Here is a 115,343-nt window from a genome sequence, read left to right on the forward strand (position 1 = left end):
AATGACCGGTGCGAACGACGAATTCACCTTGGCGGCTGCGGTACAGAATCTAAGACGACTGGCGAAACTGACCTCTCAAGGGCCACCGACTACGGGATAGGTGCGCCCGGAATCAGCAAAAACCCTCAAATTAACCTATTAACCAAGCTGCAACGGTCAACGCAGAACTGGAAAGCCACGCAACGTGGTGACCAGGTTCTAAAACGAGGGCCAACGTCGCCTTCTTCCAGCCTGAAATTCCGACTTTTTCAACAGAATCGGCCGATTTCTGCCTGTCGCGAAAGACAGAACAACTCAAGCGGACTCTCGTGTGCGGCAGAGAGTGTCTACAAGCTAAGTTAGCGATGGTGACTGCCGATCCGCAGCCAAGGTTCATACGGATTGATGATTTTGGGAAATTGCATACTCAATTGATCTGCGTTCTATCACGCAACATCCGCTTCAGCCAACGACAAAAATGACGTGCCGAGTCGACATGTTGGCTGTGCGTATTCACGTAGGCCAGATAGGTGGCTCCGGACGCAACCGGCTCGTTGACCGCGAGAGTTAGTGTGCCGTTGCGCAGTTGATCCTGGATCACCACGCGAGGTACGACGAGCAGCCCAGCGCCGCCGATTGCCGCCGCCACCGCTAGAAAGAGATGGTCGTAGACGGCGCCTACGTGCAGCCGATCTACCGGAATATCCATGGCCACCGCCCAGATTGGTATGGCGTCGGGCCTGGATTTTGCTGCGATCAGTGGCCAGTTGTAGAGCGCTTGGGCTCGATGGGCTGCGACCAACGCTGGTGCACCCACGCAGACCAGGTCTTCCTTTATCAGCTCCCAGCTTTCCGTGCCATGGATAATCAAGTCGCGGGTGATCAACACGTCGAATTCATCCTGTGGCAACGGTGCTGACAGTGAAGTGATGAGGTCAACCTGGACGTGATGGCTGTCCATGAAGGCGCCAAGCGTCGGGACCACGACCGTCATCGCGAAGCTGGGCATAGACGTTCGTACAATCAGTCGATCATGGCTTTTCTGGCCCTGAATCATCTGCTGGGTAGCCAATTCGATGGTCGAAACCGCGTCTCTCACCGCTTCATAGAACTGAGAACCGGCAGGCGTCAAGGCGATGCTTGGGCCTCGGCGCTCAAACAGCTTCAATGCTGCCAGGGACTCCAGTCCGGCAATCTGCCGACTGACGGCGCTCTGCGTTACACCCAGAACCTCTCCCGCGCGGGTGAAATTGCCGAACCTTGCGACTGTCGTGAATACCCGAATCGCGCCCATGGGAATCACCGCTTTTTCAATCATGACTAAACCTCATCGTTGGTCTGCGCGAATATGGTGGTACGGGACTGCTGACATTTTACTTTAACAAAGCAGTATCTATCATCGACTCCCTGCCGCCCATCAGCCCAGAGTCGAAAATCATGCTTAAAACGAAATTCATATCATGCGCTTTAATCATTATCGGACTTCAGAGCAGCGCAGCATTCGCCTCGGATGTCATTCTCTATTCATCCAACGATGTCCAGACCGTCAGCACCCTGGTAGACCAATTCGAAAAACAGAATCCCGAGATCAACGTGTCGGTCGTTCGCGCCGGGACCGGCGCACTGATGCAAAGAATCAAAGCAGAGAACGCCAATCCGCTGGGTGACATTTTCTGGTCAGGAGGACTGTCGACGATAGGAGCATTTCAAGACCAGCTCGAACCATACAAATCGCCCGAGGCGAGCGCTGTGCCCTCGCAGTACCGCGCACCTAGTGATCAATGGCTGGGCACTAACACACATGTGACCGTGCTGATGGTCAACACCCGCCAGGCACCGGACGGGAAATTGCCAGCAGGCTGGGCCGATCTGGCCGATGCAAAATGGAAAGGCCGGATAGTGATTGCTGATCCGCTGTTCAGCAGCGCGTCCTACGTGGCGCTCTACGGTTTGAGAAAGACCTTGGGCGACGCTGTCTATTCGCAGATTGTGCGTAACGCCGTCATCGTTGGCACCACATCAGCGGCCTATCAGGGTGTCGCCAATGGTGAATTCGCCGTAGCGGTCACCATGGAATACGCCGCTTACCAGTATGTTGCCGGCGGGATGAAGGACATCAAACTGGTCTATCCAGCAGAAGGCACGTTCCTGTCTCCTGAAGGTATGGCGCTGATAAAAGGGGGGAAGCACCCTGCCGAGGCTCGCAAGCTTTATGACTTCTTGGCATCTCAGGCAGTGCAGATCGAGATTTTCAAATCAGCGTATCGCCGTCCCCTGCGCACGGACATCGATGTCACCAAACTGTCCGAGCTGCCTGCCTTGCGGAGCATCAAGGTTATCCCGCTGGACGATCACCAGATGGAAGAAGACCGCGCTGCGTTTCTCGCGCAATGGCGCCAGCTTGTTTCATCCAACTGATCATCTGACTCAAGGTTTAACCCATGCAAGTTTCATTCGAAAAAATTGAACAGAGTTACGGTGCGCATACGCTATTCAAGCAATTGGATCTGGTCATTCCGAGCGGTCAGTTTTTCACTCTTCTAGGGCCTTCAGGGTGTGGCAAGACCACATTGCTGCGCATGCTGGCGGGCTTTGTCCATCCTGATTCCGGATGCATTCGATTTGGCACTGAAGATGTCACCGGAATCCCTGTCCACCGCCGAGGCGTCGGTATTGTGTTCCAAGATTACGCCTTGTTTCCTGACCGCTCCGTACTCGCCAACGTCGCTTATGGCCTGCTGGCGCGTAACGTAACTAAGGCTCAGGCCGCTGACCGGGCGAATGCGATGCTCAAGCGGGTCGGCCTGGAAGCGTTCAAGGATCGCGCCCCCGCTGCGCTGTCCGGGGGGCAGCGCCAGCGGGTGGCAATGGCACGGGCATTGGTCATTGAGCCCAAACTGCTGTTGCTCGACGAGCCGCTCTCGGCGCTGGACGTAAAGCTGCGTGTCGAACTGCGCGCGATGATACGCGAGCTTCAGCAGGAGGCCGGCATCACCACCGTTTTCGTGACGCATGATCAAGAAGAAGCACTGGCAATGTCTGACCAGATCGCGGTCATGGATCGCGGCCAGGTGGTGCAAATCGGCACACCGCAGCAGATCTACGCCAAGCCTCGTACGGCGTTCGCTGCGGATTTCGTTGGCAACGCGAATCTCATTCCTATCCTCGAAGAGTTGCCTGCCGCCCCCTGTGGAGCCAGGAGATTGAAAACACCGGTGGGCACATTGTTCACCAACAGCGACGCCCCCTGGAAGCCTGGGTCTCTGTTGGCAGTGCGTGGTGCGGAGATCCGCCTCCAGGCGGCTGGCTCGGACCAGAGCGAAGATGTGCGCGGTGTCATCGAGCACGTTGAATATCGCGGTAGTACGGTGGGGTACACGGTACGAACCGCTGCCGGCGCACTTCAGGTCGACGCCTGGGCTTCGCCTCGCATTCCTTTGCATGTGCGCGGCGACGCTGTTGCACTGGACATTCCGCGCACTGCGCACATTGTCGAGGGTCGGCCATGCTAGGCACTCTAAGACGCGATCCGGTATGGCTGGCATTGGCGGTGCTGGCAATTGCCGTGCTCGGCATTTTTCTGATCTGGCCACTTGGAACCATGCTGAGCAAGTCGCTAATCGGCCCTGATGGGTCAGTTAATCTAGACGGTTACGTGCGGTTTTTCTCGGATCGCGCCTATCGTGAGGCATTCACGAACACGCTGATACTCGGGGTCGCGGTGACTGTCAGTTCCATGCTGGTTGGGGGCAGTCTGGCTATCATCGTGGCTCGCTGCAAGTTTCCGCTGGTGGGCCTGGTCAGCGCTCTACCCCTTGTCACGCTTGTCATTCCAGATGTCGTGGTGGCAGCTGCATGGGTGCTGGTGCTGGGCAAGCAGGGCATCGTCAACACGCTTATTGCGCCACTTGGCGTGACACTGCCTTCCATTTATTCCTGGTGGGGTCTGATCTTTGTTATGACGCTCAACAATTACGTCTACGCCTTCGTGGCGGTGTACGTAGGGCTTAAATCCATGGATCGCAACCTGGAAGAAGCGGCGCAGAGTCTTGGGCGACCCATGAGTCGAGTGATCTGCGGAGTGACGATGCCGATGCTAATGCCCTCGATCTTTGCCGGCGCGATGATTGTGTTTACTCACGTGATTGGCAGCTTCGGCGTGCCGGCGATCCTTGGCGCTCGCACGCCTGTCTTGGCGGTCAAGGCTTACCAGGAGTTCGTCAGTGAAATGGGCGGTAACGCACAGATGCAGACGACCATGGCCTCACTGCTGGTCGTTCTCGGCGCTGTTGTCTTACTGGTGCAGAAGTTTGTCGTTGAGCGTCGGCAATTCCAGATGGAGTCTGGACGCAGCCCGGATGCATCGTCGATTACCGGCTGGCGTGCAGTGGTTGCGGCCTTAAGCGTCATCCTGGTGGTCGCGCTCTCGATGCTACCCGCTGCGGTCGTGAGCGTCACCGCCTTTACCCCGACCTCCGGCCCCGTGCTCCGTTACGGTAGCTTCACGCTGGACAACATCGCCCATGTCTTGATTCGTGCGCCCCAAGCGCTCTACCACTCGCTGATTCTCGCTACAGTCGCGACGATAGCAGGGACCTTGTTCGCCATCATTGCTGCCTACCTCATAGTCAAACGACGCGCAGCGCTGACTCACACGCTTGACGTTCTGGTCACCCTACCACTGACCATCGCGGGTACGGTGTTAGGTATTGCGCTCATCAACAACTTCGGTAGCGGTTGGCTGGTGCTTACAGGGAGCTGGGTGATCATGGCGCTCGCCTATTTCCTGCGACGAGTGCCCACCAGCGTTCGCGCTGCAATTGGCCCATTACATAACCTCAAGGATTCGATCGAAGAAGCATCGATGAGTCTGGGCGTGAACCCGATCCGAAGTTTCTTCAAGGTGGTTCTACCCGTCATCGGTCCTTCAGTAGCGGCGGCGGCTGTCTTGATGTGGGTGACTACGCTGTCCGAGCTGTCCGCCACGATCGTCCTGTATTTCGGCGGTATGAGCACAGTGCCCATCGAAATATTCCAGCAGGTCGACAGTGATCGCCTCGCCCTCGCTTGCGCCTACAGCCTCGTCTTGCTCCTGACAATCTTCATTCCGCTGGCCATCGCCCGATGGATCTTTCGCCTGAAAATAGGAACTGTCGAATGACAACTACTGCCGCCATTGATACCGAACACTTCATCGCGCAACGTGTGTTGGGTGCTAAGCCCTCCGCCACCAAGGAAATGACCAGGCTTGCCAATCAGCTCAAACGTGAGGGCCGCGATGTCATTACCCTCAGCCAGGGTGAACCTGACTTTCCGACGCCTGAACATATCCGTGACGCCGCGAAGGCCGCGATCGACCGCAATGAATCAAGGTACACCGACGTGGCCGGTACGCTCGCCTTGCGGGAAGCCGTGGTCCGGAAGTTCAAGCGTGACAATGAACTCGACTTCACCCCTGAGCAAATCCAGATAGGGTGCGGAGCCAAGCAGGTTCTATACAACGCCTTGCAGGCAACGCTCAATCCTGGCGATGAAGTCATCGTGCCGACACCTGCGTGGGTGTCGTACCCCGAAATGGTGCTCCTGGCTGGCGGCCAGCCAGTGATCGTGAGGTGTGGCGCCGCCAAGGGGTTCAAGATCACCCCGACGCAACTGGAGCAGGCCATCACGCCGCGTACGAAGTGGCTGATGCTCAACTCGCCTTCCAACCCCAGCGGAGCGGTGTACAGCCATGCTGAGCTGGCTGCCCTCGGCGAAGTATTGCTACGCCATCCTCATGTGTGGCTGATGGCTGATGATATCTACGAAAAGATTCGCTACGACGATACGCCGTTCGCAACGCCTGCTGCGGTGACCCCCCAACTGGCCGCCCGTACGCTGACCATTAATGGGGTGTCGAAGTCTTACGCCATGACCGGGTGGCGAGTGGGTTTCGGCGCTGGCCCTCTTGCGCTGATCAAGGCCATGAACTTGATTCAGTCGCAGTCGACGTCGCATACCAGTTCAATAAGCCAGGCCGCCGCTGTTGCCGCATTGGACGGGGCGATGGATTTCCTGCCCCGGTTCATCGACTCGTTTCGCCAGCGTCGCGACCGCGTGGTCGCCGCACTTCAAGCCATCGAAGGGCTCACCTGCGACGTGCCACAGGGTGCGTTCTATGCCTTTCCAGGATGCATGGGGCTTTTGGGCAGCCGTGATCCGCAGGGAAACCTGATCGAGACGGACGCCGATCTGGCCATGTACATCTTGCGCAGTGTGGGTGTCGCTGTAGTGCCAGGCAGTGCATTTGAGCTGCCGGGTCACTTCCGGGTCTCTTACGCGGCCTCCGATGACGAATTGGCTGAAGCCATGATCCGGATCGCCCAGGCATGTTCGCAGCTTCGCTGACAGGCATGTCCACTCCCGCAACCCATTAGCTCAACGAGATCTGACTATGACCAAAAACCAAACCCTTCGCAGCGCGCTGGCCAGCGGCAAGCTTTTCACGGCGATGGCTGCCCACAACCCACTGGCTGCAAAGCTTGCGCAGGAAGCCGGCTTTTCAGGAATCTGGGGCAGTGGCTTCGAGCTGTCTGCGAGTTACGCCGTTCCCGATGCCAACATCCTGTCGGCAGGCACGCATCTGGAAATGATGAGAGCGATTGCATCTGTGATTTCGATCCCGTTGATCGCCGATATCGATACCGGATTTGGCAACGCCATCAACGTGAGCTATGTCGTGCCGCAGTACGAAGCGGCGGGGGCATCGGCAATCGTCATGGAAGACAAGACGTTTCCCAAGGATACGAGTCTGCGCGCCGAGGGCCGTCAGGAGCTTGTCCGGATAGAGGAGTTTCAGGGCAAAGTGGCTGCGGCGACAAACGCGCGTCGTGATCCGGACTTCGTGGTGATCGCCCGCACCGAGGCACTGATCGCAGGTCATGGACAAGCAGAGGCTATCCAGCGAGCCGAAGCTTATGCAGAGGCTGGAGCTGATGCCATTCTCATTCACTCGAAACAGAAAACCCCCGATGAGGTACTCGCGTTTATCGATGCATGGAAGGGCACAGTACCGTTGGTGCTGGTACCAACGGCGTACCCTCAACTGACCGAGGCGGATATAGCTGCGCTGGGCAAGGTCGGTATCGTCATTTACGGGAACCATGCAATCAGGGCCGCAGTAGGGGCGATGCGCAAGGTATTCGCAGCGATCAGAGCCGAAGGAGGCATCAGGGAAGTTGACAGGTCTTTGCCTTCGGTGAAAGAAATCATTGCTTTGCAAGGAGATATACAGATGCGCGAGCTGGAAGCGAAATACCTGAAATAAAAACCATGCTGGGCCAGTGTTCAAGTCGTTACGTATTGGGTGCGAAGGATACGCGCCCCTACCGCTTACCTCTAATGTGCTTGATCGGACAGCCGGAGGTGTAAGCGGATCGCGAAAACGTTTAATCGCCGATTCGACTGACTGTTAAAGTTGGACACCAGTGTCCGCATCCGGAGTCAACTGGTCCCGTGCGAAGACGTCGGGCAAAAGCTGTTTGACTTATTCCGTTTCCACTTCCCTGAAGACGTCGACAACGGCGCATTCGTAGGCGTGTTGGTAATGCGGTTGAAGCAGCTTTTTGGAACGGGCATCTTCGTCACCTGCGGCCAAAACCGGGATGAGGGTGGAATCTTTGACTGTTGAGGTGTCCCGGCCAGTCTGGCTTCGGACGTCTTCGCAGATATCCAGGCGTTGATTGATAGGAGAGCTTGGCGGAAAGCTAGGACGAAAGCTTGGACGACTAATAAGGATGTAGTCGCGCTGGTCAGATGTCTGCTTCTGGCCGATTCTGTTGAAAAATTCGGAATTTCAGGCTGTAAGAAGGCGACGTTGGCCCTCGTTTCAGAACCTGGTCACCACGTTGCGTGGCTTTCCGGTTCTGCGTTGATGGTTGCAGCTTGGTTAGTAGGTTGATTTGAAGGTTTTTGCTGATCCCAGGCGCACCTATCCCGTAGTCGGTGGCCCTTGATAGGTCAGTTTCGCCAGTCGTCTTAGATTCTGTACCGCAGCCGCCAAGGTGAGTTCGTCGTTCGCACCGGTCATTCCTCGTAGTCGCAACCGATCCAGTTTCAGGATTCGCTTGAGATGAGCGAACAACATTTCGACCTTCTTGCGCTCATTGCGAGAGCACTGGTATTAAGGTGTCTTGGCGATGCGCAGCGCAACTTCGCGCGCGCTCTCATGGATGCTACGGGCGATTTTTCGGAACGAGGTGTTGGGCAGCATTGCTCTTTCATTGAGCAAGTAGCGCAGTCGGGATCGGGAGATGATGGTGTCGGCTTTCGTGATATGTGAGCGTTGGTTCTTGAAGGCCCGCCATTCGCTACGCAGATGCGGTTCCATAAGCGGTATCGCCGATGAGCCGATCCGGCTTGATGTCGAACTGTTCTTCGACCCGCTCGATCATGGTCTTGGTGCTCGCGACCTCGGCGGTTCGATGCGCTGGGGTCGGCTCCACATCCATGATCACACCATGTTCGACATCAATCAGGTAGTTCGTCGAGTAAGCGGAAAACGCCGGGCCTCCTGGTGCTGCTGTCCAACGAGAAAGTGGATCAGTTAATGACAGGCGCTTAGGCAGTGCTTCGCGTAACGCTTCTTCATCCAGCGCTTCAAGGTACTCACGCACGGCGCGAGTACTGAGCGACGGATCGCTCCAGTTGACCTCTTCGTTGCCGGGCCTGATTTTGCCGCAGGCCAGGTAGGAGATCTACTTTTTCAACAGAATCGGCCAAGAGCAGACATTCGTGATGTCCGCTTGGATTTTGAATTCTTCGGGGTAACGCGGGCTGCTCATGGCAACCCCTAATTGGCCTCAGTTAAGGCAAAGAGGTGTCCACGAAACCCGGGGAGATTCAGCGCGTCCAACTAGCTGCTTTCAAAAGTACTTGAGAGACTTGTTCCACGGAGTAAGGCTTATGCAATAGCTCAAACCCGTAAGTGCCGTTTTGGGCTAGCACATGGCTGTAGCCCGAAGTCAGTACTACAGGAAGATCTGGATACAGGCTGCGTATTCTTTGTCCTAACTCTATGCCGCTCATGCCCGGCATCACAACATCCGTAAACACAACGTCGAAGTGATCGGTATTGTCAGCTAGACGATTGAGCGCGACCTCTGCGTCAGAGGCCAACACCGGTTGGTAACCGAGATCTGTCAGCATCTCAATCGCGAACAAGCCTAAACTGGTATTGTCTTCTACGACCAACACGCGCAAACCCAAGGCATCGAACGGCCCCAAGGAATTTTCAGCTCGTACAGAGCTTTCGATAGCCTCCACTTGTGGCAGATATAGCGTAAATGTGGTGCCTTTCCCCAGAGTACTTTCAACAGCGATTTCGCCCCCTGACTGCTTGGCGAATCCGAATACCTGCGACAAGCCTAAGCCGGTGCCCTTGCCTGTCTCTTTTGTGGTGAAGAAAGGCTCGAAGATGAGTTCCTGTTTGTCGGGCGCAATACCACAACCCGTGTCGACAAACTCAACTGCTACGTAGGAGCCAGGTATAGCTGGGTGATTACGGATGGCAGGTAGGAGCTCAACCGTCTGCACGGAAACGGTCAGTTGACCACTGTGCCCCATCGCGTCGCGGGCGTTAACCGCGATATTCACGATGGCGGTATCGAACTGGATCGGATCAGCCTTCACAAAGCAGGGCGTTTCCGGGAGGACAAATTTAAGGGAAATATGGGAGCCGGCGAGAGTATTCATCATGTCAGAGATCGAGCGGACCGCATCGCAAGCGGCGAAAACCTCCGGCTTGAGAGCTTGCCTGCGAGCAAAGGCAAGAAGTTGCCCGGTCAGCTTGGTGGCTCGGTCAACGGTATCAGAAATGGCATCGACATATCGACGGCGTCGCTCATCGGACAAGTTGGGTCGCTTGAGAAAGTCCGTCGATGAACGAATGACTGTCAGCAAATTATTGAAGTCGTGCGCGACTCCTCCTGTGAGCTGGCCGATAGCTTCCAGCTTCTGTGACTGACGCAGTTGTTCTTCAAACTGCCCCCTTTCGGCTACGGCCTGAGCGACCCGCTCCTCTAGGTTTTCGTGAACCTCGCGCAGTGCTTCCTCTGCGTTTTTACGTTCAGTAATGTCGGAAGCGGCACCAAACCATTCCTTGATTTCACCCGTCTCATCGAGCATGGGCACTGCTCGTGATAGGGCCCAGCCGATGGAGCCATCTACGCGGTTTACTCGGTGCTCTATTAGATAGGTCGATTTGGATCGCGTCGCGCGTGCTATCTCGGCGCGCACGGCATCACGGTCCTCTGGAGGTATGTATCGCTCAAGCCACTGGTGGTCGCTTCCCTGAGTATCGGGAATAAAATCACCTCCGTTAAGCTGATGCAATTCACTCCAGTTCGCGCTGATACGATAACGCACCTCGGTAGACGAGCGGATCAGAGCATCAAGTGCGCGTTCATTAAGGGTTAGATCATCGTCAAAAAACCGCAACCGGTCATGCTCGGAGGTAATAGCCGAAAGCGAAGCGACGAAATAGAGCAGAGTCCCGCCTTTGTCGAATACCGGTTGCACGCGCAAATGATTCCAGAAAGATTTTCCGTCTTTTCGGTAGTTCTGCAGCTTGATCTCGATAGGTTCGTGTCGACTGAGAGCCTGACGAACCATGGCTACCTGGTCCCGCTCCGTGGCAGGGCCTTGGAGAAAACGGCAGTTACGGCCAACGGTTTCTTCGACACCGTAGCCGGTTAAGCCGTAAAAAGCGGCATTTGCGAACACGATGGGGTTATCGTTCAGACGTGGGTTGGTGATCACTATCGGCGTACGCATAGCACATACGGCAGCTACAAAAGGGTCACCTGTATGGCTGCCTAAATCGGTGCCAATACGCGCTTGCCCATCATGCTCGCCATCCGATAGAACTGTGGTATCTGTACCTATGATCATGCCTATTCATGCCGATTACGATCGGTGACCTGTCGTGAGTATACGATTTATTAAAGCGTTGTCACCGTGCCAACGTGGTAATTCGACACCGCCGACTGGCTGGATATTCCCATGAAAATGGACTTACGCTTGCACAATGATGTGGATCGCCGGCCTTACCGCTTTGGACTCTGACAATCGTCCGTATATGGACTCCTCCTCGTTGCAAGCCTCTTTGCTTTGGCGCCCGTGCCGACTGCACACGTATATTCGGCCTCTTACTGCGGCATCGTTTTGATGCAGGGCCATGAGGGGCTATTCGCGCGTCGGCTCCCAATTGCTTTTACGTGCTTTACGCACCTGGACGTTAAAGGGTTTTGCCGACGCCGGTTCGACCGGTTTGCCATTGCTCGGGTTGCTTCGCAATGGTGGTGTGTGGGGCTTCTCTCGGGATGAATGGGTCAGGCCGCTGCCCGATCCGGTTGGTAATCAGTGCCGTTGCGCAGCATCGCCCAAGCCATGCGTGCAGTTTTGTTGGCCAGTGCGATGGCGGCCACTTTGGGATGTGAGCGTTCGGCTAAACGGACAACCCACTGGCTGAGTCGATCGTCTTTAGACTTGGCCGTGCGCAGTGCCGACCGCGCACCGTGGATCATCAGCGTTCGCAGATAAGCATCGCCACGCTTACTGATGCCAAGAGCTGTGTTGCTTTCGCGTCAGCCCTAGCGAGGCGGCCAGTTGTCGGCCGTTAGCAAACTGACTGGCATCACCGCTGGCAGCAACTAGCGCAGTGGCAATCATCGGGCCGACGCCACGCAGCTGTTGCAAACGGACGGCCGATGGCTCACTCGCCGCGATCGCTGATATCTCGCCATCGAGTTCGCTCACGCGCTCATCAAGTGCGCGCAGGTCATCCCACAAGCCATTCAGCAGACGACGAAAACGCGCCGTCAAACCGTTATCGGCATCTTCTAGCCAGTACGGCATTGCGCGACGCAGCATCAGTAATTCCTTCGGCGCAACGAGGCGGTACTCGGCGATCAGCCCACGAATCTGATTGGCTTTGGCCGTCCGCTGTTCGATTAAGCTGGCCCGGATGCGATGCGTCGCCTGGATACACTGTTGTTCGATGGTCTTGACGTACGGTTTGACGAACTGCGGCGCGATCAGCCTCACCCGAAATCCGCGTGCTTGTAGTCGCCACGCCCAATGGTGCGCACCACGGCAACTTTCCATGCCGATCTCACAGCCGGGTTCGATCTTCTCCAGCACCGGTTGCAGCCAGCGATCGCGAGGCAGACGCTGCCGCCAGACCGGCTGCTCATGACGATCCACGCCGTGGATCTGAAACACGTTCTTGGCCAAGTCGACCCCAATGCGCATAAGCTTCATGTGTGGACTCCTTCTCACGGTTGACTGCGGTTCGTACCTTCAGTCTGGGACTCAAGATGCCGAGTTGAGGAGGAGTCCATCCCATTGCTTTCGGCCATTCCTGTTGCAAAAGTCGGTTTTTTCAGAACACCCTGAGATCGGGCGGTGAAAGCGCCTCTCCAGCACGTTTCTACGTTAAATCTCAGCCTGAACGGCGCTGCGGACATTCAAGCTTTCAATCTCCGACGCTTACTTTGATGCCTCAAAAACTACCGCCGACTTTTTCTACAGAATCGGCCGTATGCAGTCATTCGAATATCTGTCATCCATCTGGCGAGGCATCCAGCATAGATGCAAGGCCAGTGGCTGGAATAGACCCTCGCATAGTAGCTTTGTGCTGCTAGAGACCCGAAGGGGTGAAAGTGCAATGGCCAAACATATGCATCACGAATAGCCCAGCTCCGGCGTTCATATAGTGAGATACCTGTAGGGGCTCACAGTGGCACGGTACATCACTGGGTATCCAAAACTGGACAAAGTATGCAGCGCGCTGCGAATGCGTCAAAACCACGATTTCGTCCAAAGATAGCGAAAGGCTTGAGAGCGACTGCGGTAGTTTGCGCTAAGCGACATGAATGGTCATAATTGCGTCGTAAGATCGAAAAGTTATAAACATATTCGAATAATTATAAAAACACCGTGAGAGCCCTTATGTCCAACGACAATTCTCGCCGCCGTTTTCTTCAAGGTGGTCTGGCATTAATCCCCCTCGTAACACTGGCGAGCCAAGGTTTACCGGTATTGGCAGCAGAGCCACGGACAACCGCTAATCCTTCCGCATCCGGTAGCAAACCCTATTCACCGCGGTACTTCACCGCTGCAGAATGGGCCTTCGTGAACGCTGCTACCGAACAGATTATTCCAACCGATGACTTGGGCCCAGGCGCCGTTACTTGCGGTATCCCCGAATTCATCGACCGCCAGATGGACACGCCCTACGGGCACGGAGGCCTCTGGTACATGCAAGGCCCTTTCATCACTGACCAGCCCCCGGAAATGGGTTATCAGCAACGCCTCACACCTCGCGATATCTACCGATTCGGGATCGTTGCGTGTGACAAATGGTGCCAGCAAAACAAAGGCAAACCATTTGCCCAACTCGATGAACAGGCGCAAATCGAGGTGCTCCAAGCGCTGGAAAAAAATGCGGTGCCTATGGATGAGATGAAGAGTTCGCTGCTGTTTACCTATCTGGTCAACAACAGCAAGGAGGGCTACTTCGCCGACCCGATCTATGGCGGCAACCGAAACATGGCCGGCTGGAAAATGATTGGTTTCCCCGGCGCGCGCGCCGACTTCATGGACTGGATCGACCATCCCAACGAGAAGTATCCGTTAGGTCCGGTATCCATCAGCGGCGAGAGGGGTTAAGCATGGCGATCAAGAATCCACCAGCAGATGTCGTGATAGTGGGGTTCGGCTGGGCCGGAGCCATCATGGCCAAGGAACTGGCCGATGCCGGACTTGACGTTGTGGCGCTGGAGCGTGGAGAAATGCAGGACACGCCCACCACCGCCAACTATCCAAACGTAATTGATGAACTGTCTCACTCTGTACGCGGAAAACTCTTTCAAGACTTGTCCAAGGAGACCGTCACGTTTCGACACGGCCTTAACGATGTCGCCGTGCCCTATCGTCAGCACGGGGTCATCCTGTTGGGTACTGGCGTTGGCGGTTCCGGATTCCATTGGAACGGCCTGAGTTGGCGAGCACAGGAATCTGACCTGCGTCTGCGTAGCCACTATGAAGAACGTTACGGTAAGAAGTTCATTCCAGAAACCATGACCATCCAGGATTACGGTGTGAGCTATGCCGAACTGGAACCTTATTTCACTCGCTGGGAAGATGTCGCCGCGGTTTCCGGGACGGCGGGCAACATCAACGGCGTGCTGATGGAAGGCGGTAACCAGCTTGAAGCGCCGCGCAGCAAGGCGTACCCGGTGCCTGCGCTGAAGAGCATTTATGGCGGGCAAATCTTTGCAAAGGCCGCGCTGGAAGTGGGTTTGAAGCCCTTTCCGATTCCTGCGGCTAATGCTTCGGCGCCCCATACCAATCCTTATGGCGTACGATTGGGCCCGTGCAACTTTTGCGGGTTCTGTGAAAACTACGGCTGCTACATGTATTCCAAAGCATCACCGCAGGTTTCAATCATGCCAGCGCTAATGCCCATGAAGAACTTTCAACTGCGCACCCGCGCGCAAGTTATCAAGGTGAACACCGATGCCTCTGGCAAGGTTGCCACCGGCGTTAGTTATATCGATGCGCAGGGACAAGAAGTCGAGCAACCGGCCAAGATAGTCATTCTGAGCGCGTTCCAGTTGCACAACGTGCGCCTTCTGTTGCTTTCGGGAATAGGCCAACCGTATGACCCGATAAACAATACAGGGGTCGTGGGCAAGAACTACGCCTACCATTTCAGCGGTGGCGTCAGCATCACACTGCCCAAAGGCACACAGCTCAATCCGTTCATAGGCGCAGGGGCCGCAGGCTCTGCCATCGACGAATATAACGGTGACCATTTCGACCACGGCCCACTCGGCTTTGTCGGCGGAGCGAGCATTCGTCACGGGCGCACCGGTGGACGGCCTATTGGCCAGAGCAGCCCCGGCAAGTCAGGCCCTAAATGGGGTAAAGGCTGGAAAGCTGCGATTCAGGATAATTACCAGCGGACCATGGGCATTGGCACGCAAGGCTCGGTAGCGGCGTATCGCGACGCCTATCTGAGCCTGGATCCGACCTACAACGATGCCTTCGGCAAGCCGCTGTTGCGGATAACTTTCGACTGGCATCCCAATGAATATGAGATGAGTAAGTTCGTGGTATCCCAGGCCGAGCGTATTGGCAATGCGACCGGCGGCAAGGTAGAAGTGAACCTGCGCAAGCCTGGCACGCATTTTGACACGCGTCCTTACCAGAGCACCCACACCACTGGCGGCGCGATCATGGGTGAGAACCCCAAGACGAGCGTAGTGAATCGCTACCTGCAGTCATGGGATGTGCCCAACCTGTTCGTGGTTGGCGCCAGCGCGTTTCCTCAAAACCTTGGCTATAACCCGACCGGCCTGGTAGCTGCTCTGACCTTTTGGTCGGCCAAGCACATCCGCGATGTTTATATGAAAAATCCTGGCCCTATGGTGCAAGCATGAAGAGCGCATCAGTGAGCAATATGGTATTTGCAGCGTTGGGCCTGAGCCTTAGCGTCCACGCAGCAGCAGCAGCAGCCGAAGTCGACCCCGCGTTGCTGGCTAAGGGAGCCTACCTGGCGCGCGCCGGCGACTGCGTAGCTTGCCATACCAGCAAGGATGGGAAGGAGTTCGCCGGTGGGCTGCCAATGGAAACACCCATCGGGATGATCTATTCGAGCAATATCACCCCGGACATGGACACCGGCATCGGTCACTACAGCTTCGAAGACTTCGATAAAGCAGTCCGCCAAGGAGTTGCCAAAGAGGGCTACACGTTGTATCCCGCGATGCCGTATCCGTCTTACGCGCGCATCCAGGAACAGGACATGCGGGCGTTGTATGCGTATTTCATGCATGACGTTCCAGCGGTCAAACAGCAAAGCCGCGCCGTAGACATCCCCTGGCCTTTGTCGATGCGCTGGCCCTTGAGCGTGTGGCGCAAAATGTTTGCCCCGGATCCAGTCGCGTTCACACCCCTTGCCGGCCAAGACAAGTCGCTCGCGCGGGGTGCGTATCTCGTGGAAGGGCTGGGACACTGTGGCAGTTGCCATACGCCACGCGCTTTCAGCCTGCAGGAAAAGGCACTCAGCGAAGTTGACGGCAAGCAGTTTCTTGCTGGTGGAGCGCCGCTTGAAGGTTGGAACGCCAAGAGCCTGCGTGGTGACCACCGCGACGGGCTTGGCAGTTGGAGCGAGGCCGAACTGGTGCAGTACTTCAAGACGGGTCGCACCGATCGCGCGGCTGCTTTCGGCAGCATGAGCGAGGTGATCGTGCAAAGCTTGCAGTACCTTTCAGACAGTGATCTGACCGCGATCGCGCACTACTTGAAAAGCCTGCCAGCAGTAGACCCTGCCGACAAGCCACTGCACGATGACGGCCGTACCGCTGCTGCGCTGCATGACCTGGAGGTCGACACCTTGGGAGCGAGGATATACGCCGACAGCTGCATGGCATGCCATCGCAGCGATGGCAAAGGCTATGCACAGACCTTCCCGGGACTGGCTAGCAACCCGGTGTTGAACGGCGAGGATCCATCTTCATTAATCCGCATAGTGCTGGGTGGTGCCACATTACCAGGGACGTTGACTGCGCCGACGGCTTACACCATGCCGGCGTTTGGCTGGCGGCTATCGGCAGAGGAAACTGCTGCAGTAGTGAGCTTCATTCGCGGCAGTTGGGGGAATGTGGGTGGTGCTGTCACCGCCGCGCAAGTGACCTCGGTGCGCGAAGAAATGCAGCCTTCCATGCTGTTGGTACCCGGCCTCAACGAGCATCCTGGAGCAATAAGGAAATACTGATCGGCTGAAAAATAGTAAAAGGCGGCTGTAGCCGCCTTTTACTATTTAAGGAGGCATTCCGTATCATGCGCATTGAACACCCGCTTAGAAAAGCGTTTTTTGAAAGCACAACATCCACTTTGAAGTTTTATAACTTTGCCAGAGCTTTATTGAATGCAACTACCAAAAGGCGCCTTTATATTAATTGCCAATAGCTTTATACGCGGACGCATTACTACAAATACTGACCTACACCTTAAATGTACGAGACATGTCCGGCTCAAAGTTCATCGCTATCTCTTCCCGCTGTCATTACAGGCAAGTCGGATTTGATGATAGGTGTCAATGTTTCAACTTCGGTCTTATTAAAGAGTAAGACATGGCGCCAGTGGCATAGATTGCTTCGGCTTTTTAGAGATGACTCCACGCTTTTAAGCATCGAACGTAACGCCACTACCTGAGCGCACTAGGCGCGCAGGTAGCTGAGGCCCAGCTACGGATGGGGCCGCACCCTGCAGTCAGTGCGCAGTGCGCAGTGTCGAATCAGGTATGCCGCCCCACCCAGGCACTCTATTAGAGTTTGAAACGGGCAAGCAGGCTGTCGAGCCTAACTGCCAGGTTTGAAAGCTCGTGGCTGGCAGTGCTTGTCTGCTTAGAGGCAGCAACTGCCTGGAAGGTGAGGTCTCGGATACTGACAAGGTTTCTGTCGACCTCTCTGGCAACTTGAGCCTGCTCCTCGGCTGCAGTTGCGATGACCATATTACGGTCATTGATGTTTGCGACGGACTTGTTGATCTGCCCCAGTGAATCACTCGCCTCGTTGGCGAGTTTAAGCGTAGACGAGGCCTGCGTGACGCTCGCGCGCAAGGCCACCACGGTATCGCTAGTTCCCTGTTGCACAGCGCTGATCGTGCCTTCGATTTCGCTCGTCGAGTCACTCGTGCGCTGCGCCAGTGCCCTGACCTCGTCTGCGACAACGGCAAATCCGCGCCCAGCATCACCAGCTCGAGCGGCCTCAATGGCGGCATTTAAAGCGAGTAGGTTAGTTTGCTCAGCGACTGCACGAATGACGTCCAACATCTTGTTGATGCTGCCGGTCTGTTCAGCCAATACTAACGCCTGATCAGAAGCAGTCTGAACGTTATTGGAGAGCGAACTCACGGAAGCTACGACCTGATCCAGTCGAGCTTGCCCTTCTCTGGCCATGTCTGCTGAATACCTGGATTGCTCCGACGTCGCGGCCGCATTTACTGCTACCTCATCGACGGCTGCGCTCATCTCGGTCACTGCAGTGACTGCCGAATCCACCTCCTGGTTCTGACGCTGCAGGCCACGGGCGCTTTCATCCATGACGGCGCTCATTTCCTCAGCCGCGGTGGCCAACTGAGTGGCCGAACTGCCAATCTCAGCCATAGCTTCGCGCAGGTTGCCTTGCATTTTCCCAAGGGCAGTCATCAGCTGGGTGGCTTCGTCATCGCCCGAGTTGAGGATAGGCTGGTTCAGTTCATTGCCGGCGATTCGCTCCGCTGTAGCAACTGCCTCACGCAGCGGCCGGATAATGCTGATGCTGAAACGCCAGGTCAGTATCAGGCCAAGCAATATCGCTATGCCAGTCAACAGTGTGGTCAACCACTTGGCGCGGGCGTAGGTTTGCTGAGCGATTTCCTTTTCTACCTCAGCATCAGCCTTGTCGATTTTGCCCAGGTTATTCACCGCCTGAATCATCGGAACTGAATAGACATTAATGTCGCGCAGTCGGTCCAGCGCCTCGACCATTTTTCCTTGCTTGACCAATCCAGGGAGCTCTTGTGCACCGCTTCGGTAGCTCGCATACGATGTCTGCAGTTCCTGCATCACGCGTTTGCTCTCCGGGCTTGTAATTAACTGCGAGTAGGCTTGCAGAGCCTTGTCAACGTTCGCACTAATCATTTCCCAGTTCTGGGCATACTTGGTGATTTCGTCCGGCGTGGTGAATACATAAAACTGATACACCGTGATGCGCAGGCGTGCCAGGTTCAGATTCAGATCGCCAGACACCGCCAGCCGCGTCATGAGCGTCGTCTCAATGCGCTCCAGGGAGCGGTAGATGCTCGCGCTCTGCCAGAGACTGACGCCGCCTAACACTACGAGCAAGACAATCATCAGCGAGAAGGCCAGCAATGTCCGAGCGGTAATTTTTATATTTCGCAGCATTTGCATAGCTCCACACGAGATGGATATGTACCATCAACGAATAACACTATCGGCATCAGTTGATAAAACTTTAACCGTCATTGGAGTAACGTATTGATGTGAGTTAGTGAATCAAAGTGAATTGCTGTTCAACTGATAGGCACGATCTAGGTAATATTGTGACCCTGAGAAAATAATTCGAGGTCAGTTTTATCGCTACTTGCATGTTACGCAAGAGGATCGCCTGCTTCGTTACGCTCAACCACGACCTATGGAGCCGTTTATGGGTTACCGGGAAAGTTTATGAGTACATTAGGCCGTTTACGGACGGAATCCCGAATCTCTCTGTCGGTATTGGCTTATGGTTCAATGAGGAAGTCCAGCAAGAGGCCCGTAGCTCCCTGTTAGCGTTGTGCGCAAAGCTCAACAGTCAGGAGAAAGGAGCGTGGGTATTGGACATCCACTCTCGCGATGGTAGGGGGCCGATTATCTTGCTGTCGACTCGTCGTTCCCTCATTGATTTGCATGTTCAAGCTGCCGACGGCGACCTAGACGATATCGCCAGTGAGTTCTTATCAACTCACAGCAATTCACTTCTAGTTGAGCTTTCAGCGCCACTCCTGAAAGCAGGAAAGAGCGCTGATCAGTTTCTGTTTGAAATGGTAACTGCTGAATGAATCGCCCTTGATTTTTAGACGCTAAATGACTGTTCCTGGCCAGTTCTGCCTGTCCTGACCGGCAGAAGTCGGCCAATACCTGCCAGTGAGACAGGTTTTTACCAGTAGTCTCATTAATTACGGTCCGGCGCTGTGGCCGCAGCGATAACTCCGTTCGCGCAGAGTACGAGATCTGCTGCTCGTTCGGCGATGACGACGCACGGCGCCATCGTATTGCCAATGGTAATTCGCGGCATGATCGAGGCATCCGCGATGCGCAGTTTATCGATCCCATACACCCGTAGTTGATGGTCGACCACCGACATTGCATCTCGCCCCATTTTTGCAGTGCAGGACTGGTGCCAGTAAGTCACAGCGGAGTTGCGAATGAACTGCTCCATAGCGCGATGTTCTTTAGGCCCGGGCACAACTTCACGTTTGACCAGCTTATTGAAGGCTTCGCTGTTACCGAGCGCCCTACACAGCTCGATCGACGCATACGCCGCTTTCATATCTTCGGGCGCACTCAGGGAGTTTGGCTCAATGATCGGGGCGTCCAGCGGCCCGGCACCCGACAGACGCAAGCGTCCTCGACTGGCAGGTCTGGCCAGCCCTGCAAACATAGTCCAGCCATGTTGTGGCGGCTCAATTGCAACCTCAGGCGGCGACGGTACCGCAAACGCTAGCTGACACTGCAACAGGTCCGGGACCTCCAGGCGACTGTCGCTTTTCCAGTACAAAGTGGTTTCGCACCCGCTGCTACCAACAGCCTGGGGTTGCAGATACTCCCACGTACAGCCAAAGGCCAGATGGTCTTGGAGATTCTCCCCCACGCCGGGGAGATTATTGATGGGTGCAATGCCGTGGTTTCGCAGTTCGTCTTCCGGGCCGATTCCCGATTGCATGAGCACTTTGGGTGTCTGCACCGCGCCCATGGACAGGATGACCTCGGCTGCAGCATAGAAGCACTGCCGCTTGCCTGCGATCACCACTTCGACACCGATAACCTGTGTACCGGTAAGCAGTACGCGGGTTACCAATGCCCCTGTCAGAACCGTCAAGTTCGGGTAGTGCAAGCGTGGCCGGATGTAGGAGTCGTAAACGGATTCGCGCTTGCCCCGGTTAATGCGCAGGTCGGTAATAGCGATCCCGCCCGGACCTTCCATCATCTCGCCATTGGGACTGTCGAATCGGGGTATACCCAGACGGCTGGCCGCCTCCAGCGTTGCCAACGCGAGGGGTTGAGGCGTGGCCGGCTGCTCGACATGTACCGGGCCACCCGAACCACGCCGAGTGGCATCAGGGCTGCCTTGCCAGTTCTCGATCCGGCGGTAGTAATTGAGGACCGAATCGTAGCCCCAGGCCGGATCGCCGGACTCGGCAGCGAAATGGTCCCAATCGGAGCGGTGGCCGCGCGACCAGACCATCACATTGATGCTGGAACCACCGCCAAGCCCCTTACCCATGCTCAGAGACTGTCGTCGACCATTGAGGTGTGGATTGGGTTGCCCCTCGAATGCCCAGTCGCGCTTTGAGCCGAGGTTCATCGGCCATAGCGCCGGTTCGGCGACCTCGGGGCCCGAGTAATCTTCACCAGCCTCAATCAGTAAGACGCGCGCACTTTTCTGATCGGCAAGACGGGCAGCAACCACGCAGCCCGCCGTACCTGCCCCACAGACGATGAAATCATAGTGTTGATCATGTAGATGTTCCATGCGCCCGCTCCGTCTCGATGCAGGAATCACTGCTCGCCAACGCTGTGCACTGCCTTGAGAATCACTGCGGCGACCTCAGCGGGCTTCGACTGCTGGGGAACGTGGCTGGTGTGGACCTCTGCAAGGGTGGCACCCATACGCTTGGCGGCAGAGCGCTGGACGTCGGGGTGGATCATCCGGTCTTCTGTGGCGAGCAGATACCAGGACGGTTTGGTCTTCCAGGACGACACGGTCGTTTTATCTTCGAAGGCAGATGCTTTGATGGGGCCTTGTGTGGCGGTCATGACGGCGGTCTGCGCTGTAGGGAGATCCTGGGCGAAGTCCTTGGCCATGCCTTCCGGCGTCAAGTAGAGGAAACCATTGCCGTCTGCCTTGATCTGGCTGATGCCAGGGGGCGTGGGCGCGCCTTTACCTTGTTCGCCGCTGGTTTGCCCGGCGTCTGGTGCGAAGGCAGCGACATACACCAGCGCGCTGACCTTCGGGTCGCTACCGGCCTCGGTAATCACGGTGCCGCCCCAAGAGTGCCCGACCAGAACCACCTTGCCCTGCTGGTTGTTCAACACGCGGCGCGTAGCGGCAACATCATCGGCAAGCGAGGTGAGCGGGTTTTGCACCACCGTAACGGCCACTCCTTGAGCCTGAAGCATTGGCACCACTTTGGCCCAGTCGGAGCCGTCGGCGAACGCGCCGTGTACGATCACCACAGAGGGCGTTGTATCCTGCGCGTGACTGGCGCTTGCGATGAAGGTACCGGCGATGGCGAAGGCAACTGTAGCGATGTTCGTTTTGAATGTTTTCATTGGATGAGCTCCTGTTCGGGAGTTCAAATTCTGCTGGCTGGCCTGCGTTGCGGGCATCGGTCAATTATCCGACCCCGGGACATTTTTCATGGATAGTGCGTTGCAACTGGACATCTCCCTAGGCGGGGCACTGGTGACGATCGCCCAGATCGGCGATCTCAGCATGGGGCAACCACTCGGTCATTCCAGGCGTGTTGCCGCACTGGCGCGGATGCTGGCGCAGGCCCGGCACGGTGACGGTGAGCATCTGAGGGTAGCGGAACAGGTTGCCTTGCTGCGCTGGTCCGGTTGCACCGCCAATGCCGAAGGCTTTGCGGAGCTGCTGGGTGATGACGTCGATGGCCGCCGCGCGATGCTCGATTTGACGCTGGGAAACGAGCAAATGAACGCGGTGCATCAGGCGACCCCGCTCGCCGTCGTGCACTGTGAGGTGTCTGGAGCAATCGCCAAAACCCTCCAGCTCGGTGCCGCCGTCGAGGCGGGCTTGTGCCGCGTGTTCGAAACCTACGACGGCACTGGCCGGCCACTGGGCCTGACCCATGAGCACATTCCGGAGGTCGCTTATCAGGTAGTACTTGCAGGCGATCTGGATATTCTCAGTCGCGCACACGGCCTGGACGCGGCGCTGCGCTGGATCAGAGAGCAGTCGGATCGGCGCTATCCCGCGTCGCTGGTATCGTTGCTTCTCGAGAACGCAAAGGACTGGCTGGCGAATCTGGAAACGCTTTCGAAAACGGTTGAACACGCGCCAGAGCAACGTCGCGTCTCACTGACGCTGGTGGGAGACATCATCGACTTGAAGCTCCCGTGGTTGGCAGGGCATTCGCGGCAGGTTGCGCATGTCGCCGTGGAAGCGGCCCGCCTGTGGGGGCTGCGGGAACCCGCTTTGACTGAAATTGGCAAGTCCGCGTTCATCTATGGTCTGGGCCGGGCAGCCGTTTCGAACCACCTTTGGAATACTGCAGGAACGCTGCCATACGGCGCTGCGGAGCGGGTACGACTTGTCCCTTACTGGACACAACAGGCGCTTAGACCTATCACTGAGCTGACCGTGTCCGCAGAGATTGCAGCCCATACCTATGAACGGCTCAACGGCAGTGGCTATTTTCGAGGGGTGGCGGGTGATGCGCTGTGTGCCGAGCATCGCCTGTTCGCCACATCGGTAGCCTGGGTCGCGCTAAGGGAAGCCAGGCCATGGCGATCGGCTCATGGCGAAGCGGATGCAGCCAGACTACTCAAACAGGATGCTGGCAGTGGCTTGTTCGACAACGATGTTTGCGAAGCAGTCATTGCCGCCGCAGGTGGTGAGCGTCGGATTCGTCAACCGAAGGCTTCGGTACTCACGACTCGCGAGTGTCGCATCCTGCTGGAGATCAGCCGTGGCGCCAGCAACAAGCAGGTCGCCCGGCTGCTGGACATTAGTCCGAGCACGGTTCGCACGCACATGGAAAGCATCTTTCGTAAACTGGAATGCTCGACCCGGGCAGCCGCTACCTTGAAGGGATTGACCCTGGGATTGATTGCCTGAATCAGGTCCGGTCAAGCCTGAATCAGGCGAGCCCGCCCAGACCGGCTTGACGGGCGCGCGCCAGATCGATGAATGCCCTGGCTGATGCAGAGGGGTTGCGCCGGTTCGGGTAGTACAGGCACAGCGTGTCCCGAGGTGGTGTCCAGTCTTCAAGAGTGCGCACGAACTGTCCGGCGCGGATTTCGTTATGAACGTCCTGTTCCATGAAAAAGCCGAGTCCCATGCCTTCCTGCACCGCCAGCTTGACCACGCTTGATTCATCCAGCGTAAGCGGCCCGCTCACATCGAGACGAGTCACTTCTGCGCCCCGCTCGAAATGCCACGGGAAAATCGCCCCATTGGGGAGACGAACGCGGATGCATTGATGCTGGAGCAGATCGGATGGCATTAGCGGTTTGCCGTGTTTTTCGAAGTACGCGGGCGAGCCGACCACCGCGTACCGTTGCGGCTGGCCGAGTGGGATCACAATCATGTCATTCGGAACGAGGCTTGCGGAGCGCACGCCGAAATCGAAGCCGTCAGCCACGATATCCACCAGTCGGCCCTCGGTCACCAGGTCGATATGGACTTTCGGATGCTGCTGCAGGAACTCCATCACCAATGGCAGGAGCGCCAATCGGACAGCGCTGGCGAAGGCATTGATACGCAGCGTGCCCGAGGGCCCGACGTTATGCGATCGTACGGCATCGAGTGCAGCTCGCAACTCCTGCAAGGCTGGCCCCACCTGCTCCAGAAATACCCTGCCCGCTTCGGTGATGGCCACGCTTCGGGTAGTGCGATTGAACAGTCGCGATTCGAGGCGGGCTTCCAGCTGGGCAATGGTGTTGCTCAACGCAGTGGCAGAGACGCCGAGATCGATAGCGGCCTGGCGAAACGAACCCCTGCGTGCCACCGCTATGACAGCGTCCAGCTCACCGAGGCCCAGACGATCTTGTGACATGGATTGTCCTGAATTTCGGGATTGGTCATAAATTTCGTCCCAGTTGAACAAACAATCCCCCAGGCAGCAAGATCGCTCGAGGAAATCCATCCGGGAGATCAGCAAATGAACCTTCAGCCTGTCAGCGTTATCGACCCTCACTTTGACATCGCCAGTGCACGCGATCTGGTCGCTGCCAAGTACTCGCCACCTCAAGCACGTCATGCATCACTGAGACTAACGATGCACGGCGAGCAGCAGATTCAGCGGCCTGGTGGGCTATTACTCACCGGGCGAGAGTGTCGCATCCTCCAGGAAATCAGCGTTGGCGCCAACAACAAGCAAGTGGCGAGGTTGCTGGAAATTAGTCCGAGCACCGTTCGCACGCATCTGGAAAGCATCTTCCGAAAGCTGGAGTGCTCGACCCGAGCAGCGGCCACCTTCAAGGCCGCGAAACTGGGCCTGATCTCCTGATGTCCGCCCCGGATGGATCCCTCATTGCATCAGCCTCGCTGACAAAGGCAGTGCCCTAGATCACTTTCTAACAACCAGATTCAGGAGAACGAAAACATGACCCTTCAACTACCCGACGTCGTGCAGACGTACTTTGCGGTCAGCAATGGTGGCGATACAGCACAACTTGCTGGCTGCTTCCACGCTGACGCCACGGTGTGCGACGAGCGAAAAACATACCAGGGAATCGCTGCTATCAAAGCCTGGCAACAGGATGCCCGCAAGGCCTTCATCTATCAGGTCCAACCACTCCAAGCCCTGCAAGACCAGAGCAGACTGACGGTCATTGCGAACCTTGTCGGGAATTTCCCCGGTGGCTCGGTTCAACTTAGTCATGCCTTCACGCTGACCGGCGGCCGAATCCGTTCCTTGGAGATCACGCCATGCTGAATCCAGGTTTGGCTGGCAAGCGGGTCCTGGTCACCGGTGGAACCAAAGGCATCGGCAAGGCTGTCGTCGAGTTGCTACTGGCCGAGGGGGCGAAGATCATTACTTCGGCCAGACAGGTGGACGTTGAAATGCCGGGCGTTATTCTGATCGCGGCTGATCTTTCGACCCGGGAAGGTTGTGACGTGCTGATCGCCGCGATCCACGAGCGGTTAGCCGGCGTGGACATCATGATCCACGTCCTCGGTGGTTCGTCGGCACCTGGCGGCGGTTTTGCCGCGCTGGACGAGGAGCACTGGCAACAAGAGCTCAGCCTGAACCTGTTGCCAGCGGTGCGCCTTGATCGCGCCCTGCTCCCGGGAATGCTGGAACGCAAGGAAGGGGTTGTCATCCACGTCACCTCCATCCAGAGTCGGCTGCCACTGCCGGAATCTACAACAGCTTACGCGGCGGCCAAAGCCGCGCTTTCGACGTACAGCAAAAGTTTATCGAAAGAGGTTTCGCCCAAAGGCATTCGCGTAGTTCGGGTGTCGCCGGGCTGGGTAGAAACCGAAGCGTCGGTCGCATTGGCCGAGCGACTCGCGCAGCAGGCAGGTACTGACTATGAGGGAGGTAAAGACATCATCATGAATGCACTTGGAGGTATCCCGCTCGGACGCCCATCAACGCCCTCCGAAGTTGCCGACCTGATCTGTTTCTTGGCTTCACCACGAGCGGCCTCTATCACGGGAAGTGAGTTCGTGATCGATGGCGGAACTGTGCCAACGGTTTAGCCGACTGGTCGAAGGGTTAGACGATCCTCCTGACTTTGGCATAGTCTGCACCGCAGGCAGACGGCTGTATAAGTGGCCCGAACCCTACCAGCGTGACAAATATATAAGGAGCGTTTCAGATGCTGCGAGTGGATTGGCTCGATAAACAAATGGACAAGTGCGGCGTTATGGCCGAATGGCTTTATCGGGAATTCAGTTATGAGTTTACGCAGCAATCTCTTTCGAGTTGGCAACAGGAGTTCTCTGATGGACAGCGTGATGGCAGTTGGAAGTGTCTGATCGCAACGGAACGAGACCAGTTGCTAGGTGGAGCTACGCTTGCCAATAACGACCTACCTGAACGGCCGGATCTAGGCCCGTGGCTTGCGTGTGTGTTCGTCACACCTGAAGCTCGAGGGCGAGGGCTCGCAGCGCAGCTAATCGAAGGTATCTGTGTCCATGCAAGAGACGCTGGGTTCACGACCTTGTATTTGCACACCCACAGCCAGAGCAACTACTACACCAAGCTTGGCTGGAAAGTGTTGGAGCGCTTTGAGGCTTGGGGGAAAGAGCAATACCTTATGTCCCGGAGTTTATAGTCAAAGCCGACTTGAAATTTCCGACGCTTTTCAATAAGCAGCAAAACTCTGATTTGACGTCTGCGTTTTCACACAGCCTGGGTCGATTCCAACCATTAAGCGTTTGATAGCCGGGACCGCTTGGGCGAATCGCCAGACCCCAAGTCTCGTCCTGGCAGCTGACCAAAACTTCGCGCGCAGCTCTTGCCACCCCAGTCGCACAACGTCCATCAACCACTAAACACAAACGCCCCCAACCTCCGCCTTTGGCCTGTAGCCGATCACAACGGAACCCTCGCCCGAGTTGTTGTCGAGGACGGGGGGAGCTTGGTGCCGGGCGTAGATCAGCTGGCGGTCATGGCAGCGCTTATGAAAGTACTCATTCGGCCGGAAGTCAGCAGATGTATGGGAATGAGCCAGCTATTTGCTCATATAAAGCGAAACTGCTGACATTTCGCAGGGTGCCGCCCGACATTTCTCACACCCATAATGGCCTTACAACAATAAAGGGGTTCACCCTGAGGCGTGTAAGCCATGTACAAAGACCATATTGTCAAAGCCCGTCTGACGGACAGCGCCGCATTCATGGGGACGGTCGCGGTGGTGATTTTTATCATCACGCTGGCCTGCGGCGTGGGTGAAGGCCGTCTTTCCAACCTGATGGGCCCCATTGTTCTCGACCTGCAAGCACCGTGGGCCCGTAACATTGCGGTCGGCGCTACCTTCACCATAACGGCCGTCCTGAACCTGTTCATCCTTGGCCGCTTTCCCTTGCGAGCGCAGATCATCACGGTCTGGTGCGAGTTGTTGGTGCTGTTTCTTTTATTCTTCGACACCTTCGATCTTTCCTACAGTTTCATCGCGACCAAAGTGGGCTTCATGATCACCCAAGGGGTGTTCACCACTGTCTATGTGTCGGCCATCTCCATTGCTATCGCGTTCGTTCTGGCGTTAATCGGCGCCACAGCCCGCTTATCGTCCAACGGTTTCGCCATTGCTATCGCCAGTTTCTACACCTCGTTCTTTCGCGGTGTGCCGTTGCTTATCCAGATCTACCTTATCTACCTGGGTATTCCGCAACTTGGCTACGTGGTCGGTGCCGTGCCCGCAGGGATTCTGGCGCTCTCGCTGTGCTACGGCGCTTATATGACCGAGATCTTCCGTGCGGGGATCAGCAGCATCTCGCGGGGCCAGTGGGAAGCTTCGCGAGCGATTGGCCTGACCCCATTTCAAACGATGACCCGAGTCATTCTTCCCCAGTCCATGCGCCTGATCATTCCGCCGACGGGTAATCAGTTCATCTCAATGCTCAAGGACAGCTCGCTGGTGTCCGTGATCGGTGTCTGGGAATTGATGTTCCTCGCGCGGACACAAGGACGAGCCGAGTTCCGCCATCTGGAAATGCTGATCACCGCCGCCGTGCTCTATTGGCTGCTGTCGATTGTCCTGGAGATGGTCCAGTCCCGGCTGGAAAAGCACTTCAATCGCGCCCACCGCTGAATCAGGAGCCTTACGATGAATGAGCCGTCAGTTTCAGCAGCCCCTGCTCCCTACCCCGCCATATCGATTAATGAGATGCACAAATGGTATGGGGACTTCCATGTGCTCAAAGGCATCGACCTGCACATTGCCAGCGGCGAAATCGTCGTCGTGTGCGGCCCTTCGGGTTCGGGCAAGTCCACGTTGATTCGCTGCCTGAACCTGCTGGAAGACTTTCAGAAGGGCAACGTGTTCATTGACGGCACCGAGTTGACCCGCGACGCCGCCTGCGTGGCCGGCATCCGGCGTCAGGTCGGTATGGTCTTCCAGCAGTTCAACCTGTTTCCGCACATGACCGTCCTGGACAACCTGATGCTGGGGCCGCGCCTGGTCAGCAAGCTCAGCGAGCCCCAGGCCCGTGAACTGGCGTACGAATACCTTGACCGCGTTCGGATTCGCGATCAGGCCGATAAATACCCGGGCCAGCTCTCGGGCGGCCAACAGCAGCGCGTTGCCATTGCCCGCGCCCTGTGCATGCGCCCGCGCATCATGTTGTTCGACGAACCCACTTCGGCGCTCGACCCAGAGATGGTCAAGGAAGTGCTGGATGTGATGGGCGAACTGGCCCATGACGGCATCACGATGTTGTGTGTCACCCACGAGATGGGGTTCGCCCGGCGGGTCGCCGATCGCATCATTTTCATGGACCAGGGTTGCATCGTCGAGCAAGCCAAACCCAAGGAGTTCTTTGATAACCCTCAGCACGAACGCGCCCGCGAATTCCTGTCGCAGATTCTCAGCCACTGAGCCGCATCGCCGCACCTTGCACAGTCATGTCAAACAACAACAAAAACCCGCACTCAAGCCACTTGGAGGCTTAACCATGATCTCACTCACCCGCTTCTTCGCAGCAGCCGCTGTCGCCACCGCCGTCACCATCGCCACGGGCAGCGCCTGGGCCGGATCGACCCTCGACCGCATCCATGAAAGCAAGGTGATGAAAGTGGCGACCTCGGCAAACTGGCCGCCGCAATCGTTCCTCGGCCCGGACAATAAGCTGCAAGGTTTCGACATCGATGTCGCCAGCGAAATCGGCCGACGCCTGGGCACCAAAGTCGAATTTGTGACGCCTGAGTACGGGATCATCACCGCCGGGCGCTGGTCGAGCCGCTGGGACGTGTCGGTTGGCTCGATGACGCCCACTACCGAACGTGGCCGGGTTCTGGATTTCCCGGCAATTTACTACTACACGCCCTATGTCTTCGCCGTGCACAAGGACGCCGCCGGGGCCAAGCCTGCGGATCTGAACGGTAAGGTGATCGGCGTCGAAGCCGGCACGACTTCAGAGGACTATATCAATCGCCGGCTCAAGATCGACGCCGCCGATGTGCCGCCTTTTACCTACGACGTCACCCCCGGGGAGATCAAGACCTACGGCGACAGCATGGGCCCGCTGGATGATCTGCGCATGGGTAACGGCGTGAGGCTGAACGCTACCCTATCGGCGCTTCCCACCATCGTCGCGGCCATTAAAAACGGCTATCCCATCGTGAGAGTGGAAGGCAAGCCTGCCTACTACGAACCTTTGGCCATCGCCGTGGATAAAGGCGATGAGGCATTCAATAGCGCCCTGAGCAAGATCATTGCCGAGATGAAAGCTGACGGCACGCTCAAGCAACTCTCGCAAAAATGGTACGCCACCGACCTCACCCAAGTGCAATAAACACAGCTGTTGCAGACGCCCCGCCGCAACGGGGCGTGCTGCCTGCCGGACCGCGAAAAGGACAACAGACGTCATGCACACCTATAACAACAATTACTACACGGCGACGATGCAGTACGCGCCGCAGCGCGCAGCACTTGCAGCTAATGTCCAGGCCGATGTATGCATTATCGGTGCAGGCCTGGCGGGGCTGAGCACTGCGTGGGAACTGCTGTCGCGAGGGCAGTCCGTGGTGCTCCTCGACGCGGGCCGTGTTGCCTGGGGCGCCTCTGGCCGCAACGGTGGTTTCGTCCTCCAGGGCTGGTCCGAAGGGTTGTCCGCCATCGAACGTCGCTGCGGTAAAGCGACAGCTGCGGCACTCTTCAAACTGTCCCTCGAAGGTGTTGATATTGTTCGCGACATGATCGCCTTTCATCAATTGCCAGGATGCGCGCCGACACCAGGAAAACTGAGCGTCGTGCGCTATGAGGATGGCGATAACCTCAGGCGCATGCGCGACAAGATGGCGACCGATTATGACTTCCACCTTGACTATCTGGACCGTCAGGCCGTGAGCGAAAAGCTCAAGACCGAGCGATATTTTCAAGGGCTTCGCGACACTCATGGTTTTCACTTCCATCCATTGAACTATTGCCTGGGCCTGGCCGGGCTCATCGAGCGCAGCGGCGGCAAAATCCATGAACAGTCGCCTATGATTCGAGTTGAGAGCGAGCACGGGCGGCACCGGGTGATCACCCCTCAGGGCACGGTTGATTGCGCAAATGTCGTGTACTGCTGCGGCGGCTATGGGGGCGCGGAGTTCGGCAAGTTACGCCGCGCCTTTCTGCCGATTGCGACCTACGCGGTGCTGACCGAGCCTTTGGGCGCCCGCTTGGCGGATGCCGTACGCACCACCGATGCCGTTGGCGACAACCGCCGGGCTTCGGATTATTACCGGGTCGTCGAGGGTGACCGCCTGCTTTGGGGTGGCCGTATCACCACCCGCAACCTGCAGGACGAAAAGCGTCTGGGGCAATTGCTGACCGCTGATATTCTCGACGTGTACCCGCAATTGCGCGGCATCAGGATCGACAAAGCCTGGTCCGGGCTGATGGGCTATGCAAGGCACAAAATGCCGCACATTGGGCCGCTGGCGCGCGGCTTATGGGCATGTACTTCGTTTGGCGGCCATGGTATGAACACCGCGCCTATTGGTGGCCGCGTCATCGCAGAAGCCATTTGCGGCGAAACGGATCGCTACCGTCTATTCGACGCCTACGGCCTGGAGTGGAACGGCGGCCCTCTCGGCCCCGCTGCCGCGCAAACGGTCTATGCCGGCCTGAAGATCATGGACATGTTTCAGGAAACGCGTTCGCAACGCAGGGCAACTCATCAGAACTGAACCCCAGTGAGGTCAAGGAAGTGTCCATGGATGCGCAAAATACCGGTCCATTGTTTAACCTGACGGATAAAGACAGGCAATTGCTTGCCCTCCTCCAGACCAACGCGCGCGAGCCCACGGCCTCACTGGCACGCAAACTCGGGGTCTCTCGCGCGTCGGTGCAAGAGCGTATTACACGCTTGGAAAACGCGGGCGTGATCACCGGCTATAGCGTGCGCATCGACCAGGATCGGCTCCAGCAAACCATCAGTTGTTTCACAATGACTTCCTGCACCAACAAGAGCTATACCGATGTGATGACGTCGTTGCGCAAGATGGAGGCGGTACAGGCCGTGTACGCCGTCTCGGGTGAGTCCGACTTCATCATCCATCTCGTCACCTCGACCTTGAGCGAACTAAACGCGGAGCTGACCCGGATCAATATGATCAAAGGGGTAGCGCACACCGCATCGCATATCGTCATGGAAACCAAATTCAGCCGGAAACTGAGGGTGTAAACGCTGTAGATGCGGTCAGCTATCGTTTCGGGACAAATGCTGACAATCACCTCTCAACTATGCATTCAAAGGCACCAAGGCGATTACTAAAGGTTACGAAATCGAAATGTCCGGCGAACTGGCACCGGGCTGGCAATTGCAGGCTGGCTACACACATAAGATCGTGCGGGACGATGACAATGTGAAGATTTCGACCTTCGAGCCTGAAGATCAAGTCACGCTGTACACCTCATACAAACTCAAGGGTGCCTTGGACAAGCTGACAATCGGCGGCGGCACTCGCTGGCAGGGCGTGGCCTGGCAGGACATCTACAACTCGCCGAAGGGGCGTTATGAGGAGTTCTCGCAGAAGGCTTACTGGCTGGTGGACGCCATGGCTCGTTACCAGTTCAGCGAACACCTTTCGGCGACGTTGAATGCCAACAATCTCTTCGACAAGTCCTATTACACCAACATCGGCTTCTACAATTCGGCGGCCTATGGCGAGCCGCGCAACTTCATGTTGACCACGCGCTACGACTTCTGACCGGACCAGGCAACCCATACAGCATCAGGAATGCTGTGTGGGCCAACCTTGAGCGCGCAATGTCGGGGCTACAATCCAAAGCGCTTACCGCCCAAACCAGATGACTACGCCTGCAGTCTTAGCGCGCTGATGATAAAGGCATGAAGGCTATTGACCGCTTTAGATCCGCGAGAGGCTCGGCTACGCAAAATCGAAACTTCCATAGGTTCAATATTACCTAAGCCGTGCTCGCCGCCTAAGACGTCAAGCGATGGCTGCACGCTGCAAAGAGTGATCGCGGCAATAGCGAGCCCTCCCTCGACTGCCGCCACTTGGCCCGCAAGGCTGGAACTGTTGTAGACCACCTTGAATTCGCGTCCCTGTTGGGTCAGTGAGTTCACTGCATAACGCCTGGCCAGGCTTTCACTCTCGTAGACTGCGATAGGCAGCGGATTTCGCCTCCACAGCTCAAACTGGGGTGAGCCAACCCAAACCATGGGTTCTTTGAAGAGAAATGTCCCGCTTTGAGGCGAGTCCCTGGACACTAGCGCTAGATCGAGATCGCCGCTTCGCACACGCGGGATAAGCGTGGTCGACTGCTCACAGGTCAGTTCTATTTCCACGCCTGCGTAGCGCGGCGAAAAGCGCTTCAGAACCGGCGTGAGATACTTTGCCGCGTAATCCTCCGCGACCCCAAGGCGAATTCGTCCGGTTAACTCTTCACCATGAAAAGCTGCTTGGGTCTCAGCGTGCAGCGCGACCATGCGACGGGCGTAACTCAGCAGTGTCTGACCGTCAGCGGTCAGTTGAAGGTGCCTCGGACCACGACTCAACAACTGCCGTCCAAGTGCGGCCTCCAGTTTCTTCATCTGCATGCTGACGGCGGATTGCGACCTGTTGACCTCGTGGGCTGCGCCAGATAGCGAACCTGCATCGACCACCGCCACGAAGCACTTGAGCCAATCGATCTGCAAATCACTGGCAGACATCACTGCTTCCTCTATTCGTTAATCGAATGGCTAAGAAGTAAATTATGCGCTTTTAATGATCCCTGCTCACCCGCAAGATGCTCGCCTGAATCAACACACACTGGATCTGGTCATGCCATTTGAGACCTGGGTGCTCTATCTGTTTACCTGCTGCGGCATAGCGGTTGTACCGGGGCCAAATGCGTTATTGGTGCTGACCCATGGAGCTATTCACGGAAGCCGGAAAACCCTGTTCACTATCACCGGTGGCGTGCTCGGCTTTGCGCTCGTGGTTTCTCTTTGCGCGTTGGGATTGGGTGCCCTGATCCAGGCCTCGGCAACCTGGTTCACAGCCTTGAAAGTTGTTGGGGGGCTCTATCTGATCTGGTTGGGCTACGGGCTGTGGCGGGCTGCACCTGTCAGCCTTGATACGACCGGGACTACAGTCATGCGACGTTGGTCACTGTTCCGCCAAGGGCTGGTGTCAGCCATTTCAAACCCCAAGGCACTGCTGCTATTCACGGCGTTTATCCCACCATTCCTGGATCCTCACAGAAGCATCATCGCGCAAACAGCCGCCATCGCGCTGACTTACGCCGTCGTGGAGTTCGTCGTTGAGTATCTAGTGGCCAGCGCTGCGCACCGGGTCAGGCCTTGGTTAGCTCGAACCGGGCGCCGATTCAATAAAGTCTGTGGTGGATTTTTCGTACTTTTCGGACTGGCGCTGCCCATCCATAACTGAAGGGACGGCTGCAGGGCGAGCATTACGCCGGCAGCAGCGGCAAGGACAAACAAAAACACAGGCATGCTATTTTCCTTGCAACTTGAAGAAGCCCACCAACAAATCGGCTATTCGATTTGCGGCCTCCTCTGGCAAATAGTGGCCGGCGTTAAGGACCACTTCACCCTGGACATTCGTTGCCAGTGCCTGCAATGCCTTGACCATATGATTGCCGACCCCTCGCTCTGCCCCCAGTACCAGCACCGGAATATCAAGGCGCTTCTCAGCGCGAAGTCTGTTTGCGGCAACCCCCTCGGCGGACAATGCTGACTGGTAGTACCCGGTCACGGCTCGCAATGCGCCAGGTGCGGCAAGCTGACGTGCATAAACGGCAATATCTTCTGCTGTAATAGTCCAGGGCTGCAGTGACTTGACCCTAAACAGCCAAGTGAGGAACACCTCTTCACGTCCGCTGATCAACAATTCAGGGAGGCCATCGAGTTGGTTAAATGCAAAGTGCCAGCTGCGGCGGTTAGCCTCGTCGACCGGTAGATCAGTACGTGGTGCTGAAACTCCCGGAATCAGAGCGTCAAGCAACGCGACACGCCGGATATCCGAGGGCCAGTCCGCAGCCCACGCATAAGCAATCCATGTACCCACGTCATGCCCCACCACATCAATTGGTCCCATCTCGAGCAACCCGATTGTTTCGGCGAAGTGGTGCAGCTCGGCGGCGACAGTGCCCAGACCATAATCACCGATGGGTGCATCACTTTCCCCCATGCCGCGAGGGTCGACTGCAATAACTCGATAACCTGCGTCCACAAGCTGAGGCATTACATAGCGCCATGCATACCAGCTCTGTGGCCATCCAGGTATGAGCAGGATTGGCGGGCCGTCACCGCCCTCGACATAGTGGATATTGACATCGCCAACTCGCGTACACGCATGACGAAATCGGTGCCAGAAATCTGTACGCGCCATGAAATCGGCACCAACGTACTCCGGTTGCTCTGATCGAACGCTCATGACTTCTCTTTCCTCAATAAAACAATGGAATTGATCGTTTCCTAATTGGCCAAAAATATTACTCAAGCAACTGCATCAACTCTGAAACCATTCCAAGCATCTGTTTGGAGTTTGCCCCGGTCTTGCCGACCACTCGCATACCCTGCTGAAGTGTCAGGAGCAGTTTTGCCAAATTGAGCGCATTGAGATCTTCGCGTATGGAGCCATCAAGCTGACCCTCTTTGATCAGACGACCGAGCTGGGCTTCTCGCCTGTTCTGCTGAGCAGTGATCAAGGTTGCAATCTCAGCATCGGCCAGCGAAAGCTCAACGGCGGTTTCGACTATCAGACACCCTGTCAGGCCTGACGCCTCGCAGCTAAGGCGTGCATAGTGAGTAAGTAGGGACTCGATTTTGTCACGCCCCGAACTTGCGCCCGCCAGGCAAGCAGCAATGGCTTCTGCACGGAGCGCCATATACCGATCAAGCGTTGCCAGGAACAGGCCACGCTTGTCGCCCCAAGCCTTGTAGATGCTGCCTGAGGTGAGCCCCAGGCAAGCATTCAAGTCCGAGATCGAGGTGCCGTGGAACCCATATTCACTGAAGCGCGTGATCGCCTTGTCCAGCACCGCTTGGGTATCGAACTCGCGTGGGCGACCTGGGCGTACGGAAATTTCAGATTTGGTAGTCATGGGGCGAGCATAGGAAATAATCATTTCCAAATAAAGAACCAGGAAGAAAACATTTTGAATTTCTTGATTCGATGACACGGGACGGGACCGCCACCCCGGCGAACAGCATAAGGCAGGAGAGCGATATCTCAATCGTCAGGGTAAGTGGCGTTTATCGCCTCTGCCGGACAGCCACCAGTGCTAATGTCACAACAAACTTGCTGCCCTTTCCATCACCTTCGCTACTGTGCCACTTCAATGGATAGCAAAACTGTATACCATATGCGCTCTATCCCTCTGAATGACCCAGTCACGTGGCCCAGACCAAACTCAACGCGCCTGACCTTGGCAACTCCCCCTCGACGTCGGAGATCATTACCCGGCATCTGCGTGATGCTATCGTCGCCGGGCATTTCGCCGAAGACGAACCAATCCGCCAGGACGATATTGCCCGCCAGTTCAATGTCAGCAAAATCCCTGTACGCGAAGCCCTCAAGCGCCTTGAAGCAGAAGGGCTGGTCATGTTTCAGCGCAATCGGGGAGCTATGGTCACGCGGTTGTCGGAATCAGAGCTGGCACAGATGTTCGAAGTACGCATGCTGTTGGAAGACAAAGTGCTGCGCCTGGCTATCCCGAACATGACCGAGGCGACCTTCGCCCGGGCCGAGAGCATCTGCCGGGAATTCATCGGGGAAAATGACGTAGGTCGCTGGGCCGAGTTGAACTGGGAACTGCACGCATGCCTGTACGAACCGGCGCAGCGGCCGTTCCTGGTGGGCATGATTCGCTCGGTCAACGACAAGCTGGAACGTTACCTGCGTATGCAGATGAGCCTTTCAGCGGGCAAGGATCGCGCCGATCACGAGCACCGGGAAATTCTCCAGGCCTGCCGCGAGCGCAATGTGGAGCTTGCGGTGCGTCTGCTGGACGAACACATCGCGGGTGTCTGCCAGACCCTCTTCGAACATCTGCCCAGCGCCCGCTGAAAATGTCCGCTGTGCCGAATTCGTCATCGTTCCCCACTAAATCCCTCAAGCCCTGCGGCACTGTCCGCGCCACTCTTGTGTTCACTTACCTGACCCAACGAGTGGCCTCCCATGAACCGCATCCGCGTTATCGACTCGCACACCGGTGGTGAACCTACGCGCCTGGTGATCGACGGTTTTCCTGATCTTGGCAACGGCAGCATGGCCGAGCGCAAACAGCTGCTCGCCAAGCAATACGATGCCTGGCGAGCCGCCTGCGTTCTGGAACCACGCGGCAGCGATGTCTTGGTCGGCGCCCTGCTCTGCCCGCCGGTTGATCCCAACGCCTGTACCGGGGTGATATTTTTCAACAACACCGGGTATCTGGGCATGTGCGGCCACGGCACCATCGGCCTGATTGCCTCACTCGCCCATCTGGGCAAAATCGGCCCGGGAATTCACGCCATCGAGACGCCGGTCGGCACCGTTCACGCCACCTTGCATGAAGATGGTTCCGTGAGTGTGCGCAACGTGCCAGCCTACCGTTATCGCAAGGCCGTCGGCCTGCAGGTGCCGGGGATCGGTCTGGTAGTGGGCGATATTGCCTGGGGCGGCAACTGGTTTTTTCTGGTGGCCGAACATGGGCTCGCGATCAGCGGCGACAACCTTGACGCGCTCACGGCGTATACCGTGGCCATCCAGAAAGCCTTGGAAGATCAGGGCATACGCGGTGAAGACGGCGGACTGATCGACCATATCGAGCTGTTCGCCGATGATGAAAAAACCGACAGCCGTAACTTTGTGCTCTGCCCCGGCAAAGCCTACGATCGTTCGCCCTGCGGCACCGGGACCAGTGCCAAGCTGGCGTGCCTGGCGGCTGACGGCAAACTCCAGCCCGGCCAGGTCTGGCGTCAGGCCAGCGTCATCGGCAGCGAGTTCGAGGGTTCCTACGAACGCCTTGATCAGGGCGCCGACCAAGGCGCTGAACAGCTCATCGTTCCGACCATTCGAGGCCGTGCCTACATCAGCGCTGAAGCAACCCTCATCCTGCAAAGCGATGATCCCTTCGCCTGGGGCATTCGCTTGTGAGGTGTACCGCTGTGGCTGACGCCATCGTGATTGGCGCGGGCATCATCGGCGCGGCGTGCGCTCAGGCGCTTGCCCGGCGAGGCCTGAGGGTACTGGTGCTGGACGCGGGCATGCCTGGCGCCACCGCAGCGGGCATGGGTCATTTACTGGTACTGGACGACAACGCGGCGGAACTGGCCCTGAGCCAATACTCCCTGAAACGCTGGCGGGAGATGGCCCGTGACTTGCCGGACGATTGCGCCTACCGCAGCAACGGCACACTCTGGCTGGCTGCTAACGCGGAAGAAATGGCCGTTGCCCAACACAAATTCAACACCCTGCGCGAACAGGGCGAAGACTGCGAAATCATCACCGCGAGGGCCCTGCGTGAACGGGAACCGCAGCTTCGCGAGGGCCTTGAAGGAGGCTTGTTGATCAAGGGTGACGGCATTCTCTATGCACCGGCAACCGCGCGCTGGATGCTCCACAACCCGCTGATTCGTCAGCAGCGAGCCACTGTTGCCGAGGTTGATGGCAACCGGTTGCGCCTTGCTGACGGCCAGTGGCTGAGCGCTGATCTGGTGGTGTTGGCCAATGGCATCCAGGCGACCGAACTGTGCCCCGAATTACCCATCGAACCCAAAAAAGGCCATCTGGCAATCACTGATCGCTACCCTGCGCAGATTACCCATACCCTGGTCGAACTCGGCTATGTCACCAGCGCACACAACGCCAGCGGCCCCTCAACGGCCTGCAACATCCAGCCACGGCCGACCGGTCAACTGTTCATCGGCGCCTCTCGGCAATTTGGCACCACCGACCCTGAGGTTGAAGGCTGGATGCTCTCAAAAATGCTCAAGCGCGCCGCAGAGTATGTGCCGGGGCTGAACAACCTCAACGTCATTCGGGCCTGGACAGGCTTCCGTGCCGCCAGCCCCGATGGCCTGCCATTGGTGGGCGAACACCCACAGCGCCCGGGCCTTTGGCTGGCGGTGGGTCACGAAGGGTTGGGGGTGACGACCGCCCCCGCCACTGCGGACTTGCTGGTGGCACAACTGTTCAATGAATCCCTGCCACTGGCGGCCCTTCCTTACCTACCGCAACGCTTTCTAGGAGAGTCCCGGCATGCCTGAATTGACAGTCAATGGTCGACCTTTGCGCGTCGCCGTGGGCACCAGTGTTGCGGCTGCGCTGGCATTGGGTGACGACGGCAGCAGTCGCACGTCAGTCAGCGGCCAGCGCCGCGCGCCATTGTGCGGCATGGGGATCTGCCAGGAGTGCCGAGTGACCGTCAACGGCCTGCGTCGCCTGGCGTGCCAGACCCTGTGCCGCGATGGCATGCAGGTGCAAAGTCAGTCATGAACGAGCACGCCGACATTCTCATCATCGGGGCAGGTCCTGCTGGCCTCAATGCAGCCCTGGCCGCCGCCCCCAGTGGCGCTCGGATTGTGCTGCTCGACGACAATCCGCTGCCAGGAGGGCAGATCTGGCGCGACGGTCCACAGGTCAAACTGCCGCCTCAGGCCCGACAGTTGCGCAATCAGCTACAAGCCTGTGCCAATGTGCAGCAACATTGCGCCACCCGGGTCATTGCCCGACCCGCAGCCAAGCAATTGCTGGTCGAGAATGACGAGCGCGGCTGGATCATCAGCTATGGAACACTCATCCTGTGTACCGGTGCGCGAGAACTTCTACTGCCCTTCCCCGGCTGGACGCTGCCGGGGGTCACTGGTGCGGGAGGGTTGCAGGCGCTGATCAAGGGCGGTCTGCCGGTCGCCCGTGAGCGAGTGGTAATCGCTGGCAGCGGCCCGTTATTGCTGGCCAGCGCTGATACCGCCAGGAAAAACAACGCGCGAGTGATACGGATCGCCGAGCAGGCCAGTGCCCGCGCGGTCGGCGCCTTCGCCGCGCAGTTGCCTCGCTGGCCACACAAGTTGGTGCAAGCCCTGCAACTCTTTAGCGCCTCCTACCGCACCGCCAGCCATGTACTGGCGGCGATTGGCACTGATAGGCTCGAAGGCGTTCGATTGATGCAACAGGGCAAAATCGTAGAGCTGGCCTGTGAGCGGCTGGCCTGTGGTTTTGGCTTGATCCCCAACACTCAGCTCGCCCAGGCGCTGGGCTGTACCTTACAAGGCCAGGGAATCCAGGTTGACGCCTGGCAAGCCACCACCCTGACAGAGCATTTTGCGGCGGGTGAATGCACCGGCTTCGGGGGCAGCGAATTGGCCTTGGTTGAGGGCAGGATTGCGGGGCTTGCCGCTGTGGGCGACCGCAAGGCAGCCGAACGGCTGTGGCCGCAGCGCGCTCACTGGCAAGGCTTTGCCACTGCACTCAACCGGGCGTTTGCGCTGGCGCCAGCGCTCAATACTTTGTCTGAGCCAGAAACCCTGGTGTGCCGGTGTGAAGACGTGCCCTTTGCAGCGCTTCACGAGCACCGCAGCTGGCGCGAAGCCAAACTTGCCACCCGCTGCGGCATGGGCGCCTGTCAGGGACGGATATGTGGTGCGGCAACCGCTCAATTGTTTGGCTGGCAGCCCTCGGCACCGCGACCTCCTTTCAGCCCGGCCCGTATCGAAACCCTGCTCTGCGTCGAAGACCGGCCGCCGACGTGAATGCGCATTCGGGCTTTGCGCTTCGGCGCCGGGGCTCTATGATCCGAGCCTCACCCCCAGACCTACAACCTCATGCTCGCCGCCCTTGTCACAGCCAGCCCATGCCAACTGCCGAGTCTGCTGGGTAGCCTGCAACCCTTGGCACCCCTGCTCGATGCGCTGGCCGATGTGGTGTTCTTCATCAAGGACGATGCAGCCCGCTATGCCTTCGTCAACAGCACCCTGGCAAGACGCTGTGGCTTCAAGGCCAGCCATGAGCTATTGGGGCTGACTGCCGAGCAGGTATTTCCGGCACGCTTCGGCACGCTGTATACCGAACAGGATCGCAAGGTCCTCAGCAGCGGCCGACAGCTGGCCGACCAGCTGGAGCTGCATCTTTATTACGGCAACCAGCCCGTCTGGTGCCTGACCCACAAGATTGCCCTGCAGGATGAGCAGGGTCGGATAGTCGGCCTGGCGGGCATATCCCGAGACTTGCAGTTACCCCAATCCAACCACCCGGCGTACCACAAAGTGGCGGCAGTGGATGCATACATCCGCGCTCATTTCGCTCGTCCCATCAGCCTTGCGGAGTTGACTGCGATTGCTGGTTTGTCGGTGGCGCAACTGGAACGTCACTGCAAGCGGATCTTCCAGCTCACTCCCCGCCAGCTCATCCACAAAGCCCGTCTTGAAGAAGCCTCGCGTCTGTTGCGCGATGAAGACTTGCCCATCACCGACATCGCCTTACGCTGCGGTTACACCGATCACAGCGCGTTCAGCCGCCAGTTTCGAGCTTTGACCCACCTCTCCCCCAGCCAATACCGCGATAGCCACCGCTGAATGTTCCTTAAATGGGCAGCCAGCCACGCAATGCTCCCTTATGTAACAACTTTGCTCCCCTAGTCCTGGGGGTCTAGCTAGCGAGCGACACAGCTCCTCGATTCAGGAAGGGCCTTGCACAAGGCTTTCAAACAATCCTTGGGGCCACAAGAGAATCAGGCACGCCCATTGCATTTCAAATATCGTATACGAAATCCTAATGATGTTTTCCAGCACCTACTCCCGACCACGAGGCTTCTATGAAAAATCCCGCTTTCGCCGTAGCCCTCAGCGCTGTGCTCAGTACCACCTTCATGGCTACCGCTCATGCCGACAAACTGGACGACATTATCGGCTCCGGCAAATTGCGCTGCGCAGTGACGCTGGACTTCCCTCCCATGGGTTTTCGTGACGGCGCCAACAAGCCTGCCGGTTTCGATGTCGACTACTGCAATGACCTGGCGAAAATCCTTGGCGTTGACGCAGAAGTCGTCGAGACCCCGTTCCCCGACCGTATCCCGGCACTGATCTCGGGCCGTGCCGATGTCATCGTGGCCTCCACTTCCGACACCCTGGAGCGCGCCAAGACCGTCGGCCTCAGCGTGCCTTACTTCGCGTTCCAGATGGTGGTGCTGACCCGCGATGACACCGGCATCAACAGCTTCAACGACCTCAAGGGCAAGGCACTCGGTAACACCAGCGGCACCTACGAGGCGATTGCCCTGGAGAAAGACGTGAAGAATTGGGGCAGTGGCAGCTTCCGCGCCTATCAGTCTCAGAACGACACGATCCTCGCCGTCGCTCAGGGCCATATCCAGGCCACCGTGGTGACCAATACCGTGGCCGCGGCGACCCTCAAATCCGGCAAATACAAAAACCTGAAAGTCGCGGGCAATGCGCCTTACGTGATCGATTACGTATCGCTGGGGGCCAAGCGTACCGAATATGGCCTGCTCAACTACTTGAACCTGTTCGTCAACCAGCAGGTGCGCAGTGGCCGCTATAACGAGTTGTTTGTGAAATGGGTTGGCACCGAGATCGCGCCTGCCAACCTGACTGTGCCTAACGTTTACTACTGAGGTGACCGCCATGCCCAGCACTGTCAGTGGCCGCAGCCTGATCGAAGGCAGCGCTCAGGGGGCGCTGTTGTTTGCCGACACCGGGCTGAGCTTCTGGGGCGGGGTCGATCCATACAGTGGCGAAGTCATTGACCGGCACCATCCCCTCAGCGGTCAGAACGTGTCAGGTCGGGTATTGGCGATCCCTAATGGACGCGGCTCCTGCACCGGCAGCAGCGTGATGATGGAACTGATCAGCAACGGCCACGCACCGGCAGCGTTGGTGCTGGCCGAAGCGGACGAGATTCTGACGCTGGGCGTGCTGGTGGCGCAGTACTTCTTTGCTCGTTCGCTGCCGGTGCTGTGCATCGGCAATGAGGCTTTCGCCAACCTGAGTGGTCAGGCCTGGGCGCGACTTGAAGGTGAGACATTGAGCCTCTATCCGCACTTGCCCGATGACGGCTGGCTGCCGACCGAAGCTCAATCCCGGCCCCAAGCCCGGCCCATCTCGAACGACGCAGAGATGGACCTCGACAGCCTCGACCAGGCGTTACTCGACGGTACCCATGGCAAAGCTGCACAGGTAGCAATGGAAATCGTGCTGCGCATGGCCCGGCTACAAGGTGCCCGGCAACTGGTCGACATCACGCAAGCGCATATCGACGGCTGCATCTATACCGGCCCCGCCAGCCTGCGTTTTGCTGAACAACTGGTGCAATGGGGCGCAAAGGTGCGCGTCCCCACGACCCTCAATTCCATCTCGGTAGACCAGCGTCGCTGGCGCGAATTGGGTATCGACCCGGCCCTCGGCGAACCGGCCAGCGCTTTGGGCGATGCATACATGGCCATGGGCGCACAACTGAGCTTCACCTGCGCGCCCTATTTGCTTGATAGCGCGCCAGGCCTTGGCGAACAAGTGGTCTGGGCGGAGTCCAACGCGGTGGTGTATGCCAACAGCCTGCTCGGCGCCCGCACCCTGAAATACCCTGATTATCTGGATATCTGCATCGCGCTGACCGGTCGTGCGCCGCTGATCGGTTGTCATCTGCAGGAACGCCGCAATGCGCAATTGCTGGTAGAAGTCCCGGCGTTGCAAGAACTTGATGACAGCGTCTACCCGCTGCTGGGCTACCACATCGGCGGGCTGTGCGGCTCTCGCATCCCGCTGATTACCGGCCTGCAACGCCATCAGCCAAGCCTGGACGACCTCAAGGCATTCGGCGCAGCCTTTGCCACCACCAGCGCGGCGGCGATGTTTCACATTGCCGGCGTGACCCCGGAAGCCATGACCCCGGCGCAGGTAATCGAGCAGACCGGCGATCTGGAGCCAGTACTAATCTCGCCAGAAGACCTGCTGAGCAGTTGGCAGGAATTGAACAGTGCCCGGGATCCGGAAGTGAGGATGATCTCCCTGGGCAATCCGCATTTCTCCCTGAGCGAATTCTCCCGCCTGGCTGATCTTTGCGTGGGCCGGGACAAACACCCGCAGGTCGTACTGGCCATCACCTGTGGCCGGGCGGTGCTGGAACAGGCCAGGGCCGCTGGCTATCTGGTGGTGATCCAGGCTTTTGGCGCGACGCTGATCACCGACACCTGCTGGTGCATGTTGGGTGAGCCGGTCATCCCGGTGGACGCTCGCAGCGTGATGACCAACTCGGGTAAATACGCCCATTACGCGCCCGGTCTGGTGGGGCGCAGTGTGCATTTCGCCAGCCTCGCCGAGTGTGTCGACAGCGCTTGCAGCGGCATCGCCAGCGGGCGATTCCCCGCCTGGTTATCCAGCGCTTGCTTCGCGGCGGGACTTTCGGAGGACAGCGCCCATGTTTGACTACACCTTCCAATGGCGTGCGGCGTTGCGCGCACTGCCGGACATGTTGCAAGGCGCGTGGGTGACGTTCGAAACCGCGGCCTTGTCGATGATCTTCGGGGTGTTGATCGCCCTTCTCCTGACGGTGATGCGCGCCGGCCCCAGCCCGGTGCTGCGCGGCATCGGCAACGGCTGGGTGTCCATTGCCCGCAACACACCATCGCTGTTCCAGATTTACATCCTGTACTTCGGCCTCGGTTCCCTGGGCCTGCACGTCAGTTCCTGGCTGGCACTGCTGGCCGGGATCACTTTCAACAACGCGGGCTATCTGGCGGAAAACTTTCGCGGCGGCCTCAAGGCCGTCCCTGATACGCAAATGCGCGCCGCGCGGTCACTGGGTATGAGTGCTTTCCAGACCTACCGCATGATCATCGTTCCGCAATTGTTGCGCGTGGTGTTCTACCCGCTTAGTAATCAGATGGTCTGGGCGGTGCTGATGACTTCTCTGGGCGTGGTGGTCGGGCTCAACAACGACCTCACCGGCGTCACCCAGGACTACAACGTCAAGACCTTCCGCACGTTCGAGTATTTCGCCATTGCTGCGGTGCTGTACTACCTGATCGCCAAGCTGATCGTCGGCCTCGCCCGGCTGTTGAGCTGGCGCCTGTTCCGCTACTGAGGAGCTGCGCATGTTTTCCACCAGCCTCACCTCGACAGACCTGCTGTTCATGCTCGACGGTGCCTGGGTGACCCTGCAACTGACGTTCTGGGCCATCCTGCTCGGCTCCTTCGTCGGCTTGCTCTGCGGTTTGCTGCGTGCGCTGGCGCCTCGGGCCAGCTTGCCGCTGGCCTGGGTGCTGGACGTATTCCGCAGCGTGCCGCTGTTGATCCAGTTCGTCCTGCTCAACTCGCTCAAAAGCATCGTCGGGCTGAACATCAGCGCCTTCAGCGTCGGCTGCATCGTGCTGGGGGTTTATGCCGCTGCGTACTTCACCGAAATCGTGCGCAGCGGCGTACTGGCCGTGTCGCTGTCAGTGCGCCGGGCCAGCCGCTCGCTGGGCCTGAGTTACTGGCAGGACCTGCGTTACATCGTCTTGCCGATGGCGACACGCGTGGCCTTCCCTGGCTGGTTGAACCTGGTATTGGGCGTCATGAAAGACACCGCGCTGGTGATGTGGATCGGGATCGTTGAACTGTTGCGTGCCTCGCAAACCATCGTCACGCGCATCCAGGAGCCGCTGCTGGTGCTATGCATCGCCGGACTTATCTACTACGTCATGAGCCTGGTGGTTGCTCGCCTGGGCGCTCGTCTGGAAAGAAGGTGGCAGGAAAATGATTGAGATCGACAACGTACACAAATCCTTCGGCGAGCTGGAGGTCATCAAGGGTGTCAGCCTGACGGTCAGCAAGGGCGAGGTGGTTTCGATCATCGGCGGCTCGGGCTCGGGCAAATCTACCTTACTGATGTGCATCAACGGCCTGGAACCGATTCAGAAAGGCAGCATCCGGGTGGATGGCGTCGAGGTCCACGACAGAAACACCAACCTCAACCAGCTGCGGCAAAAAATCGGCATCGTCTTCCAGCAGTGGAATGCCTTCCCCCACCTGACCGTGCTGGAGAACGTCATGCTGGCGCCGCGCAAAGTGCTGGGCAAGAGCAAGGAGCAGGCAGAAGCGCTGGCCATCCAGCAGTTGACCCACGTCGGCCTGAGCGACAAGTTCAATACCTTTCCCGGCAAGCTTTCCGGCGGCCAGCAACAACGCATGGCCATTGCCCGCGCCTTGGCCATGTCACCGGACTACATGCTGTTTGACGAGGCCACCTCGGCGCTCGACCCGCAGTTGGTCGGTGAAGTGCTCGACACCATGCGCATGCTTGCCGAGGACGGCATGACCATGGTGCTGGTCACCCACGAAATTCGCTTCGCCCGGGACGTATCGGATCGCGTGGCGTTCTTTCGCAATGGCCTGGTGCATGAAATCGGCACCCCGGATCAGGTCATCGGCAACCCGCTGCTGCCTGAAACGGCGGCCTTTCTCAAATCGGTCAAATAGGAAGCGGCAATGCGCTCATCAAAAGTGATTCACGTGGTCAGCTGCCATGCTGAAGGCGAAGTCGGCGACGTCATTGTCGGCGGCGTTGCACCGCCTCCCGGCGCGACGATCTGGGAACAGTCACGATGGATAGCTTCAGACGAAACCCTGCGTAACTTTGTCCTCAATGAGCCTCGCGGCGGTGTGTTCCGCCACGTCAACTTGCTGGTGCCCGCCAAAGATCCGCGTGCGCAAATGGGCTGGATCATCATGGAGCCAGCCGACACGCCGCCCATGTCAGGTTCCAACTCCCTGTGTGTGGCCACGGTATTGCTCGACAGCGGCATCCTGCCCATGACCGAGCCGGTGACCCGGTTGGTACTGGAAGCCCCCGGCGGTCTGATCGAAGCCGTGGCCGAATGCCGGGACGGCAAGGTGCAGCGGGTCGAAATCGCCAATGTGCCGTCATTCGCCGACCGGCTAGATGCGTGGATTGAGGTCGACGGGCTCGGCTCGATCAAGGTCGATACCGCCTACGGCGGCGACAGTTTTGTGATTGCCGACGCACACACCCTGGGCTTCGAAATTCGCGCCGACGAGGCCAGAGAGATGGTTGAAATAGGCCTGAAGATCACGCATGCCGCGAACGAGCAATTGGGATTCGTACACCCGTTGAATCCCGACTGGGCGCACATTTCCTTCTGTCAGATTGCCGCGCCCGTCGTCTATGAAAACGGGATTGCGACCGGCGCCAACGCGGTGGTCATCCGCCCCGGCAAGATCGACCGTTCGCCTTGCGGTACAGGGTGTTCGGCACGTATGGCGGTGTTGCACGCCAAAGGTCAACTGCAGGTTGGCGAACGGTTTATCGGGCGCTCGATCATTGGTTCCGAATTCCATTGCAGGATCGCCTCACTGACCGAGGTGGCCGGTCGTCCGGCGATCATGCCGTGCCTCTCGGGCCGCGCCTGGATCACCGGCACGCATCAGCATCTGCTTGATCCGGGCGACCCGTGGCCACAGGGCTATCGGCTGTCCGACACCTGGCCTGGCGCCTGAACGGTGACCCGTACGCCGTGCCGAAAAATAACTGATTAGCCTCGTCCCACTGCAAAAACCAGTTAGCCGTTTTTAAGCGTCAAAACAAACGTATACGAAATACCATCCACTAGCGGAGTAAACCTAATGAGCAAGCGCATCAACTGGAGTGGCGTGTTCCCGGCAGTGACCACTCAATTCAACGACGATTTTTCCATCAACTTTGAAAAGACCCATGAAGTCATTTCCAACGTGATTCGCGATGGCGTGTCAGGCCTGGTGGTCTGTGGCTCAGTGGGCGAAAACACGTCATTGACCGCCGAAGAGAAGATCGCGGTCACCGAGGTGGCAGTCGACGCCTCCCGTGGCCGGGTGCCGGTCATCTGCGGCGTCGCGGAGTTCACCAGCGTCGCTGCCGCCAAAACCGCCAACGCAGTGCGCAAGGCCGGCGTCGATGGCGTCATGTTGATGCCAGCGTTGGTCTACGGCTCGAAGCCTTTCGAGACCGCCGAGCATTTCCGTTACGTGGCAAAACATGCCGACGTCCCGTTGATGGTCTACAACAACCCACCGATCTACAAAAACGACGTCACGGCCGAGATCCTGATTTCCCTCGCCGACTGCGACAACGTCGTGTGTTTCAAGGACTCATCGGGTGACACCCGGCGCTTCATCGACGTTCGCAATGAAGTGGGTGAGCGCTTCGTATTGTTTGCCGGACTCGATGATGTTGTTCTGGAAAGCATCGCAGTGGGTGCCGAAGGCTGGGTATCGGGGATGTCCAACGTATTCCCGCAGGAAGGCGAAACCATCTTTCGTCTCGCCAAGGCCGGCCGCTTCGCCGAAGCCATGGAAATCTATCAGTGGCTGATGCCGATCCTGCACCTGGACGCACGCGCGGACTTGGTGCAGTGCATCAAGCTGTGCGAAGCCATCATGGGTCGCGGCAGCGCCCTGACCCGCCCACCACGCCTGGCCCTGCCGGAAGAAGATCGCCTGTTTGTCGAACGCATCATGGCCAAGGCTTTGGCCAACCGCCCCACCCTGCCAGACGTCGGTCTCTGAGTCACGACCGGGCCGCGCTGATTAGCCTGGCCCGGCTATCTGTCACTGTGTCCACCCAGGAAACGTCGTTATGTCTACTTCTTCCAACGCGACCACCCCTGCGGGACTCAAGCGCGTCGTGGCTGCTGCCATGGCCGGAACAGTCGCCGAATGGTATGAGTTTTTCCTTTATGGCACGGCCTCCGCGCTGGTCTTCGGTCAACTGTTCTTCCGCCAGACCGACAGCCCCATTGATGGCATCATCGCGGCCTTCGCCCTCTACGCCGTAGGCTTTCTGGCGCGACCGCTCGGAGGGCTGGTATTCGGTCACTACGGTGACAAATTCGGTCGTAAACGTCTGTTACAACTGAGCCTGGTGGTGGTCGGCATCACCACCTTCCTGATGGGCTGCCTGCCTGGCTTCGCGACCATTGGCTACGCTGCGCCAATGCTGCTGGTACTGCTGCGTCTGATCCAGGGTTTCGCGTTTGGCGGCGAATGGGGCGGTGCAATCCTGCTGGTGTCTGAACATTGCCCGGACAACCGACGCGGCTTCTGGGCCAGCTGGCCACAAGCGGGTGTGCCGGCGGGTAATCTGGTTGCGACCGTCGCGTTACTGGGGCTGTCCAGCGGGCTCTCCGAGGAGCAATTCCTGGCCTGGGGCTGGCGTGTTGCATTCTGGCTTTCGGCAGTCGTCGTCCTGATCGGCTACTGGATCCGCAGCAGCGTCGATGATGCCCCCATTTTCAAGGAGGCTCAGGCACGTCAGGCATTGATTCAGTCCGAACAGCCGGGTGTGGTTGAAGTCCTGCGTCACCACTGGCGATCCGTGCTGGTCGGGATCGGCGCGCGGTTTGCCGAAAACATCCTGTATTACACGGTGGTGACGTTTTCCATCACCTACCTCAAGCTGGTGGTGCACAAAGACACCTCGCAGATTCTGCTACTGATGTTCGGCGCGCACTTCCTGCACTTTTTCATGATCCCGTTGATGGGTTATCTGTCCGATCTTGTCGGCCGTAAACCGGTGTACCTGACCGGCGCGGTGCTTACGGCGTTCTGGGGCTTTGTCGGTTTCCCGATGATGGACACGGGCAATAACTGGCTGATCATGGCCGCCATCACCTTGGGCCTGGCAATCGAATCCATGACCTACGCGCCCTACTCGGCGCTGATGGCCGAGATGTTCCCGACTCATGTGCGCTACACCGCCCTATCGCTGTGCTATCAGGTAGCGCCGATCTTCGCTGGCTCGCTTGCGCCATTGATCGCGATCACCCTGCTGAACAAATACAACAGTTCTACACCGATTGCCTGGCACCTGGTCGGCGCAGCGTTAATCTCGATTGTTGCCGTTGGCCTGACCCGGGAAACGCGTGGCAAGTCACTGCATGCGGTTGACGCAGAGGCCGCCATCCGCGTGGCCGCCAGCGAGAATGCTGCTGTATCACGCAGCAAATTGGCCTGAACAAAAGCCTCTGACGACAACGGGCAGCGTCGCGACGCTGCCCGTTTAGCCTCGGAGTTTTCAAGCGCCCCCTTCCTGACGGGCTTTCACCCTCAATAAATACTTTTGCACCTTGCCGGTAGAGGTTTTGGGCAGAGGTCCGAATATCACGGTCCTGGGCACCTTGAAGCCAGCCAGACGCTCGCGACAGAAAGCCTGAATCTGCGCTTGCGAGACATCTTCATGGCCGGGTTTCAAGGTAATAAAAGCGCACGGTGTCTCTCCCCACTTCTCATCAGGCTTGGCGACCACGGCCGCTTCAAGCACTGCCGGATGACGATACAGAACACCTTCGACTTCGATGGTGGAAATGTTTTCACCCCCGGAGATGATGATGTCTTTGAGGCGGTCGCGTATTTCCAGATAACCATCGGCATGCCACACAGCGAGGTCGCCAGAGTGGAACCAGCCCCCGGCAAAGGCTTCTTCAGTTGCAGCGCTGTTGCCCAGATAGCCCTTCATCACGGTATTGCCGCGCAGGCAGATTTCGCCAATGGTCTGGCCGTCTTTAGGGACGGCAAGCCCGGTGATCTGGTCAGCAACCATGACCCCTTCCAGGGTCGGGTAACGCACACCCTGGCGGGCTTTCAAGTTGGCACGGTCATCCTCGGGTAACGCATCCCACTCGGTCTTCCAGGCACAAACGGTGACCGGCCCATAGGTTTCCGTGAGCCCATAGGCGTGCGTAACCTCAATGCCCATGGCCTGCACCGATGCGATAACCCGCGCCGGCGGCGCCGCACCGGCCGTCATGGCGCGCACCGGATGCTGGAACGGCACAACATCGGGCACATTCGCCAGGCCGTTGAGTACGATTGGCGCCCCGCACAAGTGGCTGACTTTATGCTCGTTGATCAGGCTGATGATTTTCTGCGGTTCGACCCGGCGCAGAAAGACATGGGTGCCGGCTTGCGCGGTGATGGTCCACGGGTAGCACCAGCCATTGCAGTGGAACATCGGCAATGTCCACAGGTAGACCGGATGCAGGCCCATGCCCCAGGCCATCTGGTTGCCGATTGCATTGAGAAATGCCCCGCGATGGTGGTAGACCACGCCCTTGGGGTCCCCGGTAGTGCCTGAGGTGTAATTGAGGGAAATCGCCGCCCACTCATCAATGGGCCATTGCCAGTCGAAAACGGGGTCGCCGCCCGCCAGTACGCGCTCGTAATCCAGATCGGAGAGCTTCGCGCCAGAGGCGTATTCAGGGTCATCGACATCAATCACCAGCAACGGCTGATCCAGCAACGCCAGCGTCTCGCGGATCACCCCATGAAACTCGCGGTCGGCAATCAGCACTTTGGCCTGACCGTGCTTGAGCATGTAAGCGAGGGCCGGCGCATCGAGCCGCACATTGAGGGTATTGAGCACCGCACCGAGCATCGGCACCGCAAAATGCACCTCCAGCATCGCTGGGGTATTGGGCAGCATGACCGCAACGGTATCACCCCGAGCTACCCCCAACTGGCTCAAGGCCGAGGCCAATTGACGGCACCGCTGGTAGGTCTGGGCCCAATTGCGCCGAATAGCGCCATGAATCACCGCAGGGTAATCCGGGTAGGTGCTTGCCGTGCGTTCGATGAAGCTCAGGGGAGTAAGCGCGATATGGTTGGCGGGCCCCTTGTCCAGGCCCTCAAGGAAAATCGACATGTCAGTACCTTCGGCTGATTGTTAGCTCTTTTGGTGGTGTTTTTGCTTGATACGAAGATAGCAGGTATGCGCGAGGGCGCTGTTGCAGCGCCCTCTCCCTTCTGTAACGGACTACACAGCCCGTTCAGCTTTGAAGACAGTCACTCGGCATACTTTCGCTGAGGTAATGACTGAGTAATCGTTGCGCTGGGTGTCGCTGGAGTCGTCGAACGCGTGGTCGACACGCTGCGCGCCTCGATCATCAAACTCGATCAAACTCGATCAAACTCGATCAACACTTTGCCCAGGTGCTGCGCGGCCGCGAAATAGGCAAAAGCCTCAGGTGCTTCATCGAATTTGAATGTCTTGGCGACAACGGTATCAATTCCATTCAATTCAATGGCACGAATGAGGTCGACAAACATTTTACGGTTGCCGTTGGCAATTCCCCGAATTGTCACGTTTTTAATGATCAGCGACACATAGTCTGGAATAGGAGAGGCCTGTCCTGGTGTTACGCCAATCACCGCGATACGCCCGTTGACGGCAGCAGCAGCAATGGACTGACCCAGAGTGTCCTGCCCTCCGGTTTCGATGATGATGTCGGCACCGGCGTTATCGCTCAGCGTCATCACCTGCTCAGCCCAATTCGGATGGTTGCGATAATTGACGGTGATGTCTGCTCCGAGCTGACGGGCAATTTCCAGTTTCGCGTCGCTTGATGACGTGATCGCCACTTTCGCGCCAAGAAGCTTGGCAAGCTTCAATGCGGCCAAGGCTACGCCGCCAGTGCCCAGGCACAGGACGAGTTCACCTGGTTTGACCTTGCACACCTCTACGAGAGCGTTCCAGGCAGTGAGGCCAGCAGAAGCGAGCGCGGCAACGTCCTTATCGGCAAGAGTTTGGGGTACACGAATCAGGGCAGCAGCAGGCAGCACAACTTTTTCGGCAAGCCAGCCATCATGCGTTATACCGATGTCATGAGCGAAAACACCGACGCGGAATTCACCTTCCAGCCAAGCCGGGAAATGACCACAAATGACTCGGTCCCCGACCTCAACTTCGCTAACGCCCTCGCCAACGGCGATGACCTCACCTACGCCTTCGGACATGGGTATACGTTCAGGGTCCTGTTTGGCGCCATAAACGCCCCGAAGGATCTGCACATCCCGACTTATGAGGCTGACCAGCCGAGGAGCAACGATTGCCTCGCCTCGTCCCGCAACTGGCTCGGGGCGCGTGGTTGCGGTCAGTGAACCCAAACCTTGCTGGATGCCGATCTGAAAAGCTTTCATCAATTTTTGATCCTTGTATCGTTAATGCAGAGGAAGATAAGTGTCGCCCCCCTAAAGAAACAACTTTGTGACCCGGCCGCATCTCGCCTGGGACGCAGTTATACAGCTGAATGAGACACAATGTGCCGGGGCTCCAACGATTTCAGGAGCAAAGCTGCGCTCAATCTGAGCGGCGATCTCAGGAGAAAGATCCTGTGAATCGGCCTGACCTGCGTCCGCTTTTTGCGGGACCGAAGCTGGAAGCCTTCCGGTTTAACAAAGTCAGAATGGCCTTGGCTATTGAGCGCCATCTCATTTGGCGGCATCTTGGGTCCCGTGGCTCTGATGTTCGGTTTAACGCAAACCTCCGGGGCGACGGCCTCCCTGATGCTCAACCTGGAGTCGGTGTTCACGGCTCTGATTGCCTGGATTGTATTCAGAGAGAACGCGGATCGACGAATCGTTATGGGCATGATCACCATTGTTCTGGGCGGCGTCGTATTGTCGTGGTCAGAATCCGGAACAACCCGACAAGATTGGCTGGGACCGGTCGCGGTTGGAATTGCCTGCCTGTGCTGGGGGATCGATAACAATTTGACCCGGAAGGTTTCGGCGTCTGACGCGCTCTTCATTGCTCACACCCACGTCCATACGCACCATCCAATCAAACACAGCCATCCGCACTATCCGGATATCCACCACAGGCACAAGCACTTCAAAATCTGATTGTTAAGCCTATTACTCTTCGGGTGTGCATCCTCTCTACCCCAAGCTTGGCGTGGGCGTTACCGGACTTGATAGTAGGAGGTAAACACGCTCGCATTCGCGCGGGTTTCCGGCAGCACGTAGACCACGCCGTTGGATTCCCTGAAAGCCGGGCTGACATAACTGCGGTAGAAGTCCGCCGGAATATTGATGCAGCCGTAAGAGATGCGTTTGTCCTGTAGACGGGACGACGTCAGACGCTCGGTGCGGTGCTCCTTCGGGTTGCTGGTCACCACCGGGTGCATCGCGATAGCGTTGTGATAATCCACCCAGAGAATTTCTTCACCCTTGAGGTTGGGCGCCAGTGACGCCACGAAACGCCCTGCCGGGGTGGTGCGTTCATGAGGGCGGATGCTGGATAATTTGCGCTGCCCGATGCCCGGCACAGAGTCATCGCCGACGGCCAGCCCCAACAGCGCCGAGGCCGTACCGCCCAACTGCCCGCGGGCATCGAACACAAGCACCCGGGCCTGCATTTTGTCGATGATGATGAACGGCATGCCTTGGTTGTCGCCCGAGTCCACGACCCAATTGGCGGTGTCGCGTGCCTGCGGTGACACCTCGGTGTTCCTGAAGTCCGCGCGCCGAGACGAAGTGCCCGACAGCCCTGCCGGTGCAGCAACGGTGTTCGCGGGCAGCCCTGCAGCCAGGGCCGGTAACTGGAAAACACCCGTAACGATCAAAAGCCCCAGGCAGGCGAGCTTCGAGGCCAACCGTGCTGTCTTCGGGTTACGGCCAGGCCTGGCTCTGGGCAAAAGATGCGAGGCAGTACTCCTCGCATGACTCATGACATGCCCGACACGCCGCAAACCAGCGTCTTGGCGCTGAACGTCGGTGGGGGCAACTGGATTCAATTCCGTTCCTGCTTGGGCAAGTAAATCGGTGCTTTGTAGGGGTAAGGTATTTGCTGGGCGTTGGCCTTGGCCGGATCGCCGAGCGAATCCTTGACCGGAATCGGCAGAATGGGCGTGACCCGCGCCAACTGGTTGCCAGGCACGTTGACCCCTCCCCCCACTACCGTGAGCGCGGCCAGGGACGGGATATACGGCACGGGGTCATTGGAGTGTCCATTGTGCGAGCCGTTGTCGTCGGACGGGTTGCCGGGCTCCGCTGGATTGCCCGGGCTGCCTGGATTATTCGGATTGCCTGAGTCGTTCGGATTGCCTGGATTATTCGGATTGCCTGGGTCGTTCGGATTGCCTGGATTGCCCGAATTGCCGATATCCGGCGTCTTGGCACCCAGGTATTGGTCCACCGGCACACCCGGTGGAGTGGCAGCCAGTGCCAGCCCCGGTATGGCGGTGCGTGGAACTCTCGAACTCGTGGCATTCGGATTAGTCGGCGTGGAGCCAAGCGGCGCGGAAACCGGGGGCGTCCCTTCAGTCCCTCCAGGCACAGTGCTCACCGGCGGCGTCGTGCCCGGTGTGGTGCCTGGCACAGTCGTGCCTGGCGTTGTACCCGGCGACGTCGGCTCGGGATCCGTTGTGACGGGCGGCGTGGTCACAGGTGGCGTTGCAATCGGTGGTGTGGTCACAGGCGGTGTCGTAACCGGTGGCGTCGTAACCGGTGGCGTCGTCACGGGGGGCGTTACCACAGGCGGTGCCGTGATCAACAAGCTGCCCGGCGCATAAGTGATGGTGTAGTTGGTCGGGTTGAACGTACCTGCGGTGGCATTGCTGGCGTTGATCAGATAAGGACTGCCGGTCGCGCTGGCACTCGCCACGGTGCCGAGGCTTGTCAGCGTGGCACCGCCAACGGTCTCGCCATTGACCAGGCCCGATGCGGTGAACGCCGAATTCGGGATCACCAGCGTAGTGCCTTCAGCCTTGGTGGCGTTGTTGGCAGTAATAGTCAATGGTGCGGGCGTGATATTTGCCAACGTATTGCCGGACCCTGGAATACCGGCAGCACCGTTCATATAGCTGAACGGCACAAACAAGGCATACAGCCCGCTGTCGGCCCCGCCCAGGGAATAGCTGTTGTAGGTCACTGTTTTACCGGTGCCCACGTCCGCCGTATCGAACGTGGCCGTGCCGCCCTGCGCCACGACGCCAGGCGGGTTTTTGCGCAACGACAATATCGCCGCGTTGTTTCCGTCATAGACCTTGTTGTCAGCTTGCAGGTAAGTCCACATGAACGGCGTCAGCGTCGCGCCACCCGTCAAGGTGAAATTGCCGGTGAAATCCGTCGGCGGTACGTAGCTGGTCGGCGCGTAATAAATCTTGACGGTGGACACCGTACCGGTCACCACCGCCTTGGCTTTGAATTTAACAGTGCCCTTGTCCAGGCCGTCATTGCCAGCCACCAGCAACGCATTGCCGTTGGTCACGGTGAGCACTTGATTGAGGTTGACATCGTTGCCAGCGACCATGCTGACATTGCCACCGATACCACCGTCCTGCGTGGCGGTGATCGTGGCATTCTGATTAACATCATTCAAAGCGAGCAGCTTCAGGTTGCCCCCGGTGGTGGTGATGGATTGTTTCACATCGATATCGTGTTCAGCCCTCAGGGTGAGCGTGGTCGCGGCCGTCCATGTCACCGGATCCTCGACCCGAATATCGCCGCTGCCTGCGGCTTTGCCAGAAGCACTGATAATTTCCACGTCAGTGGTTTTCAAGCTAGTCGACAGGGTGGTGCCGGTTATATCTCCCGTAATCGTGTTCGATATTACGTAGTCCTGGGGGTCTATCAGCCAGGTACCCGTCTTGCCAGCAGGCGCCAGGGTAGTCACTTTGCTGCCGGAAGCGACTTTGACGTGTGCCGCAGACGTCTCGACAAAACCTCCGGAGCCGCTATTGGGCGCACTGGCATCCAGGGTACCGGCCAGATTCACGGTGCCGTTCTGCATGTCGCCCATCAGCATGATGGTGCCGTTGTGATTCTCCAGGGTCTGGGCTCGAACCACGCCGGTGTTGTTGACGCTGGACGGCAGCAGGCTGTTCGCCGACTGAGCGGTCATCAGCACCCGGCCACCGTCGGCCTGAATCAGCCCGCCGTTCTGCACCAGGGCATCCACCGCGCCCTTGTTGACTGCCACATTGAGCAGCCCGTCACCCGCCACATCCAGGGTGAACGCGTCGCCGGCCGCCAGAGCGACAGTGCCCAGTTGCGCCTGAATCACGCCCTGGTTGCTGACATTGGCACCGAGCAGCGCCACAGATCCGCCGTTGGCGTTGATAGTGCCGTGGTTGACCACACTGCCGGCCCCGGTGCCGTCAAAATTGTACTGGCCCGCCATGAAATCGCTGTCGCTGATGTTGCGGGTGGAGCCCACCAGTCCGCCGACATTGACTGAGGCGCCAGGGCCGAAAACGATACCGTTGGGGTTGACCAGGAACACTTTGCCGTTGGCATTGAGGTTACCCAGAATGCTCGAAGGGTCCGCGCCCAGCACTCGATTGAGGGCCGTGGCGCTGCCGTTGGGCTGCACGAAATTGACCGACTCGCCGGTTCCGATATTGAAACTCTGCCAGTTGATCGCGGCATTCTGGCTGGTCTGGGTAATGGTGGTAGTGCCGCCCCCCGAACCAATGGTGGCGCTGCCCGCCGAAACAGCCCCGCCGACGGGAAGCGCATAGGCACCGCCTGCGCTGGCGAACAGGATGGCAGCCGCCAGCAGCTGCAGTGTGAAAGGCAACGGACCAACTGCGACAAAGGTGCCGACCTTGGCATGCCTGATTGAGGGGGAACGGGTATTCATGGTGTTTACCTACTTGATTCAGGCATGACTGAGGTGGGGTCCGCTGCGGTTACCGTGCCTGCGATCAAAAATACTTGACCATCTGGACCCAGAAACGGCCGCTCGAATCCGGGGCCGAGGTGGCCTTCTCCCCACCCAGCTTTTGCGCGTAGTAGGTCTTCACGGAGTAGTTATTGAAGTCGAACCAGTTAACGCCTACCCCCGCCCCGCTCAGGGTTCGAGTCCGGTCCGAGTTATCCCAGCGATTTTCATTGAGCGTGACTGTACCGGTATCGACGAAGCTGACCAGTTGCACTTGCCCCATCCGCGAAAACGGCGGCAGCAGGTACCGGGCTTCCACGGTCGCCAGGTAACCTTCGTCACCGAAGGCTTCGCCCTGGGGGTAGGCCCGCACGCCGTCGATACCGCCCAGATACATTTTTTCCGAAATATCCAGATTCTTTGACGCCACCTGGCCATTGACAGCGCCATACAGCGAGAACGCATCGGTGACGCGCTGCAAGCGCATGGCGCTGAAACCCAGCTTGTCGTAGTGCCCGTTACTGCGGGCGGTGAGCCCGTCTGCCGAGCGCGATTCGCGAGTTTCAATATCCAGGTTGCCGGTCGACCACGTCAGGGAGCCGGCCGTCAGCCCGCCGCCGCCAAAGTCATCGCGATGATCCCCACGCAGGGTGGTCATCAGCACAGCAACGTTGCGGTCGACATGGGACGACACCAGATCGATGCGGTCGTCGAACGTCTTGTAATCCACACCCATCTGCACATACAGGTTGGTGCGGCGTGAACGCAGTAGCGGGTAGCTGCCATAGACACTTGCAATGTCCGCCGTGCCGTTACCGTGCAGCTCGCTGAATTCCCGACCCAGCTTGTAATCCAGGCGGCTATAGGCAACGCCTGCGGTCGCCTGGCCAAACTGCATCTGGTAGGCCGCGCGGGCATAGTCCAGGCCGTCGAAACTGGAAAGCGCGCGCAGTGTGGCTACATCGCCCTGCCCGGCCAGATTGTTGATATTCAACGTCCCGCCCAGACGGTATTGGCCGGTGTAGCGATTACCGCCGTTATCGGCATCAATGCTGCCGGTCACCTGCTGTCCAGGCGTCACATCGACAATCAGGTCAGCCGCGCCCACCGATGCGCCGGGCACCAGGGTTGAGCGCACTTCCACACCGGGGGTGTCGGAGAGCAACAGCAAATCACGTTCCAGGGCACTGGAATGGATGGCATCGGCGCTGTGCAGATCGTCCAGCGCGCCATTCGCCAAGCGGTCGGAAAGCGTGCTCTGGTTGCGCATCGTTATGGCCCCGTACTGGCCTTCAATGATCGCGATGGTGACGGCACCGTTCTTGATTTCCTGGGCTGGCAAGTAGGCCTGGGCAACGAAATAGCCCTTCTGGTGATAGAAGTCGGCAATCTGTGCGGCCATGATCTGCAACTGACCCAGGCTCAGTTCCTGGCCCGGCACGAAGCCAGTCAGGCTCAGCAATTGAGCTTCAGGATAAAGCCGTTGCCCGGTCAGATGCAGCGCGCTGACCTTTAGCCGGGCGCTGACGGATGCGGGCAATGCAGGTGCCTGGGTTGGCTCTACAGGAATGCGCGGCGGCACTTTTTCCAGTGTCGGGGCATCGGGAATCTGTTGGATCTGGCTCCCTGCACTTGGCGGAAGCGAGGCCGCATACACGCCTTGGCTCAAGGTCAACACCACACACGCCACTAACTTCTTCTGCACAATAATCCTCTCGGCACTTCTACCCAATACAAGAGTTCTGTGATGCCACAGGCTCGGTGCTTTCTAAATAAACTTACGCAGAATCATCAATTAGCAGGGAACTTTTAAAGCACATCTAAAAGCGCACCATTAAAGGATTTTAATTTTCAGTTCGCCTGCAACCACACGAACTTTGGCCCGCAGCCGTAATGTTTGTCTGCGGCGAGTTCACCACACACAACTCCGGCTTCAGGACCGATCATTAAATTGGGAGCTTTACGAAATGCGCACGTTCGGCGGCCAGAAATAAGGATTCAAGCCAGGATCAGCGCCCTTCAGGGGGAATGCCGACTCAATCCGAATATTTACCTATTTGATACAGCACGTCATGCACGGCGCCGAGAAAACCAATTGCGTTGATCATCACAGTTTATGCTCACGCTATCTTTTAGCAAGCTTCAAAAGGCCACTGTAGGTACTCATACCTACTAAGAAAGGGGAAGACTATTTATGACGCTTATACGACGGACGTATGAAACAGCAGGGTCCAGTTCATGATTAGTTCGGTAATAGTGCTCGCGCCCATTTTCTGCATAACCCGGGTTCGATGAATATCCACAGTTTTCTTACTGTTACCCAACTGTGTGGCAATCTCTTGGCTGGTCATAGTAGCCAGCATCAGGTCCAGCACCTCGCGCTCCCGTGAAGTCAGGCTTTCCAGCCGTTGCCGATAATCGTCGACCAGGGCGCGACGCGCGAAAACCGTTTGCGCCTTGAGGGAAATCTTTTCCAACTTGGTCAGCAACTGATCACCGTCGAAAGGTTTCTGCAGAAAACCAATTGCCCCGGCGCGGGTTATGTGAATGGCGGACTCAATCGTCGCGTGCCCGGTCATGACAACGACGACCACGTTCAATTTGCGCAGCACGATCTCATCCAGCAACGCCTCGCCACGCATTCCAGGCATCGCCAGATCAAGCATCACGCAGCCGGCCAGGCCGTCATAAGCCTGTAGGAAGGCTGCGCCGCTATCATGGGATTGCACCGGATAGCCTTCCAGCATCAGCAATTGGCACAACACCTCGCGGGTGTGCAAGTCATCGTCGACAACATGGACGGTCACCGGAGCGCTGGCATTATTGAAGGTGTTCTGCTTGGTCATTTGCACAGCCCAGAAAAGCCAAGCACGGATTCGGACCCATGCCGGTCCTGTCTTGGTGGGCGGATACTAACCTTAAGGCGAGCCTGAGGTGCAAATAAAGTCTATCCATCCGGATTGCGGCCCACCGTTCCGGATTGCGAGCTGTCCGGCAAACGCACAGCTCTTCCACGACGGTAAATGCCCCTGCTCTGGAACGCGGTACCCGCCAGCGCGACACGCTGTTTGTAGACAACAAGCTGATGCTCGACGTACCCAAGCGTAACTCGCCAGAAAAAGTCTTGGTATTGGCACAGGAAAGTGACGATCAGTTCGGCCACTTCCCCGACCTATAACCCTACCTCATCAGCCTGAACAAGAAATGAAGAGCCCGGTCGGTGATGAAGTTCTATGATCTGTGCAGGCATGTCGATGAGCGCCTCGAATAACAGCAATACCCGCCCCCTACATGCGAAGCCATCTTTGGAAACGAAACCATAAAAGACCTTTGCGTGGCTTTAGAGCTTTTAAGGCTCGAACCTCCTGCAAGCAACGGGATCAGATGCTGTGAACGACAGGTTTGTTATCGTTTGGATAATGTCCTTAAGGTTTACCCAAGCCTGCGGGTACTTATTACTTATCTCAACAACAAGGATTCTTCATGCTCAAGCAAATGTTGGCGATCACTGCGATCACGACCTGTTCCTTTACTGCGAGCTGCGCGTTTGCAAGCGTTGATAACACGCCAAAGCCAGGTGGCGTGTTGCCGCTCAAGCCAGGTGTGTTTGTCGCGAAAGGTCAAGACTGTGCCGACCCGGCCAATGCCGGTATTCGAATTTATGACGGTAAAGGCATCCATGGTTCCGCTACTCATGCTTGTGTTGCGAAGATCGTCAAGCGAACGGGTAAGCGTTATGTGGTCGACCAATCCTGCATCGATACACCGGCAGGTGATGGACCTCGAAGAGTCGCTCGTGAATCGATCCTGGTTCAGGACGCGCTGACCTTCATCGCAGGTGAAGGCTCGAAGGCGACGTCATTCACCTATTGCCCTGTTTCTGAGTTGCCATCCTGGCTCAAGCAATAGCGCGCGATTCACGCTGCAGCCCACTCCGAGCCAGACACCCTTTGAACATGCGGCGCAATTCTAACGAGTAGGCTATGGTTCAAGCGGACGCGTGCCCTGACGCCCGTGAATGGCAAAAGCAAAAAAAGGATAGGTTATGCTCTCATCCGCTATTTCTCGTCCGGCTGCGCCTGGTCGGTCGCTGCTTCTCTCGCTGGGTCTGCTCGCTGCGGGTATAACCCCGGGCGCATGGGCTGACGATTATCCCCACGCCCAGGAACCGATTGGCACCGTGGAGCAGATCTATGACGGTGCCATGCTCCCCGACCTGGCGGTCAGTACCTACCGAAATATAGACCGGCTGTTCCCTACCCACAGGATCAAAGCCGGCGATCACCCGTATGCGCTGCCGAAATCGGACAAACAGTTGCCCAACGTTCGCTTCACTGTCGGGGACAAAAAGTACGACCTGTATGACTTCATCGCACTGGACAGCATTACGGCGATGCTCGTGCTCAAGAACGGCAAGATCGTGTTCGAGACCTACCAGCGGGGCAACACCGAGAAAACCCGATGGATGTCGATGTCGATGGCCAAGTCCATTACCTCCACGCTGGCAGCTGCAGCGATCAAAGACGGCCTTATCAAGGGCCTCGATGCGCAAGTGGTGGACTACGTTCCCGAGCTCAAGGGCAGCGCCTATGAAGGCGTGACGGTGCGCAATGTGCTGATGATGTCTTCGGGCGTGAAGTGGAACGAGACCTACACCGATCCGGCGTCTGATCGTCGCGCCTTACTCAAGGCGCAGATTTCGCAGAAACCGCATTCGGCCATGGCGTTGATGGCAAGTTTGCCGCGAGCAGCTGAGCCCGGCACGGTCAACAATTACAGCACTGGCGAAACGCAGGTACTCGGCGAGATCGTTCGTGGCGCTGTGAAGATGCCACTGGCCGATTATCTATCGCAGAAGATCTGGCAGCCGTTCGGTATGGAGAGTGATGCCCGGTGGTGGCTCGATTCGCCTGACGGCGTGGAAATCGGTGGCAGCGGTATCAGCGCCACATTGCGCGACTATGGACGCTTCGGGCTGTTTTTCATGAACGACGGCAAGATCAATGGCGAGTCAATTTTGCCCGAGGGCTGGGTCAGGGAGGCGACGCTGCCGACCACCCTCAAAGGTGGCAAGTCGCTGGACTACGGCTACATGTGGTGGACGGCGTGGACCGAGCCTTCGGTCAAAGATGGCGCTTATTCTGCGGTCGGTATCCAGGGCCAGAACATCTACGTCAACCCCGCCAATAACGTGGTGATTGTCACCTTCGGTGCCCAGCCCAAGCCGGTTGATAAGGAGCCGATCGACCCGATGGCATTCTTCGATGCCGTGGTAGCTGCGTTGAAGTAACTCTGCGCGTCGGATGACGTTCATCTCATCCGACGATGAGACTGCAGCAACTGTGTTATTACGCTGAATGCACTCGGGCCTGTAAGGTCTCGCGTATGCTCGCGCCTGAAAGGTATGAGCCATCAACCATGTTCCGCAAGGTGCCTTATGAGTTTGATACCCGAAATGAACAGCGAAGCTCACGTGCTGATCTGCGGAGCCAGCCGAGGTATCGGCTTGGCACTGTGCGCGGCTTTGCTTGCTCGCGATGATGTGAACGAAGTATGGGCAGTAGCGCGAACCGCCAACACTTCCACCGAGCTGGCAAAGCTTGCAGAGCAATATGGCCAACGCTTGAAACGAGTCGACTGCGACGTGCGCGATGAGCAATCCCTCGAAGCACTCGTGAGCGTAACGCTCGATGAATGCGATCATCTGCACCTTGTCATCAGTGCGCTAGGCATTCTTCATCAGGACGGCGCAAAAGCAGAAAAAGGTCTGGCACAGCTGACTCTTGCGAGCATGCAAGCGAGCTTCGCGACCAATACCTTTGCTCCGATCCTGCTGCTTAAACACCTACTCCCGTTACTGCGCAGACAACCTTCTACCTTCGCGGCGCTCTCCGCGAGGGTTGGCTCTATTGGCGATAACCGATTGGGGGGCTGGTACAGCTACAGAGCGAGCAAAGCGGCGCTCAACCAGTTGCTACACACGGCCAGTATCGAATTGAAACGCCTGAACCCTGCCTCTACTGTCCTGGCAATACACCCCGGTACGACTGACACCGATCTGTCTAAACCATTCCAGGCGAACGTGCCTGATGAACAACTTTTCGAACCGGCTTTCACAGCGGATCGCATTATTGGCTTGGTAGGAGCGCATGGCCCGGCCGACAGCGGGACCTTCTGGGCGTGGAACGACAAACCCATTGTCTGGTGACCTATTTCACTCACGTAAACAAGATTAAGGCAAAGCCATGGTCCGTCCGATCATCACCTCACCACGTTGATGGCGATCGTCGCGCAGAAGCCCAAGAGACACAGGATCCCAATACCATAGAAAACGGTGCGCCAAGGTTGAACACCCTTGAGGTATGCCAGCGTGTGAAGGACTCTGGCGACGGTGAACACAACGCTCAACCATGCCGTGATGGAAGCGTGGGCACTCATGGCAACCGCGAGGCCACCCAGCGCGAAAAATGCCGGAATGCTTTCCAGATCATTCGCCCAGGCCCTTGCCGCGCGGGTCACTTGCGGCAGCTCCTTTTCGCGAGCGATTCGATTGAACACAGCGGCGTCCTCTGTGTTCGTAAATGCCCTGAAGCGCATGCGGAGGATGCCCTGATAACAGGAAACCGCGAACATCTTCAGGAACAGCACAACCACGCAGATTGCGTAAACGCTCAAGGCACTGGTCATACTTGGCGCTCCCTGTTGAAACCGTTGACCACGAGGTACAGCAGCGGCCCCACGGAAACGAATACTGCCGTCAGGATCAGGTAGGGAAACAGATCGATTACTGCCCCTCCGCGCGATCGGTTGTCTTTCGCCATCCAGATGCAGGCCAGCGCTCCCATAAGGTACAAGTCGATGACCAACTGGGCAGTGTCAGGTCGGGAAATCATCTCAAGCCCAAACGCCAACAGCGACTGTTGAGCATTCAGCATTGCCCAGCCGGTATAGATCGAAAAGAGCACCAGCGATGCCAGCGCAATGAGGCGAAGTAGCATAATCCTGTCCTTAGTAGGGTTTGCTGGCACAGTAGTGGTAGGGTTGCTGGTGTTTCAATGACCTGTGAGGTCATGGAGGCCGAGCACAAGGACGTCAGAGGCGAGGCATGAGCGATTTCCTGTTCCATCATAATCATCCCCAGCCGGCTACAACGGCAGGCCAGCACGTGCGCCACCTGCGTCAGGAGGCAAAACTAAGCCAGCTCGATCTTGCACTCATGGCCGGGGTTTCGCAGCGCCACCTCAGCTGCGTCGAAACCGGCCGGGCCAAGCCGAGCACCAGCACGTTGCACGCCATACTTTCAGCACTTGGAGCGCCCCTGGACCACTGTAACGAAGTCTTTCTTGCCGCTGGGTACGCGCCCCGCTACGCCGCAACATCGCTAGATGCGCCCGCCTTGAAAATGGTACTCACGGCCATCGATCACATCCTGCGCGCGAACAATCCGGCGCCTGCCATTGTTATCGACAGCAACTGGGATATCACTGCTGCGAACGTGAGCACAGGGCTGCTGTTGGCGATGGCTGGGCTGGAACAAGACGTGGCACCAGGTTTCAATCTGCTGGAAACACTGCTCTGTCCCGGCGGACTCGGTGACCGGTTGGCCAATGCCCAGGAGATCCGAGCTGCTGCGTGGCAGCGCGCCTCCAGAGAGGCAATCAGCAATCCGGCGTTGGCAAAACGCTTGCGCAACCTACCGGCTCCAGCCATTACCTTGCCGACACCTTCTGCCAGCCCTTTGCTAGTGACCCGCGTGTGCACTCCGGATGGAGAGTTGAGCTTTATCTCGACCTTCACGACTTTCGGCATGCCTCTGGACATCACCGTGGAGTCGCTGCGAATCGAACATTTGATCCCTGCCGACGTCATGACCAGGCGCAGGATGCTGCAAGCGTTCGAAGACTGGAACCTGCATGGAGGCCAACCATGAATGGCCTCAACCTGCCATAAGCCGTCATTGCTCCTCGCGCGCGCCCTTACAAAATGTTCCCCTTGTAGGCCGCTGCGATGAGACAAGTAACTGGATGGCGTGCTGCCCATTTTGTTACCTATCAAAATAGGGCTCTAATACGCCCTCACTCCAAGTCATGAAGGCCCGAACGCGCGGGGAAAGGTTTCGCCGATGCGCGACCACGAGCGATGCAGCGATCGATTCGGGACGTAGATCAGGCAGAACCTCCGCCAGATCACCGGCTTTGATGTGGTGCGCAAGTGCCAAATACCCAGCCTGGATCCGGGATCTGGGTCGGCCTGGATATCAAACCGGCAAACATTAAGGCGTCGAAACGCGACGATTTGAATCGCATGGGCTCCTATATCGCGCCCATGGCGCAGACGCCTGCCGATGCCTCGCCGGAGGGGTGTGGATACGGCGCGCCTTTATGGTGCTCGCGTCGCACTGATTGCCGGACAGTTCCGATCCGGCAGATCTCAGCCAATTGATATCGGCGGGCAAAACTATGTTGAGCCTGTTAAATGCCGCAGTTTATCCATTGAGAGAGAGATAGACATGCCAAAAGGATACCTGATCGGGCACGTGAGCATTTTGGATGCAACGGCCTGCGCTGCCTACGCAAAAGCCGCAGGCGAAGCCATGCGACCACTCAATCCCAAGGTAATCTCGGGAGGACACTACGAAGACCTGGAAGGCGAGGCCCATGAGCAGGATGTGATATTTGAATTCGACTCGTTTGCTGACGCCAAGCAATTCTATGAAAGCCCCGAATACCAAGCGGCAAAGGATCTACGCGTTGGAGCTGCGACGGGTACGTTTGTCATTCTCGAAGGGGCTTTTTGACCTCGTCCAGCAGCGCACCGCAGAGCGCAGAAGTTTACCCACAATCTGTCGCTGGCGATCAAGAGCATCAAAATGCTGAACCTGCTCGACAGCCCTGTTTAGAGCTAATGTTTCTGGCCTCGGCCGCTTCCCTCCGATTCTGCCGAGGCCTTTTTTATGCCTGTCTAGCGCCAAACTATTAGGTGATTAAGACGCGCGCCGACTTTCCAGTGCAGAGAAACAGTACATGCCGGCCAGCATGGCTAAAACGAATATTAGAACTTGCCAATGCCAGGTAAGCAGAAGAGCGACCGCTGGCCCAGGGCAGATTCCCGCAATTCCCCACCCTATACCGAACAGCAGGCTGCCACCAATCAAGCGGGCGTCCAGCTCGTTTTTCACGGGTAACTGCATGCGTGCCCCCAGCAAAGATCGCCTGTTCTTACGCGCCCAATTCAGAGGGATCACCGCTACTGAGATGGCCCCTCCCATAACCAGTGCGAGTGACGGATCCCAAGCCCCGGCTACATCAAGAAAGGCCAATACCTTGGCGGGGTTCGCCATGCCTGCCATCAGCAGACCCAATCCAAATATCAAGCCTGCGAAAAATGCGGCTAATTTGATCATCTTTAAACTCCCAGTACATGGAGAGTGACGTACACGGTCGCAAATCCAGCAGTCATAAAGCATGCTGTTGCTACGATGGAACGAGGAGATAATCGGGAGATCCCACATACTCCATGGCCGCTCGTACAGCCCGACCCGTAACGGGTTCCCACGCCAACTAGCAGCCCGGCCATGACCAGGGTCGGCCACTCTGTATTAATCTCTATCTTTGGCAGGACGGTGAACGCTCCCCACAACAATGGCGAGATCACCAGGCCAAGCAGAAACAACGCTTTCTCGCTCCAGCCTTCACTGCCTAACTGCATCACGCTTCCGAGCAAACCGCTGATGCCTGCAATACGGCCATTTGCGAGAACAAACAAGCTGACGGCCAACCCTATCAACGCGCCTCCGCACAATGAAGTCCAAGGCGTGAAGTTGATCCAATCAATGTTCATTTTGCATTTCCTGCACAAAGGCCTGGTAAAGGACGTTGATAACCGAAGCATGATTACACGCATACTTACCATTGGCACGACCAGGGTATCTGCTGGGCAAATTTCCTAGTGCCAGAGAGCGGTGATTTCTGTGCTGGACAGTTCCAGCTTCAACATCAACTCAGTATTGGCCTAGCACCGCATACAGCAGGACCAGTCGCTACTGCACCGGCAGGAAATTCATCAGCAACAGGCTTTGTGCATAGTTGAGGCCGATGCGCCGGTAGCGCTCGTCGAGAATCTGGGCCAACAGGTCAAGGCGCGCCACTATCTTGCCAAACTCGACAGCGAAACTGAGGTTGCTAGTCTGCTCCGATATCTCGTTGGAAAACAGTAACAACGAACCGTCGGCGTCCTGCCGTTGGCCGAGTAGCCAGGTCGCCTTCTCAATATTGCGTGCAGCGTTGCTGACAAACTGCGGGTTGATCGAGTCAGTCACATAAAATGCGGTGCGCCCGCCGTGTGCGGTGATGAGCATGCTGCCGATCGCGTAGATGAACGCGCCAACCCGGTCGCCGCGAAACTCGGGACTCAGGGAATAACTCAGCGCTACCAGGTCACGACGATTCCCTAGGGCAGGCAGTGACTGCCGCTGCTCGATGGCCTCACGGATTGCCCGTGCCGCGCTGACCGCATCTGTATAACCCGACTGACGCCACTGGCTCGGGTTACGCAGATAGAGCTTGTTCATCAGCAAATACAGACTTTGCAAGTTGTCGTGCATGCCCAGCGTCGCCATGCGATCGACGCTGGTCTGAAAAAACTCATCCGGTTTGCCTTCACTGAATTGCCTGGCGATGTCGCTGCCTTGTTGTTGGCTGCAACCGGTGGCGCACAACATGAAAACCACCGCCAGCACGAGCGGCCGACGCATCCATCGGGTGATTGAAGATATAGGGCGATCCATCGGTTACAAGTCTGGCTCTACTGTCTACGCAAGGGTCGCGTGGTTATGGCAGACATAGATCGACAAAATGACCAAAAGTGCAATTTGGTACCCCAAATTCAATGGCGTAAAGCCTGTTCTAAGTACGTTCCCCCCTGCTATGCGCTCGCCGCCATCAGGCCCCCGCTCAATTGCTGCGATCCAGCACGGCCCCCATTCGATAGCGATGTCCACTGCCTCACCCGCCGACGCTTGCAAGGTGCTCTAAAAGCGGTTCGCGAGCACTCTGTCGCCGCTCAGCAAATTGCACGGAATTTATTTGATTCATCGCTCCTCTGACTCCTATACCAAGAAAAGTCAGTGGTACTTTTATGACCGTCTTACGCCAAATTGCACTGCATTCTGCCCACACACTATCCGACTCGAAGCCCGCGTCCGCCCTGTATCAGGCCGGCCTGGCCGGTTGCCCGGCGGATACCGATGAATTGAAAAAATTCCTTGAGGACCACCTGGAGGCCGCGGCGGATCTGGAGTGCGAGTTGCCACCCAGCGTCACCGACTGGCCGCTATGGGTGGCCGAGCACGCCAGCAAAGTGGGTGAGCAATACGCCCAGTATCTGGAACAGCGGCACTCGGGTGCTCCCCGTCGATTCTTCACGAACAAGGCCCATGCGCTGTATTTCTTGCAGCACGTTGCGCCGAGCAAATTAGTCGACGGTGCCTGGCTGCATAGCGCGACGATGCACGCTGATGACTGGCGCTATCACAGCCTGATTCGTACCTACCTTGAAGAGCTTGGCGACGGTGAAGCCGCACTTAACCACGTTGTGCTATACCGCCAACTTTTGGCCGAGCACGACTGCGCACCCGACGACTCACTGCCTGATGATCGTTATATCCAGGGGGCCTTGCAGCTTGCTCTTGGGCATTTAGGCGAGGATTTCTTGCCTGAAGTCATTGGCTACAACCTGGGCTATGAGCAATTGCCGCTTCATTTGCTGATTACCGCCTTTGAGCTGAATGAGCTCGGAATCGATCCTTACTATTTCACCTTGCATGTCACCATCGACAATGCCAGCTCGGGCCATGCCAGGAAGGCCGTGGAAACGGTCAACCACTTCCTGGTATCTGCGCCTGATCCAGAAGAATTTCTAGCCCGCCTGCGTGACGGCTACAAGCTCAACGACCTTGGAGCAGGCACCGTGGCAGTCATTGATTCATTCGATCTTGAACGGGAAGTTGTGGCGATGCTGGAGAGCAAACGCTCTTTCGGCCAGCACATGCATTCGGACTACTGCCGTCTCGAAGGACGCACTGTGAACGAGTGGCTAAGTGCACCAGGGCAGTCCCGCGAGTTTCTGGCGGTGCTTGAGAACAAAGGCTGGATCAAGCGTCATCAAGACCCGAACCTCAGCCGCTTCTGGCAGCTCATCGAGGGGCCGGGTGCGGTGATGTTCGGGGTGTTCAGTGGCTATGAAAAGCAGCTGCTTTGCGACTGGATTACCGGCGACTGGCGAGCACAGGAAAGGGATGCACAACCCTTCCGCTCCCAATTCCGCCGACGTCCCGCCACCACGATCGTCAAACCTGAAAAATCCGTAGCCGCCCCTGACGCCCTGGAGTTGCTGGTCGACCTGATATCCCCATCGATGCACCACACGCCAGAAGGCCTGGACGCCACCAAGAGCTACTCAAGCCAGCTCGCCCGAGGACTTTTCCAATGAATAATTCACAGACAACCAGATTGGTCGTGGATGAAACTCCAGCCCCGGACGAGTCTCATGACTTGGCATTGCTTCAACTCGGCCGTCGTCTACAAGCCGATGGCTATCAATTTACGACTGTAACGCCACTCACTCATCAACGAAATAACGCGCGCGATCAAAATCAAAAAGCCAAGAGCTTGAGAGATGTCTTCGGCTGGAATCGCCCGTTCGAAACCGGCTTGCTTCCTGATGTCGAGCTGGAGGCATTGCTTGCCAGTGGTGTCATTCGCGCGCATGCCGGCCTCTGGATCAGCTACGTGCGTTGGTCGAGTCTGGACGACATGTTGTTTGTGCATTCAAGTTTCCCGACAGTGGCGCACGACTCGGTTTTCTTCGGGCCTGACACCTACCGTTTTTCCCAAGCGATCCAACAGCACCTGCAAACCACTACCCAGCCCATCAAAACCGCTGCGGACATCGGCTGCGGCAGCGGTGTCGGTGCAATTTTGATTGGCAAAGCCCGTCGTGATGCTCAAGTACTTGCGCTGGACATCAACCCTACAGCGTTGAGATATACGGCAGTCAATGCAGCATTGGCAGGTACAGAAAATGTCTCGGCCTGGCACAGCGATATTCTTGCCAGTGCTTCAGGTAACTTCGATCTCATCGTGGCCAACCCGCCCTATATGCAAGATACCCAGCAGCGGGCCTATCGACATGGGGGCGAGAGACTGGGATCGGAACTTTCGGTACGCATCGTCGACCAGGCCATCAAGCGTTTGTCGGTGGGGGGCACCTTGCTGCTGTACACCGGAGCACCTTCGGTTAACGGTGTGGACTTGTTTCTGGAAGGCGCTCGACATTTAGTCGACGCTCCAAACCTGGCGTGGACCTATCGTGAAATGGATCCGGATGTGTTCGGTGAAGAACTTGAGACGCCGACTTACGCCGAGGCTGAGCGGATAGCTGCAGTGGTGCTCACCGTCACCCGTACCTACTGAACGCTCTGCCCCGTCGGCGTGCAGCCATGAGCCGTATCCGAGGGTTCATGTACCAATCGCCCAGAAGTCTTGAACGACTGGGCGAGGCATTGATCTCAACCTCCTTGAAGAGAGATTCCAATGAGGCAAGTTTTGATTCCGATCAATAGCTACACCAGCTTAATCGAGATCATGTCGGCGAAACGTCGGAATTTTCTGCCCATGTGGCTATCAATCCTGATGTGGCTTCAGTAACCAGCGAGCCACCTGTAACCCCCACGCCGGTGGGTCACATCGACATTTGCGAGAGGCGAAAATGAGCACACCCGATCACCAGATGAAGGCCAAAACAGAATCCGCAGCTTTGCCTACCAAGGACGCGTCCGGCAAACTCGTCGACGTCGTCGAGCGAGACCTTGGTGATGAGCGCGGGAATACAGAGCAGGTGGACAAGGTCATTACGCCTTCATCGACCCGAGCAAAAGAACAGGATGCGGAGAATCTCCGCAAGAAGAATGCCGAGGTGGAGGAGAAGCTGGCGGAAAAATGATCAAGTTCACCGCCTCAAGGCTGGAATCAACTTAATGAGCACGCGTCATTAGAACTGGAGTTGTTGGGCGCCCCTGCACTGATTGGTTGAGCCAAGATCAAACCGATGCCTTCAAGGAGACGGGCATGCGCCTGAAACAGCATAAAAACGCCGAATCCAGTCCCGATTGTTTGACTTGCTGTTGCTTCAATTTGGGATGGCCCCAAGCGGACGTGAGCGATGTAGGGGCAGCCATGAGCTACGCCAGGGCCGACGGATTTTCCGAGAACTGAACGATCTGCTTATGGACTGCAGAGGAGGACTAGCAAATGGTATTTAACAAACATTATCGGATCGACTACTTGCTGCATGGCAACTACAAAACCTTCTATGTAAGGGCTGCGTCCATGGATAACGCTGAAGCCTGGCATTGGGCAAGCGTGGATGCGGGTTTCGGACAAATCCCCAAATATCGGACGGATAAAGTACCCAAAATCTCCAAGCCCAAAGCAGAGCAGCTCGGGATTTCCCAAGTGGAGTGGACAGAGAGCGTTGTCCACAGCTGAGTTTGCTCGCGATGTTTGTTGGCAACACGCCCCCTTATGGATGGACTGTCCAAGGTCTCCAGGCGTGTTGCCAAGAATCATCCTGAGGCAAGTGTTCCGGCGAGCATTCTCCAATGGAAATGCGGGAGATGATGCATCGCATACATCGCTGCCTCTTTCTGCATTTCTTGTCGGTGGCGCACCAGGGCGGCGTTTGAATATCGCGGCAGATGGAATCCCGCTATGGAGCGATGGACATGAACCCGACGACACCCGATGGACGCTATTTTGTAGTTAAAGGACAACTCTGGCGTTGCTCTAACCCCGGATTGCCAGAGGACGAACGCCAGCGGTGGGTAAACGCGCTCATGGAGGCCCGGCGGGCCGTAAAGGCAGCAAAAGCGACAGGTGATCCCGACCAAATGATAGCGGCCAGAGCGGATGTTCAGACAGTCAAGGTCGCTCTGGGAGAGCGAGGACCGGTCTGGTGGAAGGACGGCGCTCCTGACTTCAACAGACATAGGGTCGCCAACACGCCCTATGCTCGCTGGTATCAGACACTGGATGCACCCGGCATTAAATCTGAGAGCATCAAATCTGGAAGCACCAACTGCAGGCAGGACGAGTCACTCAGCGGATGATCGACCTCAGCTGAAACTCCCGAGCCGTCATTGACCACACTGCCCGGCGATGTTCGACATCACCCGGCGGTATTTCATGCTCATTGCCTCCTGCCCGGTTACGCGCGGCAACATCGGCTTAATCAGACTCCAAGGCAAATTCTCCGACTCCGGCGCAGAACTCCATCAGCCAGGGCAAGGCATTGTCCATACCGGTGTTTCACACTCGGCTCCAGAGCAATCGCGTGAATAGCGCGATGCATAAAAACAAGAGCCGAGAACATGAACAGTCATCTGCCTGACAGCCAGGCCAGCACCGGCCATATTGGTGCACGACAGGCCCGCGTCGAAGACGCTGCTTTGCTGCGCGGTTTGGGCCGTTTCGCCGACGACGCGGCGATCCCGCCTGGCACTCTGCATGCTGCCATCGTGCGTTCACCCCATGCCCATGCGCGCATTACTGCTATCGACTTCGCCAAAGCCCTGACCCTGAAAGGTGTCCACGGCGTATTGGTGGGTGAAGACGTAAAACGCTGGGCCCTGCCATTTCCAGTGGGCGTACGGCAACCCATGGAGCACTGGTGTATCGCCGTCGACAAGGTACGTTACGTCGGCGAACCGGTCGCTGTGGTGATTGCCGAGAACCGCTATCTGGCCGAAGACGCCATTGAAGCCGTGCGCGTCGATTACGAGCCGTTGCCGCCGATCATCGACCCAGAGGCCGCCATTGAAGAGCAGGCCCCGGTGCTTCACGAAGCCGTGGGCAGCAACGTGGTGAACGAGCGTCATTTCCGCTACGGCGAACCCGAACAGGCTTTCGAGTCGGCAGCCCATCGGATATCAATCAAAGTTCAGTACCCGCGTAACTCCTGTACGCCCATCGAATGCTATGTGGTGCTCGCGCAGTACGAACGAACCACTGGTGTGTACGACGTCATGGCCAACTTTCAAGGCCCCTACGCCCTGCACACCGTAATGGCCCGCGCCCTGAACGTTCCGGGTAACCGCCTGCGGCTGCGCACGCCGAAAGATTCCGGCGGCAGTTTCGGGATCAAACAGGGTGTGTTCCCTTACGTGGTGATGATGGGACTGGCGGCACGCAAGGTCGGTGCTCCGGTGAAATGGGTCGAGGACCGCCTGGAACATTTGCAAGGCGCGTCCTCGGCAACTAATCGGGTCACCGAAATCGAAGCGGCGGTGGATGCCGATGGCATTGTCACGGCCCTGCGCTACGACCAGATCGACGATTGCGGCGCCTATCTGCGTGCGCCTGAACCGGCAACGTTCTATCGCATGCACGGCAATCTGACCGGCGCCTACGCCATCCGCAATCTGCTGGTGCGCAACCGTGTGGTATTGACCAACAAGACGCCAACCGGCCTAAACCGGGGCTTTGGCGGTCCGCAGGTGTATTTCGCCCTTGAGCGGCTGATGCAGCATATTGCGGTGCAGCTCAAGCTTGATCCGCTGGAGGTCATTCTCCGCAATCTGGTCCCCGCCGATGCGTTTCCTTACCGAGCCGCCGCCGGTGCCCTGCTCGACTCTGGCAACTATCAGGCGAGCATTGCCCTGGCCGTCAACGATGGAGACCTTGCCGATCTGCTTCAGCGACGTGACAAGGCGCGCGCCGAAGGACGGATTTACGGGATCGGCTACACCGCCGTGATCGAGCCGTCGATCTCCAACATGGGTTACATCACCACGGTCATGACTGTTGAGGAACGTGGTAAGGCCGGTCCGAAAAACGGCGCAGTGAGTACCGCCACGGTCACGGTTGGCCCCCTGGGAGACGTCACCGTGCATGTCTCGTCAACGCCTCAGGGCCAGGGTCACCAGACCGCTGTCGCCCAGGTAGTGGCCGAGGTGCTGGGGGTCGCGCTGGAATCAATCGTCGTCAACGTCGAGCTCGATACCCAGAAAGACGCCTGGTCGATTGCATCAGGCAATTATTCCAGCCGTTTTGCCGGGGCAGTCGCCGGGGTGGTATATCAGGCCGCCATCAAGATCCGCGATCGGCTGGCCAATCTGGCCGCCATCCAGCTCAAGGTCGAGGCGCGGGACGTGCGTTTCGCCGGCGGCAAGGTGTTTGTCATCGACGGACCCTCGGCACCGTTTCATCGTATCGCCGGTGCTGCGCACTGGGCACCGGGGCTACTGCCGGAAGGTGAATCCGGCGGCATGCGTGAAACCGCATTCTGGTCACCGCCGCAACTCACGGCGCCCGACGATGCCGACCTGGTCAACAGCTCCCTGTGTTACGGCTTTGTATTTGATATCTGCGCACTGGAAATCGATCCGGTCACGGGTGCCATTCACATCGACCGCTACATCACCAGCCATGACGCGGGACGGATGCTCAACCCTGACTTGGTCGACGGGCAAATTCGTGGCGGCTTTACCCAAGGCCTGGGTGCCGCCCTGATGGAAGAATTCGCCTATGGCCCGGACGGCAGTTTTCTCTCCGGCACCTTTGCGGACTACCTGGTGCCCACCGCGCCTGAAGTGATCGAGCCACTGATTCTGCACCTTGAAACCCCCTCGCCCTTTACTCCGCTGGGAGCCAAAGGCGTTGGTGAAGGCAACAACATGAGCACCCCGGTATGTATCGCCAACGCGGTGGCCGACGCTCTGGGCCGTGCCGATATCCGCCTGCCGCTGACCCCGTCGCGGGTGCGGACACTGATTGGCATCGACGAGCCGCCACGGCCTGCAGGCATGGAACAGGACGACAGCTTCCCGGCCGAACCCGCCGGTGGCTCAGCCCTGCGCGCCAACGATTCGGTGGTGATCCCGGCCACGCCGCAGCAGGTGTTCGACACGCTGCTCGATCCCCAAACCCTCAAGGCGATCATCCCCGGCTGCCATGAACTGGAGCTCGAAGGTGAGAACCGCTACAGGGCTGACGTAACAGTGGGTGTGGGCATGATCCGCGCCCGCTTTGAAGCCAAAGTCGCGCTCAGTGAGCTGGATCCGCCGCATTCGTTGCGTATGTCAGGCTCGGGAAACAGTTCCATGGGCTCGGCCATCGGCCACGCCAAGGTGCGTTTCGTTGAGCTGGAGAACGGTCACACCCGCCTGGAATACCACTATCAGGTGTCGGTCAGTGGCAAAGTCGCGGCCGTCGGCGGTCGCATGCTGCAAGGTGCCTCAAAAGTGATCATCGGCCAGATATTCACCCGTCTTTCCCAACGCGTCACAGGCCAGGCCATCAGCGAAGGCTGGTGGAGCCGTGTGAAAGCCACCCTCGCCGCCCTGTTCGGCAAAGGAGACGCGCAATGAAAGCCGCTGCCTTCGATTACGTCCGTGCCAGCAGCCGTGGCGAAGTACTCGACCTGTTGGCCGAGTATGGACAGGAAGCCCGAATAATCGCCGGCGGTCAGTCGCTGATGGCGGTGCTGAACATGCGTCTGGCCCAACCGAAACTGCTGATCGACATCAATCATGTGGCCGACCTGAATTTCATCGAGCCACGCAAGGGCTGCCTGGCGGTCGGCGCTGCGGTGCGTCAGGCGCAGCTGCTGGAGCGCCCGTCATTGATGGACGAAGTGCCTTTGTTGGCCAAGGCGATGCCCTGGATCGGGCATTTCCAGACCCGCAACCGCGGTACGGTCTGTGGCTCAGTGGCCCACGCCGACCCCAGCGCCGAATTGCCGCTGTGCCTGGTCACCCTGGGCGGTGAAGTCATCCTGCAATCGAAAAAAAACCAACGCACGGTCAAGGCGGCGGATTTCTTCCAGGGGATTCTCACCACAGACAAGCAGCCCGATGAATTGGTGGTGGAAGTCCGCTTCCCGTTCAAGCGCGCTGGCGTCAGCTATCGCTTTCAGGAAATCGCCATGCGCCACGGCGACTTTGCCATGGTCGCCCTGGCCGCAGCGGTGAGTGACGAACACGTCGAGTTCGGCATCGGCGGCGTCAGCGACCGGCCACAACATCGACGCCTTGCTCGCGGTGCGACCCTCAAGGACGCACTCAACGAAGTGGCCTGGTCGCTGGACGCTCAGGACGATGTACACGCCAGTGCCGCCTATCGTCGGCAACTGGTTCGCGAACTGGGGCTGCGCCTCATAGAAGGAGCCTGATCATGCGCGCCAATGCTGACCAAGCATTTCTGGTGAATCTGCAACTCAACGGCCGCGAGCGTGCGGCCAGCACCGAATCACGTACCCAGCTGTGCGACTTCCTTCGCCACGACCTTGGCGCGACCGGCGTGCATGTGGGCTGCGAACACGGGGTCTGCGGCGCCTGCACGGTGTTGGTGGACGGCGTGGCCATGCGTTCGTGCCTGATGCTCGCGGTACAAAGCCACGAGCGACGCATCGACACCGTCGAGTCTCTGGCCGAGGACGACGTACTCAGCGATCTGCAACAAGCATTCCGCCGTCATCACGCGTTGCAGTGCGGATTTTGCACGGCGGGGATTCTCATGTCCTGCGTGGACTTTCTCGAACGGGTCCCCAACCCCGACGAGACCCAGGTACGCGACATGCTCTCCGGTCATTTATGCCGCTGCACCGGATACACCGGCATGGTCAGGGCGGTGCTCGAAGTGGCTACACAACGTCAAACGAACCTGGAGGTAAAACAATAATGTTCGATCTCGGACGCAGCTTTCTTGCGGCAGTCGAGCGTCGTCCCGATGCGGTGGCGATCAGCGATGCGGCTCTGAAAAAAACCTACCGACAATGGTTTATCGATATCCAGAGCGCCGCTCATGGCCTGGAACGCCTGGGGCTCAAGCGCGGTGACCGGCTGCTGGTCGCGATGCAGAATCGCTGGCAAATGGCGACGCTGCACTGGGCCTGTCAGTTCGCGGGCATCGTCGTCACGCCGCTGAACTGGCGCTCCACCGCCGATGAGCTGGCCTATTGCATCAGCGACGCGCAGATCAAGGCAATCGCTTACGACGACTCTACTGTCGAGGCGGTGGCGGCCTGCAGCAGTGCCAGCGGGTTGCCGCGAATCGCCAGCGGGCAACGCGCGGCCGCGCAGGATCTGAGCTTCGAGGAACTGACCGCGCAAGCACCGGCGTCAACGATCCTGCGCGCCTCGGCGGAGGATTTTTCGTTGCTGCTGTACACCTCAGGCACCACCAGCAAACCCAAAGGCGTGCCCCGCCGCCACCGCGCCGAACGCGCCGCAGCAGTGGCCCACGTCGCCCAGAATCTGTATCGGCATGATGAATGCACCCTCGGGGTCATGCCGCTGTATCACACCATGGGCGTGCGTTCATTGCTGTCCATGGCCTTGATCGACGGCCAATTCGTCTGCGTGCCACGCTTCGACGCCGAAGCCACCCTGCAAGCCATCGAACAGCAGCAGGTCAGCAACCTGTATCTGGTGCCGACGCTGTATCACATGCTCATCGAGTACCCGGCCTTTCGCAAGGAACGGGTCGCCAGCGTCAAGAAAATCGGCTTTGCCGGTGCGCCCATGAGCGATGGTCTGATGAAACGGGTCGAACAGGCCTTCGAGCCGGAACTGTTCGTCAACCATTACGGCTGCTCGGAAATCTACACCTTCACCATTGACCAGCACGCCCATCACAAACCGGGCTCGTCCGGGCGTTGCGCGCTCAATCAGCGAATCCGCGTCGTGCCCATGGATACAACGAATCCCGATGTACCGACCCGTCAGGGCGAGGAAGGCCAGATCATTGCCGATCTAGCCAGTGATGAGGCGTTCGAAGGGTATCTGAACCGCCCTGAAGCCACAGCCAAGGCGCTGCACGATGGCTGGTATTTCACCGGTGATACCGGCTATTTCGATGCCGACGGTGACCTGTTTGTCACAGGCCGAGTCGATGACCTGATTATCACCGGGGGCGAAAACGTCAGCCCGGTAGAAATCGAAAGCCTGCTGTCACTGCACCCCGCTGTCGAGGAGGTGGTGGTGGTAGGTCTGCCTGACGAGCAGTGGGGCAAGATCATCGCTGCGTTCATCAAGCTGCGCAGCGAGGTCAGCCACGCCGAACTGGACGCCCATTGCATCACCTCCGGGCTGGCGAAATTCAAACGCCCGCGTCTTTACCAATTCATTGATCAAATCCCGAAGTCGCCGGTTGGCAAGGTGCTGCGCCGCGTGCTGCTCGAAGAGCATCAGGCAAAAACCTTGAAAACCGCGTGCTAATTCCAAAGAGGACGTCCACATGCAACTGCAATCGATCCAGCAATTTCTCGACACCGAATTCGATGGTTTTCAGGTCGTGGTCGACACGGCACGGGAACGCGCCGACATCATTCTCGACAGGCCACCCCTGAACGTTATTGCCATGCCTCAGCGCGACATGCTGCGCAAGGTATTCGAGGCGCTGGACGAACATCCGGGCGTCCGGATCATCGTCCTTCGCTCGATGGGCGAGCATTTTTCCAGCGGCGGCGATATCAAGGGGTTCCTGGAAGCGTCCCCAGAGCATGTGTCCAAACTGGCCTGGAACGTTGCCGCCCCGGTACGCTGTGAAAAACCGGTGATTGCCGCCAATCGGGGCTACACCTTCGGCGTCGGTTTCGAGCTGTCCCTGGCCTGTGATTTCCGTATCGCATCGGAAACCACCCGCTACGCACTGCCAGAGCAGAATCTGGGACAGATCCCCGGCTCCGGCGGTTCCGCCCGCTTGCAGAAAATGATCGGTATCACTCGAACCAAACACATGGTCATGCGCGCCAAACGGATCAGTGGGCAGCAGGCCTACGACTGGGGCATCGCGACCGAGTGCGTACCCGACAGCGAACTGGAAAACACTGTCGATGCGCTGGTGGACGAACTGCGTCGGTTCTCACCCCTGGCGCAACGCACCGCCAAACGCCTGATCAACGACAATGAAAATTCGCCGCTGACGGTGGCAATTGAAATGGAAGGCCACTGCTACAGCCGCCTGCGCAGCTCGCACGACTTCAAGGAAGGCGTCGAGGCCTTCCATGGCAAGCGCACGGCTGTGTTCAAGGGCGAGTAACCCTGGCAGATGCCGCTCTCCCCGACCCTTTGACGGTGCGAGCGGCTGAACCTTAGGGTTGCGCAGCGACGATCTGTTTCTCCCTGACAACTATAAAAACAACTATAAAAACCGGAGTCACTGTCATGGCAACAACCAATACCAGCACCACGACTCAGTCACCCGACGCTGCAGCCCAAGCGCCTGCCGCAGGCTATCTCCCGGCGCGCAAGGCGCTCCTGGCGGGCTTCGCCTCAACCTTCGGCTGGGCGCTGGATCTGTTCGACCTGTTTATCCTGTTGTACGTGGCACCGATCATTGGCCGGCTGTTTTTCCCCTCTGATACCCCCACCCTGTCGCTGGCTGCGGTCTACGCTTCCTTCGCCGTGGCCCTGCTGGTGCGCCCGCTGGGTTCCGCAATCTTCGGCGCGTATGCCGACAAACACGGGCGCAAACGTGCGTTGATGGTTTCAATGGTTGGCGTGGGTATTTCCACTGCGCTGTTCGGCGTGCTGCCGACCCTGGCGCAGGTCGGGATCATCGCGCCTATTCTGTTTCTTATCCTGCGCGTTATTCAGGGCATCTTCGTCGGCGGCATCGTCGCCTCGACCCATACCATCGGTACGGAATCCATCTCGCCGCGTTATCGTGGCCTGATGTCCGGTCTGATCGGTGGCGCGGGTGCCGGCATGGGCTCGCTGCTCGCTTCGTTCGCTTACCTGGTGCTATCGGAAGTGTTTCCTGGCGCCGAGTTTGATGTCTGGGGCTGGCGCTGCATGTTTTTCTGCGGGTTGATCAGCACTTTCTTCGGCCTGGTGATGTTTCGCTATCTCGAGGAAACCCCGGTTTGGCGCCAGTTGCAGGAAAGCCGTAAAAGCAATGCTGCCAAGCCCACCGAGTCACCGCTCAAGCGCCTGTTTGGCCCTGAATATCGCAAGGTGATGCTGGTTAATCTGCTGATTACTTTCGGCGGCGGCGCCACCTACTACCTGGCCTGTGGTTATCTGCCCACGCTACTCAACGTGGTGGCCAAAGTTCCGCACACGCAAACCTCACAGCTGTTGATGTACGGGTCGCTGGCAACCATTCTGGGCTCGCTGATGTTCGGTTACATCAGCGATCTGATCGGCCGTAAGAAGACCTTCCTGCTGTTGAGCCTCATCAACCTGATCTGCTTGCCACTGATGTTCCTCCACGTTGCCGAGCCCGGCTCGCTGCTGCGCACTGCGCTGTACTGCTCCGGCATTGCGTTTATGGGTGGAGCGATGATTGCGCCGATCCTGATCTTCCTCAACGAGCGCTTTTCCACTGAACTACGGGCCAGTGGCACTGGCTTGTCTTGGAACATCGGCTTCGCGCTGGGCGGAACCATGCCAACCTTCGTTTCCCTGGCCAGCAGCAGCCCGGCGCAAATTCCCCAGATGCTGGCGATGTTTGCCGTGGCGCTGTCCTTGATTTATCTGGTGGGCAGCCTGGTGGTGCCGGAAACCAAAGGCAATTTCAACTGATGACAGGTGCTGCCCGGGGATCGCGGTCATCCGTCAGGGCCGCGACGAAATCGACGATCAATCGGAGCGTCGCTTGGGTGGCTTCACGCTGGGGAAAGTGTTGGCAATCGTCCAGCAGGACGCAGCGACAGGGCGTGTTCACATGAGCGTCGATCACCGTCAGTTGTTCAGGCGTGGCGTACTGATCGTCACGCCCCTGAATCACCAGCAAGGGCCGGATGATCTCGCCGAGTCGTGCCACCAGGGGCTCCAGGCTGAAATCAGCATGCAGCCAGCTGTCGCTCCAGCCATGAAATGCGCCCTCCACGTTATCGCCGTGATGGCGCATCAGTTGACTGCGCAACGGGCCCGCATCCCACTGCGCAGTGGTCTGGCGTATGCCCGCAAGTGTTCTGGCCTCGACCAGTACATGGGGAGCCAGAGCGATACTGCCCCACACTCGAGGATCATTGAGCGCGGCATAGGCCAAGACAATCGACGCACCATCGCTGTGGCCCAACAGCACCACATCATTAAGCCCCAGGACATCGAGCAGACAAGCCAGCTCTACCGGCCCGTCGTGGCTCAGATAGTCCAGCGGTCGCGGCAAACTTACCGGGCTGGAGCGGCCGTAACCCTGGCGACTGTAGACCAGCACGCCACATCCGGTAGCGGCCAGCAATTGCTCGGGAAAGTCCCGCCACTGAGCCGCACAGCCCAAACCTTCATGCAACAGGACAAAGGTCGGCTGGCCGGGTTTGCTTCCCGGCAGATGGCGGACTTCGAGCTGAATCCCACCCAGGTCGAGAAGATCAGGCTGTACGAGGATTTCACAGGACATAGATGGACTAACGTTCAGAAACAAAGCCCGAAGATTAACGCAATCCACTGCAATGAGGTGAACCGACATGCGACATCTCGACGTACAAGTCATTGAAGCGAAACAGTGGGCTGACTGATGGGCACAATGCACGCCTGCACATTCCGATCAGCCTGGATGCCGGTAGCCATTCCCTGCTGAAACAGCGCTGGCGATGAGGGTCGATGTACAGCGTGTTTATCACGACAAAGCAACGTCAAATGCCAGCAGGCCAGCGGTCATAAAAAGCCTTCAAGACCAACGTCTGACTGGACGCACGCCCCCATTTTGCGGGATATTGAGCCTTCGTGACGCAACTGTTTCGCCCTGCCACGCGGCTATCACTCATGCACAGATGAGGGGGCGACGCAGACGAAAAACGACTGCCCTGCTCCTTCGGTGCAGTCGAACAACAATAGCCGCTTGAAGCGAGCGAGGGAGCTACACAATGTCGATTGCCCAACGGGTGTTTCACGGCAAATTCGGCCGTGTCGCGCTGCTCAACATGGATCGGCCGCTGGTGACCCACACCCATTCCGAATGCCATGTACTGATCAAGGTTTCCGGCCAGGATACTTACTTCAACGTCAATGGCCGTGTGGTGCCGCTGGCCGACCGCACTGCAGTGCTGGTCAACGCTTGGGAGCCGCACTTCTATGCTCCGCAACCTGATGCCGGCAACACGCTGATCCTGGCGCTGTACATCGAGCCCGCCTGGCTGGCCACGGCGCAGCAATCTCTGGTGCTAAGCGCCAGGCCGGATTTCTTCGCCCAACCCTGCATTGACCTTTCGATACAGAACCGCACCCTGGCCGACATCCTGATCGCTGAAATGCACGGCTACGGACTGGTCCCCAAAGAGCGGATCGAGTTCCTGTTGTTCGACTTCCTGATCCAGCTGATTGAAGACTTCTCCCAATGGCGACAGCTCTGGCGTCAGGGTGCGCCGACCCATGGCGAGTTTCGCGATGCACGCATCCGCCGTGGCACGGCTTATCTGCTGGAGCATCTTGAAGATCCGGACCTGATCGAAAACGCCGCTCGCGCCAGCGGCCTGTCCCGAGCGCATTTTTTTGCACTGTTCAAGAAAGATACCGGCATGACGCCAACCCTGATGGTCAATGACGCCCGCATGCGACGAGCGTTCACCTGGCTCGAACAGGAACGCAGCGGCACTCTGGGTCTGCTCTCGGAAAGCCTTGGCTTCTCCGAGCAAGGCCACTTCACCAGATTCTTTCGCCAGCACATCGGCGCATCCCCGAGCCAGTACCGGCGGGTGGTGGACAGCTACAGCGGGACATGAGCCGTCGGCGGCTCAAACCACCGTCCACCGAAACGACAATGCCGAATCCCCGTCAGGAGATTCGGCATTGTTGCAGCAGGGGTACGGAATCAGAACAGGTGTTGCCAGTCCACCGGTGCCGGGCAGGTTACAGCGTCCAGATCGACCTCTGCTTCACCAGGCACGCGAATACGGGTAAAACGCATCGGCGGCGCAGACAACGGTACGGTGGCGTCATAGCCCATTTTCGAGCCAACACCGTCGCGAGTCGATGGATCGAGTTTCGACCCCTGAGCCTCATGCACCAGTACCAGATCACGGTCGGCTTGAAAACGCGTGGCAATTGCCCACTCCACTTCAGTGGGGTTGTGGATGTCTACATCGAGGTCGACCACCACCACATGTTTGAGGTCGTAGTGGCCGCCAAATGCTCCGAGGATGACATTTTTCGCTTCGCCTTCGGAACGCTTGTCCAACTGCACATACAGGTGATAACGGCAGACACCACCTTTGGCCAGATGTACATCACGGACACCCGGAAAACTTCGGCGCAAATGAGCCAGCAGTGTCGCCTCCCGAGGAATTCCGCCCAGCAGCAGATGCTCCAGCCCTCCCCCAACAATGGTGTGGAAGATCGGCGCCAGCCTATGGGTGATGGCGTCCACCTCAATCACATGGCGTTCGGCACGTTCGCCGTAGTATTGAGGAAACTCACCAAAAGGCCCTTCCAACTCCCGGACGTTGGCCAGCAAACGGCCTTCCAGGACAATTTCCGCCTCGGCCGGAACCCGAATCCGATTAGTCACGCAACGCACCAGCGGCAGCGGACGGCCATGCAGAGCGCCGGCGATTTCCAGTTCATCGTGGTCAATGGGCACGATGGCCTGAGAGGCCAGCAGTGTCAGCGGGTCGGCGCCAATCACCACCGCAACTTCCAGATCTTCACCCGTACCTTCGACTTCCTGAAAGAACGCCAGCGCATGCCGAGGCAACAACAGAGCACCCAGTCGATTGGCGGAACTGACCTGTAGCCGATGGATGGAGACGTTCTGGATACCGGTGCGCGGATTGCGGGTAATCAGCAGCCCCGCTGTGATGTAGGCGCCGCTGTCATGTTCGTTATGGGTCGGGATCGGCAATTGCTTCAACAGGTCTACCTGATGAAGAACCACTGTCTGACACGGCGCATCCGCCACTTCCTCGCCGGCAATGGGATTGAGGCTAGCCTCCTGAAACCGGTTGAGCACCTCAGCAGGCTTGACACCCATGGCTTCAGCCATCCACAAGCGGTCCGAGAGCAGGCCGGAAACCACGGGGATTTCGTGCTGATCAGGGGCAAGAAACAATGAAGCGCTCTGACCGTCCAGACGATTGGCGACTGCCGCCACGCCAAATCGCAAGGGCGTACCAGCCTCCACCAGAGTCAGGCGCTGGGTACTTTGTAAATGGTCCAGCCAACCGCGCAAAGTTGCGCCGGGTGGTAATGGTTGGTCGTGGGCAGAAAGCTGGTGGTTTGACATCGGTCATCTCGCTATTGAAATTGTTATCGATTGGTCTTGATCACGTCCGATCAAGGCTGCCAGGCGGCTGAATGACGCACGGCAGCGTTGCGTAATTGCGCGCACGTGTACGCGCCGTGTTGCGCCAGCGCGGTGCGCAGCTCTTCCTCAAGCAATTGCGCTACATGGTCGGGTTCCTCGGTGCCAATTCCTATGGGGCTGGCGTAGCGGCGCCCAAACAGCTCCACTTCGGTATTCAACGCGGCACACACCCCATAGCGTGGGATGATCTGCACTGCGTCCAACGCGCTGCGATTACGTTCGGCAGCGAGGTGCTCACCGGTCCCGCCATCGACAAAATCGAACGCAAAACCCGGAATCCGGCGCCGGGCTGCTTTCTCCAGATAGTTGAAGGTGGGCAGGCGTTGCTTGAGCTTTGCCGATCTGCCGGTGCCGCTGCCTGCGCCCCAGGCCTGGACTGATACGACCGATTGTCCAGGTTTGATGTCCATCTCGACCACCTCGCTCATTGCGCAGCGCCGGACTGCCGGATCTGCTCGATGGTCTGGCGCACGGATATGCGTTGCGGATCGCAAACAATTTCGATCAGCACCGGGCCTGAAGCTTCAAGGGCGATCTGCAAGGTATCGGCAAAAGCAGCATCGTTGGTGACCCGCACCCCTTCGCGCTTGAGCACTTCCAGAATGGCCTGGGCTCCGGACATCCTCATGGGTGAACTCCTTCAGTTTTATTCAGCGTCTGGTCATTCTCCAGAGGCACCTCCTGACCACGGCGCGTGAGGTGGCTCAAGGTCATAATCACCAGCGGCGTCGCCAAGGCAATATAGGCGTTGTCGATGCCATAGGGATTGCCCATCAGAAACCAGCCCACGGTCACGATCAGCGACGCGATGATGCTCAGGAAGGCGCCCCGGCGGGTGCCGAAGGTCGGAGCGTAGAACACCATCACAACGAGCACGGCAAGAGAGGCGCGCAAGGCCTTGGCGAGGAACGTCACTTCCAGCACGCCGGATGCAAAAATGGCCAGGCTGATGGGCAACAGGCCCGCGACCACCGTGGCCGTCTTGACGAACACCAAATCACGCTTCACTTGATTGGTCTTGTTGAAAAAAGGCTGATAGAAGTCTTTGAGCGCCAGGGTGGCAATGCCCATGGTCAGCGCGGAAATGGTGCCGAACAGGGACCCGGCCAAACCCGCCACCACCACCCCGGCCATGATGCTGTCCATCTCACCGATCAATGCCGGGAACGCCAGCAACGGCGGGATGGCCGGGAACAGTACGCGACTGCACATACCGATCAGTGCCGCACAGATGCCAAAAGGCACCAGCATGACCGCGCAATAGAAAGCCGCATGCCGGGCCTTGTCGCCGTTGCTGACGGTGTTCACTGCTTGAATCACATACTGCGTCGCAAAGGTTGCACCGACACCGGCAACCATCCACGCCATGATCTGACTCCAGCCGACATTGTCGACAGTGAGCATGGGTGCTGGCAGTTTCTCCAGCAAAGCGTCCATACCGCCGACGCGACTCAGGGCAAAACCCAGCGTCAGAATGATCCCCAGGTATTTGATCAGCGCATGGAGAAAGTTGGTGTAAACCACCGAGCGCATGCCGCCGACGCTGACGAAAATCACCGCCACAACACCGGTAATGACAATCGCTGGCGTCTTGCCGATGCCCAGCAGCCCGGCCAATACCGCACCGCCACTGGCATAGACCGATACGGCGACGATCATCAAGGCAAAGATCATGATCACGGACGTTGCGAAACGGACGGGCTCACCATAGGTCCGAGCCAGTGCGCCGGAGATGGTGTTCTCGCCCAACTCGCGATACTTGCGCGCGAGCAGCAGCGAGAACAACACAAACCCAACTCCCAGCGATGCCAGGTTCCAGGCCGCGGAAATGCCTGACGTATAGGCGGCCTGGGCTGTACCGACGCTGGCCGTGGTGCCGATGAATTCGGACATCATCAGGAATCCGATCAGTACCGCCGGAAAATGACTGCCGCCGGTGGTGTAGTTGGCCGCGCTGCGGGAGTGACGGCGCACCGCGTAACTGATCAAGGCGAGAGCGAACATATAAAGAACAGTGATCGACAGCACCAGCCAACTGGAACCCATGGTATTTCTCCGATTTTTTGTTGTTGTTTCGGACGAGGCCACTGCGTCGGCGGCTTCGATTGGGACCAAGCTAAACAGGCATTGGCAGCTCCTGCCTATTAACAAATGTTGATACGGACTATCAGTAATGCCTTCCCCATGCGTTGAAATCCGGGGCTTGAACGCGAATCAGACTACAAGGCAAATTTGCCGACTGTGGCGCGAAACTCCGGCGTTCAGGGCAAGGCGCAGGGTGTGATGATCTACCACACTCGGCGCAGATACCCCTGCCGGATCAGCGTGCGGTCGACGGTGATCGGCAGCACAAAGAATCGAGCTCATAAACGCAAACCCAATAAAAACAAGCCCCATAAAAACAAGAGAGAAACGCCATGAATCGGCTCAACCACAAAGTGGCTATCGTCACCGGCGCAGCCCAGGGAATCGGCGCGACCTACGCCCAGGCGCTGGCCGCCGAAGGTGCCAGGGTCGTGATATGCGACCTGCACGCTCCGCAAGACACCGCCAACGCAATCCGCGCACAGGGTGGTACTGCGCTGGCAGTTGCCTGTGATGTCACCGACGGTGACGCGGTAAAAGCCATGGTCAGTGCAGCAGTAGAAGCTTTCGGCGGGGTGCATGTTCTGATCAACAACGCAGCCCTCTTCGCGACCCTGCAACTCAAACCCTTCGAACAGACCGAGTCCGCCGAATGGGACCGGATCATGACCGTCAACGTGCGCGGTTCCTTCGAGTGCGCCAAGGCGGTATTGCCCATCATGCGTCAGCAGGGCTATGGCAAAATCGTCAACATTGCGTCGGCGACAGCCTTCAAAGGCGCTCCCATGATGCTCGCCTACGTCGCCTCCAAGGGCGCGATCATTGCCATGACCCGCTCCATTGCCCGCGAGGTGGGCGATGCAGGTATCTGCTGCAATTGCCTGGCGCCGGGGCTGACCATGAGCGCCAACGTGCAGGCCAACGCCGACTGGGCTGACGCAATCGTCAAAGCCAACATCGCCAGCCGTTGCATCAAGCGTGAGGCCGTACCTCAGGATTTGATCGGCGCACTGCTGTTCCTCAGCAGCGCTGACAGCGACTTCATGAGCGGCCAGACCATCGTGGTCGACGGCGGTTCGGTCACCCATTGATCGCGGATTGAGGAGCCTCCATGCAAAGCCAACATTTTATCGACGGCCACTGGACTGATGACGGCCAGTGGGCTGAAAGTTTTGACCCCTCCAATGGTGAGGTCATTGGTCGTTTCGCCGAGGGTGGTGAAGCTCAGGCCCGGGCCGCTGTTGCAGCAGCCGCAGCGGCATTCGCCAAGCCACACTGGGCGCAAAATCCGCGCCTGCGCCAGCAACTGCTGCTGGACTGGGCAGGTGAACTCAAGACGCGTCACGAACCCCTGGCCCAGCTTCTGAGCCGCGAAAACGGCAAAGCCCTGGCCCAATCCCGAGGCGAGGTTGCCGGGGCGATTTCGGAAATCATCTATTACGCAGGATTGGCCCGGCATAACCCCGGCCATATTCTGGAGGTCGCGCCGGGTGAGTTTTCCAGTATGTTGCGCGAACCGGCGGGCGTCGCCGGGCTGATCATCCCGTGGAACGCACCTGCGGTACTCCTGATACGGGCCATTGCGCCGGCAATTGCAGCCGGCTGCACTGTAGTGATCAAACCTGCCCCGCAAACGGCACTGTTCAACGCGGCGATTCTTGAACCACTGTTGAACCTGCCAGGGCTACCAGCCGGCGCGGTGAATCTGTTCGCTGAGACCGGCCACGCTGGAGCCAGCTTTATGGTGGCCTCCCCTGAGGTGGATGTACTGAGCTTCACCGGCTCAACCGCAACCGGTCAGCGCATCATGCAGGACGCCGCCGCGACGATGAAAAAGCTTTCACTGGAGCTAGGGGGGAAATCCTGCTGCCTGGTGTTCGAGGACGCGGATATCGCAGCGATTGCGCCGAAGCTCGCCGCAGCGGCGACGATTATTTCCGGACAACAATGCACCGCTGCGCGCCGGATTCTGGTGCATGCCAGCCGTTTCGACGAGATGCAAAAGGCCCTCAAGGCAGCGCTGGCCGAGATCAGGATCGGACCGGGGAGCGATCCTGCGACTCAGATGGGTCCGCTGATTGACTGGCACTCCCGTGACAAGGTCGAACAGCTTATCGCCCAGGCGCTGGACAGTTGTGATCAAGTGCTGTTGCCAGGGGGGCGCCCCCATGGGGTGTCAAGCAAAGGGGCTTACCTTGCGCCGTCCCTGATCACCCATCGCGATAGCGGTGCATTCTTCTGTCAGGAAGAAATCTTCGGCCCGCTGCTGGTCATTGAGCCTTTCGAGGATGAGGCTGAAGCGGTGGCACGGGCCAATCATACCGAGTTCGGGCTTTCCGCCAGTGTCTGGACCGATCACGGCGCCCGCGCCTGGCGTGTGGCGAGGGCATTACGCAACGGCACCGTATGGATAAATGATCACAACAAGCTGTTTGCCGAAGCTGAAACCGGTGGCTACCGCAAGAGTGGCCTTGGCCGCTTGCATGGTGTCGACGCGCTGCTGGATTTCAGCGAGCTCAAGCATATCTATCAGAGCGTCGGCACCCTGGGCTGATCCATAACGAGGAACATAGCCATGGAACTGCGCCAACTGAAATACTTCACCTGCCTCTACGAGGAGGGTTCAGTCACTCGGGCGGCGCAACGCCTGAATATCGTCCAGCCTGCGTTGTCGATGCAGATCGCCAAGCTGGAAGAAGAACTGGGCCAGACCTTGTTCGAGCGCAGCTCCAAGGGCATGCACCCCACGGAAGCCGGCGATCAGGCTTACCGGCTGTTCATGCCGATTCTCGGCCAGTTTCTCGAAGCGCGACAAACTCTCATCGACCGCAGCGGACACATCGGCGGGCGGGTGCACGCCGGATTGATCGCATCAGCAACCAATCACGCCTTGGCAGCGACCCTGGCGCACTTCGTCGAATTCCATCCCGACGTGCAACTGTGCGTCACTTCAGATTACAGCCAGGAGCTGATCGACAAGGTTTTGGCCGGGACGCTGGATTTTGCGGTCATCAACCAGAGCTTTCAGCAGGACCATCTGCACTGCCACGACATCCTCAACGAAGAATTGCTGGTAGCTGCAGGGGCAGCCCACCGGCTCAATTGCACGGTGCCGATTCCATTGGCGGCACTGCAGGATCTCAAACTGGTGTTGCCTTCAAGACGACATGGGCTGCGAATCGTCATTGATCAACGAATGGCCGCTGAAGGACTGGAGCTGGCACCGCAACTGGAAGTGGATGACCTGGCGGTTATTGAAGAGTTTCTGCGGCGCAGTGACTGGGTCAGTATTTTGCCCGCCACCGTCCTGCAGCGTGGTCTGCACCAGGGTGTGTTGCGCGCCTATCCCCTGACGGCCCCCGGAATTACCCGGCGGATGATGTGCGTCCATGATGTACGCCGTCCGCTGACGCCAGCGGCCTTGTTATTTATCGAGGTCATCGGCAAGACCCTGACCTCAGCCTTGAACACCATTCCTTACTACAAAGAGGGTTCAGCCCCGGGAGCAACACATGAACGATAGCCGTACGCAGCGACTCATCATCGGGATTTCTGGTGCATCCGGGGCGATTTATGGGGTACGCCTGCTTCAATTGCTGCGCGACACGCCCGTCGAGACGCATTTGGTGGTCAGCAAATCCGCGATGATCACCCTGGCTCACGAAACCGATATCAGTTGGTCGCAGCTCAAGTCCATGGCCGACGTGACTCACTCCAGCCAGGATATCGGAGCCTCTATTGCCAGCGGATCCTTCAAGACCCTGGGCATGATCATCGCGCCCTGCTCCATCCGAAGCCTGTCGGAGATTGCCAGCGGCGTGACTTCAACGTTGCTGACCCGCGCCGCCGATGTGGTGCTCAAGGAACGCAGGCGTCTGGTCCTGATGGTTCGGGAAACACCGTTGCACCGCAATCATCTGCGCAGCATGACTGAACTGGCCGAGCTGGGAGCGATCATCGCGCCCCCGGTCCCAGCCTTTTATACCCGCCCGCAAAGCCTGGAAGAGATGATCGACCACAGTGTCGGAAGAGTACTGGACATGTTCGATATAGAGTTGGGCATCGTGCGTCGCTGGCGAGAGCAGGCTGAAAGTGTCTTGACCCTGGATGAAGTCAAAAGCTGCACCTGAACACCTTTCATCGCGGTGCGTAACTGATGCTGGTCCGCCGGACAAGTGAAATGGCCGGCGAACGGCCTGGACTACGTCTCAAGCTGTTTTTCCATCACGACGGTGCGCTCATTTCCGTGAAACTCATCGCGGATTTTCTGGTAACCCAGCGCAGCGTAGAACCGCTCTGCAGTTATCGACGAAGGCACCCGCAAAACGCCGACGCCAACCTGGGCAGCAGTCGCGTGAATCACCTCCATAAGCTGCCGACCGATGCCAGTACCCTGGTAGGCAGGATCGACGAAAACGCTTCTGACTACAGCGCCGTCGAGGCTTGCAGTGCCGGTGATATTGCCCCCTAGCCAGGCCACGAAAACCTTGCGCTTATGGAGCAGCGCGCCAATGGATAGGGCAAAAAACTGCGCTCCACCTGAGCGATGACGTCAGGTGAGTAATCCTGCGAATTTGACTCACGCAGGGCGGCGATCACGACGCGGCTTATCGCCGCCGTATCTGTGCTTGTTGCCGGGCGAACAATGACATCCATGTTGGGAACCTCAAACGTCGAGGCTCACAGCATAGCCCGTCACAATGTGCCGACAAATGTTGATCCTTGACGATGCTATTCGCCGGCGGCATCAACCGAACGCCGCCAGTTCATCAGAGATCAAGCACCAGGCCTTGGCCAGCGCCTATTGTCTGCGCCGGTATTGCGCAACAGATCAACACTTTATCGGCGGCCGGCATTTGCGCTGGCGGTGTTGGGTAATGCACTTCACCGCTGATCAGCGTGGCGCTGCAGGTTCCGCAGGAGCCGCCACGGCAACTGAACTCAGGGTTCAGTCCATGGCTCTCGGCCAGTTCCAGCAGGCTGCCACCCCCTGGTTTCCAGCGGGCTTCGGTAGCAGACGCCTTGAAGTACACCGGGACCGGCACTTCGGCTGCAGCCGGTTGCACCAGCGTCGAGGATGATTGGCTTTCCGCCCGCTTCAGTGCCGAGGGTCCGAAGGTTTCTGCGTGAATGCGCGGGTCAGGGATATTCACACTGCGCAGGCCGTCGTACATGGCTTGCAGAAAACCCGCGGGGCCGCAGAGATAAAAGTCGTAGTCATCCAGCGGTAGTCGAGCCTTTACCTCGGCGAAGCTCAAGCGCCCCGCCACTTGGTAGTCTCGCTCCAGCACAGCTTGCGTGCCGGGACTGCTCAGCGCCCGGTGGATGTGCAGCGAACCGGCCGAGCGGTTTTGCAGCGCCAACAGCTCCTCTTGAAATGGCAAATCTTGCGAGTCCCGCGCACTTTGGAACAGATGGATATGTCGCCCACTTTGCTCTCGCAGGTTTTGCGCCACCAGCTCTCTGGCCATGGCGATCATCGGCGTAATGCCAACCCCGGCGCCCAGCAGGACAACCGGGCGGTGGGAATCTTGCGCCAGGGTGAAGCCGCCCAGCGGAGCACGCACGTCCAGTAAATCGCCAACCTGCACGCTGTCGTGAAGGTGTTGTGACGCCCTGCCCATGCGCTTGACGCTAATGCGGATGTGCCCGTCCGAAGGCGCGCTTGAGAGGCTGTAGGTTCTGACCAGAGCGCCCTCACCGTCCGCCATGACGCGCACTGGCAGATGTTGGCCCGGGGCGAACGGGATAACAGCATTGCCGGGCGCCTCCAGGTAAAAGGAGCGAATGTCGCTGCTTTCCTGCTGTATACGGGTCACCCGCCACTGCTGCCAGTGCCGCCGCTGTTCGCTCTGCCGCAGGCGCTCATTGGTTTCCGCCCAAGTGCCTGTAGCTAGGCTGGTGGGGGCGTACTCGTGAAACAGCCAGCGAATTTTTACCGCTCCAGGCCGCACCACCGCCTGTTCTACCTCAAACGTCCAGAGCCGCTCGGCACCTTCGAAAGCCTTGATCAACGGGCTATCCAGCAGCAACTCCGTGCGCCCGGTGAGTTGCAGCGTATCGCCAGTGGTGAAATCAACAAACAGTAAGCCAGCAACCGGGTTTGCCTTTAAATTGCCCAGGGTGTTGAAGAACAGGTTGCCCGCATAGTCCGGGATGGTCAGCCGATTTCCTTCCACGTTGATAAACCCGGCACGACCGCCCCGGTGTGAAACATCAACCGAGCGCTCAGCATCCTGATTAACGAAACTGGCGATAAAAAAAGTATCTGCGGCGCGAATCAACGCCGTGGTTTGCTCATTCAGCGCGGTGAAATCCTGACGCAGCGCGTGGTCACTTTCCGACTCCTGCATTCGCGTATAGGAGCGGTCCTGGATGTATTTGGGGCAATTGCCATAAGACTGCTCAATGGCGATTTTCATGTCCGTGTCTGAGGCGTGCTGGATCACCCCGTTAACGCGATTGCGGCGCCGCGTATGCAGTTCGATACCCAGCAGTCCGATGGCCTCACCGGACTGCAAACCAGGTGTGGCCGGGTCTTGCGGGTCCAGAGAAGTGGACAGGCGCAGGTGATGCGGGTCGGCGCTGCTGATGAAACCTTCAGGCCCCTCAAGCAGAGTGGCCCACGGACGGTTATTCGCATCCACCGCGCCGACCACCACAAAAGGCAACTGGTGGTAGAACTCCCGGTGCTGATCGGGCATGTAATCGCGAATCACTCGACGGCCGAGCTCGTCCATTCGCTCAGCGACGTGGTAGATCTCTTGAAGCTGTTTTTCGCCCACATGCCAGGGTGATTTTGCCGGATGGGACAGACTCATGGCGGATGCTCCTTGATCTCGGTACACGGTCTTCGTTGCGCACTTATGCCGCGTGCAGGCCGACCGCCGTAGGCTGCATCGGCACGAAACCGGGCAGCGACTCAATGCGATGCAACCAGGCCCGAACATTCGGATAATCCTGGAGCGAGACATTGCCTTCCGGGGCATGGGCGATATAGCTGTAGTTGGCCACATCGGCAATGCTCACCTCAGGTCCCGCCAGAAACGGCCTGTCCGCCAACTCAGCGTCCATCACCTTGAGCAACGCATGGGCGCGGCCGATGACCTCGTCGGCATCGAAGGCCGCACCAAACACCGTGATCAGCCGGGCCGCTGCCGGACCGTATGCCACCTGACCAGCAGCCACCGATAACCAGCGCTGAATACCCGCCTGTGCGAGGGGATCATCCGCCAGCCAACCGCCATTGCCGTACTTCTTCGCCAGATACACCAGAATCGAGTTTGAGTCGCTGAGCAGGACGCCGTTGTCATCAATGACGGGGACTTGGCCAAAAGCGTTGATCGCCAGATACGCTGGCTGTTTATGCTCACCCTTGGCAAGGTCGACAAACACTAACTCAGTGGGAAGTCCCAGTAGCGACAGCATCAGCTCCACGCGATGAGAGTGGCCGGATAACGGGTGACGATACAGTTTGATGGCATTTGTCATGAGGGTTTGCTCCGCATTGGTTCAGGAAGAAGCAGCGCAGAATCAAACCCGGGTGGCGGCTAATACGCTGGTAAGACCATGCTGCGCCCGTTCAGGCCGAAGCAGAATCACCAAACTGAGCAATCCATCATTCCGTTTTACGAAACTCCACCGTCTCCTCGTCCCATAAACACAGGGTGGGCACGCAGCAATGGGGTAACAAAATCAACAAAAGTCCTCACCCGAGCTTCGGCACGACGACCGTGTCGGTAGATCAACTGCACCGGCAAGGCGTCGCCGGGGGTGGCGATCAATGCCGGCTCCAGGGCACCACTGCAAAGCTCCTCGTAAACCTCATAGCTCATGCAACGAACCAGTCCCGCGCCCAGCGTGGCAGCACGGATGGCTCCACGCTGAGTTGTGCAACTGAGCACCTGAGCGGGCCTGACTGCTCGGGGGAAAACGCCACAAGGAAAACGCCACTGCGCCTCATCGCCCGGCACCAGGACCACCGTCGCGCGATGTGCCTTGAGGTCATCGGCGCTGGCAGGTCGCCCCCATTTGCCGAGGTAAGCGGGAGACGCGCAAACCATTGGCCGGACCGTGCCCAACGGCGTGGCAAAGTCGGAAGAGTTGCGCAACTGACCAATCACCACGGCCACATCAATGCCGTCCTTGAGCAATTTGGGTACGCCTTCACTCACCCGGATTGCCAGGCGCACGCCGGGAAAGGCGTCCAGATAGGCAAGTGCAATCGGGGTGAAAACCTGCAAATCGAACAGCAATGGCAACGCGACCGTCAGTTGCCCTTGGGGGCTTGCGTGCAAACCCGCTGCCGAGCGCTCAGCCAGTTCGGTCTGCTCCAGGATATACCGGCAACTTTGCGCAAATAGCTCGCCCGTCGGGCTGAGGTCGACTCCGCGCGGCCCGCGAATGAGCAGGGTACTGTGCAAGCGTGTTTCCAGTGCGGCGATGGTGCGCATGATGGTCGCGGACGACAACTTGAGATACCGCGCAGCACCGGCCAGGCTGCCGGTCTGTACTACCGCGTCGAAGGCTTGCATTTCGCTGTAACGACTCATCCCCTAATCTGCCGAAACTGTTTGCAGCGCCGCATCACCTGACAGTCGGCTCGCGCAATGATCAACAAACGTGCGGACCTTGGCGAGTACGCGCCTGTCTCCCTGATAAAGCACGTGCACCGGCAATGCCGCTGTTTGAAATTCCTCAAGGACAATCTCCAGCTCGCCCTTCTCCACCCAATGCGCCACCTGATATGACAACACCCGCGTAAGGCCCCAACCCAGACGCGCTGCATTGATGGCCGCCTGATTTGAGCTGACCATCAGACGAGGCTCAGGGTGCAGCGCAACGGCGCTCGCGCCCACCCTGAAGTGCCAGTCAGTCAGCAAGTTACTGGCAGATGACATCACCACCGGCAGCGCCATGACATCTTCAGGCGCAGTGGGCCTGCCAACCCGATCAAGAAAGCCCGGCGCGGCACACACCACCGGACAAATCTGCCCAACCCTGACCGCTTGCAAACTGGTGTCGGGCAACATCCCGATGCGGATGGCCACATCGACACCCTCGTCCACCATATTCACCAGGCGATCCACCAGTAATGCGTTTATCGTTACTTGTGAATATTCCGCCAGGTACTCGGTGATCAGCGGGATCATAAACAACTCACCGAACATCACTGGAGCGGTCACCGTCAGGCTGCCACGGGCGCGAACGTTGCTGCCGGCGGCCAATTCTTCAGCTTCCTCCAGATCCAGCAAGATCCGTTTGCAGTCCTCCACATACCGCCGGCCTGCCTCGGTCAGACGCAAGAGTCGTGAGCTGCGCGCCAGTAACAGCACACCCAGGCGGCTTTCCAGGCCGGCTATGACACGGGTGACGCTGGGCGGCGACATCCCGACCAATCTGGCACCGCCTGCGAAGCTTTGCGCTTCCACAACAGCGAGCAACACCTTCATTTCCTGAAACCTGTCCACAATCACCGCCGTTGCATAGAGTGGGTTGAGTCGCTTACAGCGTGGGCATAGAGGCTAGCGTAGACATGACAAACAGTCTGCAGTGGCCGAACACTTGCCAAGTATCGGTCGACGTCCAGTCCTGGATGTTCAAAGGCTCTTTGGTTAATCGCCGACCTATATTCTCCGACTATGCAGTCCTTATAACGAAACCTCGATTTTCTCCAGGGAGCGTTAGGCTTCTGATCTCTTTCAGTCGTCTATCCGCCCGCAGATCCGGCCGCCCTCACTGAAATAACTTGCAAACCTTACGTGATTGAGAAATCAGATACGTCTCTATTAAATTTTTTTCTCACAACGCCGGGCCCCTCTGACAGCGAATCGCTGCCATGTCGGAGTTGCAGTTTGTACAACGTCGACATTTAGAGGAGATGCTCATGGCTGCCCTGGAAACGTTCCTGTTTTCCGACTTTCTTGGTACCGCTAGTTGGTTGTGGCTGGTTTTTATCAGTGTCGTCCTGGCGCTGTTGATATTCGACCTCGGGGTGCTACACCGTGAGCATCGCGAAATTGGCGTGCGTGAAAGCCTGCTGTTGTCTGCTGGCTATATCACGGCTGGCTTGCTGTTCGGCCTTTGGGTCTGGGTGATAAAGGGCGGTGACGCCGGGATGGATTTTTACACCGGCTTTCTAATCGAGAAATCGTTGTCGATGGACAACGTTTTCCTCATGGCGATGATCTTCAGCTTTCTCTCAATCCCGCGCCGGTATCAGCACGAGGTTCTGTTCTGGGGCATTCTGGGTGTGATCGTGCTGCGCGCGCTTATGATTGGCCTGGGGGCAGCGCTGATTGCCGAGTTCAGTTGGATTCTCTATGTGTTCGGCATCTTCCTGCTGTTGACCGGGGCGAAGATGCTGTTCAGCAAGATCGACGCCCACCCGGACCTTAGCGAAAACCTGATGGTGAAGTTCCTGCGCAAACACATGCGAGTGACTGATCGCTTGTATGAAGGGCGCTTCTTCATCCGCCAGCCGGATGCGAGTGGTAAGGCCGTGGTCTGGGCGACGCCGTTGTTCCTTGCCCTGGTTCTGATCGAGTGTGCTGACCTGGTGTTCGCTGTGGACAGCGTGCCGGCGATCTTTGCCATCACCCAAGACCCCTTTATCGTCTACACCTCAAACATCTTCGCCATCCTCGGCCTGCGTGCGCTGTATTTCGCTTTGGCGGCGATGATCCACCGCTTCGCCTACCTCAAGTACGCCCTCGCGCTGGTGTTGATGTTTATCGGCGGCAAGATCTTCATGGTCGGCATCATCGGTAAGATTCCGGCAGTGTTTTCTCTCAGCGTGACAGTGGCTTTGCTGCTGGGCGGTGTGTTGCTATCGCTTTGGAAAACCCGCGATCAGACCTCTACTCACCCTAAGGGTTAGATCCGTTCAGGAGGCGACCGCCACATGAAAAAGTAAGCCTGGTGCAACCGGGGATTGAAAAGTATGCGCAGTTACTCTCGGAGCAAATCGCCCGGGCTGAACTTCCCTCCCGGGGATACGTGAGAAAGATTTAGATTCCACAATGTGCAGCTCTGAGTCGGGTGCTACCCTTAGCAACAGGTGGTGCTCGGCCAGACCTGGTCCCTCAAGACATTCATCGCTGAAACGAACGAATACTCCTGATCACTTAAGTCGGCAGGGTCTTATTTACGCTTTTTAACATCAGCAGGATTTCAGCGATCGTCGATAGCGCGCTATCGGACGGCCGTAGAAACGAATCATTGCGAAGCCGTCTTGTCTGGGAATGACTTCTATTGAATAAAGTTATCGCGTTCACTCGGAATTGCTTGATCTAGGTCAATTTTCGCAAGGCCCCTTCGTTGAAACTCTTTGAGCGACCACCCAAAACCCTGAACGTTAAGTGTGATCAAGTTACTGTCCTCGTCATTGAGAGCCTGCTTCCAATGAGTCTAATAATAGTGGAATGAGAAATTCCCGGGTGCTCAGATGACCAAGAAACTGATCTACGGCATGGTGTTCCTGTGTATTTCTTCGTGGACCCATGCCGGTGGGATCCTGCTGTATGAAGTCGGCAGTGAAAATACTGGGGTTGCTAACGCAGGCGCTGCGGCACGAGCACAAGGGCCATCGACTATCGCCAGTAATCCGGCCGGTTTGAGCTATCTGAAAGACACCCAAATAAGTGTCGGGGCCCAACTACTGTTTGGCAATATGAGTTTTGATCAAGACTCTTCTACCACCAGTAACGGCGGAAACGGAGACAACGGCTTGGGTCTGACGCCGGGGGCCAGCTTTTTTATCAGCCATCGACTGGACGATCAATGGAGCCTCGGATTTGGCACCTATGGCGACTTCGGGCTGGCGGAAAGTTTCGGAAACCGTTGGGCGGGTCGTTATTACGTGCAAGACGCCAGTATTGTCGGTCTATCATTAGTACCCAGTGTGGCTTATCGGTTTAATGATGAGTGGTCGCTGGGCGCGGGTCTGAAAGCGATGTACGGGAGGTTAAGATCCAAAACAGCAATCAATCTTGCTCCCCTCGGTCTGCTGGACCGAAGCGATGGCCAATACAAGTATGAAGACGGTACTTGGGGCTATGGCGCGAATCTAGGTGTGATCTATTCTCCGCAGGCGGGTACTCGGATTGGCTTGGCTTACACGAGTAAAGTAGATCTGGACTTCGAAGATCGCCTGGACATTAAAGGCACCGGTCCGCTGCTAAATAACTTGGACGGTCTGAATACTAAGATCGGTATGAGAGTGCCGCAGACAGCTACGCTCAGTTTGTATCAGCAGCTTAATCCGCAATGGGCGCTGCTCGCGACCGCCAATTGGCAAGACTGGTCAAGTTTCGGAGAGATATCCCTCGAGGTCGATACCAATGCGGCCGGCGCGCAATCGACCACTGTTAATGCCAATTTCAGAGATACCTACCAACTGGCGTTGGGGGCGCAATACCAGGCGACCCAGCAGTTGTTGTGGAATGTCGGCGCTGCCTATGACACCTCGGCGGTATCCGACGCTAACCGGCGTTTGGTCATGCCGGTGGGCAGCACCTGGCGGCTGGGTACTGGCGCCACCTATACGCTGGATAAAAGTACATACCTGAACATCAGCTGGGATGTGGTCTGGATGGGCAACTTACCAGTTGATCAAAGTAAATCATTGTCTGGCCAACGCACCTCCGGTCAGTTCAGCAATACCTGGATCCAAACCTTCACCGGCAATATAACCTGGCGCTTCTAGCGTCTGGCAGTGAATGAATAAATTCAACGTTTGGAGTATCACTTCAAATGCACATACCCATTTAACAATTAACCAGAAAGAAGCGTGTCAGCGCAGCCATACTTTTTGTGCTTGACGCCGCCTTGTCTTGCGTCGAACAGGGGATTTAAATATGTTGCGATCACAACTAAAGCTACAGCTAACGCTGCTGACGGTCCTTGCTTTCGCGCAGCAAAGCGCTGTTGCCGAGACGAAAGATGCTGCGGAACTGGCCAAGCAGGCGCTCAACCCTGTTGCGGCAATATACAGCTTACCGGTGCAATACAATTGGGACCAAAAGCTGGGCCCGACCGATAACGGCATGCATAGCGTCACCAATATTCAGCCGGTGCTGCCATTCGAATTGAACGACGATTGGAATCTTATCTCACGCACGATCTTGCCGATAATCGATCAACACGGTCTGGCCCCGAATGGGCAGGCAGATAAATCCGGGATTGGTGATGTCACTCAAAGCCTTTTTTTCTCGCCTAAACAACCCACCGACAGTGGGTGGATTCTCGGTGTCGGGCCGGCATTACTGATCCCAGCCGGCGGCGATGATTTGCTGAGTAGCAAGCAATGGGGTCTGGGGCCTACCGCCGTAGCGCTGAAACAATCAAACGGCTGGACCCGCGGCATTCTTGCCAACCATATCTGGGGGCTCAATGGGAGCACGCCGGATGGTAAAGAAAAGGTCAATCAGACCTTCCTGCAACCATTCCTTTCCTATACCAACGGGACCTATACCACCTTCGGGGTGAATACCGAATCGATCTACAACTGGCAAAGCCGGCGGTGGTCGGTGCCAGTCAACCTGACGGTCACACAACTGCTGAAAATCTCAGGTCAACCTTTAACCATTCAAATCGGGCCACGTTATTGGGCGGACAGCTCGGATAACGGTGCGCAGGGCTGGGGATTCCGTGCAGCAGTGACGTTTCTGTTTGCGCGCTGACGGGCAAATCAAGCACAAAGCACCAGACCGCAATAACACGAGACTTTATTATTTGATTGCTGACTCAATCGAGCAGAGTCAAATCACCATCAGGCACATTTCGGCATCTCGCTATTCGATCCAGAGCCGCCCCCTCACGCTCGACCGACGCGTGAAAAAGCAGACATAACAACGCACTGCCAAGACCCTATGCAGCGCCTTGATGCACCTCCACACACGCAAGACGAAATGTCCCGCTTAACGGCGCTCTGTACTTGCGGAACTGCAAAACGACTAAGGTTCCGCGATCGTAAACCAGAAATCGAACTTTTCGAAATAGGTCAGCATTTCTTTAAACTTGTCTTTGTTACCTTCGATTTTTACGTCGCCACTTTCCGATAAGTTACCCAGTTTCAGCTTGCCCAACGCAATGTCATCGAGGGTGGTTCGATTAAGAGTGACAGAGCCGTCAGCGTTATCCATTTTTTTATCTTTTTTGTAATTCATGACACCGTTTTTAATCGTCAATACGTACTGGGCGTTAGTGTCTGGAAAGTTGAGATTGAACGCAAAGGATTTCTCGCCGACTCTCGGACCATTCAAGTGAATGGCAAGGAAGTCTAGAAACATTTCAGTAGTCATGCCGCGAATGATGTCAGGCGAACTGGTATTGGGCGTCACCATTTTTTTCACGCCCCCACGCAATTCCTGGGCGCCTGACAGGTAGAAGTTACGTGCAGGCCCCGATTCCGCCTGGTAACCCATCTGCTCCAGAGCGTCAGCCTCGACAGAACGAGCACTCTGGTTCTTCGGATCGGCGAAAACGACCTTGTTGGCTACAACCGCAGCCCAGCGGTAATCGCCTTTGTCATAAGACTCCTGAGCGGTTTTGACCATCTTGTCCGCACCCACCATTTCGACGTACTTCTTAGCCTCCTCGGTCGGTGGTAATGGATCGAAGTTGGCTGGATTACCATCCCAGAAGCCTAAGTAGAGTTGATAGGTCGCACGCACGTTATGCTTGAGATTGCCGTAATAGCCGCGGTTAGAAAACTCTTTCGCCAGGCTGTCAGGCAGCTTGAACGCCTCAGCGATCTCGTTCATGGTCATGCCTTGGTTGGCCATGCGCAGCGTCTGATCATTAATGTACTTGTAGAGGTCGCGCTGTTTCTCCAGATGCTGCACCACTCGTTCATTACCCCACTGCGGCCAATGATGGCTACCGAACGACACAACGGCATCCGCCCCCCACAGATCAATGGTTTGTCCAAGAGCACTCGCCCATTTCTGCGCGCTGCGAACTTTTGCACCACGCAGGGTAAGAATGTTGTGCAAGGTGTGGTTGGCATCCTCGGCCAGGTCGATGGCTTTGAATTGCGGGAAGTAGAACAGCATTTCAGCCGGAGCTTCAGTATTGGGAGCCATTTGGAACACCGCCTCGATTCCATCGACTGTGAGCGTTTCTCCGGTTTTCTCGATCAGTTTGTTCGGTTCGAGCAGGGTGATGGTGCCTGCAGCAGTGGTTATCCCCAAGCCACCACTGACCGTACCTTTGGGGTCTTTTGGCAACAGATTGCCGTACATATAAGAAGCGCGACGGCTCATCGCGGTGCCAGCAAACACATTTTCGCTGACCGCTTCCTCCATGAAGCCTTCAGGGGCGATCACTGGGACTTTGCCTGACTTCACATCGGCGTCATCGACCATCGCGCGCACGCCAGCGAAGTGGTCAACATGCGAGTGAGTAAATATCACGGCAGAAACCGGTAGATTTTCAATTTTGTCATTGACCAGCGCCAGCGCCGCTCGGGCTGTTTCCGCCGAGGTCAGTGGATCAATCACGATCCAGCCAGTCTTTCCACGGATGAAGGTGACGTTAGCCAGGTCGATATTGCGTACCTGGTAGATGCCATCCACCACTTTGAACAAACCTCGAATGGAAAGCAGCTGCGATTGCCGCCACAGACTTGGGTTTACCGTGGCGGGTATTGTTCCTTCTTCCTTGAGAAAGTCGTATTGGGACAGGTCAATAACGGTATTACCCGCATCACCCTTGATCACTGGACTGGGTAAATCGGCTATAAATCCGTGGTTCGCATCGTCAAAGTCTTGCTGGTTGGAAAACGGCAAATAGCCAAGCAACGCATCGTTGGCTTCTCGAGTTGCATTGGTGGCGTCGTTGGGGGCAGCGTGCGCCGCGCCAGCTCCGAGGCAGGTCGATAAAACGGCGAGCACGATTTGTCTGGGAAGTAGACCTGGCATTTCGCTTCTCCTCATGTTTGCAAGCACACTCCCGCCGCCACTTCTGACGCCGGGAATAGTTTCGTACGATCGACGAAAAACAAAGGGGCAAAAAATTCTTCCTGCATGTAACAGATGAGGCACTTTAACCGTGCTCAACTGACCCCTTACGGTCACTCCGTACTCGGTTCTGCTTCTATTGTTTTCGTGCTCAGTACCATTGGAGTATTACGAAGCGCAGGAGCGCAGAGTTGAGATAAATCAAATAGTCAGTGATCGAGGATGCGGTTTGTGGGGCCGGGCGAATGCACCGGGGCTTCGCATTTTTTTTGCGCGAGCGATTCTCATGGCCGCGTGCTCGCTGCTCGGGTGTTATGCCGACAATGCAGAGACCGCCAATAAGAGTAATAAGCCGTTGAATCGCCCCAGACCCTCATCTTGGCTATAGCACGGTGCAGGTGACCTCAACTTATTCGACATCTACTTGCTTGGTTTACCTCGTTCACAGTCATCGCAGATTGCACGGGGGGCACGCGTTCGCAATCCCTTGATACACGAATCCAAAGAAAGTACCCCCGCCCCCCGGCCGACAATGAACAACAGCAGTACGGCCCACGAGAGGTGAGTTGGCCACGCGTCCGGGTAAACAAAAACCTGGATCACTCCGGTCATGACAAGCAGGGCCAGCGCCGATAACCGGGTACATAAGCCAAGGATCAGCAGTAGCGGGAACAAGTGCTCGGCATAAGCCGCCAGATGTGCGGCCAGTTCCGGGGAAATCAGTGGCAGATTGTACTCGCTACGAAAAAGCTCATAAGTGCTGGGCGTGACGGTCAAAAAGCCCTCGACCTTGGTTCGGCCGGACAACAGGAAAATCGCCGCTATCGAAATACGGGCAAGCAGTGAGAGCAAATCATTACTGATAAGGCGCTGTAACTGATTCGCCAGTGAGCTCCAGTGGTGGCGAAGGCGCTGACTGAAAGTCGGTGCAGCAATGTGCAAGGTATCCATGATGTGCTCCTTATTGTTGTCCGGCTGCCTGATTGGCGGCGAACGCATTGGCGCTCACCAGACAAATCAGCAATTCATTCAAATCCAGCTCAGGCTGTGCATCGAGAGCACGCTGAGCCGCCTCCCCCAGTGACAGGCTGGCAGCGCATGCATCGAGAAAAATGCAGCCACCGCGTGAAAGCTCCTGCCATTGCACAAGCCCATCCTTACGGGTCAATAACGCGCCTTCAGCGCTCCATTGCAGGTCCTCGGGTATATCCAGCTTCTCACGGTTCAAACGCCAGAGGCTGTAAGCCGGCTGGTCGGAGAACCATGCCCAGCGGGCGGCAACGTGGGGTTCGAGATACAAGCCAAGCAACGCCAGAGGTTCGATCCGGGTCAGCTCGGCAAGCCCGGTACCGGCTTGTTCAGCGGCACTGTGGGCTTCGATCCAGAAGCGATCCAGGCGAGCTATGTTGCCCAGATAAGGCATCTCTCTGGCATGTTCGAAGTTGTCGAGGAAGTGGGCAAAATCGGTACCGTAAAACAACAGGCGCGCATCGCTGGGCGGATGGTCATGCAGGTAGACCGATGCTGCGGCCCGCAGCCATTCCGTTCCCACTATCCGCTCTACCGTCGGGAAGTTGGCCAGTAGCGCATCGCTGGCGCCTTTCATCACGGTGTTGCGGTAGACCATGAAACCCGCCTGTTGAGCCAGAGAAGGCAATGCGGACGGATCGGTGCCATAAAGCGCGCTGACAAACGCATCCTGAAAACCGCTCAGTGAAAGATTCATTGAGTGGTCTCCCGTGATGGGCTCAGGATGCACTGGGCTAGATCTCGCTCGCCCAGCAAGACTTCAAACGAAGGCAATTGGTCGTCACGTTCGATCAGCGTCGGGCGCGACCCTATACGTTCGATCAGACGTCGGTACAGGCTCCAGACGCTGTCGACGATGGGCGCATCGTGGGAGTCGATCAATAATGAAGAGTTGCCGGGGTCGACAGTGTGCCCCGCCAGATGAATTTCCATGATGGCTTGAGCGGGAAAGGCATCGATATAAGCCGCCGCGTCCAAGGCCAGATTATGAGCGCTGATATGCACGTTGTTCACGTCAAGCAATAACCCACAACCGGTTCTGATGGACAGTTCACTCAGGAAGTCGATTTCGCTCCATTCGTGACCGTCGAGTCTTAAATAATGGGTAGGGTTTTCAATGGCAATGCGTCGGCCCAGAGCATCTTGAGTGCGCTGGATATTATCGGTAATGCGGATGAGCGCCTCGCCGGTACGGGGAAACGGCAGCAGGTCAGGATGATACTGACCGCGCCAGGCCGACCAGGCGAGGTGCTCGGAAACAAGGGCCGGCTGGAGGCGATCGGCGAGAGTCCTGAGCCGCGCCAGGTGAACCTTGTCCGGCGGGCAATCAGCCGCAAGTGACAAGGACACACCGTGCATAGCCAAAGGATGCTGCTCACCGATTGCTTGCAGCCAGGCCAGACGTGGTCCACCATCGATCAGGTAGTTTTCCGGATGCACTTCAAACCACAGCCCGTCACTCGTGCATTCGAGTGCCTGCTGGTAGTGCTCGGCCTTGAGGCCGAGCCCTGCGCCCATCCGGAATTGATTGTCCATGATCGCTGCGTACTCTGGAGATGGCGGATTACATGGCTTTCAGGGTGCCCATGCCTTTCGGGGTCTTGATGGAGGTGCAGGTCCCGGCCGGAACATTTTTCCATGCATCGGCCTGGTAATCGGTTTTCGACGTACCGGCGCAAGTAGTACCGGCACCCGCCTTGCAGTCATTTTTCCCGGCCATGGAAACGCCGTAGCATTTTTCCATTGCACCGGCTGCGGCTGGAGCTTCGGCAGCCATGGCGCCGGCAGCGAATGAGGAAAGAGCAACTGCAATGGCCGCGAGTTTGATGTTGTTCATTTTTGTTTCTCCGAAAAAGTCAGTGGTGGTCGCCGCTTCAGGCAGAGGCTCTGCGCTTGCGATCCGAGAAGTAGTTCGCTGACTTCGGGAAACTGGTTACAGTCCTCGCAAAATATTTTTTAGAATCGTGAGGATAAAATCTGCAGGTTGCCTTTAGCCTTTGGACGCAAGCATGATCCGCTACCCGTCATGAGCATCGCGTTATGTGGGTGCGAAATATTTTTCCCCTTCGTGTAACCAGAGCAGAAGATGGAACGAACTACCCACAACGACGCATTGCGCAGCCGGGAGATGCACCTTCAGGCGTTGTTCGCCGCTGGCCTTGAAGGAGACGAGCAGGCTTATCGGCAATTTCTGTCGGAGTTGAGCGGTCACCTGCGCGGCTTTCTGCGAGCAAGACTTCAACGGCAGCCGGGCGATATCGAGGATTTACTGCAAGAGGTGCTGCTGGCCATTCATAACGGCCGTCACACCTATCGGACCGATCTGCCACTGACGGCATGGGTGTTCGCCATTGCGCGCTACAAACTTACGGATTTTTTTCGGGGCAGATCACGCCATGAAGTGTTTAACGACCCCCTCGACGATGGCGCAGAGCTTTTTGCCGAGCCTCATCTTGAACCAGCACAGGCCAGTCGTGACCTCGGCAAGCTCCTGGAGCAATTGCCCGAGCGTCAACGCCTTCCGATCATGCATGTGAAGCTTGAGGGGTTGTCGGTCAGTGAAACGGCGTTGATAACCGGTTTATCTGAATCAGCGATAAAGACAGGCATCCATCGCGGACTGAAAGCGTTGGCTGCAAAGATCAGAGGCAAACAATGAAAACTGATGACTTCATTTCCCTGCTCGCGACGGGAGTTACCCCGGTTGACCGGCATGCAGTCGCCAAGCGCTTCAGCGTTGCGACGCTGACCGGCCTGGTGACGGCCACGCTGCTGGTGATGGTCTTACTGGGCGTTCGTGCAGACCTGTTCGTGGTGGCGGTGACTCCGCTTTTCTGGGCCAAAATCGCCCTGCCCCTCAGTTTGATAGCCGGTGCTCTGAGCGTAGTCGTACGCCTGGCAAGGCCGGGAGTCCCCCCGGGCTACGGAGGATTACTGATTTTTGCAGCCATTGCAGCCGTGTGGGGGGGCGCGATCTATGTCCTTATGGGTTCGGCACCCGACACCCGCCTCGCTGTGATTCTTGGCAAGACCTGGCGGGTATGTGCACTCAATATCACCTTGCTATCGATCCCGGGATTCATTGCTGTTTTCTGGGCGCTACGCAATTTGGCGCCCACCCGCTCGACGCTGGCCGGAAGCTGCGCCGGCCTCCTCTCAGGCGCGATGGCCACCCTTGCGTACAGTCTGCACTGCCCGGAAATGGGCGTGCCATTTTGGGGAACCTGGTACCTGCTGGGTATGGCAGTACCAACCGCTATGGGCATGTTCCTCGGGAAATACTGGCTGCGCTGGTAGGTCACCAGGCACGCCAGCGACAGGTGTCTATCGAACAGAAGCAATCATTCAACGCTCCCCGTCCCATCTGCTTGAACTGACCCATTAGTTACCAGGCTGTGTTGAAAATAACGGCACTTCCCAATGAAGCTGTCGCCGCGGCGTCGTCAATTGCGAAATCAAATCACGACTCAAACCTTTTGAACATTGCCATTGCAACCAATGCCGTGAAGGCATCTGGCAACGTTCGCCAGCTATGGCAGTTTGCTGCGAACTGACCTGCGCTGGGCACACCGACAAGCCGCAACATGTTGAATGTGGCGTCCAACGTGCCCTGGTCTGCGATCCAGGCTCAACCGACACAATCACGATAGAAAGTTCGGGTCTACTGCTGTCAGCCGTCGACAAATCGCACGTGCTCAATCGTCACCCCAAACCTGCGACAATGCTTCTCTTCAGACTTCGCAACTTGCGTGGCAAACGTTCAGGTATTTGAATAACAAATCCACGGGGAGCAGCCACATTGGAATTGAGACAACTGCGCTATTTCGTAAAAATCATTGAGCTTGGCAGCCTGGGACGTGCGGCGCTTGAACTAGACGTTGGCGTGTCAGCCCTAAGTCAGCAAATCTCCAAGCTGGAAAGCGAACTGTGCACCCGCCTCCTGAATCGAACCTCCACCGGAGTGACCCCCACTAGCGCCGGATTTGCGTTTCTACACCATGCCCAACTGACGCTACGCCAAGCGGAAAACGCCATCATGGCGGCACACCGCGGGCGAATGAGCGGTTATGTCAGCGTCGGCTTGCCACCGACGACCGCGACAGTGCTCGCGTTGCCGTTAATCAACGCAATGCGTGCGCGTTATCCAGACATACAACTGCATTTGGTGGAAATGCTTTCCGGCCACCTGGCGGCGCAGCTCAACGCTCGGCACATTGACCTGGCTATCCTGTTCCAGCTCGAAGGGGGTAAACGCTGGAGCGTGACTCCGCTGCTGGATGAAAAGCTTTTTGTGATTGCCTCGCCTGATCTGCCTCAAGCGCCTTCTGGTGACAGCGTACAGTTAGCCGATCTCGGCGGCCTGCCACTGGTAATGCCCAGTGCGCAACATGGTCTGCGCTCGGGATTGATGAGCGCCTTCGAGCGGGTCGGGCTAACACCCAATGTCATTATGGAAGTCGACGGTCTCGCTGTTTTGATGAACGCCGTTCGGGCCGGTCACGCGGCAACAATACAGCCGGGGGCTGCTGCGGCATTGAAGGACAGGTCCGGACTCTCGCTGATCAGGATTGCCGATCTCCATGTAGGCCGCCGTAATCTTCTGGCAACGCTGCCTGACGACGAACTCTCGCCCGCGGCGCTGGCAACGCGGTTGGTCATGGTCGATGTGGCACGACAGTTGGTCGTCAGCAAACAGTGGCCTGGAGCTACGTGGATAGAAGGGATAGACGCAGGATCCTCATTGAACCCCGGCTCATAAGTCTCTCCTGACGACAAAGCCTTTAGAAAAACTAAATACCCCGCGCCATTGTCAGTCTTTCGCTCACCTATTCCCCACCCTATCGTTCTCCCCAATCGCAAGGAGCAATTTGTTCCCGCCTCCTTGCAAATCGAGGAACGAAAATGATCGATGTCTTAATCATAGGGGGTGGCAACGCTGCCCTATGCGCCGCTCTAATGGCGCGAGAAGCGGGTGCCAGCGTAATGCTGCTGGAAGCCTCCCCAAAAATCTGGCGCGGTGGTAACTCCCAACACACCCGTAACCTGCGGTGCATGCACGACGAACCTCAGGACGTGCTAATCGATGCCTATCCGGAAGAAGAATACTGGCAAGACCTGTTGAAGGTTACCGGTGGTCTCACGGATGAAAGGCTTGCACGCATTACGATTCGGGCATCGTCTTCTTGCCGTGACTGGATGCGTTCACACGGGGTGCATTTTCAGCCTCCGCTTTCCGGAGCGCTGCACGTGGCGCGGACTAACGCATTTTTTATGGGAGGGGGCAAAGCGTTGGTCAATGCGTATTTCCGCAGTGCCGAGCGCTTGGGAGTCAAAGTTCGCTACAACACTCAAGTGACCGATATCGAGTTGGATGAGGGGAAATTCGTCGCCGCCCATGTGGGCGAACATGAGGTCGATGGTCAGCGTTTCGCCGCAGAACGCATTGAAGCGCGGGCCTGCGTATTGGCGGCTGGCGGCTTCGAATCCAACCGTGAATGGCTGCGCGAAGCCTGGGGGCAGAACGAACGCGGTGAATGGCCATCGGACAATTTCCTGATCCGGGGCACCCGATTCAACACCGGCATATTGCTACGGCGCATGCTCGACCTCGGCGCAGATGTGATTGGCGACCCAACGCAAGCACACATGGTAGCGATTGATGCCCGCGCGCCGCCCTACGATGGCGGCATCTGTACCCGAATCGATTGCGTATCACTTGGAGTGGTCGTCAATCGTGATGGCGAACGATTCTACGACGAAGGTGAGGATTTCTGGCCAAAACGTTATGCGATCTGGGGGCGACTGGTGGCTGGGCAACCCGGTCAGCAGGCCTATTCGATTATCGATCAACAAGCCATCGGCCGCTTCATGCCCCCGGTCTTTCCAGGAACCACCGCCAATACGCTGCAAGACCTGGCCCGCCAGTTGAAGCTGCCTCAAGAACAATTCGTCAAGACTGTCGAGGATTACAACCGCGCCTGCTGCGTCGGCACGTTCGATCACACGGCGCTGGACGATTGTCACACCCTGGGGCTGATGCCGGCCAAAACCCATTGGGCACGGCCATTGGTGAAGCCGCCTTTCTACGCCTACCCGCTTAAGCCAGGTGTCACCTTCACCTACCTCGGCCTCGCCACCGACGAAACCGCTGCCGTGCATTTCAACGGCCAGGCAAGCCCCAACCTGTTCGTCGCGGGAGAAATGATGGCCGGCAATGTTCTGGGCAAGGGCTACACCGCAGGCATCGGCATGGCCATTGGTACAGCTTTTGGCCGCATCGCCGGTGTGCAAGCGGCCGCTTCGGCGGGCTTTGGCGTTTCAGCTGCAAACAAGGAGTCTCGACATGCAACTGTTTGATCCCCAATCGTCGAGCGGGTTGATCCCGGTGTTGAATCTTGACGAAAGTGAAGTCCAGCGGCAGATGACCATCTGCAATGCCTGCCGTTATTGCGAAGGCTTTTGTGCGGTATTTCCGGCGATGACCCGGCGCCTGGAATTCACTCAGGCTGACATCCATTATCTGGCGAACCTGTGCCATAACTGCGGCGCGTGCCTGCACGCCTGCCAATACGCCGCACCACACGAGTTCGACGTCAACATACCCAAAGCCATGGCGAAAGTTCGCCTGGATACTTACGCCGAATACGCCTGGCCGCAAGTGATGGGCAAGTTGTATCAGCGCAACGGCCTGACCCTGGCGCTGGCTTCCGGTGGCGGACTGGCGTTGTTTTTATGCCTGACCCTGATGTTCATGGGCAACCTGTTCACGACCATTCCCGGAGGCAACTTCTATAAGATTTTCCCGCATAACACCCTGGCGCTGATGTTCGGCTCAGTGTTCGGCTTTGCGGTACTTGCCCTGACCATAGGTGTAAGGCGCTTCTGGCGCAACGTTTCACCGGTCGCAGCGCCACTGCCATTGAAAACCTCTGCTGCTTTGGAGGCTACGGTCAACGTCGCACAGCTCAAATATCTGGACGGCGGCCATGGCGAAGGCTGCAACAACGCAGACGATCAATTCACCTTGTGGCGACGCCGATTCCACCACCTCACCTTCTACGGCTTCCTGCTGTGCTTCGCCGCCACCAGTGTCGCCACGCTCTATCACTATCTGCTGAAGTGGTCGGCGCCTTATCCGATCTTCAGCTTACCGGTGATGCTGGGTATTGCCGGTGGTATCGGCCTGCTGATCGGCCCGGCGGGTCTTCTTTGGCTGAACCTGCGTCGCAACCCTGCGCACGGGGATGAGAACCAAAAACCCATGGACCGCGGCTTCATTGCTCTGCTGTTTCTAGTCAGCGCGAGCGGCCTGGCTCTACTGGCTTTGCGTGAAACCAGCGCCTTGGGCTTGATGCTGGCTATCCACCTGGGCCTGGTCATGGCGTTTTTCTTGACCATGCCTTACAGCAAATTCGCCCATGGAATATTCCGCAGCGCAGCGCTGCTCAAACACGCCATCGAGAAGCGTCAACCCAACCCGATCAACGCTGGCAGCGATTGACGGTTAAGACACTTATTCCAAAAACAATAGTGAGCATAACGGTAGCCAAATGATGAAAACGACAACGGCAACAACCCGAGGCAAGGGGTCCAAACTGGGCGCCATTTTGCGGGTCACCAGCGGTAACTTTCTTGAGCAGTTCGACTTCTTTCTGTTTGGGTTCTACGCGACCTACATCTCCCAAACTTTCTTTCCTGCCACCAGCGAATTTGCCTCGCTAATGATGACCTTCGCAGTATTCGGCTCCGGATTCCTGATGCGTCCGTTAGGCGCCATTGTGCTGGGGGCGTACATCGATAAGGTCGGCCGTCGCAAAGGGCTGATAGTGACGCTGTCGATCATGGCCGCTGGTACCGTATTGATCGCCCTGGTGCCAGGCTACGCCGCCATCGGCGTGGCGGCACCGATTCTGGTGTTGTTGGGCAGGCTGCTCCAGGGCTTCTCCGCCGGCGCGGAAATGGGAGGTGTTTCCGTGTATCTGGCGGAAATTTCCACCCCCGGTCACACCGGTTTTTACACCAGTTGGCAGTCGGCCAGCCAACAGGTTGCGATCGTCGTCGCGGCCGCGTTGGGCTACACGATCAATGCAACGATGCAAGCCGCTGAAATTGCCGATTGGGGATGGCGTATTCCCTTCTTCATTGGCTGCGTGATCATCCCGTTCATTTTCATTATTCGTCGCTCACTGGAAGAAACTGCTGCCTTCACTGCTCGCAGCCATCGTCCAACAACTCGCGAAGTTTTTCGTTCGATGCGTGACAACTGGCGCACCGTACTGGCGGGCGGCCTGCTTGCATCTATGACCACCACCACGTTCTACCTTATTACGGTCTACACACCGACGTTTGGCAGGACAGTACTGAACCTGAGCACCACTGACAGCCTGATGGTCACACTGCTGGTAGGCATCAGCAACTTTATCTGGCTGCCTATCGGCGGCGCCATCTCCGACCGCATTGGCCGGCGGCCACTGTTACTGGCGATATCGTTGCTGTGCATCTTCACTGCCTATCCCGCGATGCACTGGCTAGCGCAAGCGGCGAGTTTCGAACGACTCCTTGCTGTTCTGCTGTACTTCTCATTCTTCTTTGGCATCTACAACGGCGCCATGGTCGCGGCACTGACCGAGGTCATGCCACAGAACGTGCGGGTTGTCGGGTTTTCACTGGCATTCAGTCTGGCTACCGCGGTGTTTGGTGGCTTTACCCCGGCAATCTCGACGTTGCTTGTCCAGGCGACGGGTGACAAAGCATCACCTGCCTACTGGCTGATGTTCGCGGCAGTGTGCGGATTCACGGCGACGACGATTCTGTACCGTCGGCAAAAAGCTTTGGCAGTCAAAACCGCTTGATTGATTGATCACCGACGCTTGCCACGCGCCGATCCGCGCGGGAAGCGAATCAAAGCGTTGAGAGGTCGATTGCGGTCCTTCGTCAGGGCGGTAATCGGCCTAAGCGCCCTACTCAATAGGCATCGACAGATTCTTCGAATAATACTGGGTTCGGTGCCCTTGTTTTCCAACCGATCATGGACTCGAGGCAAGGATCGAAAACCGCGGCATGCAGGTAACAGCTGCTGCGTGGCCGGCCGACAAGATAGCCCTTATCCAGCAGGCTTTGATAGACCAGGGTCACGGTATAACGCGAAGTACGTAACTGCTGAGACAGTTTGCGGCACGACGACAACGGTTCATCGGCAGAGAAGCCACCGCCCCTGCCAGGAAGTTGCATACTTCTCTCAGACTGTCACTCGAGGATGTGCAGATCCCATTGCTCACAAGTTCACAGCCCGCCCCCCTTTCTCGCTGACACTACATCTACCCCCTCACCATTCTTGCTGAGGAGGCAGACTCGATAGGGATAACCGCATTCAGGCATTAAGCGGCCGGGCATCAGGCCTTGTGTGATTAAACCGGCTCCCACCTATACGGCAGCAACCGACCGATTAACTGTCCAGCTGCGTAGCCAGGCGGGCTGGCGGGATATCCTTTCCTTTTGGTTAAAACTTATGCGCATCTGAGCGACCTCAGAAGCGCATCATCACCGACTTCAATTCCGTGTAATCCTCGATGAACGCGCTGCCGAACTCACGGCCAATGCCGGATCCCTTGACCCCACCAAAAGGCACCGCCGGATCGAGGAAGGTGTGCATGTTCACCCACACCGTCCCCGCCTCGATACGTGGGATCAGCCTCATAGCCTTGGACAGATCGTTCGTCCAGATGCTGGCACCCAGACCGAGCGGCGAGTCGTTCATCATGCGTACCAGTTCTTCCTCATCATCGAAAGGCAGGACGGTCAGGATCGGACCGAAGGTTTCCTCTTCCAGAAACGGGTCGTGTTCCTCAAGAGCCGTGAGCAGCGTTGGCTGGACGAAATAACCCGGCCCCGGCAGGGCCTTGCCCCCAAATAGAACCTGGCCGCGTGCATTGGCCCGATCAAAGAAACCGAGAATCTTGTCGTAATGCGCCTTGTTGGCCAGCGGCCCGAAATGTGCAGACTCATCCAGAGCGCCACCCACCTTCATCGCCCCAAGGCGCTCGACCAGTCTGCTGCAGATGGCGTCGACCTTGCTGCGATGGATGTACAGACGCTCGGGCGCCGCGCACACTTGGCCCTGGTGGACGTAACCGGTTTGCAAGATGCCCTCGACGGCGGCATCGATGTCGATGTCGGCCAGGAACGCCGCCGGGTTTTTACCGCCCAGTTCCAGGGTCACACGAGTCAGGTTGGCACTCAGCGCGGCCTTGCCCACGGCAACCCCTGTAGGCACCGATCCGGTGAAAGAGACCTTGGCGACGTCCTTGTGGCTGATCAATTGCTGGCCGATGCGCCCGCCGCCATTGACCACATTCAATACCCCGGCCGGAATGCCGGCTTCGATGGCCAGCTCGGCGAGGCGAAGGAGTGATAACGGGGTGAACTCGCTAGGCTTGATCACGATGGTGCAGCCACAGGTCAGCGCCGAGGCGATTTTCCAGATGCCAATCATCAGCGAGAAATTCCACGGTGTGATCGCAGCCACAACGCCAACCGCTTCGCGCCGGGTAAACGCAGCATACTGCTCGCCCTGAAAAGACGGCAACGACGGGGTCATGGTCTGGCCATGGATTTTGGTCGCCCAACCCGCGAAATAACGCAGAAAAACCACGCTCTGCGGAACCTCCAGATGTCGGGTAAGGTTGATCGACTTGCCCGAACTTAGCGACTCGAGTTGAGCCAGTTGCTCGGCATTGGCTTCGATCAAGTCGGCCAGGCGATTCAACGCGACGCCTCGCAGATAAGGCGAAGTGCTCCCCCAGACGCCATGAAAGGCGGTGCTGGCGGCCTGTACCGCTCGCTCGACAAGCGCTTCGCTGGCATGAGCAACCTGGATCAGCACCTGGGCGTTGGACGGGTTGATGACCTCGAACTGCTCGGCACCGGACTCACTCACGGGATTGCCATCGACAAAGCTGCCAGGGTTGTTATCCAGAAATTGCTGGACGCTTGAAAGAATCGTGATATCGCTCATGTCATTAACCCTCGAATTGGCCCATACCGTAAAAGTCAGCGACGATTTCCCAGCTCAGCCCCTTACGGCGCCAGGTGGTCAGAGAGCGGAAGGCAATCGTCTCGCCTTGCGGGTCTGGCGAAACCCAGTGCAGCCAGGTGACGACGCAATCAGCGGTAATTTGCCGTTCGAGATGGATGCGTATGCTGAGCGCGGGCGTGAGCTCGAGCATGTGAGCGATGGCATCACGCAGGCCCTCCTCACCTTGCACGATTGTCGGACCACCCTCACCGGAGACGGTGGCCTCGGCGGCGAACATTTGGAACACCGCTTCGGCATCCTGAGCCTGGCAACTTGCCTGAAGTTGCTGGACGGCTTGTGCAACAGACATTTCAACGCTCCTCTGACCATTCAAAGACCGGGCTGTGTAGCCCATTTCCCGAGTCTGTAACAACCTCTCCAGCCATTCAGGTTCACCTTCGCCAGATTTTGGGTCATGCCTGCCAAAAATCCGGAAACCTGGTTACCGGTTTCCGGCAAACGAGCAAAAAAAACCCAGCGAGCAGCTGGGCTAATGGAGCGTATTAAAGCTCTGGCAGGCATGATGGCCCGCTCAGCGCCGTGGTAATGGTTCTGAAGTCAGAATTTGGTGCTGATCAGCAGCGCCGTGTAGATATTGAGATCGTTATCACCCAGCTGCACACCGCCCTCCCCGGCACTCTTCTTCGGATCGTACAAACCGAGCATCGGTGACAGGGTCACGTTAGCTGTGACCGCCCAGTCCAGCACCACATCCAGCTCACGTCCGGAACTGTCCGCCACGCCGTTTGGGTGGGTCGTACGGAAGTCATAAGCCAGCACGTTCACCCCGAGTTTTTCAGAAGGTTGGGC

Annotated in this window: 101 protein-coding genes and 7 pseudogenes (1 of these 108 running past the window's edge); 67 read left to right on the forward strand and 41 right to left on the reverse strand. The window is 57.7% G+C overall.

Annotation, left to right across the window (positions count from 1 at the left end):
• Positions 1-406 precede the first annotated feature (406 nt).
• Positions 407-1,297 (reverse strand): LysR family transcriptional regulator, encoded by an 891-nt coding sequence (locus IV01_RS01600; RefSeq protein WP_229636171.1) that lies wholly within the window; start codon positions 1,295-1,297, stop codon positions 407-409.
• 119 nt (positions 1,298-1,416) lie between these two features.
• Here IV01_RS01600 and IV01_RS01595 point away from each other — a divergent pair, with 119 nt between their 5' ends.
• The 6 genes from IV01_RS01595 (at position 1,417) to IV01_RS27320 (ending at position 7,648) form a co-directional block, all read left to right on the forward strand.
• A complete protein-coding gene (locus IV01_RS01595; protein ID WP_032631626.1) occupies positions 1,417-2,397 on the forward strand; it encodes an ABC transporter substrate-binding protein in 981 nt (326 codons plus the stop codon).
• 23 nt (positions 2,398-2,420) lie between these two features.
• Positions 2,421-3,491 carry an ABC transporter ATP-binding protein gene (locus IV01_RS01590; RefSeq protein WP_032631628.1) on the forward strand — a complete coding sequence of 357 codons (1,071 nt, stop codon included), beginning with the start codon at positions 2,421-2,423 and terminating at the stop codon, positions 3,489-3,491.
• Entirely contained in the window at positions 3,485-5,140 is a 1,656-nt protein-coding gene (locus IV01_RS01585; RefSeq protein WP_032631629.1) for an ABC transporter permease, read from the forward strand. Before IV01_RS01590 ends, IV01_RS01585 begins: the two co-directional genes overlap by 7 nt.
• Positions 5,137-6,366, forward strand: a complete 1,230-nt coding sequence (locus tag IV01_RS01580; protein WP_032631630.1) for a pyridoxal phosphate-dependent aminotransferase — start codon at positions 5,137-5,139, stop codon at positions 6,364-6,366. Before IV01_RS01585 ends, IV01_RS01580 begins: the two co-directional genes overlap by 4 nt.
• A gap of 46 nt (positions 6,367-6,412) precedes the next feature.
• Positions 6,413-7,285, forward strand: coding sequence for a phosphonopyruvate hydrolase (locus tag IV01_RS01575; RefSeq protein WP_032631631.1), 873 nt, complete (start codon positions 6,413-6,415; stop codon positions 7,283-7,285).
• 150 nt (positions 7,286-7,435) lie between these two features.
• Positions 7,436-7,648, forward strand: coding sequence for a DUF6196 family protein (locus IV01_RS27320; protein ID WP_324294267.1), 213 nt, complete (start codon positions 7,436-7,438; stop codon positions 7,646-7,648).
• A gap of 300 nt (positions 7,649-7,948) precedes the next feature.
• On the opposite strand, the pseudogene IV01_RS0125605 reads toward IV01_RS27320, so the two are convergent.
• From IV01_RS0125605 to IV01_RS0125610, 3 genes and pseudogenes are all read right to left on the reverse strand, one after another.
• Positions 7,949-8,675 (reverse strand): annotated as a pseudogene (locus tag IV01_RS0125605) (transposase); the annotation flags it as partial.
• A 184-nt stretch (positions 8,676-8,859) separates the two neighbouring features.
• Entirely contained in the window at positions 8,860-10,908 is a 2,049-nt protein-coding gene (locus IV01_RS01570; protein ID WP_080290416.1) for a PAS domain S-box protein, read from the reverse strand.
• 440 nt (positions 10,909-11,348) lie between these two features.
• Positions 11,349-12,279, reverse strand: a pseudogene (locus IV01_RS0125610) (IS110 family transposase).
• Between the two features lie 690 nt (positions 12,280-12,969).
• Here IV01_RS0125610 and IV01_RS01565 point away from each other — a divergent pair.
• Genes IV01_RS01565 through IV01_RS0125615 form a run of 3 tightly spaced genes read left to right on the forward strand, consistent with a single transcriptional unit; the run spans position 12,970 to position 16,801 of the window.
• Positions 12,970-13,689: a gluconate 2-dehydrogenase subunit 3 family protein gene (locus tag IV01_RS01565; RefSeq protein WP_032631632.1), complete on the forward strand. Its 720-nt coding sequence runs from the start codon at positions 12,970-12,972 to the stop codon at positions 13,687-13,689.
• A 2-nt stretch (positions 13,690-13,691) separates the two neighbouring features.
• Positions 13,692-15,464 carry a GMC family oxidoreductase gene (locus IV01_RS01560; RefSeq protein ID WP_032631633.1) on the forward strand — a complete coding sequence of 591 codons (1,773 nt, stop codon included), beginning with the start codon at positions 13,692-13,694 and terminating at the stop codon, positions 15,462-15,464.
• 11 nt (positions 15,465-15,475) lie between these two features.
• Complete coding sequence (locus tag IV01_RS0125615) at positions 15,476-16,801, forward strand: c-type cytochrome (RefSeq protein ID WP_050508072.1); 1,326 nt, start codon at positions 15,476-15,478, stop codon at positions 16,799-16,801.
• A 552-nt stretch (positions 16,802-17,353) separates the two neighbouring features.
• Here the strand turns inward: IV01_RS0125615 and IV01_RS27610 are convergent.
• Together IV01_RS27610 and IV01_RS27615 are read right to left on the reverse strand one after the other, a co-directional pair.
• A complete protein-coding gene (locus IV01_RS27610) occupies positions 17,354-18,235 on the reverse strand; it encodes a methyl-accepting chemotaxis protein (protein ID WP_418903571.1) in 882 nt (293 codons plus the stop codon).
• Positions 18,209-18,979 (reverse strand): annotated as a pseudogene (locus IV01_RS27615) (MCP four helix bundle domain-containing protein); the annotation flags it as partial. The gene IV01_RS27610 and the pseudogene IV01_RS27615, both read right to left, overlap by 27 nt.
• Before the next feature lie 425 nt (positions 18,980-19,404).
• Between IV01_RS27615 and IV01_RS26795 the strand changes: the two are divergent.
• On the forward strand, positions 19,405-19,629 hold the full coding sequence (locus IV01_RS26795; protein WP_154232287.1) for a hypothetical protein: 225 nt from the start codon (positions 19,405-19,407) through the stop codon (positions 19,627-19,629).
• Positions 19,630-19,742: 113 nt separating this feature from the next.
• Here IV01_RS26795 and IV01_RS01545 read toward each other — a convergent pair whose 3' ends face one another.
• Both IV01_RS01545 and IV01_RS01540 read right to left on the reverse strand, forming a co-directional pair.
• Positions 19,743-21,323, reverse strand: a complete 1,581-nt coding sequence (locus IV01_RS01545) for a GMC family oxidoreductase (RefSeq protein WP_032631637.1) — start codon at positions 21,321-21,323, stop codon at positions 19,743-19,745.
• 26 nt (positions 21,324-21,349) lie between these two features.
• Positions 21,350-22,123, reverse strand: coding sequence for an alpha/beta hydrolase (locus IV01_RS01540; protein WP_032631639.1), 774 nt, complete (start codon positions 22,121-22,123; stop codon positions 21,350-21,352).
• Between the two features lie 88 nt (positions 22,124-22,211).
• Here IV01_RS01540 and IV01_RS01535 point away from each other — a divergent pair, with 88 nt between their 5' ends.
• The gene (locus IV01_RS01535) at positions 22,212-23,651 is read left to right on the forward strand and encodes an HD domain-containing phosphohydrolase (RefSeq protein WP_032631641.1); all 1,440 of its coding nucleotides are present in this window, start codon (positions 22,212-22,214) and stop codon (positions 23,649-23,651) included.
• 22 nt (positions 23,652-23,673) lie between these two features.
• Here IV01_RS01535 and IV01_RS01530 read toward each other — a convergent pair whose 3' ends face one another.
• Complete coding sequence (locus IV01_RS01530; RefSeq protein ID WP_032631642.1) at positions 23,674-24,591, reverse strand: LysR substrate-binding domain-containing protein; 918 nt, start codon at positions 24,589-24,591, stop codon at positions 23,674-23,676.
• Between the two features lie 255 nt (positions 24,592-24,846).
• Here IV01_RS01530 and IV01_RS27205 point away from each other — a divergent pair.
• From IV01_RS27205 to IV01_RS01485, 10 genes and pseudogenes are all read left to right on the forward strand, one after another.
• Positions 24,847-25,044 (forward strand): annotated as a pseudogene (locus IV01_RS27205) (response regulator transcription factor); the annotation flags it as partial.
• A gap of 96 nt (positions 25,045-25,140) precedes the next feature.
• Positions 25,141-25,473: a nuclear transport factor 2 family protein gene (locus IV01_RS26550; RefSeq protein ID WP_080290418.1), complete on the forward strand. Its 333-nt coding sequence runs from the start codon at positions 25,141-25,143 to the stop codon at positions 25,471-25,473.
• Positions 25,467-26,243: an SDR family oxidoreductase gene (locus IV01_RS01515; protein WP_032631645.1), complete on the forward strand. Its 777-nt coding sequence runs from the start codon at positions 25,467-25,469 to the stop codon at positions 26,241-26,243. Before IV01_RS26550 ends, IV01_RS01515 begins: the two co-directional genes overlap by 7 nt.
• A 119-nt stretch (positions 26,244-26,362) precedes the next feature.
• Entirely contained in the window at positions 26,363-26,821 is a 459-nt protein-coding gene (locus IV01_RS01510) for a GNAT family N-acetyltransferase (protein ID WP_032631646.1), read from the forward strand.
• A gap of 513 nt (positions 26,822-27,334) precedes the next feature.
• On the forward strand, positions 27,335-28,300 hold the full coding sequence (locus tag IV01_RS0125620; protein WP_032631648.1) for an amino acid ABC transporter permease: 966 nt from the start codon (positions 27,335-27,337) through the stop codon (positions 28,298-28,300).
• Positions 28,301-28,315: 15 nt separating this feature from the next.
• Positions 28,316-29,086, forward strand: coding sequence for an amino acid ABC transporter ATP-binding protein (locus IV01_RS01505; RefSeq protein WP_050508022.1), 771 nt, complete (start codon positions 28,316-28,318; stop codon positions 29,084-29,086).
• Between the two features lie 76 nt (positions 29,087-29,162).
• Entirely contained in the window at positions 29,163-30,002 is an 840-nt protein-coding gene (locus tag IV01_RS01500) for a transporter substrate-binding domain-containing protein (protein WP_032631649.1), read from the forward strand.
• A gap of 73 nt (positions 30,003-30,075) precedes the next feature.
• Complete coding sequence (locus IV01_RS01495; protein WP_032631650.1) at positions 30,076-31,383, forward strand: NAD(P)/FAD-dependent oxidoreductase; 1,308 nt, start codon at positions 30,076-30,078, stop codon at positions 31,381-31,383.
• Between the two features lie 26 nt (positions 31,384-31,409).
• On the forward strand, positions 31,410-31,880 hold the full coding sequence (locus IV01_RS01490) for an Lrp/AsnC family transcriptional regulator (RefSeq protein WP_032631652.1): 471 nt from the start codon (positions 31,410-31,412) through the stop codon (positions 31,878-31,880).
• Between the two features lie 46 nt (positions 31,881-31,926).
• Positions 31,927-32,406 (forward strand): annotated as a pseudogene (locus IV01_RS01485) (TonB-dependent receptor domain-containing protein); the annotation flags it as partial.
• Between the two features lie 104 nt (positions 32,407-32,510).
• Here the strand turns inward: IV01_RS01485 and IV01_RS01480 are convergent.
• Complete coding sequence (locus tag IV01_RS01480; protein WP_032631655.1) at positions 32,511-33,374, reverse strand: LysR family transcriptional regulator; 864 nt, start codon at positions 33,372-33,374, stop codon at positions 32,511-32,513.
• 112 nt (positions 33,375-33,486) lie between these two features.
• Between IV01_RS01480 and IV01_RS01475 the strand changes: the two genes are divergently transcribed.
• Positions 33,487-34,095 (forward strand): LysE family translocator, encoded by a 609-nt coding sequence (locus IV01_RS01475; protein ID WP_032631656.1) that lies wholly within the window; start codon positions 33,487-33,489, stop codon positions 34,093-34,095.
• Positions 34,096-34,161: 66 nt separating this feature from the next.
• Here IV01_RS01475 and IV01_RS01470 read toward each other — a convergent pair whose 3' ends face one another.
• Together IV01_RS01470 and IV01_RS01465 are read right to left on the reverse strand one after the other, a co-directional pair.
• Positions 34,162-35,169 (reverse strand): alpha/beta fold hydrolase, encoded by a 1,008-nt coding sequence (locus IV01_RS01470; RefSeq protein WP_229636172.1) that lies wholly within the window; start codon positions 35,167-35,169, stop codon positions 34,162-34,164.
• Positions 35,162-35,851 carry a TetR/AcrR family transcriptional regulator gene (locus IV01_RS01465; RefSeq protein ID WP_229636173.1) on the reverse strand — a complete coding sequence of 230 codons (690 nt, stop codon included), beginning with the start codon at positions 35,849-35,851 and terminating at the stop codon, positions 35,162-35,164. The genes IV01_RS01470 and IV01_RS01465 overlap by 8 nt, the downstream gene beginning before the upstream one ends.
• A 215-nt stretch (positions 35,852-36,066) precedes the next feature.
• On the opposite strand from IV01_RS01465, the gene IV01_RS01460 reads away from it, so the two are divergent.
• The 14 genes from IV01_RS01460 (at position 36,067) to abaF (ending at position 49,650) form a co-directional block, all read left to right on the forward strand.
• A complete protein-coding gene (locus IV01_RS01460) occupies positions 36,067-36,738 on the forward strand; it encodes a GntR family transcriptional regulator (RefSeq protein WP_032631659.1) in 672 nt (223 codons plus the stop codon).
• A 111-nt stretch (positions 36,739-36,849) separates the two neighbouring features.
• Complete coding sequence (locus IV01_RS01455; protein WP_032631660.1) at positions 36,850-37,806, forward strand: 4-hydroxyproline epimerase; 957 nt, start codon at positions 36,850-36,852, stop codon at positions 37,804-37,806.
• Positions 37,807-37,817: 11 nt separating this feature from the next.
• The gene (locus tag IV01_RS01450; RefSeq protein ID WP_229636174.1) at positions 37,818-38,918 is read left to right on the forward strand and encodes an NAD(P)/FAD-dependent oxidoreductase; all 1,101 of its coding nucleotides are present in this window, start codon (positions 37,818-37,820) and stop codon (positions 38,916-38,918) included.
• On the forward strand, positions 38,911-39,147 hold the full coding sequence (locus IV01_RS01445) for a (2Fe-2S)-binding protein (protein WP_032631663.1): 237 nt from the start codon (positions 38,911-38,913) through the stop codon (positions 39,145-39,147). Before IV01_RS01450 ends, IV01_RS01445 begins: the two co-directional genes overlap by 8 nt.
• Positions 39,144-40,400 (forward strand): NAD(P)/FAD-dependent oxidoreductase, encoded by a 1,257-nt coding sequence (locus tag IV01_RS01440; protein WP_032631664.1) that lies wholly within the window; start codon positions 39,144-39,146, stop codon positions 40,398-40,400. Before IV01_RS01445 ends, IV01_RS01440 begins: the two co-directional genes overlap by 4 nt.
• Before the next feature lie 72 nt (positions 40,401-40,472).
• Positions 40,473-41,222 carry an AraC family transcriptional regulator gene (locus IV01_RS01435; RefSeq protein ID WP_032631666.1) on the forward strand — a complete coding sequence of 250 codons (750 nt, stop codon included), beginning with the start codon at positions 40,473-40,475 and terminating at the stop codon, positions 41,220-41,222.
• Positions 41,223-41,461: 239 nt separating this feature from the next.
• Entirely contained in the window at positions 41,462-42,280 is an 819-nt protein-coding gene (locus IV01_RS01430) for a transporter substrate-binding domain-containing protein (RefSeq protein ID WP_032631668.1), read from the forward strand.
• Between the two features lie 10 nt (positions 42,281-42,290).
• Positions 42,291-44,087, forward strand: a complete 1,797-nt coding sequence (locus tag IV01_RS01425; protein WP_032631669.1) for an aconitase X — start codon at positions 42,291-42,293, stop codon at positions 44,085-44,087.
• Entirely contained in the window at positions 44,080-44,745 is a 666-nt protein-coding gene (locus IV01_RS01420) for an amino acid ABC transporter permease (RefSeq protein ID WP_032631672.1), read from the forward strand. Before IV01_RS01425 ends, IV01_RS01420 begins: the two co-directional genes overlap by 8 nt.
• 10 nt (positions 44,746-44,755) lie before the next feature.
• Positions 44,756-45,406 (forward strand): amino acid ABC transporter permease, encoded by a 651-nt coding sequence (locus IV01_RS01415; protein ID WP_032631673.1) that lies wholly within the window; start codon positions 44,756-44,758, stop codon positions 45,404-45,406.
• Entirely contained in the window at positions 45,399-46,121 is a 723-nt protein-coding gene (locus IV01_RS01410) for an amino acid ABC transporter ATP-binding protein (RefSeq protein ID WP_032631674.1), read from the forward strand. Before IV01_RS01415 ends, IV01_RS01410 begins: the two co-directional genes overlap by 8 nt.
• Positions 46,122-46,130: 9 nt before the next feature.
• A complete protein-coding gene (locus IV01_RS01405) occupies positions 46,131-47,159 on the forward strand; it encodes a trans-3-hydroxy-L-proline dehydratase (RefSeq protein ID WP_032631675.1) in 1,029 nt (342 codons plus the stop codon).
• Positions 47,160-47,285: 126 nt separating this feature from the next.
• Positions 47,286-48,203 carry a dihydrodipicolinate synthase family protein gene (locus IV01_RS01400; protein WP_032631677.1) on the forward strand — a complete coding sequence of 306 codons (918 nt, stop codon included), beginning with the start codon at positions 47,286-47,288 and terminating at the stop codon, positions 48,201-48,203.
• A 70-nt stretch (positions 48,204-48,273) separates the two neighbouring features.
• Positions 48,274-49,650: a fosfomycin efflux MFS transporter AbaF gene (gene abaF, locus IV01_RS01395; protein WP_032631679.1), complete on the forward strand. Its 1,377-nt coding sequence runs from the start codon at positions 48,274-48,276 to the stop codon at positions 49,648-49,650.
• Positions 49,651-49,710: 60 nt separating this feature from the next.
• On the opposite strand, the gene IV01_RS01390 is transcribed toward abaF, so the two are convergent.
• Together IV01_RS01390 and IV01_RS01385 are read right to left on the reverse strand one after the other, a co-directional pair.
• Positions 49,711-51,336, reverse strand: a complete 1,626-nt coding sequence (locus IV01_RS01390; RefSeq protein ID WP_032631681.1) for an acyl-CoA synthetase — start codon at positions 51,334-51,336, stop codon at positions 49,711-49,713.
• 251 nt (positions 51,337-51,587) lie between these two features.
• Positions 51,588-52,610, reverse strand: a complete 1,023-nt coding sequence (locus IV01_RS01385; protein WP_032631682.1) for a zinc-dependent alcohol dehydrogenase family protein — start codon at positions 52,608-52,610, stop codon at positions 51,588-51,590.
• A 198-nt stretch (positions 52,611-52,808) separates the two neighbouring features.
• On the opposite strand from IV01_RS01385, the pseudogene IV01_RS0125625 reads away from it, so the two are divergent.
• Positions 52,809-53,225 (forward strand): annotated as a pseudogene (locus tag IV01_RS0125625) (DMT family transporter); the annotation flags it as partial.
• A 149-nt stretch (positions 53,226-53,374) separates the two neighbouring features.
• Here IV01_RS0125625 and IV01_RS01380 read toward each other — a convergent pair.
• The 4 genes from IV01_RS01380 to IV01_RS27210 form a co-directional block, all read right to left on the reverse strand.
• Positions 53,375-53,914, reverse strand: a complete 540-nt coding sequence (locus IV01_RS01380; RefSeq protein ID WP_032631683.1) for a hypothetical protein — start codon at positions 53,912-53,914, stop codon at positions 53,375-53,377.
• Between the two features lie 290 nt (positions 53,915-54,204).
• Positions 54,205-57,057 (reverse strand): filamentous hemagglutinin N-terminal domain-containing protein, encoded by a 2,853-nt coding sequence (locus IV01_RS01375; RefSeq protein ID WP_032631684.1) that lies wholly within the window; start codon positions 57,055-57,057, stop codon positions 54,205-54,207.
• 64 nt (positions 57,058-57,121) lie between these two features.
• The gene (locus tag IV01_RS01370; protein ID WP_050508028.1) at positions 57,122-58,783 is read right to left on the reverse strand and encodes a ShlB/FhaC/HecB family hemolysin secretion/activation protein; all 1,662 of its coding nucleotides are present in this window, start codon (positions 58,781-58,783) and stop codon (positions 57,122-57,124) included.
• 496 nt (positions 58,784-59,279) lie between these two features.
• Positions 59,280-59,924, reverse strand: coding sequence for a response regulator transcription factor (locus tag IV01_RS27210; RefSeq protein ID WP_032631685.1), 645 nt, complete (start codon positions 59,922-59,924; stop codon positions 59,280-59,282).
• A 637-nt stretch (positions 59,925-60,561) separates the two neighbouring features.
• Between IV01_RS27210 and IV01_RS01360 the strand changes: the two genes are divergently transcribed.
• From IV01_RS01360 to IV01_RS01350, 3 genes are all read left to right on the forward strand, one after another.
• Positions 60,562-60,987 carry a hypothetical protein gene (locus IV01_RS01360; RefSeq protein WP_032631687.1) on the forward strand — a complete coding sequence of 142 codons (426 nt, stop codon included), beginning with the start codon at positions 60,562-60,564 and terminating at the stop codon, positions 60,985-60,987.
• 136 nt (positions 60,988-61,123) lie between these two features.
• Positions 61,124-62,368, forward strand: a complete 1,245-nt coding sequence (locus IV01_RS01355; protein WP_080290421.1) for a serine hydrolase domain-containing protein — start codon at positions 61,124-61,126, stop codon at positions 62,366-62,368.
• 147 nt (positions 62,369-62,515) lie between these two features.
• The gene (locus tag IV01_RS01350; protein WP_032631688.1) at positions 62,516-63,286 is read left to right on the forward strand and encodes an SDR family NAD(P)-dependent oxidoreductase; all 771 of its coding nucleotides are present in this window, start codon (positions 62,516-62,518) and stop codon (positions 63,284-63,286) included.
• 53 nt (positions 63,287-63,339) lie between these two features.
• Here the strand turns inward: IV01_RS01350 and IV01_RS01345 are convergent, their stop codons facing one another.
• Positions 63,340-63,765 carry an MAPEG family protein gene (locus IV01_RS01345; RefSeq protein WP_032631690.1) on the reverse strand — a complete coding sequence of 142 codons (426 nt, stop codon included), beginning with the start codon at positions 63,763-63,765 and terminating at the stop codon, positions 63,340-63,342.
• Positions 63,762-64,076 (reverse strand): hypothetical protein, encoded by a 315-nt coding sequence (locus IV01_RS01340; RefSeq protein WP_032631692.1) that lies wholly within the window; start codon positions 64,074-64,076, stop codon positions 63,762-63,764. Before IV01_RS01340 ends, IV01_RS01345 begins: the two co-directional genes overlap by 4 nt.
• Before the next feature lie 107 nt (positions 64,077-64,183).
• Between IV01_RS01340 and IV01_RS01335 the strand changes: the two genes are divergently transcribed.
• Together IV01_RS01335 and IV01_RS01330 are read left to right on the forward strand one after the other, a co-directional pair.
• Complete coding sequence (locus tag IV01_RS01335; RefSeq protein ID WP_032631695.1) at positions 64,184-65,008, forward strand: helix-turn-helix domain-containing protein; 825 nt, start codon at positions 64,184-64,186, stop codon at positions 65,006-65,008.
• 432 nt (positions 65,009-65,440) lie between these two features.
• Positions 65,441-65,875, forward strand: a complete 435-nt coding sequence (locus tag IV01_RS01330; protein ID WP_229636175.1) for a DUF1330 domain-containing protein — start codon at positions 65,441-65,443, stop codon at positions 65,873-65,875.
• A 186-nt stretch (positions 65,876-66,061) separates the two neighbouring features.
• On the opposite strand, the gene IV01_RS01325 is transcribed toward IV01_RS01330, so the two are convergent.
• From IV01_RS01325 to IV01_RS01315, 3 genes are all read right to left on the reverse strand, one after another.
• Positions 66,062-66,481: a DUF6691 family protein gene (locus IV01_RS01325; RefSeq protein ID WP_032631697.1), complete on the reverse strand. Its 420-nt coding sequence runs from the start codon at positions 66,479-66,481 to the stop codon at positions 66,062-66,064.
• Positions 66,482-66,483: 2 nt separating this feature from the next.
• A complete protein-coding gene (locus IV01_RS01320; RefSeq protein WP_032631698.1) occupies positions 66,484-66,918 on the reverse strand; it encodes a YeeE/YedE family protein in 435 nt (144 codons plus the stop codon).
• A gap of 199 nt (positions 66,919-67,117) precedes the next feature.
• Complete coding sequence (locus IV01_RS01315; protein WP_032631699.1) at positions 67,118-67,864, reverse strand: hypothetical protein; 747 nt, start codon at positions 67,862-67,864, stop codon at positions 67,118-67,120.
• Positions 67,865-68,214: 350 nt separating this feature from the next.
• Between IV01_RS01315 and IV01_RS01310 the strand changes: the two genes are divergently transcribed.
• From IV01_RS01310 to IV01_RS01265, 11 genes are all read left to right on the forward strand, one after another.
• Positions 68,215-69,567, forward strand: coding sequence for an iron-containing redox enzyme family protein (locus tag IV01_RS01310; RefSeq protein WP_032631700.1), 1,353 nt, complete (start codon positions 68,215-68,217; stop codon positions 69,565-69,567).
• A complete protein-coding gene (locus IV01_RS01305; RefSeq protein WP_050508031.1) occupies positions 69,564-70,550 on the forward strand; it encodes a methyltransferase in 987 nt (328 codons plus the stop codon). The genes IV01_RS01310 and IV01_RS01305 overlap by 4 nt, the downstream gene beginning before the upstream one ends.
• 295 nt (positions 70,551-70,845) lie before the next feature.
• Positions 70,846-71,079, forward strand: a complete 234-nt coding sequence (locus IV01_RS01300) for a hypothetical protein (RefSeq protein WP_195758828.1) — start codon at positions 70,846-70,848, stop codon at positions 71,077-71,079.
• A gap of 308 nt (positions 71,080-71,387) precedes the next feature.
• Entirely contained in the window at positions 71,388-71,624 is a 237-nt protein-coding gene (locus IV01_RS01295) for a DUF6555 family protein (protein ID WP_032631703.1), read from the forward strand.
• A gap of 236 nt (positions 71,625-71,860) precedes the next feature.
• A complete protein-coding gene (locus IV01_RS0125630; protein ID WP_050508033.1) occupies positions 71,861-72,244 on the forward strand; it encodes a hypothetical protein in 384 nt (127 codons plus the stop codon).
• 261 nt (positions 72,245-72,505) lie between these two features.
• Entirely contained in the window at positions 72,506-75,502 is a 2,997-nt protein-coding gene (locus IV01_RS01290; RefSeq protein WP_032631704.1) for a xanthine dehydrogenase family protein molybdopterin-binding subunit, read from the forward strand.
• Entirely contained in the window at positions 75,499-76,305 is an 807-nt protein-coding gene (locus IV01_RS01285) for an FAD binding domain-containing protein (RefSeq protein ID WP_032631706.1), read from the forward strand. The genes IV01_RS01290 and IV01_RS01285 overlap by 4 nt, the downstream gene beginning before the upstream one ends.
• A gap of 2 nt (positions 76,306-76,307) precedes the next feature.
• A complete protein-coding gene (locus IV01_RS01280) occupies positions 76,308-76,814 on the forward strand; it encodes a (2Fe-2S)-binding protein (protein ID WP_032631707.1) in 507 nt (168 codons plus the stop codon).
• On the forward strand, positions 76,814-78,352 hold the full coding sequence (locus IV01_RS01275; protein ID WP_032631709.1) for an AMP-binding protein: 1,539 nt from the start codon (positions 76,814-76,816) through the stop codon (positions 78,350-78,352). The genes IV01_RS01280 and IV01_RS01275 overlap by 1 nt, the downstream gene beginning before the upstream one ends.
• A gap of 19 nt (positions 78,353-78,371) precedes the next feature.
• On the forward strand, positions 78,372-79,175 hold the full coding sequence (locus tag IV01_RS01270; protein WP_050508036.1) for an enoyl-CoA hydratase/isomerase family protein: 804 nt from the start codon (positions 78,372-78,374) through the stop codon (positions 79,173-79,175).
• A 125-nt stretch (positions 79,176-79,300) separates the two neighbouring features.
• The gene (locus IV01_RS01265; RefSeq protein ID WP_032631712.1) at positions 79,301-80,662 is read left to right on the forward strand and encodes an MFS transporter; all 1,362 of its coding nucleotides are present in this window, start codon (positions 79,301-79,303) and stop codon (positions 80,660-80,662) included.
• Here the strand turns inward: IV01_RS01265 and IV01_RS0125635 are convergent.
• The gene (locus IV01_RS0125635) at positions 80,655-81,482 is read right to left on the reverse strand and encodes an alpha/beta fold hydrolase (RefSeq protein ID WP_050508037.1); all 828 of its coding nucleotides are present in this window, start codon (positions 81,480-81,482) and stop codon (positions 80,655-80,657) included. The genes IV01_RS01265 and IV01_RS0125635 overlap by 8 nt on opposite strands.
• Positions 81,483-81,948: 466 nt before the next feature.
• Here IV01_RS0125635 and IV01_RS01260 point away from each other — a divergent pair, with 466 nt between their 5' ends.
• The gene (locus IV01_RS01260) at positions 81,949-82,803 is read left to right on the forward strand and encodes an AraC family transcriptional regulator (RefSeq protein ID WP_032631714.1); all 855 of its coding nucleotides are present in this window, start codon (positions 81,949-81,951) and stop codon (positions 82,801-82,803) included.
• 89 nt (positions 82,804-82,892) lie between these two features.
• Here the strand turns inward: IV01_RS01260 and IV01_RS01255 are convergent, their stop codons facing one another.
• From IV01_RS01255 to IV01_RS01240, 4 genes are read right to left on the reverse strand one after another with little or no spacing between them, the layout of a single operon-like run.
• Positions 82,893-84,302 carry a UbiD family decarboxylase gene (locus tag IV01_RS01255; protein ID WP_050508038.1) on the reverse strand — a complete coding sequence of 470 codons (1,410 nt, stop codon included), beginning with the start codon at positions 84,300-84,302 and terminating at the stop codon, positions 82,893-82,895.
• Positions 84,303-84,352: 50 nt separating this feature from the next.
• The gene (locus IV01_RS01250; RefSeq protein WP_032631717.1) at positions 84,353-84,811 is read right to left on the reverse strand and encodes an alpha-hydroxy-acid oxidizing protein; all 459 of its coding nucleotides are present in this window, start codon (positions 84,809-84,811) and stop codon (positions 84,353-84,355) included.
• Complete coding sequence (locus IV01_RS01245; RefSeq protein WP_154232288.1) at positions 84,808-85,011, reverse strand: hypothetical protein; 204 nt, start codon at positions 85,009-85,011, stop codon at positions 84,808-84,810. Before IV01_RS01245 ends, IV01_RS01250 begins: the two co-directional genes overlap by 4 nt.
• Complete coding sequence (locus tag IV01_RS01240) at positions 85,008-86,429, reverse strand: sodium:solute symporter family protein (protein WP_032631719.1); 1,422 nt, start codon at positions 86,427-86,429, stop codon at positions 85,008-85,010. The genes IV01_RS01245 and IV01_RS01240 overlap by 4 nt, the downstream gene beginning before the upstream one ends.
• A gap of 371 nt (positions 86,430-86,800) precedes the next feature.
• Between IV01_RS01240 and IV01_RS01235 the strand changes: the two genes are divergently transcribed.
• From IV01_RS01235 to IV01_RS01220, 4 genes are read left to right on the forward strand one after another with little or no spacing between them, the layout of a single operon-like run.
• A complete protein-coding gene (locus IV01_RS01235) occupies positions 86,801-87,559 on the forward strand; it encodes an SDR family NAD(P)-dependent oxidoreductase (RefSeq protein ID WP_032631720.1) in 759 nt (252 codons plus the stop codon).
• Positions 87,560-87,579: 20 nt separating this feature from the next.
• Positions 87,580-89,022 (forward strand): aldehyde dehydrogenase family protein, encoded by a 1,443-nt coding sequence (locus IV01_RS01230; RefSeq protein WP_032631721.1) that lies wholly within the window; start codon positions 87,580-87,582, stop codon positions 89,020-89,022.
• 21 nt (positions 89,023-89,043) lie between these two features.
• Positions 89,044-89,991: a LysR family transcriptional regulator gene (locus IV01_RS01225; protein ID WP_032631722.1), complete on the forward strand. Its 948-nt coding sequence runs from the start codon at positions 89,044-89,046 to the stop codon at positions 89,989-89,991.
• A complete protein-coding gene (locus IV01_RS01220; protein WP_032631723.1) occupies positions 89,981-90,598 on the forward strand; it encodes a UbiX family flavin prenyltransferase in 618 nt (205 codons plus the stop codon). Before IV01_RS01225 ends, IV01_RS01220 begins: the two co-directional genes overlap by 11 nt.
• Positions 90,599-90,669: 71 nt before the next feature.
• On the opposite strand, the pseudogene IV01_RS26565 reads toward IV01_RS01220, so the two are convergent.
• From IV01_RS26565 to IV01_RS01200, 5 genes and pseudogenes are all read right to left on the reverse strand, one after another.
• Positions 90,670-91,124, reverse strand: a pseudogene (locus IV01_RS26565) (GNAT family N-acetyltransferase).
• A gap of 113 nt (positions 91,125-91,237) precedes the next feature.
• Positions 91,238-93,289 (reverse strand): pyridoxamine 5'-phosphate oxidase family protein, encoded by a 2,052-nt coding sequence (locus IV01_RS01215; RefSeq protein WP_032631724.1) that lies wholly within the window; start codon positions 93,287-93,289, stop codon positions 91,238-91,240.
• A 43-nt stretch (positions 93,290-93,332) separates the two neighbouring features.
• The gene (locus tag IV01_RS01210; RefSeq protein WP_032631725.1) at positions 93,333-93,959 is read right to left on the reverse strand and encodes a glutathione S-transferase family protein; all 627 of its coding nucleotides are present in this window, start codon (positions 93,957-93,959) and stop codon (positions 93,333-93,335) included.
• A 137-nt stretch (positions 93,960-94,096) separates the two neighbouring features.
• On the reverse strand, positions 94,097-95,020 hold the full coding sequence (locus tag IV01_RS01205; RefSeq protein ID WP_032631726.1) for a LysR family transcriptional regulator: 924 nt from the start codon (positions 95,018-95,020) through the stop codon (positions 94,097-94,099).
• Positions 95,021-95,023: 3 nt separating this feature from the next.
• The gene (locus IV01_RS01200; protein WP_080290422.1) at positions 95,024-95,920 is read right to left on the reverse strand and encodes a LysR family transcriptional regulator; all 897 of its coding nucleotides are present in this window, start codon (positions 95,918-95,920) and stop codon (positions 95,024-95,026) included.
• 434 nt (positions 95,921-96,354) lie between these two features.
• Here IV01_RS01200 and IV01_RS01195 point away from each other — a divergent pair, with 434 nt between their 5' ends.
• The 3 genes from IV01_RS01195 to IV01_RS01185 all read left to right on the forward strand — a co-directional run bounded on the left by IV01_RS01195 (position 96,355) and on the right by IV01_RS01185 (position 100,150).
• Positions 96,355-97,347 carry a TerC family protein gene (locus tag IV01_RS01195; protein ID WP_032631727.1) on the forward strand — a complete coding sequence of 331 codons (993 nt, stop codon included), beginning with the start codon at positions 96,355-96,357 and terminating at the stop codon, positions 97,345-97,347.
• Positions 97,348-97,914: 567 nt separating this feature from the next.
• A complete protein-coding gene (locus IV01_RS01190; RefSeq protein ID WP_050508042.1) occupies positions 97,915-99,174 on the forward strand; it encodes an OmpP1/FadL family transporter in 1,260 nt (419 codons plus the stop codon).
• A gap of 151 nt (positions 99,175-99,325) precedes the next feature.
• The gene (locus IV01_RS01185; protein WP_154232289.1) at positions 99,326-100,150 is read left to right on the forward strand and encodes a transporter; all 825 of its coding nucleotides are present in this window, start codon (positions 99,326-99,328) and stop codon (positions 100,148-100,150) included.
• A 273-nt stretch (positions 100,151-100,423) separates the two neighbouring features.
• Here the strand turns inward: IV01_RS01185 and IV01_RS01180 are convergent, their stop codons facing one another.
• The 5 genes from IV01_RS01180 to IV01_RS01165 all read right to left on the reverse strand — a co-directional run bounded on the left by IV01_RS01180 (position 100,424) and on the right by IV01_RS01165 (position 105,296).
• Entirely contained in the window at positions 100,424-102,391 is a 1,968-nt protein-coding gene (locus IV01_RS01180) for an alkyl/aryl-sulfatase (RefSeq protein WP_080290423.1), read from the reverse strand.
• Between the two features lie 459 nt (positions 102,392-102,850).
• Positions 102,851-103,381: a DoxX family protein gene (locus IV01_RS0125645; protein WP_050508046.1), complete on the reverse strand. Its 531-nt coding sequence runs from the start codon at positions 103,379-103,381 to the stop codon at positions 102,851-102,853.
• 10 nt (positions 103,382-103,391) lie between these two features.
• Positions 103,392-104,156: a DNA-binding domain-containing protein gene (locus IV01_RS01175; RefSeq protein ID WP_032631728.1), complete on the reverse strand. Its 765-nt coding sequence runs from the start codon at positions 104,154-104,156 to the stop codon at positions 103,392-103,394.
• Complete coding sequence (locus IV01_RS01170; RefSeq protein ID WP_032631729.1) at positions 104,153-104,995, reverse strand: DUF692 domain-containing protein; 843 nt, start codon at positions 104,993-104,995, stop codon at positions 104,153-104,155. The genes IV01_RS01175 and IV01_RS01170 overlap by 4 nt, the downstream gene beginning before the upstream one ends.
• Positions 104,996-105,023: 28 nt before the next feature.
• Positions 105,024-105,296, reverse strand: coding sequence for a DUF2282 domain-containing protein (locus tag IV01_RS01165; RefSeq protein WP_032631730.1), 273 nt, complete (start codon positions 105,294-105,296; stop codon positions 105,024-105,026).
• Between the two features lie 249 nt (positions 105,297-105,545).
• On the opposite strand from IV01_RS01165, the gene IV01_RS01160 reads away from it, so the two are divergent.
• The 6 genes from IV01_RS01160 to IV01_RS01135 all read left to right on the forward strand — a co-directional run bounded on the left by IV01_RS01160 (position 105,546) and on the right by IV01_RS01135 (position 112,311).
• On the forward strand, positions 105,546-106,118 hold the full coding sequence (locus IV01_RS01160; RefSeq protein ID WP_032631732.1) for a sigma-70 family RNA polymerase sigma factor: 573 nt from the start codon (positions 105,546-105,548) through the stop codon (positions 106,116-106,118).
• Positions 106,115-106,756 carry a DUF1109 domain-containing protein gene (locus tag IV01_RS01155; protein WP_032631733.1) on the forward strand — a complete coding sequence of 214 codons (642 nt, stop codon included), beginning with the start codon at positions 106,115-106,117 and terminating at the stop codon, positions 106,754-106,756. The genes IV01_RS01160 and IV01_RS01155 overlap by 4 nt, the downstream gene beginning before the upstream one ends.
• 502 nt (positions 106,757-107,258) lie before the next feature.
• Complete coding sequence (locus IV01_RS01150; protein ID WP_032631734.1) at positions 107,259-108,218, forward strand: LysR substrate-binding domain-containing protein; 960 nt, start codon at positions 107,259-107,261, stop codon at positions 108,216-108,218.
• A gap of 143 nt (positions 108,219-108,361) precedes the next feature.
• Entirely contained in the window at positions 108,362-109,816 is a 1,455-nt protein-coding gene (gene tcuA / locus IV01_RS01145) for an FAD-dependent tricarballylate dehydrogenase TcuA (protein WP_032631735.1), read from the forward strand.
• Positions 109,803-110,960 (forward strand): tricarballylate utilization 4Fe-4S protein TcuB, encoded by a 1,158-nt coding sequence (tcuB, locus tag IV01_RS01140; protein WP_032631736.1) that lies wholly within the window; start codon positions 109,803-109,805, stop codon positions 110,958-110,960. Before tcuA ends, tcuB begins: the two co-directional genes overlap by 14 nt.
• Before the next feature lie 49 nt (positions 110,961-111,009).
• Positions 111,010-112,311, forward strand: coding sequence for an MFS transporter (locus IV01_RS01135; RefSeq protein ID WP_032631737.1), 1,302 nt, complete (start codon positions 111,010-111,012; stop codon positions 112,309-112,311).
• Between the two features lie 674 nt (positions 112,312-112,985).
• Here the strand turns inward: IV01_RS01135 and IV01_RS01125 are convergent.
• The 3 genes from IV01_RS01125 to IV01_RS01115 form a co-directional block, all read right to left on the reverse strand.
• The gene (locus tag IV01_RS01125; protein ID WP_032631740.1) at positions 112,986-114,473 is read right to left on the reverse strand and encodes an aldehyde dehydrogenase family protein; all 1,488 of its coding nucleotides are present in this window, start codon (positions 114,471-114,473) and stop codon (positions 112,986-112,988) included.
• Between the two features lie 4 nt (positions 114,474-114,477).
• Positions 114,478-114,843, reverse strand: coding sequence for a YybH family protein (locus IV01_RS01120; protein ID WP_032631741.1), 366 nt, complete (start codon positions 114,841-114,843; stop codon positions 114,478-114,480).
• Positions 114,844-115,091: 248 nt separating this feature from the next.
• On the reverse strand, positions 115,092-115,343 hold the 3' portion of the coding sequence (locus IV01_RS01115; protein ID WP_080290424.1) for a hypothetical protein. The gene runs 1,080 nt beyond the window's last position; only the last 252 of its 1,332 coding nucleotides appear in the window; its start codon lies off the right edge, out of view; its stop codon occupies positions 115,092-115,094.

This window comes from Pseudomonas syringae, from assembly GCF_000737245.1.
Classification (GTDB): domain Bacteria; phylum Pseudomonadota; class Gammaproteobacteria; order Pseudomonadales; family Pseudomonadaceae; genus Aquipseudomonas; species Aquipseudomonas syringae_J.

Excerpts from the sequence above, each read along its gene's own strand:
- IV01_RS01600 (WP_229636171.1), bottom strand. The coding sequence starts at position 1,297 with ATGATTGAAAAAGCGGTGATTCCCATGGGCGCGATTCGGGTATTCACG.
- IV01_RS01595 (WP_032631626.1), top strand. The coding sequence starts at position 1,417 with ATGCTTAAAACGAAATTCATATCATGCGCTTTAATCATTATCGGACTT.
- IV01_RS01590 (WP_032631628.1), top strand. The coding sequence starts at position 2,421 with ATGCAAGTTTCATTCGAAAAAATTGAACAGAGTTACGGTGCGCATACG.
- IV01_RS01585 (WP_032631629.1), top strand. The coding sequence starts at position 3,485 with ATGCTAGGCACTCTAAGACGCGATCCGGTATGGCTGGCATTGGCGGTG.
- IV01_RS01580 (WP_032631630.1), top strand. The coding sequence starts at position 5,137 with ATGACAACTACTGCCGCCATTGATACCGAACACTTCATCGCGCAACGT.
- IV01_RS01575 (WP_032631631.1), top strand. The coding sequence starts at position 6,413 with ATGACCAAAAACCAAACCCTTCGCAGCGCGCTGGCCAGCGGCAAGCTT.
- IV01_RS01570 (WP_080290416.1), bottom strand. The coding sequence starts at position 10,908 with ATGATCATAGGTACAGATACCACAGTTCTATCGGATGGCGAGCATGAT.
- IV01_RS01565 (WP_032631632.1), top strand. The coding sequence starts at position 12,970 with ATGTCCAACGACAATTCTCGCCGCCGTTTTCTTCAAGGTGGTCTGGCA.
- IV01_RS01560 (WP_032631633.1), top strand. The coding sequence starts at position 13,692 with ATGGCGATCAAGAATCCACCAGCAGATGTCGTGATAGTGGGGTTCGGC.
- IV01_RS27610 (WP_418903571.1), bottom strand. The coding sequence starts at position 18,235 with ATGACTGCCCTTGGGAAAATGCAAGGCAACCTGCGCGAAGCTATGGCT.
- IV01_RS01545 (WP_032631637.1), bottom strand. The coding sequence starts at position 21,323 with ATGGAACATCTACATGATCAACACTATGATTTCATCGTCTGTGGGGCA.
- IV01_RS01540 (WP_032631639.1), bottom strand. The coding sequence starts at position 22,123 with ATGAAAACATTCAAAACGAACATCGCTACAGTTGCCTTCGCCATCGCC.
- IV01_RS01535 (WP_032631641.1), top strand. The coding sequence starts at position 22,212 with ATGGATAGTGCGTTGCAACTGGACATCTCCCTAGGCGGGGCACTGGTG.
- IV01_RS01530 (WP_032631642.1), bottom strand. The coding sequence starts at position 24,591 with ATGTCACAAGATCGTCTGGGCCTCGGTGAGCTGGACGCTGTCATAGCG.
- IV01_RS26550 (WP_080290418.1), top strand. The coding sequence starts at position 25,141 with ATGACCCTTCAACTACCCGACGTCGTGCAGACGTACTTTGCGGTCAGC.
- IV01_RS01515 (WP_032631645.1), top strand. The coding sequence starts at position 25,467 with ATGCTGAATCCAGGTTTGGCTGGCAAGCGGGTCCTGGTCACCGGTGGA.
- IV01_RS01510 (WP_032631646.1), top strand. The coding sequence starts at position 26,363 with ATGCTGCGAGTGGATTGGCTCGATAAACAAATGGACAAGTGCGGCGTT.
- IV01_RS0125620 (WP_032631648.1), top strand. The coding sequence starts at position 27,335 with ATGTACAAAGACCATATTGTCAAAGCCCGTCTGACGGACAGCGCCGCA.
- IV01_RS01505 (WP_050508022.1), top strand. The coding sequence starts at position 28,316 with ATGAATGAGCCGTCAGTTTCAGCAGCCCCTGCTCCCTACCCCGCCATA.
- IV01_RS01500 (WP_032631649.1), top strand. The coding sequence starts at position 29,163 with ATGATCTCACTCACCCGCTTCTTCGCAGCAGCCGCTGTCGCCACCGCC.
- IV01_RS01495 (WP_032631650.1), top strand. The coding sequence starts at position 30,076 with ATGCACACCTATAACAACAATTACTACACGGCGACGATGCAGTACGCG.
- IV01_RS01490 (WP_032631652.1), top strand. The coding sequence starts at position 31,410 with ATGGATGCGCAAAATACCGGTCCATTGTTTAACCTGACGGATAAAGAC.
- IV01_RS01480 (WP_032631655.1), bottom strand. The coding sequence starts at position 33,374 with ATGTCTGCCAGTGATTTGCAGATCGATTGGCTCAAGTGCTTCGTGGCG.
- IV01_RS01475 (WP_032631656.1), top strand. The coding sequence starts at position 33,487 with ATGCCATTTGAGACCTGGGTGCTCTATCTGTTTACCTGCTGCGGCATA.
- IV01_RS01455 (WP_032631660.1), top strand. The coding sequence starts at position 36,850 with ATGAACCGCATCCGCGTTATCGACTCGCACACCGGTGGTGAACCTACG.
- IV01_RS01445 (WP_032631663.1), top strand. The coding sequence starts at position 38,911 with ATGCCTGAATTGACAGTCAATGGTCGACCTTTGCGCGTCGCCGTGGGC.
- IV01_RS01440 (WP_032631664.1), top strand. The coding sequence starts at position 39,144 with ATGAACGAGCACGCCGACATTCTCATCATCGGGGCAGGTCCTGCTGGC.
- IV01_RS01435 (WP_032631666.1), top strand. The coding sequence starts at position 40,473 with ATGCTCGCCGCCCTTGTCACAGCCAGCCCATGCCAACTGCCGAGTCTG.
- IV01_RS01430 (WP_032631668.1), top strand. The coding sequence starts at position 41,462 with ATGAAAAATCCCGCTTTCGCCGTAGCCCTCAGCGCTGTGCTCAGTACC.
- IV01_RS01425 (WP_032631669.1), top strand. The coding sequence starts at position 42,291 with ATGCCCAGCACTGTCAGTGGCCGCAGCCTGATCGAAGGCAGCGCTCAG.
- IV01_RS01420 (WP_032631672.1), top strand. The coding sequence starts at position 44,080 with ATGTTTGACTACACCTTCCAATGGCGTGCGGCGTTGCGCGCACTGCCG.
- IV01_RS01415 (WP_032631673.1), top strand. The coding sequence starts at position 44,756 with ATGTTTTCCACCAGCCTCACCTCGACAGACCTGCTGTTCATGCTCGAC.
- IV01_RS01410 (WP_032631674.1), top strand. The coding sequence starts at position 45,399 with ATGATTGAGATCGACAACGTACACAAATCCTTCGGCGAGCTGGAGGTC.
- IV01_RS01405 (WP_032631675.1), top strand. The coding sequence starts at position 46,131 with ATGCGCTCATCAAAAGTGATTCACGTGGTCAGCTGCCATGCTGAAGGC.
- IV01_RS01400 (WP_032631677.1), top strand. The coding sequence starts at position 47,286 with ATGAGCAAGCGCATCAACTGGAGTGGCGTGTTCCCGGCAGTGACCACT.
- abaF (WP_032631679.1), top strand. The coding sequence starts at position 48,274 with ATGTCTACTTCTTCCAACGCGACCACCCCTGCGGGACTCAAGCGCGTC.
- IV01_RS01390 (WP_032631681.1), bottom strand. The coding sequence starts at position 51,336 with ATGTCGATTTTCCTTGAGGGCCTGGACAAGGGGCCCGCCAACCATATC.
- IV01_RS01385 (WP_032631682.1), bottom strand. The coding sequence starts at position 52,610 with ATGAAAGCTTTTCAGATCGGCATCCAGCAAGGTTTGGGTTCACTGACC.
- IV01_RS01375 (WP_032631684.1), bottom strand. The coding sequence starts at position 57,057 with ATGAATACCCGTTCCCCCTCAATCAGGCATGCCAAGGTCGGCACCTTT.
- IV01_RS27210 (WP_032631685.1), bottom strand. The coding sequence starts at position 59,924 with ATGACCAAGCAGAACACCTTCAATAATGCCAGCGCTCCGGTGACCGTC.
- IV01_RS01360 (WP_032631687.1), top strand. The coding sequence starts at position 60,562 with ATGCTCAAGCAAATGTTGGCGATCACTGCGATCACGACCTGTTCCTTT.
- IV01_RS01355 (WP_080290421.1), top strand. The coding sequence starts at position 61,124 with ATGCTCTCATCCGCTATTTCTCGTCCGGCTGCGCCTGGTCGGTCGCTG.
- IV01_RS01350 (WP_032631688.1), top strand. The coding sequence starts at position 62,516 with ATGAGTTTGATACCCGAAATGAACAGCGAAGCTCACGTGCTGATCTGC.
- IV01_RS01345 (WP_032631690.1), bottom strand. The coding sequence starts at position 63,765 with ATGACCAGTGCCTTGAGCGTTTACGCAATCTGCGTGGTTGTGCTGTTC.
- IV01_RS01340 (WP_032631692.1), bottom strand. The coding sequence starts at position 64,076 with ATGCTACTTCGCCTCATTGCGCTGGCATCGCTGGTGCTCTTTTCGATC.
- IV01_RS01335 (WP_032631695.1), top strand. The coding sequence starts at position 64,184 with ATGAGCGATTTCCTGTTCCATCATAATCATCCCCAGCCGGCTACAACG.
- IV01_RS01325 (WP_032631697.1), bottom strand. The coding sequence starts at position 66,481 with ATGATCAAATTAGCCGCATTTTTCGCAGGCTTGATATTTGGATTGGGT.
- IV01_RS01320 (WP_032631698.1), bottom strand. The coding sequence starts at position 66,918 with ATGAACATTGATTGGATCAACTTCACGCCTTGGACTTCATTGTGCGGA.
- IV01_RS01315 (WP_032631699.1), bottom strand. The coding sequence starts at position 67,864 with ATGGATCGCCCTATATCTTCAATCACCCGATGGATGCGTCGGCCGCTC.
- IV01_RS01310 (WP_032631700.1), top strand. The coding sequence starts at position 68,215 with ATGACCGTCTTACGCCAAATTGCACTGCATTCTGCCCACACACTATCC.
- IV01_RS01305 (WP_050508031.1), top strand. The coding sequence starts at position 69,564 with ATGAATAATTCACAGACAACCAGATTGGTCGTGGATGAAACTCCAGCC.
- IV01_RS01300 (WP_195758828.1), top strand. The coding sequence starts at position 70,846 with ATGAGCACACCCGATCACCAGATGAAGGCCAAAACAGAATCCGCAGCT.
- IV01_RS01295 (WP_032631703.1), top strand. The coding sequence starts at position 71,388 with ATGGTATTTAACAAACATTATCGGATCGACTACTTGCTGCATGGCAAC.
- IV01_RS0125630 (WP_050508033.1), top strand. The coding sequence starts at position 71,861 with ATGAACCCGACGACACCCGATGGACGCTATTTTGTAGTTAAAGGACAA.
- IV01_RS01290 (WP_032631704.1), top strand. The coding sequence starts at position 72,506 with ATGAACAGTCATCTGCCTGACAGCCAGGCCAGCACCGGCCATATTGGT.
- IV01_RS01285 (WP_032631706.1), top strand. The coding sequence starts at position 75,499 with ATGAAAGCCGCTGCCTTCGATTACGTCCGTGCCAGCAGCCGTGGCGAA.
- IV01_RS01280 (WP_032631707.1), top strand. The coding sequence starts at position 76,308 with ATGCGCGCCAATGCTGACCAAGCATTTCTGGTGAATCTGCAACTCAAC.
- IV01_RS01275 (WP_032631709.1), top strand. The coding sequence starts at position 76,814 with ATGTTCGATCTCGGACGCAGCTTTCTTGCGGCAGTCGAGCGTCGTCCC.
- IV01_RS01270 (WP_050508036.1), top strand. The coding sequence starts at position 78,372 with ATGCAACTGCAATCGATCCAGCAATTTCTCGACACCGAATTCGATGGT.
- IV01_RS01265 (WP_032631712.1), top strand. The coding sequence starts at position 79,301 with ATGGCAACAACCAATACCAGCACCACGACTCAGTCACCCGACGCTGCA.
- IV01_RS0125635 (WP_050508037.1), bottom strand. The coding sequence starts at position 81,482 with ATGTCCTGTGAAATCCTCGTACAGCCTGATCTTCTCGACCTGGGTGGG.
- IV01_RS01260 (WP_032631714.1), top strand. The coding sequence starts at position 81,949 with ATGTCGATTGCCCAACGGGTGTTTCACGGCAAATTCGGCCGTGTCGCG.
- IV01_RS01255 (WP_050508038.1), bottom strand. The coding sequence starts at position 84,302 with ATGTCAAACCACCAGCTTTCTGCCCACGACCAACCATTACCACCCGGC.
- IV01_RS01250 (WP_032631717.1), bottom strand. The coding sequence starts at position 84,811 with ATGAGCGAGGTGGTCGAGATGGACATCAAACCTGGACAATCGGTCGTA.
- IV01_RS01245 (WP_154232288.1), bottom strand. The coding sequence starts at position 85,011 with ATGAGGATGTCCGGAGCCCAGGCCATTCTGGAAGTGCTCAAGCGCGAA.
- IV01_RS01240 (WP_032631719.1), bottom strand. The coding sequence starts at position 86,429 with ATGGGTTCCAGTTGGCTGGTGCTGTCGATCACTGTTCTTTATATGTTC.
- IV01_RS01235 (WP_032631720.1), top strand. The coding sequence starts at position 86,801 with ATGAATCGGCTCAACCACAAAGTGGCTATCGTCACCGGCGCAGCCCAG.
- IV01_RS01230 (WP_032631721.1), top strand. The coding sequence starts at position 87,580 with ATGCAAAGCCAACATTTTATCGACGGCCACTGGACTGATGACGGCCAG.
- IV01_RS01225 (WP_032631722.1), top strand. The coding sequence starts at position 89,044 with ATGGAACTGCGCCAACTGAAATACTTCACCTGCCTCTACGAGGAGGGT.
- IV01_RS01220 (WP_032631723.1), top strand. The coding sequence starts at position 89,981 with ATGAACGATAGCCGTACGCAGCGACTCATCATCGGGATTTCTGGTGCA.
- IV01_RS01215 (WP_032631724.1), bottom strand. The coding sequence starts at position 93,289 with ATGAGTCTGTCCCATCCGGCAAAATCACCCTGGCATGTGGGCGAAAAA.
- IV01_RS01210 (WP_032631725.1), bottom strand. The coding sequence starts at position 93,959 with ATGACAAATGCCATCAAACTGTATCGTCACCCGTTATCCGGCCACTCT.
- IV01_RS01205 (WP_032631726.1), bottom strand. The coding sequence starts at position 95,020 with ATGAGTCGTTACAGCGAAATGCAAGCCTTCGACGCGGTAGTACAGACC.
- IV01_RS01200 (WP_080290422.1), bottom strand. The coding sequence starts at position 95,920 with ATGAAGGTGTTGCTCGCTGTTGTGGAAGCGCAAAGCTTCGCAGGCGGT.
- IV01_RS01195 (WP_032631727.1), top strand. The coding sequence starts at position 96,355 with ATGGCTGCCCTGGAAACGTTCCTGTTTTCCGACTTTCTTGGTACCGCT.
- IV01_RS01190 (WP_050508042.1), top strand. The coding sequence starts at position 97,915 with ATGACCAAGAAACTGATCTACGGCATGGTGTTCCTGTGTATTTCTTCG.
- IV01_RS01185 (WP_154232289.1), top strand. The coding sequence starts at position 99,326 with ATGTTGCGATCACAACTAAAGCTACAGCTAACGCTGCTGACGGTCCTT.
- IV01_RS01180 (WP_080290423.1), bottom strand. The coding sequence starts at position 102,391 with ATGCCAGGTCTACTTCCCAGACAAATCGTGCTCGCCGTTTTATCGACC.
- IV01_RS0125645 (WP_050508046.1), bottom strand. The coding sequence starts at position 103,381 with ATGGATACCTTGCACATTGCTGCACCGACTTTCAGTCAGCGCCTTCGC.
- IV01_RS01175 (WP_032631728.1), bottom strand. The coding sequence starts at position 104,156 with ATGAATCTTTCACTGAGCGGTTTTCAGGATGCGTTTGTCAGCGCGCTT.
- IV01_RS01170 (WP_032631729.1), bottom strand. The coding sequence starts at position 104,995 with ATGGACAATCAATTCCGGATGGGCGCAGGGCTCGGCCTCAAGGCCGAG.
- IV01_RS01165 (WP_032631730.1), bottom strand. The coding sequence starts at position 105,296 with ATGAACAACATCAAACTCGCGGCCATTGCAGTTGCTCTTTCCTCATTC.
- IV01_RS01160 (WP_032631732.1), top strand. The coding sequence starts at position 105,546 with ATGGAACGAACTACCCACAACGACGCATTGCGCAGCCGGGAGATGCAC.
- IV01_RS01155 (WP_032631733.1), top strand. The coding sequence starts at position 106,115 with ATGAAAACTGATGACTTCATTTCCCTGCTCGCGACGGGAGTTACCCCG.
- tcuA (WP_032631735.1), top strand. The coding sequence starts at position 108,362 with ATGATCGATGTCTTAATCATAGGGGGTGGCAACGCTGCCCTATGCGCC.
- tcuB (WP_032631736.1), top strand. The coding sequence starts at position 109,803 with ATGCAACTGTTTGATCCCCAATCGTCGAGCGGGTTGATCCCGGTGTTG.
- IV01_RS01135 (WP_032631737.1), top strand. The coding sequence starts at position 111,010 with ATGATGAAAACGACAACGGCAACAACCCGAGGCAAGGGGTCCAAACTG.
- IV01_RS01125 (WP_032631740.1), bottom strand. The coding sequence starts at position 114,473 with ATGAGCGATATCACGATTCTTTCAAGCGTCCAGCAATTTCTGGATAAC.
- IV01_RS01120 (WP_032631741.1), bottom strand. The coding sequence starts at position 114,843 with ATGTCTGTTGCACAAGCCGTCCAGCAACTTCAGGCAAGTTGCCAGGCT.